General features: G+C 43.9%; 114 protein-coding genes, 1 pseudogene, 3 riboswitches and 1 other annotated feature (2 of these 119 only partly in view). Of the genes and pseudogenes, 79 read left to right on the top strand and 36 right to left on the bottom strand.

The genetic code is table 11. The annotated features are described in order from the left end of the window. The 5 genes from RH061_RS20370 to RH061_RS20350 form a co-directional block, all read left to right on the top strand. Window positions 1–198 carry the end of an IS110 family RNA-guided transposase gene (locus RH061_RS20370; RefSeq protein ID WP_311072619.1) on the top strand. Its footprint begins 1,005 nt before the window's first position, so 198 of the gene's 1,203 nt are visible here — the last part of the coding sequence; its start codon lies off the left edge, out of view; it ends in the stop codon at window positions 196–198. Between the two features lie 313 nt (window positions 199–511). Next, on the top strand, window positions 512–1,837 hold the full coding sequence (locus RH061_RS20365; RefSeq protein ID WP_311072618.1) for a TniQ family protein: 1,326 nt from the start codon (window positions 512–514) through the stop codon (window positions 1,835–1,837). 558 nt (window positions 1,838–2,395) lie between these two features. Beyond that, window positions 2,396–5,029, top strand: coding sequence for a Mu transposase C-terminal domain-containing protein (locus tag RH061_RS20360; RefSeq protein ID WP_311072617.1), 2,634 nt, complete (start codon window positions 2,396–2,398; stop codon window positions 5,027–5,029). Further along, a complete protein-coding gene (locus tag RH061_RS20355) occupies window positions 5,022–6,176 on the top strand; it encodes a TniB family NTP-binding protein (RefSeq protein ID WP_311072616.1) in 1,155 nt (384 codons plus the stop codon). The genes RH061_RS20360 and RH061_RS20355 overlap by 8 nt, the downstream gene beginning before the upstream one ends. A gap of 63 nt (window positions 6,177–6,239) precedes the next feature. Further along, window positions 6,240–7,757, top strand: a complete 1,518-nt coding sequence (locus tag RH061_RS20350) for a TniQ family protein (RefSeq protein ID WP_311072615.1) — start codon at window positions 6,240–6,242, stop codon at window positions 7,755–7,757. A gap of 304 nt (window positions 7,758–8,061) precedes the next feature. Here RH061_RS20350 and RH061_RS20345 read toward each other — a convergent pair whose 3' ends face one another. Continuing rightward, window positions 8,062–8,430 carry an LAGLIDADG family homing endonuclease gene (locus RH061_RS20345; RefSeq protein ID WP_311072614.1) on the bottom strand — a complete coding sequence of 123 codons (369 nt, stop codon included), beginning with the start codon at window positions 8,428–8,430 and terminating at the stop codon, window positions 8,062–8,064. Window positions 8,431–8,674: 244 nt separating this feature from the next. Here RH061_RS20345 and RH061_RS20340 point away from each other — a divergent pair, with 244 nt between their 5' ends. Both RH061_RS20340 and RH061_RS23110 read left to right on the top strand, forming a co-directional pair. Next, complete coding sequence (locus tag RH061_RS20340) at window positions 8,675–9,115, top strand: GNAT family N-acetyltransferase (RefSeq protein WP_311072613.1); 441 nt, start codon at window positions 8,675–8,677, stop codon at window positions 9,113–9,115. A 127-nt stretch (window positions 9,116–9,242) separates the two neighbouring features. Continuing rightward, window positions 9,243–9,734 (top strand): hypothetical protein, encoded by a 492-nt coding sequence (locus RH061_RS23110; protein WP_396654830.1) that lies wholly within the window; start codon window positions 9,243–9,245, stop codon window positions 9,732–9,734. A gap of 55 nt (window positions 9,735–9,789) precedes the next feature. On the opposite strand, the gene RH061_RS20330 is transcribed toward RH061_RS23110, so the two are convergent. Continuing rightward, entirely contained in the window at window positions 9,790–10,524 is a 735-nt protein-coding gene (locus RH061_RS20330) for a YwaF family protein (RefSeq protein WP_311072612.1), read from the bottom strand. A gap of 163 nt (window positions 10,525–10,687) precedes the next feature. On the opposite strand from RH061_RS20330, the gene RH061_RS20325 reads away from it, so the two are divergent. The 4 genes from RH061_RS20325 to RH061_RS20310 all read left to right on the top strand — a co-directional run bounded on the left by RH061_RS20325 (window position 10,688) and on the right by RH061_RS20310 (window position 14,189). Continuing rightward, window positions 10,688–11,554, top strand: a complete 867-nt coding sequence (locus RH061_RS20325; protein WP_311072611.1) for an ABC transporter permease subunit — start codon at window positions 10,688–10,690, stop codon at window positions 11,552–11,554. Continuing rightward, window positions 11,551–12,570 (top strand): hypothetical protein, encoded by a 1,020-nt coding sequence (locus RH061_RS20320; protein WP_311072610.1) that lies wholly within the window; start codon window positions 11,551–11,553, stop codon window positions 12,568–12,570. The genes RH061_RS20325 and RH061_RS20320 overlap by 4 nt, the downstream gene beginning before the upstream one ends. Window positions 12,571–12,588: 18 nt before the next feature. After that, the gene (locus RH061_RS20315) at window positions 12,589–13,503 is read left to right on the top strand and encodes an ABC transporter permease (protein WP_311072609.1); all 915 of its coding nucleotides are present in this window, start codon (window positions 12,589–12,591) and stop codon (window positions 13,501–13,503) included. 122 nt (window positions 13,504–13,625) lie between these two features. Next, window positions 13,626–14,189 carry an FAD-dependent oxidoreductase gene (locus tag RH061_RS20310; protein WP_311072608.1) on the top strand — a complete coding sequence of 188 codons (564 nt, stop codon included), beginning with the start codon at window positions 13,626–13,628 and terminating at the stop codon, window positions 14,187–14,189. A gap of 61 nt (window positions 14,190–14,250) precedes the next feature. Here RH061_RS20310 and RH061_RS20305 read toward each other — a convergent pair whose 3' ends face one another. Together RH061_RS20305 and RH061_RS20300 are read right to left on the bottom strand one after the other, a co-directional pair. Then, window positions 14,251–14,517 carry a DUF2188 domain-containing protein gene (locus RH061_RS20305; RefSeq protein WP_396654829.1) on the bottom strand — a complete coding sequence of 89 codons (267 nt, stop codon included), beginning with the start codon at window positions 14,515–14,517 and terminating at the stop codon, window positions 14,251–14,253. A gap of 91 nt (window positions 14,518–14,608) precedes the next feature. Further along, window positions 14,609–15,163 carry a DUF6944 family repetitive protein gene (locus RH061_RS20300; RefSeq protein ID WP_311072606.1) on the bottom strand — a complete coding sequence of 185 codons (555 nt, stop codon included), beginning with the start codon at window positions 15,161–15,163 and terminating at the stop codon, window positions 14,609–14,611. A 181-nt stretch (window positions 15,164–15,344) separates the two neighbouring features. Between RH061_RS20300 and RH061_RS20295 the strand changes: the two genes are divergently transcribed. From RH061_RS20295 to RH061_RS20280, 4 genes and pseudogenes are all read left to right on the top strand, one after another. Further along, window positions 15,345–15,773 carry a cell wall hydrolase gene (locus tag RH061_RS20295; protein ID WP_311072605.1) on the top strand — a complete coding sequence of 143 codons (429 nt, stop codon included), beginning with the start codon at window positions 15,345–15,347 and terminating at the stop codon, window positions 15,771–15,773. Window positions 15,774–15,910: 137 nt separating this feature from the next. After that, on the top strand, window positions 15,911–16,366 hold the full coding sequence (locus tag RH061_RS20290) for a MarR family winged helix-turn-helix transcriptional regulator (RefSeq protein WP_311072604.1): 456 nt from the start codon (window positions 15,911–15,913) through the stop codon (window positions 16,364–16,366). Window position 16,367: 1 nt separating this feature from the next. Beyond that, window positions 16,368–19,487 (top strand): MMPL family transporter, encoded by a 3,120-nt coding sequence (locus RH061_RS20285; protein ID WP_311072603.1) that lies wholly within the window; start codon window positions 16,368–16,370, stop codon window positions 19,485–19,487. Window positions 19,488–19,791: 304 nt separating this feature from the next. Continuing rightward, a pseudogene (locus RH061_RS20280) lies at window positions 19,792–19,902 on the top strand (GNAT family N-acetyltransferase); the annotation flags it as partial. A 45-nt stretch (window positions 19,903–19,947) separates the two neighbouring features. Here RH061_RS20280 and brnQ read toward each other — a convergent pair. After that, window positions 19,948–21,279, bottom strand: a complete 1,332-nt coding sequence (gene brnQ / locus RH061_RS20275; protein WP_311072602.1) for a branched-chain amino acid transport system II carrier protein — start codon at window positions 21,277–21,279, stop codon at window positions 19,948–19,950. A gap of 95 nt (window positions 21,280–21,374) precedes the next feature. Beyond that, window positions 21,375–21,617, bottom strand: a binding site (T-box leader). 164 nt (window positions 21,618–21,781) lie between these two features. Here brnQ and RH061_RS20270 point away from each other — a divergent pair. From RH061_RS20270 to RH061_RS20260, 3 genes are all read left to right on the top strand, one after another. Next, on the top strand, window positions 21,782–22,678 hold the full coding sequence (locus RH061_RS20270; RefSeq protein ID WP_311072601.1) for a selenium metabolism-associated LysR family transcriptional regulator: 897 nt from the start codon (window positions 21,782–21,784) through the stop codon (window positions 22,676–22,678). A gap of 78 nt (window positions 22,679–22,756) precedes the next feature. After that, window positions 22,757–23,029: a ubiquitin-like small modifier protein 1 gene (locus RH061_RS20265; protein WP_311072600.1), complete on the top strand. Its 273-nt coding sequence runs from the start codon at window positions 22,757–22,759 to the stop codon at window positions 23,027–23,029. Between the two features lies 1 nt (window position 23,030). Beyond that, a complete protein-coding gene (locus tag RH061_RS20260; RefSeq protein ID WP_311072599.1) occupies window positions 23,031–23,303 on the top strand; it encodes a MoaD-like domain-containing protein in 273 nt (90 codons plus the stop codon). Window positions 23,304–23,643: 340 nt separating this feature from the next. Here the strand turns inward: RH061_RS20260 and RH061_RS20255 are convergent, their stop codons facing one another. Beyond that, entirely contained in the window at window positions 23,644–25,485 is a 1,842-nt protein-coding gene (locus RH061_RS20255; RefSeq protein ID WP_311072598.1) for an aldehyde ferredoxin oxidoreductase family protein, read from the bottom strand. 145 nt (window positions 25,486–25,630) lie between these two features. Here RH061_RS20255 and RH061_RS20250 point away from each other — a divergent pair, with 145 nt between their 5' ends. Further along, complete coding sequence (locus tag RH061_RS20250; protein WP_396654826.1) at window positions 25,631–26,659, top strand: ThiF family adenylyltransferase; 1,029 nt, start codon at window positions 25,631–25,633, stop codon at window positions 26,657–26,659. A 139-nt stretch (window positions 26,660–26,798) separates the two neighbouring features. Next, complete coding sequence (locus RH061_RS20245; RefSeq protein ID WP_311072597.1) at window positions 26,799–28,166, top strand: FAD-binding oxidoreductase; 1,368 nt, start codon at window positions 26,799–26,801, stop codon at window positions 28,164–28,166. A gap of 257 nt (window positions 28,167–28,423) precedes the next feature. Here the strand turns inward: RH061_RS20245 and RH061_RS20240 are convergent, their stop codons facing one another. Continuing rightward, complete coding sequence (locus RH061_RS20240) at window positions 28,424–29,443, bottom strand: YeiH family protein (protein ID WP_311072596.1); 1,020 nt, start codon at window positions 29,441–29,443, stop codon at window positions 28,424–28,426. Between the two features lie 184 nt (window positions 29,444–29,627). Here RH061_RS20240 and RH061_RS20235 point away from each other — a divergent pair, with 184 nt between their 5' ends. From RH061_RS20235 to RH061_RS20220, 4 genes are all read left to right on the top strand, one after another. Next, window positions 29,628–30,833, top strand: a complete 1,206-nt coding sequence (locus RH061_RS20235) for an MASE3 domain-containing protein (RefSeq protein WP_311072595.1) — start codon at window positions 29,628–29,630, stop codon at window positions 30,831–30,833. 291 nt (window positions 30,834–31,124) lie between these two features. Continuing rightward, window positions 31,125–32,501, top strand: coding sequence for an N-acetylglucosamine-specific PTS transporter subunit IIBC (gene nagE / locus RH061_RS20230; RefSeq protein ID WP_311072594.1), 1,377 nt, complete (start codon window positions 31,125–31,127; stop codon window positions 32,499–32,501). Window positions 32,502–32,698: 197 nt separating this feature from the next. Further along, window positions 32,699–33,616: a DUF7916 family protein gene (locus RH061_RS20225; protein ID WP_311072593.1), complete on the top strand. Its 918-nt coding sequence runs from the start codon at window positions 32,699–32,701 to the stop codon at window positions 33,614–33,616. An 84-nt stretch (window positions 33,617–33,700) separates the two neighbouring features. Then, a complete protein-coding gene (locus tag RH061_RS20220) occupies window positions 33,701–33,892 on the top strand; it encodes a hypothetical protein (RefSeq protein ID WP_311072592.1) in 192 nt (63 codons plus the stop codon). Window positions 33,893–33,948: 56 nt separating this feature from the next. Here the strand turns inward: RH061_RS20220 and RH061_RS20215 are convergent, their stop codons facing one another. The 10 genes from RH061_RS20215 to RH061_RS20170 all read right to left on the bottom strand — a co-directional run bounded on the left by RH061_RS20215 (window position 33,949) and on the right by RH061_RS20170 (window position 42,296). Continuing rightward, a complete protein-coding gene (locus RH061_RS20215) occupies window positions 33,949–34,104 on the bottom strand; it encodes a hypothetical protein (RefSeq protein ID WP_226678849.1) in 156 nt (51 codons plus the stop codon). A 126-nt stretch (window positions 34,105–34,230) separates the two neighbouring features. Continuing rightward, the gene (locus RH061_RS20210; protein WP_311072591.1) at window positions 34,231–34,533 is read right to left on the bottom strand and encodes a hypothetical protein; all 303 of its coding nucleotides are present in this window, start codon (window positions 34,531–34,533) and stop codon (window positions 34,231–34,233) included. Between the two features lie 52 nt (window positions 34,534–34,585). Further along, window positions 34,586–35,935 (bottom strand): HAMP domain-containing sensor histidine kinase, encoded by a 1,350-nt coding sequence (locus RH061_RS20205; protein ID WP_311072590.1) that lies wholly within the window; start codon window positions 35,933–35,935, stop codon window positions 34,586–34,588. A 145-nt stretch (window positions 35,936–36,080) separates the two neighbouring features. Next, complete coding sequence (locus RH061_RS20200; RefSeq protein WP_311072589.1) at window positions 36,081–36,833, bottom strand: (S)-benzoin forming benzil reductase; 753 nt, start codon at window positions 36,831–36,833, stop codon at window positions 36,081–36,083. Window positions 36,834–36,875: 42 nt separating this feature from the next. Further along, window positions 36,876–37,340, bottom strand: coding sequence for a hypothetical protein (locus RH061_RS20195; protein WP_311076481.1), 465 nt, complete (start codon window positions 37,338–37,340; stop codon window positions 36,876–36,878). 172 nt (window positions 37,341–37,512) lie between these two features. Beyond that, on the bottom strand, window positions 37,513–38,244 hold the full coding sequence (locus RH061_RS20190) for an ABC transporter ATP-binding protein (protein ID WP_311072588.1): 732 nt from the start codon (window positions 38,242–38,244) through the stop codon (window positions 37,513–37,515). Next, window positions 38,241–38,939 carry an ABC transporter permease gene (locus tag RH061_RS20185; RefSeq protein ID WP_311076478.1) on the bottom strand — a complete coding sequence of 233 codons (699 nt, stop codon included), beginning with the start codon at window positions 38,937–38,939 and terminating at the stop codon, window positions 38,241–38,243. The genes RH061_RS20190 and RH061_RS20185 overlap by 4 nt, the downstream gene beginning before the upstream one ends. Before the next feature lie 60 nt (window positions 38,940–38,999). Then, window positions 39,000–39,854, bottom strand: coding sequence for an ABC transporter substrate-binding protein (locus RH061_RS20180; protein WP_311072587.1), 855 nt, complete (start codon window positions 39,852–39,854; stop codon window positions 39,000–39,002). Between the two features lie 2 nt (window positions 39,855–39,856). Then, window positions 39,857–40,777 carry a helix-turn-helix transcriptional regulator gene (locus RH061_RS20175; RefSeq protein ID WP_311072586.1) on the bottom strand — a complete coding sequence of 307 codons (921 nt, stop codon included), beginning with the start codon at window positions 40,775–40,777 and terminating at the stop codon, window positions 39,857–39,859. A gap of 736 nt (window positions 40,778–41,513) precedes the next feature. Further along, window positions 41,514–42,296: an undecaprenyl-diphosphate phosphatase gene (locus RH061_RS20170; RefSeq protein WP_311072585.1), complete on the bottom strand. Its 783-nt coding sequence runs from the start codon at window positions 42,294–42,296 to the stop codon at window positions 41,514–41,516. Between the two features lie 396 nt (window positions 42,297–42,692). Here RH061_RS20170 and RH061_RS20165 point away from each other — a divergent pair, with 396 nt between their 5' ends. Beyond that, entirely contained in the window at window positions 42,693–43,868 is a 1,176-nt protein-coding gene (locus RH061_RS20165) for an FtsW/RodA/SpoVE family cell cycle protein (RefSeq protein ID WP_311072584.1), read from the top strand. A 45-nt stretch (window positions 43,869–43,913) separates the two neighbouring features. Here RH061_RS20165 and RH061_RS20160 read toward each other — a convergent pair whose 3' ends face one another. From RH061_RS20160 to RH061_RS20140, 5 genes are all read right to left on the bottom strand, one after another. After that, window positions 43,914–44,984 (bottom strand): Ger(x)C family spore germination protein, encoded by a 1,071-nt coding sequence (locus RH061_RS20160; RefSeq protein WP_311072583.1) that lies wholly within the window; start codon window positions 44,982–44,984, stop codon window positions 43,914–43,916. After that, window positions 44,974–46,068 carry a GerAB/ArcD/ProY family transporter gene (locus RH061_RS20155; protein ID WP_311072582.1) on the bottom strand — a complete coding sequence of 365 codons (1,095 nt, stop codon included), beginning with the start codon at window positions 46,066–46,068 and terminating at the stop codon, window positions 44,974–44,976. Before RH061_RS20155 ends, RH061_RS20160 begins: the two co-directional genes overlap by 11 nt. A 22-nt stretch (window positions 46,069–46,090) precedes the next feature. Then, the gene (locus RH061_RS20150) at window positions 46,091–47,635 is read right to left on the bottom strand and encodes a spore germination protein (RefSeq protein WP_311072581.1); all 1,545 of its coding nucleotides are present in this window, start codon (window positions 47,633–47,635) and stop codon (window positions 46,091–46,093) included. A gap of 235 nt (window positions 47,636–47,870) precedes the next feature. Continuing rightward, complete coding sequence (locus RH061_RS20145; protein WP_311071405.1) at window positions 47,871–49,424, bottom strand: IS1182 family transposase; 1,554 nt, start codon at window positions 49,422–49,424, stop codon at window positions 47,871–47,873. A 356-nt stretch (window positions 49,425–49,780) separates the two neighbouring features. Continuing rightward, a complete protein-coding gene (locus RH061_RS20140; RefSeq protein ID WP_311072580.1) occupies window positions 49,781–50,743 on the bottom strand; it encodes an ABC transporter substrate-binding protein in 963 nt (320 codons plus the stop codon). Window positions 50,744–51,021: 278 nt separating this feature from the next. Here RH061_RS20140 and RH061_RS20135 point away from each other — a divergent pair, with 278 nt between their 5' ends. From RH061_RS20135 to RH061_RS20115, 5 genes are read left to right on the top strand one after another with little or no spacing between them, the layout of a single operon-like run. Next, on the top strand, window positions 51,022–52,026 hold the full coding sequence (locus RH061_RS20135; protein ID WP_311076477.1) for a FecCD family ABC transporter permease: 1,005 nt from the start codon (window positions 51,022–51,024) through the stop codon (window positions 52,024–52,026). Beyond that, window positions 52,023–53,078: a FecCD family ABC transporter permease gene (locus RH061_RS20130; protein WP_311072579.1), complete on the top strand. Its 1,056-nt coding sequence runs from the start codon at window positions 52,023–52,025 to the stop codon at window positions 53,076–53,078. Before RH061_RS20135 ends, RH061_RS20130 begins: the two co-directional genes overlap by 4 nt. 23 nt (window positions 53,079–53,101) lie before the next feature. Next, on the top strand, window positions 53,102–53,923 hold the full coding sequence (locus tag RH061_RS20125) for an ABC transporter ATP-binding protein (RefSeq protein ID WP_311072578.1): 822 nt from the start codon (window positions 53,102–53,104) through the stop codon (window positions 53,921–53,923). Continuing rightward, the gene (gene fhuF / locus RH061_RS20120) at window positions 53,920–54,681 is read left to right on the top strand and encodes a siderophore-iron reductase FhuF (RefSeq protein WP_311072577.1); all 762 of its coding nucleotides are present in this window, start codon (window positions 53,920–53,922) and stop codon (window positions 54,679–54,681) included. Before RH061_RS20125 ends, fhuF begins: the two co-directional genes overlap by 4 nt. 18 nt (window positions 54,682–54,699) lie before the next feature. Then, window positions 54,700–54,942 (top strand): YusU family protein, encoded by a 243-nt coding sequence (locus tag RH061_RS20115; protein ID WP_311072576.1) that lies wholly within the window; start codon window positions 54,700–54,702, stop codon window positions 54,940–54,942. A gap of 629 nt (window positions 54,943–55,571) precedes the next feature. On the opposite strand, the gene RH061_RS20110 is transcribed toward RH061_RS20115, so the two are convergent. Together RH061_RS20110 and RH061_RS20105 are read right to left on the bottom strand one after the other, a co-directional pair. Further along, window positions 55,572–55,913 carry a spore coat protein gene (locus RH061_RS20110; RefSeq protein WP_311072575.1) on the bottom strand — a complete coding sequence of 114 codons (342 nt, stop codon included), beginning with the start codon at window positions 55,911–55,913 and terminating at the stop codon, window positions 55,572–55,574. Window positions 55,914–55,939: 26 nt separating this feature from the next. Further along, entirely contained in the window at window positions 55,940–56,224 is a 285-nt protein-coding gene (locus tag RH061_RS20105) for a hypothetical protein (RefSeq protein WP_311072574.1), read from the bottom strand. A gap of 217 nt (window positions 56,225–56,441) precedes the next feature. On the opposite strand from RH061_RS20105, the gene RH061_RS20100 reads away from it, so the two are divergent. Continuing rightward, window positions 56,442–57,359, top strand: coding sequence for a proline dehydrogenase family protein (locus RH061_RS20100; protein ID WP_311072573.1), 918 nt, complete (start codon window positions 56,442–56,444; stop codon window positions 57,357–57,359). An 80-nt stretch (window positions 57,360–57,439) separates the two neighbouring features. Here the strand turns inward: RH061_RS20100 and RH061_RS20095 are convergent, their stop codons facing one another. Further along, the gene (locus RH061_RS20095; RefSeq protein WP_079507049.1) at window positions 57,440–57,571 is read right to left on the bottom strand and encodes a YuzL family protein; all 132 of its coding nucleotides are present in this window, start codon (window positions 57,569–57,571) and stop codon (window positions 57,440–57,442) included. Window positions 57,572–57,807: 236 nt separating this feature from the next. On the opposite strand from RH061_RS20095, the gene RH061_RS20090 reads away from it, so the two are divergent. From RH061_RS20090 to RH061_RS19945, 30 genes are all read left to right on the top strand, one after another. Next, window positions 57,808–60,192, top strand: coding sequence for a 3-hydroxyacyl-CoA dehydrogenase/enoyl-CoA hydratase family protein (locus tag RH061_RS20090; RefSeq protein ID WP_311072572.1), 2,385 nt, complete (start codon window positions 57,808–57,810; stop codon window positions 60,190–60,192). A 59-nt stretch (window positions 60,193–60,251) separates the two neighbouring features. Then, the gene (locus tag RH061_RS20085) at window positions 60,252–61,427 is read left to right on the top strand and encodes an acetyl-CoA C-acetyltransferase (protein WP_311072571.1); all 1,176 of its coding nucleotides are present in this window, start codon (window positions 60,252–60,254) and stop codon (window positions 61,425–61,427) included. A gap of 55 nt (window positions 61,428–61,482) precedes the next feature. Then, the gene (locus tag RH061_RS20080; RefSeq protein WP_167833575.1) at window positions 61,483–63,267 is read left to right on the top strand and encodes an acyl-CoA dehydrogenase FadE; all 1,785 of its coding nucleotides are present in this window, start codon (window positions 61,483–61,485) and stop codon (window positions 63,265–63,267) included. 252 nt (window positions 63,268–63,519) lie between these two features. Beyond that, window positions 63,520–63,876: an arsenate reductase family protein gene (locus RH061_RS20075; protein WP_311072570.1), complete on the top strand. Its 357-nt coding sequence runs from the start codon at window positions 63,520–63,522 to the stop codon at window positions 63,874–63,876. Between the two features lie 53 nt (window positions 63,877–63,929). Continuing rightward, complete coding sequence (gene gcvH, locus RH061_RS20070) at window positions 63,930–64,310, top strand: glycine cleavage system protein GcvH (RefSeq protein ID WP_311072569.1); 381 nt, start codon at window positions 63,930–63,932, stop codon at window positions 64,308–64,310. Window positions 64,311–64,448: 138 nt separating this feature from the next. Further along, complete coding sequence (locus tag RH061_RS20065; RefSeq protein WP_311072568.1) at window positions 64,449–64,688, top strand: YusG family protein; 240 nt, start codon at window positions 64,449–64,451, stop codon at window positions 64,686–64,688. A gap of 493 nt (window positions 64,689–65,181) precedes the next feature. After that, window positions 65,182–65,538 (top strand): toprim domain-containing protein, encoded by a 357-nt coding sequence (locus RH061_RS20060; RefSeq protein WP_192470121.1) that lies wholly within the window; start codon window positions 65,182–65,184, stop codon window positions 65,536–65,538. 6 nt (window positions 65,539–65,544) lie between these two features. Further along, window positions 65,545–65,856, top strand: a complete 312-nt coding sequence (locus RH061_RS20055) for a thioredoxin family protein (protein ID WP_311072567.1) — start codon at window positions 65,545–65,547, stop codon at window positions 65,854–65,856. A 133-nt stretch (window positions 65,857–65,989) separates the two neighbouring features. After that, window positions 65,990–67,255, top strand: coding sequence for an MFS transporter (locus tag RH061_RS20050; RefSeq protein ID WP_311072566.1), 1,266 nt, complete (start codon window positions 65,990–65,992; stop codon window positions 67,253–67,255). Between the two features lie 180 nt (window positions 67,256–67,435). Beyond that, complete coding sequence (locus RH061_RS20045; RefSeq protein WP_311072565.1) at window positions 67,436–67,774, top strand: hypothetical protein; 339 nt, start codon at window positions 67,436–67,438, stop codon at window positions 67,772–67,774. An 85-nt stretch (window positions 67,775–67,859) separates the two neighbouring features. Beyond that, a riboswitch (SAM riboswitch) is annotated at window positions 67,860–67,963 on the top strand. An 83-nt stretch (window positions 67,964–68,046) separates the two neighbouring features. Further along, the gene (locus RH061_RS20040) at window positions 68,047–69,363 is read left to right on the top strand and encodes an O-acetylhomoserine aminocarboxypropyltransferase/cysteine synthase family protein (protein WP_311072564.1); all 1,317 of its coding nucleotides are present in this window, start codon (window positions 68,047–68,049) and stop codon (window positions 69,361–69,363) included. 111 nt (window positions 69,364–69,474) lie between these two features. Continuing rightward, window positions 69,475–69,589, top strand: a riboswitch (SAM riboswitch). 279 nt (window positions 69,590–69,868) lie between these two features. Further along, on the top strand, window positions 69,869–70,894 hold the full coding sequence (locus RH061_RS20035; protein WP_311072563.1) for a methionine ABC transporter ATP-binding protein: 1,026 nt from the start codon (window positions 69,869–69,871) through the stop codon (window positions 70,892–70,894). Then, the gene (locus tag RH061_RS20030) at window positions 70,887–71,555 is read left to right on the top strand and encodes a methionine ABC transporter permease (protein ID WP_311072562.1); all 669 of its coding nucleotides are present in this window, start codon (window positions 70,887–70,889) and stop codon (window positions 71,553–71,555) included. The genes RH061_RS20035 and RH061_RS20030 overlap by 8 nt, the downstream gene beginning before the upstream one ends. A 14-nt stretch (window positions 71,556–71,569) precedes the next feature. Further along, window positions 71,570–72,409, top strand: a complete 840-nt coding sequence (locus RH061_RS20025) for a MetQ/NlpA family ABC transporter substrate-binding protein (protein ID WP_311072561.1) — start codon at window positions 71,570–71,572, stop codon at window positions 72,407–72,409. A 105-nt stretch (window positions 72,410–72,514) separates the two neighbouring features. Beyond that, on the top strand, window positions 72,515–72,886 hold the full coding sequence (locus tag RH061_RS20020) for a carboxymuconolactone decarboxylase family protein (protein ID WP_311072560.1): 372 nt from the start codon (window positions 72,515–72,517) through the stop codon (window positions 72,884–72,886). Between the two features lie 268 nt (window positions 72,887–73,154). Continuing rightward, window positions 73,155–73,307 carry a YuzK family famiily protein gene (locus tag RH061_RS20015; protein WP_214776232.1) on the top strand — a complete coding sequence of 51 codons (153 nt, stop codon included), beginning with the start codon at window positions 73,155–73,157 and terminating at the stop codon, window positions 73,305–73,307. A gap of 1,098 nt (window positions 73,308–74,405) precedes the next feature. Continuing rightward, window positions 74,406–74,537 carry a hypothetical protein gene (locus RH061_RS20010; RefSeq protein WP_311072559.1) on the top strand — a complete coding sequence of 44 codons (132 nt, stop codon included), beginning with the start codon at window positions 74,406–74,408 and terminating at the stop codon, window positions 74,535–74,537. Window positions 74,538–74,768: 231 nt separating this feature from the next. After that, window positions 74,769–75,554: a Fe-S cluster assembly ATPase SufC gene (sufC, locus tag RH061_RS20005; RefSeq protein WP_311072558.1), complete on the top strand. Its 786-nt coding sequence runs from the start codon at window positions 74,769–74,771 to the stop codon at window positions 75,552–75,554. Window positions 75,555–75,572: 18 nt separating this feature from the next. Beyond that, on the top strand, window positions 75,573–76,880 hold the full coding sequence (sufD, locus tag RH061_RS20000) for a Fe-S cluster assembly protein SufD (protein WP_311072557.1): 1,308 nt from the start codon (window positions 75,573–75,575) through the stop codon (window positions 76,878–76,880). After that, a complete protein-coding gene (locus tag RH061_RS19995; protein WP_311072556.1) occupies window positions 76,880–78,109 on the top strand; it encodes a cysteine desulfurase in 1,230 nt (409 codons plus the stop codon). Before sufD ends, RH061_RS19995 begins: the two co-directional genes overlap by 1 nt. Beyond that, window positions 78,099–78,545 carry a Fe-S cluster assembly sulfur transfer protein SufU gene (gene sufU / locus RH061_RS19990; RefSeq protein ID WP_192470132.1) on the top strand — a complete coding sequence of 149 codons (447 nt, stop codon included), beginning with the start codon at window positions 78,099–78,101 and terminating at the stop codon, window positions 78,543–78,545. Before RH061_RS19995 ends, sufU begins: the two co-directional genes overlap by 11 nt. A 115-nt stretch (window positions 78,546–78,660) precedes the next feature. Then, window positions 78,661–80,058 carry a Fe-S cluster assembly protein SufB gene (sufB, locus tag RH061_RS19985; RefSeq protein ID WP_311072555.1) on the top strand — a complete coding sequence of 466 codons (1,398 nt, stop codon included), beginning with the start codon at window positions 78,661–78,663 and terminating at the stop codon, window positions 80,056–80,058. 314 nt (window positions 80,059–80,372) lie between these two features. Then, complete coding sequence (locus RH061_RS19980; RefSeq protein ID WP_311072554.1) at window positions 80,373–81,221, top strand: DUF72 domain-containing protein; 849 nt, start codon at window positions 80,373–80,375, stop codon at window positions 81,219–81,221. Between the two features lie 66 nt (window positions 81,222–81,287). Further along, on the top strand, window positions 81,288–82,658 hold the full coding sequence (locus RH061_RS19975; protein ID WP_311072553.1) for a bifunctional metallophosphatase/5'-nucleotidase: 1,371 nt from the start codon (window positions 81,288–81,290) through the stop codon (window positions 82,656–82,658). 361 nt (window positions 82,659–83,019) lie between these two features. After that, window positions 83,020–83,322: a YunC family protein gene (locus RH061_RS19970; protein ID WP_311072552.1), complete on the top strand. Its 303-nt coding sequence runs from the start codon at window positions 83,020–83,022 to the stop codon at window positions 83,320–83,322. A gap of 256 nt (window positions 83,323–83,578) precedes the next feature. Continuing rightward, window positions 83,579–84,688 carry an HD-GYP domain-containing protein gene (locus RH061_RS19965; protein ID WP_311072551.1) on the top strand — a complete coding sequence of 370 codons (1,110 nt, stop codon included), beginning with the start codon at window positions 83,579–83,581 and terminating at the stop codon, window positions 84,686–84,688. Window positions 84,689–84,788: 100 nt separating this feature from the next. Then, window positions 84,789–85,547, top strand: a complete 759-nt coding sequence (yunB, locus tag RH061_RS19960; protein ID WP_311072550.1) for a sporulation protein YunB — start codon at window positions 84,789–84,791, stop codon at window positions 85,545–85,547. Window positions 85,548–85,613: 66 nt separating this feature from the next. After that, a riboswitch (Lysine riboswitch) is annotated at window positions 85,614–85,797 on the top strand. 143 nt (window positions 85,798–85,940) lie between these two features. Next, the gene (locus RH061_RS19955) at window positions 85,941–87,527 is read left to right on the top strand and encodes a Na+/H+ antiporter NhaC family protein (RefSeq protein ID WP_311072549.1); all 1,587 of its coding nucleotides are present in this window, start codon (window positions 85,941–85,943) and stop codon (window positions 87,525–87,527) included. 250 nt (window positions 87,528–87,777) lie between these two features. Next, window positions 87,778–89,289 (top strand): sodium-dependent transporter, encoded by a 1,512-nt coding sequence (locus RH061_RS19950; protein ID WP_311072548.1) that lies wholly within the window; start codon window positions 87,778–87,780, stop codon window positions 89,287–89,289. Next, entirely contained in the window at window positions 89,289–89,390 is a 102-nt protein-coding gene (locus tag RH061_RS19945) for a methionine/alanine import family NSS transporter small subunit (RefSeq protein WP_311072547.1), read from the top strand. Before RH061_RS19950 ends, RH061_RS19945 begins: the two co-directional genes overlap by 1 nt. Before the next feature lie 40 nt (window positions 89,391–89,430). Here RH061_RS19945 and RH061_RS19940 read toward each other — a convergent pair whose 3' ends face one another. Further along, entirely contained in the window at window positions 89,431–90,429 is a 999-nt protein-coding gene (locus RH061_RS19940; protein WP_311072546.1) for a M23 family metallopeptidase, read from the bottom strand. Window positions 90,430–90,683: 254 nt separating this feature from the next. Here RH061_RS19940 and lipA point away from each other — a divergent pair, with 254 nt between their 5' ends. Beyond that, window positions 90,684–91,598 carry a lipoyl synthase gene (gene lipA / locus RH061_RS19935; protein WP_311072545.1) on the top strand — a complete coding sequence of 305 codons (915 nt, stop codon included), beginning with the start codon at window positions 90,684–90,686 and terminating at the stop codon, window positions 91,596–91,598. Window positions 91,599–91,716: 118 nt separating this feature from the next. Here lipA and RH061_RS19930 read toward each other — a convergent pair whose 3' ends face one another. Beyond that, entirely contained in the window at window positions 91,717–92,415 is a 699-nt protein-coding gene (locus RH061_RS19930) for a YhcN/YlaJ family sporulation lipoprotein (RefSeq protein ID WP_311072544.1), read from the bottom strand. Window positions 92,416–92,562: 147 nt separating this feature from the next. Here RH061_RS19930 and RH061_RS19925 point away from each other — a divergent pair, with 147 nt between their 5' ends. Beyond that, window positions 92,563–92,853 carry a YutD family protein gene (locus RH061_RS19925; protein ID WP_226085768.1) on the top strand — a complete coding sequence of 97 codons (291 nt, stop codon included), beginning with the start codon at window positions 92,563–92,565 and terminating at the stop codon, window positions 92,851–92,853. Window positions 92,854–92,904: 51 nt separating this feature from the next. Here the strand turns inward: RH061_RS19925 and RH061_RS19920 are convergent, their stop codons facing one another. Next, complete coding sequence (locus tag RH061_RS19920; RefSeq protein ID WP_311072543.1) at window positions 92,905–93,192, bottom strand: cytosolic protein; 288 nt, start codon at window positions 93,190–93,192, stop codon at window positions 92,905–92,907. Between the two features lie 78 nt (window positions 93,193–93,270). Further along, window positions 93,271–93,537, bottom strand: coding sequence for a DUF3055 domain-containing protein (locus RH061_RS19915; protein ID WP_311072542.1), 267 nt, complete (start codon window positions 93,535–93,537; stop codon window positions 93,271–93,273). Between the two features lie 1,290 nt (window positions 93,538–94,827). Between RH061_RS19915 and RH061_RS19910 the strand changes: the two genes are divergently transcribed. The 3 genes from RH061_RS19910 to RH061_RS19900 all read left to right on the top strand — a co-directional run bounded on the left by RH061_RS19910 (window position 94,828) and on the right by RH061_RS19900 (window position 97,450). Continuing rightward, entirely contained in the window at window positions 94,828–96,063 is a 1,236-nt protein-coding gene (locus RH061_RS19910) for an EAL domain-containing protein (protein ID WP_311072541.1), read from the top strand. A 22-nt stretch (window positions 96,064–96,085) separates the two neighbouring features. Further along, a complete protein-coding gene (locus tag RH061_RS19905; protein WP_311072540.1) occupies window positions 96,086–96,523 on the top strand; it encodes a DUF86 domain-containing protein in 438 nt (145 codons plus the stop codon). A gap of 162 nt (window positions 96,524–96,685) precedes the next feature. Next, window positions 96,686–97,450: a TIGR01457 family HAD-type hydrolase gene (locus RH061_RS19900; protein WP_311072539.1), complete on the top strand. Its 765-nt coding sequence runs from the start codon at window positions 96,686–96,688 to the stop codon at window positions 97,448–97,450. A gap of 55 nt (window positions 97,451–97,505) precedes the next feature. On the opposite strand, the gene RH061_RS19895 is transcribed toward RH061_RS19900, so the two are convergent. After that, window positions 97,506–98,015, bottom strand: a complete 510-nt coding sequence (locus tag RH061_RS19895) for a phosphatidylglycerophosphatase A family protein (protein ID WP_311072538.1) — start codon at window positions 98,013–98,015, stop codon at window positions 97,506–97,508. A 326-nt stretch (window positions 98,016–98,341) separates the two neighbouring features. Between RH061_RS19895 and yutH the strand changes: the two genes are divergently transcribed. The 5 genes from yutH (at window position 98,342) to thrB (ending at window position 104,084) form a co-directional block, all read left to right on the top strand. Further along, window positions 98,342–99,352, top strand: coding sequence for a spore coat putative kinase YutH (yutH, locus tag RH061_RS19890; RefSeq protein WP_311072537.1), 1,011 nt, complete (start codon window positions 98,342–98,344; stop codon window positions 99,350–99,352). Window positions 99,353–99,438: 86 nt separating this feature from the next. Further along, window positions 99,439–100,413 (top strand): 2-hydroxyacid dehydrogenase, encoded by a 975-nt coding sequence (locus RH061_RS19885; RefSeq protein WP_311072536.1) that lies wholly within the window; start codon window positions 99,439–99,441, stop codon window positions 100,411–100,413. 211 nt (window positions 100,414–100,624) lie between these two features. Next, window positions 100,625–101,923 carry a homoserine dehydrogenase gene (locus tag RH061_RS19880; RefSeq protein WP_311072535.1) on the top strand — a complete coding sequence of 433 codons (1,299 nt, stop codon included), beginning with the start codon at window positions 100,625–100,627 and terminating at the stop codon, window positions 101,921–101,923. Then, the gene (thrC, locus tag RH061_RS19875) at window positions 101,920–102,981 is read left to right on the top strand and encodes a threonine synthase (RefSeq protein WP_311072534.1); all 1,062 of its coding nucleotides are present in this window, start codon (window positions 101,920–101,922) and stop codon (window positions 102,979–102,981) included. The genes RH061_RS19880 and thrC overlap by 4 nt, the downstream gene beginning before the upstream one ends. After that, window positions 102,978–104,084, top strand: a complete 1,107-nt coding sequence (gene thrB, locus RH061_RS19870; protein WP_311072533.1) for a homoserine kinase — start codon at window positions 102,978–102,980, stop codon at window positions 104,082–104,084. Before thrC ends, thrB begins: the two co-directional genes overlap by 4 nt. A 139-nt stretch (window positions 104,085–104,223) precedes the next feature. On the opposite strand, the gene RH061_RS19865 is transcribed toward thrB, so the two are convergent. Next, the gene (locus RH061_RS19865) at window positions 104,224–105,582 is read right to left on the bottom strand and encodes an IS1182 family transposase (protein ID WP_311072532.1); all 1,359 of its coding nucleotides are present in this window, start codon (window positions 105,580–105,582) and stop codon (window positions 104,224–104,226) included. 326 nt (window positions 105,583–105,908) lie between these two features. After that, window positions 105,909–106,145 (bottom strand): NifU family protein, encoded by a 237-nt coding sequence (locus RH061_RS19860; protein ID WP_023626615.1) that lies wholly within the window; start codon window positions 106,143–106,145, stop codon window positions 105,909–105,911. Window positions 106,146–106,296: 151 nt separating this feature from the next. Between RH061_RS19860 and RH061_RS19855 the strand changes: the two genes are divergently transcribed. Further along, on the top strand, window positions 106,297–106,623 hold the full coding sequence (locus tag RH061_RS19855) for a YuzD family protein (protein ID WP_311072531.1): 327 nt from the start codon (window positions 106,297–106,299) through the stop codon (window positions 106,621–106,623). Between the two features lie 273 nt (window positions 106,624–106,896). Here RH061_RS19855 and RH061_RS19850 read toward each other — a convergent pair whose 3' ends face one another. Beyond that, window positions 106,897–107,964, bottom strand: coding sequence for an NAD(P)/FAD-dependent oxidoreductase (locus RH061_RS19850; protein ID WP_311072530.1), 1,068 nt, complete (start codon window positions 107,962–107,964; stop codon window positions 106,897–106,899). A 246-nt stretch (window positions 107,965–108,210) separates the two neighbouring features. On the opposite strand from RH061_RS19850, the gene RH061_RS19845 reads away from it, so the two are divergent. Next, the gene (locus RH061_RS19845; RefSeq protein ID WP_311072529.1) at window positions 108,211–108,450 is read left to right on the top strand and encodes a YuzB family protein; all 240 of its coding nucleotides are present in this window, start codon (window positions 108,211–108,213) and stop codon (window positions 108,448–108,450) included. Window positions 108,451–108,537: 87 nt separating this feature from the next. Here RH061_RS19845 and RH061_RS19840 read toward each other — a convergent pair whose 3' ends face one another. Beyond that, window positions 108,538–109,236, bottom strand: a complete 699-nt coding sequence (locus tag RH061_RS19840) for a DUF2225 domain-containing protein (protein ID WP_311076475.1) — start codon at window positions 109,234–109,236, stop codon at window positions 108,538–108,540. Between the two features lie 169 nt (window positions 109,237–109,405). Here RH061_RS19840 and RH061_RS19835 point away from each other — a divergent pair, with 169 nt between their 5' ends. After that, window positions 109,406–109,768 carry a HesB/IscA family protein gene (locus tag RH061_RS19835; protein WP_311072528.1) on the top strand — a complete coding sequence of 121 codons (363 nt, stop codon included), beginning with the start codon at window positions 109,406–109,408 and terminating at the stop codon, window positions 109,766–109,768. Window positions 109,769–109,833: 65 nt separating this feature from the next. On the opposite strand, the gene RH061_RS19830 is transcribed toward RH061_RS19835, so the two are convergent. After that, entirely contained in the window at window positions 109,834–110,829 is a 996-nt protein-coding gene (locus RH061_RS19830) for an NAD(P)/FAD-dependent oxidoreductase (protein ID WP_311072527.1), read from the bottom strand. 373 nt (window positions 110,830–111,202) lie between these two features. Here RH061_RS19830 and RH061_RS19825 point away from each other — a divergent pair, with 373 nt between their 5' ends. From RH061_RS19825 to RH061_RS19805, 5 genes are all read left to right on the top strand, one after another. Continuing rightward, window positions 111,203–112,420 (top strand): NAD(P)/FAD-dependent oxidoreductase, encoded by a 1,218-nt coding sequence (locus tag RH061_RS19825; RefSeq protein WP_311072526.1) that lies wholly within the window; start codon window positions 111,203–111,205, stop codon window positions 112,418–112,420. A 104-nt stretch (window positions 112,421–112,524) separates the two neighbouring features. Then, window positions 112,525–113,007 carry an NUDIX domain-containing protein gene (locus tag RH061_RS19820; protein WP_311076474.1) on the top strand — a complete coding sequence of 161 codons (483 nt, stop codon included), beginning with the start codon at window positions 112,525–112,527 and terminating at the stop codon, window positions 113,005–113,007. A 157-nt stretch (window positions 113,008–113,164) separates the two neighbouring features. Next, entirely contained in the window at window positions 113,165–113,290 is a 126-nt protein-coding gene (locus RH061_RS19815) for a YuiA family protein (protein ID WP_311072525.1), read from the top strand. A gap of 132 nt (window positions 113,291–113,422) precedes the next feature. Further along, window positions 113,423–113,743 (top strand): YuiB family protein, encoded by a 321-nt coding sequence (locus RH061_RS19810; RefSeq protein ID WP_214776200.1) that lies wholly within the window; start codon window positions 113,423–113,425, stop codon window positions 113,741–113,743. A 196-nt stretch (window positions 113,744–113,939) separates the two neighbouring features. Then, window positions 113,940–114,647 carry a 3D domain-containing protein gene (locus tag RH061_RS19805; protein WP_311072524.1) on the top strand — a complete coding sequence of 236 codons (708 nt, stop codon included), beginning with the start codon at window positions 113,940–113,942 and terminating at the stop codon, window positions 114,645–114,647. A 41-nt stretch (window positions 114,648–114,688) separates the two neighbouring features. Here RH061_RS19805 and RH061_RS19800 read toward each other — a convergent pair whose 3' ends face one another. After that, window positions 114,689–115,343, bottom strand: partial view of a cobalamin-binding protein gene (locus tag RH061_RS19800; protein WP_311072523.1) — the 3' portion only. It continues 113 nt past the right edge of the window; the window shows 655 of its 768 coding nt (coding positions 114–768); its start codon lies beyond the right edge, outside the window; the stop codon is at window positions 114,689–114,691.

The following is a 115,343-nucleotide window of genomic DNA, read 5'->3' as shown; positions in this document are numbered from 1 at the left end:
CGTTTACGGCACGCTTTGTATATGGCCGTTTTATGCGGTATAAGAAGCTCCAGGAACAAGAAGCTAAAAGAGTATTATGATCGGAAACGAAATGAAGGAAAGCCTTCAAAAGTAGCACTGATAGCTTGTGTAAACAAGCTTTTACACTGGATTTATGCAATCCTAAAAAGGAATGAGCAGTTCCTAGATATGGCTTAATGAACAAGATAAAACAGTTAATGAAAAACCTTCCAAACAGTATTTGGAGGGTTATTTGGCGTGCCTCCAAAAGTATAACACGGAAGAACAAATATTTTAATAAGAAGTTCTTGACTCCTATTAGCTGGTTTATGTTGAAGAAGCGCTTATGTTTTTTATGGATCTCTTGCTGGGCAGTGCAAATATACTGTTCAATATAAAATTGGAAATTCAAAACCTATAATTGTAGGTAGGATAATGGGTGCTTTCTTAAAATCAATTGGAATAAATTTCATAATAGGCGGAATAATACCTCTAAAATGAGGTGGCTTCCATGCATGAAAATTTATCAGGAACTCCAAGAAGTATCCTTTACAACTTAAAGCCGATTGGAATCGGGACAGAATTTGTTGAAAGCTTAACAAGTTATCTAACCAGAATCGCCTTTGAGCATACCACTACGGTTGGCCATTTGGTGAATAAGCTTTTAGTACCGACTATGGATAAGGATTATTTACTCAGAAGCAGTGATTTTGGTGGTAATCGTTTCTATGAGGGAGCCAAAACTTTAAACGGATATATGGAAAATTCCTATGACATGGTTTATTGCTTAAAGAAACTGACAAGAAGAATTGACTTACAAGAGTTAACTTTATTGAAATATAAAAATGTCATACCTTTAAGAGGACTATTTAAAAAAGCGTTGTTTTGGTGTTCATGTTGTATTAAAGAATGGGTAGATAACAGAAAGACGATATACTACCCCCTAATTTGGTATCTAGAACCTATAAAAGTATGCCACATTCACTCTTGTTATTTAGTTAATACGTGTCCATCATGCCATGAAAGACAGGATATTCTACGTAGGCAATCGATAGTGGGACTTTGCCAACATTGTAATCAAAGTTTAGGGGGAGGGGATCAAATAAAGCTATGTGATCAGGAGAGTTTAGAGTGGCAAAACTTTGTTTTCTTGAATATTAGTACATTGTTAACTAATGAGGATAAAGTGCCTTTACCATTAGATTTAAAGCTGGTTGAAAACCTCAATCTTATAAATGATAAAGTATTTAATGGAGCTATTAATCAATTTAGCCAGAAACTAAAATTTGCTCGAAACACAATTAGTGGTTGGTTAAAAGGTGACGTTAAGCCAACAATAGATAATCAACTGTATATATGTTATCAGTTAACCATCGGAATTGAGCAATTGTTATTTAAAAATGTCGATGTTGGAAAAATTGAAACTTTGAATAACGAGAAAAGAGAAGTTGCCGCTTTAGTAAAGGTCAGAAAACAGTTAGACAATATATATATTCAAAAGCAACTAGAAGAAATAATACAAGGAGAAGAAACTATTTCAATGGAAGTTGCCGCAAAAAGGGTAGGTATAAATAAAAGAACACTCTATAGAAACTTTGGTAATCTTTGTATTCAAATATCGAATCAATATAAGCATTACCTTGAGGAGCGAAAACATCAAAGAATAGTCGAACTAAAAGACCTGTTGGAGAAAACTTTTATAAATTTGTATCAACAAGGAATCTATCCAAGCAGAAGAAAAATGGAATTTTTCATGAATAAGCAAGGTGTATTGAAAGAAAGGATATTGCAAAAACATTGGCAGGATTTATTTATCAAACATAAGGTGAAATTATAATTACTTTCTAGGAAATATGTTGTTTTAATAAAAGCTTTAGTATATAATTTTTGAAAGTCCATTTTGGATTTCTTTAGTGTACTGACATATAAATTAAATTTCGATTATATAATATGGATTAATCTATATAGAATATAAAAAATATACAGTGGTGATGAAAATGTATTGTTTAGCTAATTCATCAATTATATATCGCTTTTTAAACTCCTCCTTATAAATAAGGGGGAGTTTTCTTTTGTGAAAATTTCATGAAACAAATTTCATTTTTTTCATTCCGATGCAATTTGGCGATTTTAAAGGGGAAATCAATGCTTTAATTGATTAAAAATGAAATATGTTTGACTGATGCAAAATTGTTTATGTAATCCATTTTTTAGAGCAGATGTAGGAGGTAATAAGAATCTTTAGATATATAACCAACAGAAGAGCAAAATTAATTTGGAAAATGAAAGAAATAAAGAGAAGTGCTTATTATACATGGACTAATATGGCTAATGGAGAAGCAATCTAGCTTTAATGAAGGGAAAATACAGTTAAAGAAAGGTGATAGGTGTGGCTATGAAATCTGAGGAATTTAATCAGTGGGCTGAGAAATTGAATTTGTCAAGGGAAGCTACAGAAGAGATTCAAATAATAAGGAGTTCCGATCCTTCTAGACGTGTCGGGGGTGGAACAAAAAATTCTTCTGGTATTTTTCCAAGCAAAAAAATGGGAGTTTCCATTCAATATGAAAGCTCGCACGTCGAATTACCGACAGTTTATATGTTAGAGTTTGATGAAAATGTGCTGGAATTTTATGATCAACCACCGAGCTTAAAATTAAAAAAGGTGGGATGGAGGACTCCAGATTATTTTGTTATTGAAAAGGACAAGGCTTATTGGGTTGAATGCAAGACAGAGGAGGAGCTAATAAAGCTCTCACAGAAACAGAACCCCAAGTATTATATGGATAAAGAAAGGACATGGCATTATACGCCAGGTGAAGAATACAGCAAAGAATTAGGATTAAACTTTTTCGTGGTATCCTCCAAAGAGTTAAGTCCGAGACTACAAAGAAATTTGGTCTATTTGAAGGATTACTTAAAAGGTAAGGAGCCAGATCCAGTAAGTATGAAAGAAATCAGAAAAAAAATTATGTCATGTCCTGGAATTACATTGCAAGCTCTAAGTGATTTGGCTGGTAATGAGTTTACAATAGATCATATCAATTCGTTAATTGCATTAGGCATAATATATGTTGACCTATTTGATTCATTATTGATTGAACCTGAGACTGTTAGGGTTTATTTATCAAAAGAGCAAAAAATAAGTTTTATTAATATGAGAGAACAAGCAAAGCAAAAGAAAACTCAAAAAATTACGGTATCATTTGGGTCAATGTTAATGTGGGGAGATAAACCGTGGAAAATAATAAATCATGATCATAATACGATCTTCTTAGCCTCAGAACAAGGAGAGCATAACTCTATTCCTCGTGATGTATTTGAGACTTATATATCTGAAGGGTATATAGTTGGAATAGATATTAAAAATGCAATGGATAATCCGAAAGTTAAAGAGATAATTGAAGCTACGACTGAAGAAGATTACGAAATAGCCAACAGAAGGTATGAGATTTTGAAAAAGCTAGAACGAGGGGAAGACATAAGCGACATTAAAGTAACCGATAGAACTATTCGAAACTGGAAACGGGATTTCAACAAGGCCAAAGAACTCTATGGAAACGGATTTTTAGGGTTAGTACCCAATAACAAAGGTAGAGGGAATCATAAAAGGAAAATCCCAGTTAAATCAATTGAACTAATGAATAAAGTAATTGATGAAAGTTATAAAACAATAAAATTAAAAACAGCAAAAATTGTACATCAAGAATATAAAAAACTTTGCAAAGAGAGTGGTATTAGAAACCCTGCAACCTACCAAACTTTTTGCAAGGAAATTAACCGTAGAAGCCAGTATGAACTTAAAAATAATAGAGAGGGAAGTAGAGCAGCATATGAGTATGAAGAGTTTCATTGGGTTATTGATGAGACCACACCAAGTCATGGGGACAGAGCTTTTGAAATAGCTCATATTGACCACACGCAAGTTGATGTAAGGCTTGATATAGGAAATGGGAAAACAAAAAAGCCGTGGTGTACTTTTCTGATTGATGCATTTTCAAGAAGAATACTTGCTTTCTACTTGTCATTTGATGCACCTAGTAAAAAAACGGAAATGATGATTATCAGAGAATGTGTGAAGAAATATAATAGGTTGCCACAATTGGTAGTAGTCGATGGAGGGAAAGACTTCCAGAGCACTTATTTTGACGCTCTTTTAATGAGATATGAAGTCACTAAGAAGGTTAGGCCTCCTGCTAAAGCACGATATGGAAACATAATAGAGCGGTTGTTTGGGGTTGCAAATAAAGCCTTCTTTCATAACTTGCAGGGAAATACTCAAATAATGAAAAATGTTCGTCAAGTTACGAAATCTGTTAATCCAGAAAACCATGCGGTTTGGAAATTGGAATTATTAGTAGAGAGATTAGAAAAGTGGATTGATGAGATTTATGACAATAAGGAACATTCAGCGTTATTTGATACACCAAAGAATGTATTTAATCAGTCGCTTGCTAAGACTGGAAAACGGCCAGATACTTATATTCCTTATAATGACGATTTTATTCTTATGACACTTCCTAATCCTGTTATACCAGAAAGAAAAGTGTATCCTGGAAAAGGATTTAAGTTAAATTATTTCTATTACTTTTGCGAAGAATTAAAGGACCCAAGAGTTGAAAATAAAAAGGTCGAAGTTCGTTACGATCCTTTTAATATTGGTATTGCTTATGCTTTTGTGAATAAGCGTTGGGTGAAGTGTTACTCGAGCTATTACGCATTTATAAAGAATAAAACAGAGAAGGAGCTTAAGCAAATTACTGAGGAGTTACTTGAAAAGAGAAAACAATATGAAAAAGGCAACCAACTTACGGATAAAATGATTGCAGAATTCATCTCCGAAACCGAAGAAATCGAAAAGTCACTGTGGGAAGATAAAATAAGCAATAGGAACAAGGAACAAGGGTCTCATTTCGAGGAAATTAAGCCGTCTGTTGAAACCAATGGATATGAAATAGAACCAGAATCTGAAATTGATGAAAGTGAAGATACAGATTTGTTACTCTTTGGGAGGGTAGGGGATGAGTAAAGATGAAAGAATGTTCGATTTAGAATTGTTAAATGCTTCAAATGATGAAAAAACAAAATTCTTTGAAGAGTATACCTTAGCACATCCCCATTTCATGAAAGTAAAAAATGAGGTAATAAAAGAAATAAAAGAACAAAATTATAACATTATAATGGTGATCGGGCCATCAAGAATTGGGAAGTCAAGAATGATACTTGAGATAATAGATGAGATCAATAAAGAGATGAATAAAGAAATGTCCGAAAATCAATCTATTATTCCTGTTTCTGGTATGGAGTTGCCTAATCCTGATAGTCGTAAATTTAACTGGAAGGACTTTTATAAGAGAGTTTTATTAGCAATGAGTGAAGAAATGGTTGAATATAAAGTCAACCTTAATGACTTGATGAACAAAAAGAAATCAAAAAGCATTAGTCCTTTTGACAGTAACACTTCACCAGAGTTGAGACAATCTATTGAGAGAGTTTTTTACCACCGTGAAACAAAAGCTTTTTTAATTGATGAAGCCCAGCACTTCTTCAAAATTGGAGGGGGATCAGATGCGTTAATAACACAATTTAATTCAATTAAATCCCTCTCTAATATGGCAGGAACTGTATTTGTTATGTTTGGTACTTATGATTTGAATACTATGATTAATCTTGATGGTCAACTGACAAGTCGAGTAAAGGAGATTCACTTTCCCCGCTATGATAATCAGGACAAAACTGATATGAATTTTTTTAAAGGTTGCATAAATTCGTTTCAAAAATTAATCCCAGTTTCAATTGAACCTCAGTTAGTGCAACATACACAATATCTTTATGAGAATAGCATTGGATGTGTTGGAATTTTAAAGCAGTGGTTACAACGCAGTTTAAATCAAGCATTAAGAGAAAATGCTGATACAGTGACTTTGGCTCATCTGAAACAAAATGCATTAAGTCTAAAGAAAGTTTTTCGGCTAGCTTCAGAAGCGGTTCATGGAGAAATGCAATTTTTAGATAATGGAGAACTCAGGGAAATGATTAGAAGTTTATACAGAGGTGAACTTGAAGAAGATTCAAGTGATACTCAGTCTTCCAAAGATTCATCCAAAAAGCGTAAGACAAATAGTAAAAAACCAGGTATACCAAATCCGGTTCGAAATAAAGTAGGTAAGGCATAGATAGAAGGGTTAAGGCTTTTATGGTCTTAACCCTTAAAAAAGTTAATATGAGGGGAATAAATCATGATTGATCAGTTGATCAAGAGAAAAATAAATGAGGTTAAACCGAGAAGTGTTTTTTTTGGAATAGAGCCTATTGGTCTCGGCACATCATATGTAGAGAGTTTATCTAGTTATATATCCAGACTAGCAATATATCATAATGTACCTATTACAATTCTTTTAAATGAAACTATTGGACCACGTTTAGAATCTACTTATCTGACAGATAAGTTTGCTAAGAGGCTTGCACCTAATCGTTATTATCTAATTAATGGCATAAGTTCAATAAATCGAGAGTTTATAAATGTACTAGAAAAATTGACTGGGAGGAATGATATCGAACATTTAACCTTTAAAAATTGGGAAGGGATATTTTCAAAGAATATTGTTGTAAAACACAAGAGGTGGTGTCCGGTTTGTCTAGAAGAATGGAGAAAAGAATCAAAACCCGTTTATGAACCATTGATTTGGTTGGTATCAGATATAGAAAAATGCGAGATCCATTATTCAAGACTAAAGGAACATTGTCATAACTGTGGCAAAAAATTGGCTTTTATTCATAGACACTCATTAGTAGGGCACTGTCAGTATTGTTATCAATGGTTAGGAGAAAGTGAATCATCTAATAAAAAAGAATATTTATCTAAAGAAGAACTTTTTCTAATAGAGTACTATAAGAAATTATTAGAATCTGGTTCTAAACAAACTTCATTTCCAAGTAAAAGTTTCATCTGTTTGGTACTTCCGCAGATAAAAGAAAGTTTAAAAATCGGTAGGGTTTTAGATTTTGCTCAGTTTTTGGACGTACGTTATCATAAGTTAATTGATTGGATGAAGAATCGTCATATTCCAAGTCCGGAAGCACTTGTTTCCATTTGTCAAAAACTAGATTGCACGATTGACGAACTATTATCGTTATCAATGGAAAATGACATATTGAACCACAAGTGTATAACTGATCAAGGTGTACTTCGAAAAAAGGTTACAAAAGAAAAGGTTTATAGCTCTTTACTAAACGAGATAAAAAAAGATAAACCAAGGAGTCTGGGACAAATTTGCAATGAATTAGGGGTTACTTCTAAATACGTATACTGGAATTACCCAATTCTGGGTAAGAAAATAAGTGATAAGTACTTATCTTTCAAAAACCAACAAGATATACAGGTGCACAATAAAATTAAAGAAGTTTTAGAAAAAAGCTTAAAAAAAGATGAGCCAGAAAGTCTAATCAAATGTTTAGATGATAATGATATATCATATAAAATTGCAAAAAGGCATCATCCAACTTTATGTCAGGAAATATCAACTAGGTTCTCAAATTATATTAGCGAAAATAAAAGAAAACGTCTAGAACAAACTCAGTCCCAGATTTTAAAAGTCATTTATGAATTAAATGAAGAAGGAATTTACCCTAGTGTAGCAAAAATAACCCAAAGAAATCCAGGTATTGACCCAAACATATTCCGTCAAAAGGTTTTTAATGATTTTCGAAAAACCACTGCTATTGAATTAGGGTATGAATTGTCAAAAAGGCGGTAAATCATAAAATTTCCTAAGATATAAAAATAAACCATAACGTTTCCGAAAGTATAAAAAATAAGGCCTTTTTTAGTGGGAATTTTATTTTTATTTATAGGTTCAAGATGAATCTAAAAACTAAAAATGGCTTAGCTCTTTAGTATCAATGGATGGAAACCATATGCTTGATTAAGTAGAAATTATATGGCTTACGTCACATGTGAACTAAAGCATAAGTTTGCCAGATGGCAGGCTTATGCTTTTTTTATTGTAAAAAAGAGCTTTCTTAAAACTTAAAGAATGATTCTTCAAATTCTACTTTTGCTTATAACATTTCAGGTCTATATTTACCATTGCGTGGAGTAACTGACTCGTAGTGATTTATTATCCATAATGCCCGCAGACGCTTCCGTTCAATTCTTAAAAAGGGTTGAATATGGTGTAGAGTAGTTAGGACTTCATCTTTATTCTTTATGGTCAAAGTATAAGAATTCTTATGTATGTTAGGCTTATAATTCTTTTTGTTTGTAATGGCTCCTCCAGTTAAAGTCTGAACATAAAGCAATAGTTCTTTATCTGTTGAAGCAATAGAAATCATTGGTCTGCGGTGTTCCTTATTATGCATTCTCGTTAAGGTAATACTTCCTTCACCGTCAATAACTCCTGCAATGTAGCTTGCTTCCCAACTTTCCATAAACCTTCTCCTCCGTATAGGAACGTATGTTCTTGTTCTTATTATAACCTTCTGTTGGCAAAAGTTAAATATAAAACAGATTTATGGACCTGTTTATTGCAGTGACTTGCTCCTGATTAAGTGTTTCTGAAGGCGTTTTTCAGTAAACGATAAAGGAATATGATTTCCATACTTTAATACAAGCACTCATATCGGAGACTTTCTATATATTAGTACATATTAGTTTTGAATCGAGGTATGTAGTATGGCGATCAGGAGAGCAACCCAGGCAGAGGCAAACTATATTGTTCAGTTGTCTGGCAAAGTGATGAAGGAGAGCTCGATGGGATACGCTGAAAATGGTGTGCAGAATGCATATAACCTTTTTATGCCTATAATCCAAAATGGGGGCTATTTTCTCATCGATATAGAAAACGGACGGGTGAGGGGATGGATCTTGCTGGCTACAGATTGGAACGCTGTAAAGGGCCAGGTCATGGGGAATCTGCTTAGTGCATATGTATTCCCAAAATTCAGGAGGTCAGGTGTCGCTTTGGATCTTGCGACAGCGGCGATTAATGAGTTGAAGGCGCTGGGAATCAGGACAATCCAGATTAATGTGTTCGACGGCAATCCTTCAAGAATCCTTTGTGAAAAATTGGGCTTTAAACCTGTCTCAACGGTAATGGAATTAGATATCCAATAACAACCTTATCTGGTCACAGGATCTCCGCTTGTTCCGGTTTATTAAGCTGAGCTGTTTGCATGAAGTGGGGCCCAGACAAAATTGGCGGAACATGCATAAGTATGGGAGAAGAGGAGGTTCTTAAAATATGTATCGATACGTGAATGGTTATCAACGAAATGATTATAGATTTGGCGCTGGTCTTGGCTGGTTGCCGTTTTTGGGCGGTTTAGCGGGTGGTTTTCTTGGCGGTGCTCTGGCAAATCCCCGTCCATTGCCACCGCCGCCTTTCGGATATCCGGGAGCAGGTTTCCCAGGAGTACCTTATTTTCCTCCTGGCGGTTATCCTGGTGCAGGATTCGGTGGTTACCCTGGACCAGGATTCGGTGGTTACCCGGGTGGCAATATAGGCGGTTATCCGGGACCAGGCTTCGGAGGTTACCCGGATGGCAATATAGGCGGTTATCCGGGAGTGGGGACAGGAGGATATCCAGGTCCGGCGGGAAGCGGCTACCCAATAGGACCCGGAGGATATCAGGAAGATGGCTATCCATTTTACGGCAATCCAGGATTAGATTCGTTCGGCTCTGGATATCCGGTAGCTGCTGATAATATAAAACTCCAGCGTTTGACTTGGTAGTTAGCTAACATTTGAAGATGGAGAGAAGCCCAGAGACCTCTGGGCTTTTTGTAGGTTAATCATGCTGTTTTTCCCGATGTATCTTGGTGGCTACCCAGAAGGGAAGATACAAGAGCACGAAGGTGATCAGTGCGATAACCTCCAGTGACAGGATATACCACGGCCATGGTCCAAGATAGTCAATCAGCGATGGATTGACTGGTTTTTCAGAGATGTACATATAGTTTCCTTCAATCAGGGAGTTGGTGATAAAGACGATCAGTGTATAGACGTTGAGCCAGAGAAATGCTTTCAAAATAGATTTCCCGGTCGGTCTGTATCCGGCCACAAATACCATGAACAGGTTGGCGATTACGGTTCCTCCATGGGAAATGAAGAAATGGACATAGCGGTAGTGTGGGAAGGTATACAGGCTGATGTCCGGCGTGATCATCGCCTGCAGGGCGCTGCCGACACCGACAAAATAGGTGAACTCGAATAATGCATAGTTTCTTGCTAAAAGTAAAATGGCGGAGAGGATGAGTGAGATGCTGCTCAGATGAAGGGGCAGCGAGTATTGGTAGCTCCAATGGCCGCTCCACCAAAGCCAGACTTGCAGGCTGATTTCAGAAATAATCAGCACAAAAAATAATCCGAACCGCGCAATACGGTTGGCACGGGGATTTCTCAGCGGCTTACGGAACAAGAAGAGCAGGATAGCCATAAGCAGGAAAGCCGCAAGCGTAAACATATGGACACTGGAAAATAGCTGAAAGACATCCTCTGTACCCGGCTCAAAGAGTTCCCTCATAAGCTCTTCCCCCCAATCACAGATAAGTTTAATTCTTCCAAATCACATTCTTACTTTAACATATTACAGGCTGATTTTTAGTATTAAGCAAAATTCTTCAGTTAGTGAAACTTTCTCTCCACAAGCATCGTTTAACATAAAAATATTCCTGGAGGGCCATGGAATGAAGTTGTTTGTTCATTACCTGTTCAGAGGATTGTGTATTTTAGCGGGAACCGTATTATTCCTATCCATTCCTCGGCTTTTTTATGTTGAAGAAAAGAGGCTGATGTTTGGACCGGAGTTTTTTCTAGGTTCTCTGCAGGACGTAACTGGACAAATATTTCGGTTCAATCCTTCTCTGCTTATCCATCAATGGATGACAACAAATATTGCAGAACGTTATTTTTATACCCTGCAGCTTCTCGGTCTTTCCTTGCTGGCGATGGTCACGGGAGGCATCATCCTTACAGGGCTTTTTATCATCACTCCGAAAAAAATCCAATCAAAGATGAAGGACTTGATCAATTTTAGTGAAGCTGTTCCTGATTTATTGATCATTTTCATCCTTCAATTCGTGGTGATCTACATGTATAAGGAAACGGGGATCAAGCTGTTCAGGCTTTATGGATTGAGCGAAAAATCCTATTTGATGCCTGTTTTGGTTGTGTCGCTTTTGCCATCCTTCTTTATGGCACAGTTTCTGATCAAAGAAATCGAAAGCGAATGGGAAAAGGATTATGTCATTTTTGCGAAATCGAAGGGGCTGCATAACCTGACCATATATTTCAAGCATATCCTTCGCAATGTATTGCCAATGGCGGTCATCCAGTTAAGGACTTTAATCTGGATCCTTCTGTCCAATCTCGTTTTGATTGAATACTTATTTGCTCTCCAGGGGTTCACAAAAGATATGGATACTATTTTCACGAAAGATGCTCCGTCAGTGATTGTTTTTTGCGTCCTGATCGCAGTGCCAATTCTTTTCGTTGATTTGCTGGCAAGAATCACTGCCCATGTCTATCGCGGAAAAGATGAGGTCCATCTATGAGCAATTACAAGAAAACAATTACTGGCTTCCTATTGATACTCGGACTGTTCATTGTCAGCCTGATGTATCCTTTGTATGGCGACAAAGAATATAATGAAGAGTTTTTCCTGTACGATTCAAATGGAACCGTTATAGGCAAGGCGCCAACCCCGCCCACGCTTGACCACCCATTGGGAACGGACCGGAACGGGCAGGACATGGTCTATATCCATCTATACGGTGCTAAGTTCACGATTGCTGCTGTGTTCGTTATAACAGCAACGAGGATTGTATTTGGGGTCACAACTGGAATAATGGTTGCCCTCTGGCTGCCAAAAGTAAAAGTCTACTTTAAGGATTTCTTCCTGGGATTCCGCTATGTGCCGGGTTTGATCATTGTCCTGTTTTTAATGAGGCCAGTTACAGGCCAGTATACGGGAATCCCCGTATGGACCGCCGCAGCCTATCAGATCGGTGTGCTAACATTGATTGCCTATCCGGCTATCGTGCTGATCACGATTGACTTCATTGAAGTCATGCAAAAAAAATCATTTGTACTGTCTTCCTATTTAATGGGAGGCAGCCGGTCTCATGTGCTAACCAAACATATCTGGCCATTTTTAAAATCAACGGGACTGCTGATGTTTGTTCAGCAGATGTTAAGTACTTTGATCATGATCATGCATCTGGGCCTTTTTGAATATTTCATGGGAGGAAGGACGAAAGGCGGCATCTTTACACCGCCCGGGGAACGGCCTGTGGCAGAGACTCTATCAAATGAATGGGGCGGGCTGATTGGCCAAAACTTCAAGGTCATGATGCAGTATCCATGGATTGTATTGAGTACAATGATATTCTTCTTTTTCCTGATCGGAGTCACGAACATGATGAAAAAAGAACTTGAAAGAAGTTTGGCCTATGAGAATATCGACTTCATCAATAAAATGAAGAAAAAGAAGGAAATCAAACATGTTGACCAGGAAAAGGAAATATCTGCTGCTTCTTTTCGGTTGGTCAATGAACAAAAATCAGATTGATATTTGAGAGGGTAGAATATGAAACTATTAATGTTTTCTATTAAAAGAGTACTGATTGCCATTCCCAACTTGCTCCTGACCTCCATGGTCGTCTTCTTTTTATACATGATGATGCCAAGGGTGATGGGCACTGACTATGATTTGGCTATTATTTGGATGGAGTATAAAAAATGGATCATGAGTTACATTTCAGGTGATCTCGGGATATCCTCCTACTACCGTGTCCCCGTTACCTTGATTCTTAAGGAGAAAATGAAAAATACGCTTATTTTGGGAGTTGCATCTTTACTGATCACCTATGTTCTTTCTTTCTTCATGGGAAGGTATGCTGGCCGTCATCCTAACACATTAGGTGACCGGTTGATCAGCGGAATAAATTATACTGGCCTTTCATTTCCGATGATTGTCGTTGCTGTCTATTCCATCTATTTTTTCTCATTCGAACTGAACTGGTTTCCTTCGAATGGATCTGTTGATATTACTGTTCCTGAAGGGACTCTTGAATACTGGCTTGACAAGCTTCATCATCTTATTTTGCCGGCTACAGTCCTCGGAATCGTGGCCACGGCGACATATACACAATTTTTACGGGATGACATCATCGATAACAGCACCAAGGATTTTGTGAGGACGGCGAGAGCTATCGGTGTTTCCGAAAAAAGGATCTACAATGTGCATATTCTGAAAAATTCCTTAATCCCGATAGTGACTTTTCTTGGATTTGATATGGTCAATCTAGTGAACGGAGCGATCATTGTTGAAACGATTTTCACTTATCCTGGCATTGGCCAGCTATTTATCAAGGCTATTGATATGAGGGACCATGCGATGGTGATGAACCTGACGATGATTTTTTCGACGATTATGATCGTTGGCAATATGATTGCAGATATCCTATATGGAGTGGTGGATCCGCGCATAAAGTTAGAGTAATGGAGAACTCATCCTATTGGCTGGGTTCTTTTTTTGTGAAAAAACTCCTAGGTTTAAAATATTCGCTTATGGAAAGGAATTTGTTATGATTATATTGAAATAGAAAAAGGAGGATTTTTCCTATGTATGATGTAGCAATTATCGGAGCTGGACCTGCAGGCGGAAGCGCAGCGATTTTCGCAGCAAAGGCTGGCAAGAAAACAATCGTGCTGGACAACAATAAAAGTGTAACGAAGCGTGCTTGGATGGAGAACCACTATGGTGCTCCTGAAATCGCAGGCCCAGACCTGGTCGAGACTGGAATCAAGCAGGCGAAGAAATTCGGTGCCGAGTTCGTTGAAACGACAGTTACTTCTGTCAGCAAAACAGACAGCGGCGTTAAAGTCGTGACTGAAAATGGCGAGTATGAAGCAAAGCATGTCATCATCGCTTCAGGCATGATGACAGATGTAGCTGAAGCATCAGGTCTTGCGACAAAAGATGGCACAGAGCCAAGAATCAAGACAATCTTTGATGTAGATGCTGCCGGTAAGACAAATGTTGAAGGCGTTTGGGCTGCAGGTACTTGCGCAGGCGTCAGCATGCACACAATCATAACAGCTGGAGACGGTGCGAAGGTAGCCATCAATGTCATCAGTGAACTGAATGGCGAGCGTTATGTAGACCATGATGTTTTAAAAGCATAATTTGTTAAAGCCTTGCAGCAATCTGCAAGGCTTTAACATTAGTAATATCCTTTTGAAATTATCAGCTGCTGTAATTGACCTGATCCTCAATCTTCCCATCTTCATCGTGAATATAGGCCATCGTGCCAGCTTCTTCAGCCATCCGTTTAGCTTCGCTCACAGCCTCGGATCTAGAATCAGTAGTAAATTCCGGGTCATCCTGTCCTTCTCTTTTGACAGCCCATCCTTCTTCATCATGAGGCACGGCATGGAATCTGGCATCATCTGTTCCAGCCCGGTCCTTAAAGTAATCTTCACGTTCCATACGGTTGTCATTATTTTTTGCCATGTTCATTACCTCCTGGATTGCTGGATTACCTGTAAAAGGTATTATGAATTTACCCTCGTTGTTTTGAAGGAAACAAGAATATTTCTGCTATTCAACCAGTTTCATCCAAAAAATCTATTGTAGAACCAACCGCCTCAATAATGGAGCCTGTAGCCTGAATCCAACTCCCGGCTGTATTGATATTTTCCCCTTCCCCGCCCCGAAGCTCGATGATGCCTGAGATCGCTTGCATTGAATTCCCGATGATTTGAAGCAGGTTTCCATATAGATGGTAAAGTGATTCCATGGAATGCTCTTCTGTTAAAGTATCTTTGAGGGCTGCGCTGCCTCCAAGTGCCTGCATCAGATTGCCTTTGATATCCAGTTCCTGTTTCGTTTCATTATCCACAGGAAGAAGAATGCCCGCAATCACCGTAAGATTCCCTGCCGACTGAAGCATGTTTCCGAACTTCTCCATTGTAAAATGTGGCTCGCTATCTGCAATCAATGCATTGCCTAATGCCTGAAGCTCATTCCCCCACAGATTGAGGCTTTCCATATGGCTTTCGGTAAACCCCTTTAATGGTGTGCTTCCGATTGCGGCCAGAGTGGTACCGGCTGCCTGTACCCACGCACCAAAAACTTCCTTTTGCTCATTTTCCATCATCAAGTTCGCCGCCTTCATACTCCTACATCTTATACAATTTTAAAGGGATTTGTTATGCAAATAAGAAGAAATCCGTATAGCCCAAGCTTTTGAAAAATAGGAATTAAAGTGAAGGAGTGTAGCCCGGGAACAGGTGGGTTACTCACCCATGTACCGAGAATCCGATGGTGGAGGTTTTAACATGGCAGTTGTAAAGCATACAGAGTCGGATATAGATTTGTTGGCCAGACTCCTGAGGGCAGAGGCGGAAGGGGAAGGCCAGCAAGGAATGTTGATGGTCGGCAATGTTGGCATCAACCGGATCAGAGGCAATTGTTCTGACTTTAAAGGATTGAGGACAATTCCACAGATGATTTACCAGGAACACGCCTTTGAAGCTGTGCAGAAGGGCTATTTTTACCAGAGGGCCAGGGAAGTGGAAAAAAGGCTGGCAAGGCGGGCCGTAAAAGGTGAACGTGTATGGCCTTCGAAATTCGCTCTATGGTACTTCCGGCCGCCGGGTGATTGCCCGCCAACCTGGTACAATCAGCCGCTGGCAGGGCGTTTCAAACTGCACTGTTTCTATGAGCCGACAGGGCAAGAATGCGAGAATATCTATAATACATTCTGATGGACTGCCAAATCGTTTGGCAGTCTCTTTTTATCTTGACATCAAAATTGATAAGGATTAAAGTTAAATAGGTTAATAGTTAAACTGTTTAACAGTTAAAAGGTAGAATGAAATCCAGGCGAGGTGAATACATAATCATGTGCGATAAATCAATTAAGGAATTGGTTGATCACTATATCCATGTTTCCTTTTCAGTCAACAAGATCGCCGAGGGGATGATCAAGGAAGAAATCGGATCAGACCTTACGAATGATCAACATTATACATTGCGCTATATCAACAAAGTGGGTACATGCACATCCTCCGAGCTGGCAGAAGTCTTTGATGTGAAAAAGAGTGCAATCACCGCAATCATTACGCGCTTATGGGAAAAAGGCTTCATCCAGAGAACGAGGGATGAGGATGACAGGCGTTTGGTGTATCTGGCTTTGACGGATAAAGGAAACGAAATGTTCCAAAAAACGGAGGAGCGGATTCAGTCACTTGTTGAATCGTTTATTACACAGTTCGACCAGGATGAAATCGTCCAGTTCCTTAAGACGTACGACAAGCTGAATGATATTTTAGCAGAAAGAAAGAGCAGGGTGGAATAACGTGAAATTCATTATTAAACAGAAATGGTTTGTTATTATTGCGTGGATTCTTGTGGCTGCAGGTCTGTTCATGGCTGCACCGAATATGGCGGAGCTTGTCCGGGAAAAAGGGCAAATCACCGTACCTGACGAATATTCATCGACCTTGGCAGGCAAGATCATGGATGAAGTCAGGGAACAGGAAGGCGGAGGCGATGAAACCCAGGTTGCTCTCGTCTTCCATAGTGAGAAAAAATTGACTCAGGCAGAAATCAAGGAGGCGGAGAAAGCAATCCGCGAACTTGAGGCTAACAAGGAGGAAATCGAGATCACCGACATCCTGACTCATTTCAATGAGGAGAGCCTGAAGGAACAGCTTGTCTCAGAAGATGGAAAGTCAATTTTGACATCTGTGACGGTCAGCTGGAATGACCGCGAACCTTCTGAGGTAAGCAAGCTTCTTTATGAAACGATTGAAGATGTCGAAGTCGACCATTATTACACCAGTCAGTGGCTGATCAATGAAGATTTGATGACAAGCTCTGAAGAAGGCTTGAAAAAGACGGAAGGAATTACGGTCGTCTTTATCCTCGTGGTGCTTTTGCTTGTGTTCAGGTCGGTCATCGCTCCTGTCATTCCATTGTTGACAGTAGGGATGGCGTATCTTGTATCACAATCCATTGTAGGAATGCTCGTTGATCGATTGGATTTCCCGCTCTCGAACTATACACAGATATTCCTCGTGGCTGTATTGTTCGGAATCGGAACCGATTACTGTATTTTATTGCTCAGCCGATTTAAGGAAGAGCTTGCCCAACATGAAAATGTGGCAGATGCGATTGTCGCTACCTATAAAAATGCAGGGCGCACCGTGTTTTTCAGTGGCATAGCGGTTATGATCGGCTTCGCGGCTATTGGATTCTCGCAGTTCATTTTATACCAGTCCGCTGCAGCGGTTGCGATTGGCGTGGCCATGCTTTTGCTAGGATTATTCACTATTGTCCCATTTTTTATGGCGGTATTAGGGACAAAGATTTTCTGGCCTTCAAAGCAAAGTGCCGAACATGGTGAAAGCAAATTATGGGGCACGGTCGGAAGTTTCTCGCTGGCGCGCCCATTCCTGAGTCTGCTGATTGTTGCAGCTGTGTGTGTACCGTTCCTCGTGGCTTATGATGGGGAGTTAAGCTACAACTCACTGGATGAAATCAGCGGCGATGTAAATTCCATCAAAGCCTTCAATGCGATTGCAGACAGTTTCGGACCTGGTGAATCGATGCCAACCCAGGTCATCCTGAAAAATGACGAAAGAATGGATTCGGCTGAATACATCGAGCTGGCTGAGAGAATCAGCTCTGAGTTGGAAAAGGTCGACCTGGTTGACACAGTGCGCTCGGTGACAAGGCCGACCGGTGAACCTATCAAAGACTTCTTGGTGTCCAAACAGGCTGAAACGCTAGGTTCTGGACTTGGAGAAGGAAAAGACGGGCTGGATAAAATAAGTGAAGGTCTTCAAGAGGCTGAATCTGAACTGTCAAAGTCAGCACCGGAATTGGATGGTGCAGCTGATGGAATCAACCAGCTGATTGATGGCACGACCGAGATAAAGTCCGGTCTTGGTGAAATCCAGACCAATCTGGCTAAAATCGAAAACGGCATCCGCCAGGGATCTGCCGGTTCAGATCAGATACAGGACGGGTTAGCAGAAGCCAAGGCGGGAGCCGAGGCATTGTTGGCTGGTTATCAGGAGCTTCAGGGTAAGTATGTAGAGATGCAGAAGGGCTTGACAGAGCTTGAAGCGGGATACAAGCAGGCTGGCGATGGTATTGCTAAGCTATCAGGTGGTATCACTCAGGCAAATGGTCAGCTTTTTGGCTATTTAGAAAATAGAGATGAAACGTTAAAAGGAGACCAAAACTACCAGGAAATAAAAGGTCAGCTCACTTATATGCAGAATGAACTTGCAACAGCATCTGCAGGTCTGAATCAACTTAATGAGATAATGCCGCAGCTTACCGGTGGCATGGCAAAGGCAAACGAAGCCTTTGCAGGTGCACTTACCAAGCAGGCTGAATTCGGCCCGGGGCTTGAACAGCTCATCGACGGAATCGAGCAGCAGCAGGCAGGATTGAATCAGCTTGCTGACGGCCAGGGGAAAATCGTCGATAATTTCCCTAAGCTGACAAATGGATTGACTGGAATCAACGCCGGACAGGAGCAGCTGCTTGCTGGTTTTGGCGGTCTTGGAGGCCAGTTGGAACAGCTTACGGATGGACTCAACCAGAGTACGGATGGGTTGAACCAGGTGTCGGAAGGTCTTGGCTCTGCGCAGGAATACCTGGATGGATTGGCTGAATCGGATTCCAACGGATTTTATTTGCCTGCTGATGTTCTTGAGAGCGAGGATTTCGCACAGGTATTTGATGTCTATATGTCAAACGACCGCAAAGTCATGACAATGGATGTCATTTTCGAAGCTAACCCTTATTCAAATGAGGCAATGGCGAAGGTGGCTGAAATCGAAGAAGCGGTCGAGCGCGCGACGAAAGGAACAAAGCTTGAAAATGCCGATTTAGCCATTGGCGGCATCACGAGCACCAACGCGGACCTTGATACGATGTCCGGTCAGGACTATTCCCGTACGGTCATCTTGATGCTGCTTGGGATCGGCATCATCCTTGTGTTCTTGTTCCGCTCCATCATCATGCCGATTTATATCATCGGGTCATTGATTTTAACGTATTATACAGCAATGGCAGTCAACGAGGTCATTTATGTTGATATCCTTGGCTACTCAGGCATCAGCTGGGCGGTTCCGTTCTTCGCCTTTGTCATCCTCGTTGCCCTGGGGGTTGACTACAGCATCTTCCTGATGGACCGATTCAATGAATATAAGAACCTATCCATCTCTGAAGCGATGCTCCTTTCGATGAAAAAGATGGGAACAGTCATCATCTCGGCAGCCGTCATCCTAGGCGGAACATTCGCAGCGATGATGCCATCCGGAATGATGTCATTGCTGCAAATTGCATCGATCCTCCTTGTAGGATTGTTCCTGTACGCATTCATCATGCTGCCGCTGTTCATCCCGGTATTGGTGAAGAACTTCGGCGAAGCAAACTGGTGGCCGTTTAAAAGAGCATAGTTAGAGCACGCGTAAGCCTTCTATCCAGACCGAAGCGGATAGGCGCTTGCAGCTACTTTCTGTGATAACTGAATGGTGTCATCACATTTTTTAAAAAATAAACGGAAAAATTCCGGTAAAATTAGAAACGACCCTTATTTCCTTGAAAATAAGGGTCGTTTTTCCGTTTATTTCTTCCAAATCATTAAATTTTGCCTTGTTTTTTGCAGGTAAACGGAATATCTCCGCTTATTAGGACCTCATAAGCTCTCTTTATATACAATAGCAGGAAATACTCCGCTTATGAATTCTCATACTTGCACGCGGCTTTCAAATTGAAGGCAGGGTGAGGCAAGCGGTCCATCGTGATGGGAAAGTTTTTGACCGAATCAATATGGGAATTTTACGGTCGGAGTGGGAAGAACTCTTCTTATAAAAAAATGGACCGGGCATTCTTCATGCCCGGTCCGACTTGTTCCTATTACTCCGAAGCCGTCTTTAACCCCTTAGTAGGAACAAGCCTGTCAAAAGCCCAACCGATAATGGCACCAACAAGTGCAGGCAGAAGCCAGCCCAAACCCTCTGCATATAGCGGCAAGGATGTTAGTAGTGCTCCGAGTGCGTCTGACTCCACTCCGAAGGTCTTAAAACCGTCTACTACGCTAACAAGTGATGTTGCAAACACTGCTCCAACATAGACTCCGCGTGCTCCCTTGAAGAAACGGTCAAGGAAGGACAGAATGACAAGCACGATTGTGATCGGATAAAGAACGATCAACACCGGTACCGAAATCGAAATGATCTGGTTCAGGCCAAGATTCGCGATTAATAAGCTGACCAATGTTACAACGAGTGTGTAAGCCTTATATGAAGTCTTTGGCATCATTTTTGCGAAAAATTGGCTTGTCGCCGCTACAAGGCCAACTGCCGTTGTGAAGCAGGCGAGCGTAACAATCAAGCCGAGCAGCAGCATGCCAGGTTCACCGAACATCAGCTTAGCAGATTCAGTTAAAATTGCACCGCCATTTTCGTATTCTCCAACCGAGGCCATTTTTGCACCAAGAAGGCCGACAGTTACATATACAAAAGTTAATCCGATGCCAGCGATTACGCCAGCTTTCAATGTTTCCCTTACAACCTGCTTGCGTTCCAGTGCTTTTTTCTGCTGTACAGCTCCAACAACAATGATTCCAAAGGCCAATGCGGCAATGGTATCCATCGTCAGGTACCCTTCAAGGAATCCTTTAGCAAATGGTGCTGACGCATATTTTTCAGATACCTCTCCAAAGGATCCATCCAGTTTGAAAAAGCTGCCAATCACAAGCACGACGATGGCTGCAAGCAAAACAGGCGTCAGGATGCTCCCAATCCGTTCAACCATTTTTGAAGGGTTTAACGTAACCCAGTAAACTAGTGCGAAAAAGATTAATGTAAACAGTAAAAGTGCAAGGGAACTTGATCCGGATTCCCCAAGGAACGGCTTAACGGACATTTCAAAAGCAACGTTGGCGCTTCTAGGAATGCCGAAGAAAGGCCCAATCGATAGATAAACAGCAGCGCTGAAAATGACGGCAAATACTGGGTGAACCTTTGAACCGATTTCTTTTATGCCATCCTTAGCCATTGAAATGACAACTACAGTCAATAATGGCAGCCCTACTCCTGTTACAACAAAGCCAAGCATCGCTGGCCAGAAGTTAGCACCAGCTTCCTGTCCCAAAAACGGCGGGAAAATCAGATTCCCTGCTCCAAAAAATAATGCAAATAACATCAGACCGATTGTGAGTGTTTCTTTACTCCTTAAGCTTCCCATCCTTTTTCTCCTCCTAATATAATGTTCTGGCACTGAGAGTATAGGAAATTCGGAACGGAATGTTATACAATAAAAAACAAAAAACTCGTCCCTGAAAAAGGGACGAGTTGCGCTCGCGTTACCACCCTGATTCCGCACAAACATGCGGCTCTCATCAACGTACCATCATACGTGTTCCATTTAACGGCGGACTAGCCGGCAACACTTACTGCAACTAGGTTTCAGCATTGCATCTCAGAGATGATGTTCCTCTATAATCTGAACACCGGCTTGCAGCAAATCACCGGCTCTCTGGGGATCAGGTTCCATAAAGGACGTGTTCTCGTCATCGATTTTTATTATTGTAAAATATATTTACAAGAACTATATTAATATTCAGATAATAATATGTCAACACTATTTTAAAAGTAAAATACAGGATAGTAAATATCTTGCCCAATTCAGCCCATTCATATATTAAAATGGTTATATATAAAGTCGGAAAATAAATGGAGCCTATCGTATGAATCTAAAAAAGCTAGAAGCTTTCATAATGGTTGTCGAAAAGAATAGTTTCTCCGAGGCTGCTGCCGTACTTAAAAGCTCACAGCCTTCTGTCAGCCTGAAAATCAAAAGCCTGGAAGATGAGCTCGGGTTTGAACTGCTTGACAGGGGAGTGTCAGGAATCAGGCCGACGCCTGCAGGAATGGTTGTTTATACAGCCGCAAAGGACATCGCCAACCGGTGGAGGATGCTGGAGGGCCAATTGGGTGAATTCCAGGGAACCCTGACAGGAACACTGACGATTGGGGCCAGTACGATACCTGGAACCTATTTGCTTCCCGGCTGGGTTAAAAATTTCCGCAGCCTTTTTCCAAAGGTGGATGTCAAAATCGAAATCGGCGATTCGAAAAAAATACTTGAAAAACTGCAGAATCACCAAATTGATGCTGCGATCATCGGGATGAAGGTCGAATCCCGACTGTTAAAAAGCAAACCGGTTGCCCTGGATTCTCTGGTATTAGTTTCGCCTGTTGAGCACCCATTGGTTCAAACGGCATCAGCAAAGTTTTCGCAAATTCAACAATATGATTTTGTCCTCCGCGAAGAAGGATCAGGCACTCGCAAAATGATGGAGCATTTCTTGGCTGAAAAAGGCCTGTCATTAGAAGATTTGACAGTTGCCGTATCCATCGGAAGTACAGAATCTGTAATCGCCGCCGTTGAAGCGGGATTGGGCATCAGTTTTATTTCAAGGCTGGCAGCTATGCCCGCACAACGAGCTGGCCGCATTAAGATTATCGATACTTTTGAGCCATATGAACGGGAATTTTATCTCGTGACCCATACAGATGCTGAAAATACTCCGATGATCAGACAGTTCTCGGAAATTATTGAGGAAAACCATAAACAAGAATGAACCGACCGTATCGAAAGAGATAATGACAATTTTCATTTTTCAATTTATTATTAATGTAAGGAGAAAGGGGCGTTTTGGATGCAGGTTAAGGTATTTGCTAATCTCAGGGATATTTGCGGAGGCGTAACAGTCGAAGTGAAGCCTGATGGAGACCGGGTTATGGATGTGCTTGATAAAATGTGCGAAATGTTCCCGGATTTGCACGAAGAAATTTACACAGAAGAAAAGACGCTCAAGCCATTTGTGCACGTCTATATCAATGGCCGTAACATCGTCCATGATCAGGACCTTGAAACGCATGTAAAAGAAAGCGACCAGTTCGCGCTGTTCCCTCCGGTTGCCGGTGGCTGATATGGTTGATAGAATACTAGAATTCCGCGGAATCAATCGTGATCACCTCGGCATGTATTTTGAGGAGCTGGGCGGCACGCTCGTGACAGATTCCTTTCCGTTCGTCTATGAAGCAGCCAGCTGGGGAGCGGAAATTTTAAGCGAGGATGAGCTGGCTTTTACGAAAACATTCATCGTCAATGCCGTACATATCCGCTTTGCGGCTGAAAATGAGGAAGCGCTCGAGCAGCTGATTAAAAATTACCGTTATAAAACAACCCGGGTTGGCGGGTAGCGAAGGTTTCGGCAGATTAATGCCGGAGCCTTTTGATTTTTAGCTTGAAAACTTCTAATATTAGGCTGAAATTGTGAATTTTTTCGATTAGGGGTCGTTTCCCGCTAATAGGAAAGGGAAATTACACCACAAAAGAGGCCGCTTTAGAAAATATCGACCCCATTTTAAGTTTTATTGGCGAATTTTGAAATATATCGACCACATTTTCACTTTTATCAGCGGATTTTAAAATATATTGACCACATTTCCAATTATTTCGAACAAGTTGCTCCATCCTCTTTTATTCAAGTCGATCAAAAAACAAAAACCAGGCAAAATCGCCTGGTTCTCTTCAATAATATTAAACTTCTTCTGTAGCTGGAGCTGTTTCTTCGCCAATGATACCCAGTTCGCGAAGTTTTTCTTCTGTAACGACGCCATCTTTCCAGCCGCGGACATTATAGTAGTCATCAAGCATGATATCCATGCGAGAAACGAGGCCTTCACTGTTGCCTGATGCGCCTTCTTCAGTAAAGCGTTTTGGCAGGAAGTCATCCTCACGCTTGTTGAAGCCAGCTAGGTTGTTGTAGTAACGCTCTAGGTTGTAAATTCTTTCCCCTGCAAGCATGACATCGTCTGCTGTCATTGGAATGCCAGTCATTGTGCTGTATTGCTCAGCATAGTGCTCTGCATTTTCAGAGAAAGAAGAGAATTTACAGATATTCATAGAGTCAGAGAATGAAAGCAGGTTCTGGAATACATTCAGAAGCTCCGCTTTTCCTTCTGCTACTGTACGGTCAGTTGGCTCAGGAATGCCGGCAATTTCAGATGCGATTGTGTAGCCGCGAAGGTGGCAGGCACCACGGTTACTTGTCGCATAGCCAAGGCCGATACCCTGGATTCCGCGTGGATCGTAAGCTGGGATGGACTGGCCTTTTACTGACATAGACAGTTCAGGAACGCCCCATGCAGCTGTCGCGCGTGCAGGACCTTCAGCCAGGATGCCGCCAAATCCTTCACGGAATGCGATTTTGCGAGCGATTTCGATCATGCCGTCAGCGTCGCCCCAGTCAAGCTTCTCTTCAACGATGCCTTTTTCATAAGCTTCCATTGTGACAGAGATAGCGTGGCCAAGCTCAATGGTGTCCATGCCATATTCATTACAGATGTCGATTAAGTATGCGATTGCTTCAGAGTCGCTCAATCCGCTGTTCGCACCAAGTGCCCATGCAGATTCAAACTCAAAGCTCTCAACGCGAGTCTTATATTTGCCTTCCTTGACTTCAACCTCGATTTTACAGCCAACCGGGCAAGCGTGGCATGTGTTGTTGGCAACGAGAATATGCTCGTTTACCCACTCGCCTGAGTGCTTTTCAGCTTCATCCCAGTGTGTCAATTGAGAGTTGCGTGTTGGAAGCGCTCCCACTTCATTGATCAAGTTAGTAAGGACGTTTGTTCCATATACGGACAATCCGCCTTTGTTTGGAGCAGTCAAGCCGCCTTCAAGAATAGCCTTAACCGCTTTCTTGTTGGCCTGGTTGTAATCATCCTTCTGAGCAGGCTCAGGCATATTGCCCTTTTGTGCTGCCTTGATGACGATTGCCTTAAGCTTTTTGTAGCCAGCAACCGCACCAGTGCCGCCGCGTCCTGCAGCGCGGTCATGCTCGTTCATGAAACCAGCAAAACGTACGCCGTTTTCGCCAGCCTGGCCGATTGTCATAACACTTAGGTTTTCTTCGCCGTGAACACCTTTCAAAGCTTGGACTGTCGCGCGAGTGCTCAATCCCCACAATTGAGAAGCGTCGCGGATCTCTGCCTTGCCATCTTCGATATAAAGGTACACAGGCTTGTCGCTCTTGCCTTTGAAAATCACGTTGTCAATGCCAGCCCACTTCAGACGAGCTGCAGTCCATCCGCCCATATGTGAGTCAGTAACCGTGCCAGTCAATGGAGACTTCGTCACGACTGCCAGACGTCCGCTCATCGATGACCGTGAACCTGTTACAGGACCTGTCATGATACACAGGATATTTTCTTCTGATAGAGGCTCAACCTCAGGTCCGTTGTCAAGAACATACTTAACCCCAAGACCGCGGCCGCCGATATACTTTTTCACATCGTCTTCATTGATGCCTCTGTAATCGACAGTACCGTTTGACAAGTCAACTAATACTTCTTTGTTTTTAAATCCCCCAAAATTCATCTTAACTAATCCACCTCTTTCATTTAGTATGGATAAAAAATAATACAAGAGGCCTATTATCCTCTTAATCTTAAGTATAGTGAAAATTCAGCCTAAAAAAAAGCTTTATTTCAAGATATAATGAAATAGAAATGAGGGGATCTGAATGAAAGATATGGAGCGTTATTCAAGGCAGATTTTATTCCAGCCAATTGGAAGTGGAGGCCAGGAGAAACTGTTGAAAAGCTCTGCCGTCATCGTCGGCATGGGCGCACTGGGAACGGTAATTTCGAATCATCTGGTCCGGTCAGGTGTCGGGCATGTGCGAATCATCGACCGTGACCTTGTGGAGCTTTCCAACCTCCAGCGCCAGACTCTTTATGATGAGGATGATGCGCGCGAAAACCTGCCGAAGGTCATTGCCGCTGAAAAAAAACTGAAAAAGATCAATTCAGAAGTGAAAGTCGAGGCTGTCATCGCAGATTTAACGCTCGACAACGCAGAGGATCTGCTTGCAGGTTTTGATGTGATTGTTGATGGAACCGATAACTTCATGGCCCGCTATCTCATCAATGATGTTGCCGTCAAGCATGGCATTCCGTGGGTTTACGGAGGGGCAGTCAGTTCACGTGGGATGTTCGCCGCCATCAAACCGGGAGAAACCCCTTGCTATCGGTGCTTGTTCCCATCGGTTCCTGCTGGACTGGGTGAGACATGCGACAGCATCGGGGTGCTTTCGCCGATTACAGATATCATTGGATCCTTCGAAGCAGTCGAGGCACTCAAGCTGCTGGTGGGGGCAGAGTCGAACCCGAATCTTGAGCAGATGGATATCTGGTACAACTCCTTTTTGCAGATGGACGTCAGCCAGGGGCGCAATCCAGAATGCCCGGCATGCGTCCACCACAATTACGAATTCCTGGATCGCTCATCACAACAGCAAATTAACTATGCATCCTTATGCGGACGGGACACCATCCAGATCAACCCGCGGCAAAAAACGAAACAAGATTTGGAGAAACTCGCCGGCCGCCTGAAAAATAATGGTGAGGTCAAAGGCAATCCATTCTTGCTCCGCTTTATGCCGGACAAGGAAATCACAATGGTCATTTTCCAGGACGGAAGGGTACTCGTCCATGGTACGGATGATACTGTAAAAGCAAAAACGTATTATGCTAGATACCTGGGTTCTTAACGATGATAGTGTAAAGCAAAATCCTAATACGTAAAATACCTGGGTTCCTGACAAATGGTAGTGCAAAAGCCAAGATCGATTATGCTTTATAAAGATAGATTTCAAGGTTCACAACCATTTTTTAAAAGGGGAGATTGACATGGCAGGCTACATAGATGAATTGAAGAGAGTCATAGATGAGGAACTGGTATCGATAAATGAAACGGTTTTGGAGCTTCACGGCCGGGATGAGTCTTATCATGAGCCACGTCTGCCAGATGTCGTGGTTTTTCCTCGGAATAAAGGAGATGTCAGCAAGGTCCTGAAGTTCGCCAACGAGCGGAAAATCCCTGTTGTTCCATTTGGCTTGGGAACGAGCCTGGAAGGGCATGTCATTCCCGTGAATGGCGGGATATCGCTTGATCTTTCGCAGATGAATGCAATTGTTGAAGTAAAGGAAAGCGACTTCCTGGTGAAAGTCCAGCCGGGGGTCACAAGGTCGGCCCTGAATAAAGAACTGAAAAAGTATGGCTTGTTTTTTACCGTCGATCCTGGAGCGGATGCGACGCTTGGCGGGATGGCCGCAACGAATGCGAGCGGCACAACTTCAGTGCGCTACGGCATCATGCGCGATCAGGTCAGGGATCTTGAGGTGGTGCTTGCGAACGGTGACATCATCCATACCGGCAGTCTGGCTGCGAAGTCTTCTTCAGGAATCCACCTGAATGGGATGTTTGTCGGCTCGGAAGGAACGCTTGGAGTCATCACGGAGCTTACGCTGAAGGTATATGGCATTCCAGAGGCGATTACCGCCGCCCGGGCCGTTTTTCCATCTGTTAAAAATGCCGTCGATGCCGTGGTTGGCATTTTAGCTGGAGGCATACCGGTGGCCCGGATTGAATTCGTCGATGCTGAGTCGGTGAAAAAAGTGAATGAATTCATGGAAACACAGTACGAGGAAAGTACGACGCTGTTCATGGAATTCCACGGCAACGAGGCAGGACTGGCGCAGGATGTGGAGTTTGCTACTGAAATCTTGAAGGATCACGGATGCTCTACTTTCCAGTTCGAGGCAGACTCAAAAGCACGCAACCAGCTGTGGGAAGCAAGGCATAATCTGCTTTACGCCTATAAACATACAGCCGGCAAGAAAAGCATCATGCTGACAGATGTCAGTGTCCCGGTTTCAGAATTGACGGGAGCCATCCTCCATACCCGCGAGCTGATTGATGCATCTTCAATTGAAGGCTCAATCGTCGGCCATGTTGGGGACGGTAACTATCACGTTCTGCTGTTGATAGACAAGGAGAATCCTGGAGAAGTAAAAGAAGGCGAACGAATCAATGAAGAAATCGTCCACTATGCACTGAAGCGTGGCGGGACGTGCACCGGAGAACACGGTGTCGGCCTCGGGAAAGCAAAGTACCAGCGACTTGAGCATGGCGCTGCCTACAATGTCATGAAATCCATCAAGAAAACCCTCGACCCGAACGGTATCCTGAATCCTGGGAAGATTTTTGTAGATTAATAACAATAAAGCGGCCGATGCGCCGCTTTATTTTTTTGGAATCTCTCCGATTCTTACGATAATCACTCCGATTCACGCGAGAATCTCTCCGGTCCACACGATAATCTCTCCGATTCACACGATAATCTCTCACATCCATGCTTGTATCACTCACATTCACACGATAATCTCCACTTTTTCCAAAATAATGGAAGATCACCGCAAGCTGCAGCGAATATTTCAAAAAATAAACCATCATCGCTGATGGTCTAATTTTATTAAACAAAAACCCTAACTAAAATATACCCAAACACCGAAAGCAGGACAGATCCTGCAAGTCCTGCCGATAATGCTTTTCCGCCCATTTGCCTGAACGATTTAAAATCGACATTCAAACCGAGCCCAGCCATGGCCATGCCGATCAGCAAATAGGCGAGGCTGACGATGGCAGACGCGACGACATCGCTGACAACACCTAAAGTGTTGAATGCACTCACTGCCAGGAATCCAAGGATGAACCAGGGAATCGGAAGGTTTGCGAGCGTCATTTTTTGACTGGCGTCACCGGATTCCTTTCTCTGGATCAGGAAACCTATTAAAATTGCAACCGGGACCAGCAAGGCTACCCTTGTCAATTTTACGATAATGGCAAGGTCGAGTGCGGCCTGTCCAGCCGGATCGGCAGCGGCGACGACATGAGCGATTTCGTGCAGGGTGCCGCCCGCAAATACACCATAATTCAGCGCGTTCAAGTCAAGATACGAGAAGATCAGGGTATAAAGAATGGTGAATATCGTTCCGAGCACGGCAACATTGGCCGCACCGACAGCGGTCTCTTTTTCGTTTGCCTTGATGACTGGTGCGATGGCGACGACAGCGGCCGCTCCGCAAATCGCAGTGCCGCAGGCAGTCAGGATGCCAAGCCTTTTTTCGACCTTAAAGAGCCGGCTCAGCAAATAGACGACCAGCAAAGCAAAGGTCAGATTCGCGAATGCGATAAAAAATACCGTCGTTCCGGCATTGTATATATCATAGAGATTCAGCCTGAATCCAAGCAGGATGATTCCGAGGCGAAGCAGTTTTTTGCTGGAATAGGAAGCACCCTCCAACAGTCCGCTGTTCACTCCGACAGACGCCCGCCATATCATTCCCAGCATGATGGCAATGACAAGCTGTCCCATGATCACGAAGAAAGGGAGGCCTGCAATCAAGCGGGCAGCCAGTGCCAGAACCAGTGTTAAAGCAATGCCTTTGAAGACTGGCACGCTAAAACGGGGCAAAAGTTCTTTCAGTTTCATGTTTACACGTCCTTCAAATCTGTCTAACTACCACTTTACCGAATAAAAGAAAAATAGCAAAACCCATATATGTATTTGAACAGAATTGTCAATATTCACAAAACAGCTATATGTACGCGGACCAGGAGTAGTCGAACGTGCTTATAATAGAGATAACTATATCCTCCCTAAGCAGGTGAGTAAAATGGAGAAGAGCATGTCGGAGGGAAGGTTTCTCGTCTATATTGTAGCTGCAGTCTTGCTTTTGATGCTGATCCATCTCTATCATGCTGACCTTTCGTCCTATTTGAATCCTGAAAACTATCTGGCCATCCATATGATTTTGGAATTTTTCAGTATTGCTGTTTCTTTTTCGATTTTTTCATACGGATGGAAAGTATTCGGTTTCTCAAAATCGCGAAGAATCCTGATGCTGAGCTTTTTATTCTTCATTGTCGGGACGCTCGATTTACTGCATACACTTACATTCGATGGTATGCCCTTTTTTATTACTGAGAGCTCGATCGCGAAGGCAACATGGTTCTGGGTTTCTGCTCGTATCATTGAATCATTGCTGATGGTGCTTGTCCTCATCCTGCCGGAACGCAATCTTCTAACGGATCGCAGGCGGAGCTGTCTTGCCATTTGCATGGCGATAATAGCTGTCCTGATGTTCGTGATTTTCAAGTATGAACAAAGCCTGCCGCTGCTTGTCATTGAAGGCAAAGGGACCACCATCCTGAAAAATCTCATTGAATACGGTGTCAGTTTCCTTCATTTCATCTCAATTGTCATATCGCTTTACTTTTATAATGAGGGGAAGAACGGCCAGCACTTATACGTAGGATTGGCATTCACATTCCTTTTCCTGTCCGAGCTTGTGTTCACGATCTACCAGAGCGTTTATGATATCGATAATTTCACTGGGCATTTATACAAGGCGCTCGGCTACTTTTTCATCATGAGAGGCTTCTACTTCTCGACACTCGCGGACGACAGCTTCCAGAAGGATCCCTCCGAAAAGATATGGAGACAGACCGAGGAGATGATCCAAAGTCATTATGGTATCATCTTCAAGCTGTCAAAGCAGGGAAATGATTTCATCCACCACATTGTCGGAGGCGGGCTGCTGGATGACCTTGGCTTCAGCCCGAATGAAATCAATGGCAAGACGATTGCGGAATTCCTGCCCGAAAAGGCGGTGAGAATTGAAAGATACTATGACTGTGTATGGAAAAATAATGAGAAGATCGTCTTTGAAATCGAAATTGGCGGAAATACGTATGGTATTTCGCTCATGCCTCTGATGAACAATGGCGAGGTAGTGGAGATTGCCGGAGCCGTCATGGGTGTTGTCAGATATTCACGGCTGGACCGCTGCTCACGAAATACAAAGGCAAATGCCCTATAAATTATGTAAACCCGCATTCCTGCGGGTTTTTTCTTTCTTCAACGCGCTCCGATGTTGAAAGGAATTTTTATAAAAAAAGCCGAATAAGCTATAATTATCAGCCCTGTCCGATTGTGAGGGTGACAGCTTAAGAAGGGAGCGCCGGTTTTTAAAGTCGGAATAGTGAAAATAGTCTATTTTCAGGATGTTATTTAGAAAACCGAAGTGTTATGCTGGGTGTATGTTTACAAATTTCTACAAGGTTCTTGAAAAATGTAAGCATTTACAATCTTAACGGAAGAGGTGTTGAAGGTGCTAGGATTTTTACAAAGAATCGGGAAGGCGCTGATGCTTCCCATCGCTGTTTTACCTGCAGCTGCGTTATTGCTGCGTCTTGGGCAGCCGGACTTATTGGATATTGCTTTTATTTCTGCGGCAGGTGACGCGATTTTTGCCAATCTTGCATTATTATTCGCCATTGGTGTGGCAGTCGGAATCTCGAAGGATGGACACGGCGCTGCCGGGCTCGCTGGTGCGATTGGTTACTTTGTTTTGACAAAGGGTGCAGGTGCTGTCAATGAAGAAATCAATATGGCGGTGCTTGGCGGGATTTTATCAGGGGTAATTGCCGGTTTGCTCTACAACCGTTTCCATGATATCAAGCTGCCGGACTGGCTCGGTTTCTTCGGCGGCAAGCGTTTCGTTCCAATCATCACTTCATTGGTGATGATTGTCTTAGCAGGGATTTTCGGTTATGTTTGGCCGCCAATCCAGACAGGCATCAATAGTGTCGGTGAATGGATTGTTGGCGCTGGTGCAGTTGGAGTAGGAGTATTCGGTTTCCTGAATCGTTTATTGATTCCAATGGGTCTTCACCATGTTCTGAACACGCTTGTCTGGTTTGAATTTGGTGAATTCACGAATGCGGCCGGGGAAATTGTAAAAGGTGACCTGAACCGTTTCTTCGCAGGCGATCCTAAAGCAGGAATCTTCATGAACGGTTTCTTCCCAGTCATGATGTTCGGACTTCCAGCCGCAGCATTCGCGATGATTGCCGCAGCGAAAAAGGAACGCAAGAAGGCTACTGCAGGGGCGCTTATCGGATTAGCCTTCACATCATTCCTGACAGGGATTACCGAACCAATCGAATTCTTGTTCATGTTCCTTTCACCTGTGCTTTACGGAATTCATGCCGTATTGACTGGTCTAGCAATGTCGATTACCTATATGCTCGATATCCACCACGGATTTGGATTCTCAGCCGGTGCAATCGACTATGTCCTGAACTACGGAATCGCCCAAAAGCCATTGCTGCTGCTTGGTGTCGGACTTGTTTACGCCGTACTGTATTTCGTGATTTTCTACTTCCTGATCATCAAGCTTGACCTCAAGACGCCAGGCCGGGAAGAAGAGGTAGAGGGCGAATTTACGGAAAGCGGTTCTTCAAAAGGCAATTACGCCGAGCTTGCGGACCACTACCTAGCTGCATTAGGAGGCAAAAGCAATCTCAAGGATCTCGACAATTGCGTAACACGCCTTCGTTTAAAAGTCGATGATATGGCAAAAGTAAATGAAGCAGAACTGAAACGCCTCGGTGCAAAAGGCGTATTGAAACTGAATAAAACAGACCTTCAAGTCATTGTTGGAACAGATGTAGAGTTTTTGGCAAATGAAATGAAGCGGAAATAGAAAAGCGGAGGCGACACTAGACAAACGTCTCGAGGAGTTAGGAGCCGCAGCTAGACACTAATCTAAGTGTAAGAATTTATACTTTTAAATAAGCTAGGCAGACTTGGCGGCATTTTACCGCCAGGTCTTTTTTACACAGATATGTTTTAGAGCAATCAGCTAAAAAACGGATGCTTACATAATGGAGGGATATAGTCATGAAACGACTGCTTGACTGCACGGCATCAGACTTTGAACAAATGACAGGACAGGATTTGAAAAAGGCAATCATTGCTTCGGAGGGACGGACGATTTTATCAGAGGTGATCGGAGCGTTTTCACCATATTATCCTGCAGTGACGAATGCGGAACTGGCTGCGGCATTCGGGGCAGACCTGATATTGCTTAACTTCTTCGATGTGATGAACCCAGCGATTGAAAGTTTGCCGGATGCAGATCCGTCGGAAGTGATCACCCAGTTAAAAAAGCTGGTTGGCCGTCCTGTTGGCTTGAACCTTGAGCCTGTCGACCTCCAGGCGGACAAGCTTGAGGCACTCCAGCAGCTGCCCGAAGGAAGGATTGCTACTGATGCTTCCCTAACAAGAGCGAAGGAGCTTGGCTTTGATTTCGTCTGCTTGACAGGCAATCCCAAAACAGGCGTGACGAATGCAGAGATAACGAAGGCGATTGAGAAAGCCCGGACAGCATTCGGTCCTGATGGATTGATCATAGCGGGAAAAATGCATGGTGCAGGGGTGGCAGGTGAGACGGGAAGCTCGATGATGACGGAAGAAACCGTGCATAGCTTTGTCGAGGCCGGCGCTGACATTATCCTGATTCCGTCTCCAGGCACAGTATCAGGTTTTACGGTTGAAAAGACGGCAAAGCTGGTTGATCTCGTCCACCAAAAAGGAGCGCTCGCAATCCTGACGACAGGTACAAGCCAGGAGGGGGCGGATGAACAAACCATCAAACTAATCGCGCTGAACAGCAAAATGGCCGGTGCTGACCTCTACCATATCGGGGACGCCGGAGCAGCGGGAATCGCTTTGCCGGAGAACATCATGGCCTATTCGATCGTCGTCCGCGGCAAACGGCATACTTATGTCCGGATGGCAGCCTCTGTCCGCAGATAATTCCTGATTTTTCAAGTTCACTTCAGCCATTATTCGGGTAAAAGTAAAGTCAAAGGCTGATACTAACATCAGGAGGGATTCAACATGGATAAGGACAAGTATGTAAATATTGATCCACACGCAAAGCCTGCCAATCCAGGCTCTGAAAAAGAACAACTGGAAACAGCGGAAGCGAACATGAAGCTCCAGGATGCTTTTTACGATGAAAACAAAAGCAAAGGAATTGACCCTGCAAACCTGAATAACCAGACAGCCATCCTGACTGAAATGGACTAAGCCGGCATTCATATGCCGGCTTTTCCTTTTGGAGGCTTCTCATTGCGAAAGCCAATCTAATGATGTCGGTCTGTTTTATCGCTCTGGTCTTTGTTGCGCTTGTTCCCCTTGCTGTTGTCGCCGCTCGTCAATTCACCAGAAAACTCGGCCATCTGATTCCCAAGCTTGGGTGAATTTTGATTCTTGCTGCCTTTATTGAACTTTTTCGTCATTGCAAGCCCTCCTTAAAAGTGAGTACAAAGCTAGTTTTCCCGGCAAAAGGGTGGCAATATGTAAAAATTTTTAACATTAGAAAGCTCCATGTAAAAAAGGCAGTCCGCATGCGGCTGCCCTTTGAATCACTTTTCGATTAACACATCAATCTCTTCCTCGCCCACTAGTTCAACCTGTGCGAGACTTTTCAGTTCCTGTATCAGTTCGTTTGCTTCTTCATACAGCGTGTCGTCTGTGAATACTTCTGAGTAGTAGAGTGAATTGTCCAGCACGGCTTTTACGTGGAGCCTCGTTCCTGATTCTGTGTCTTCGTCACCCAATGTAACCGCGGAGCGCGAGGTTTCGTGCTGATTGAGCAAAATTTTATGATCAGTGCTGCCTTTCTTTACAGCTTCAACAATTTCCACAAGTGAATTAACTTGTTTCAATGACATCACCCCTCTAGTTATGTATTCCATGTTTCAGGATTTTAAAACCCAATCAAATAATAATTTCGAAAGTTGTGCCCTTGCCATTCTTGCTGCTGAGCGTGATTTTTCCGCCGTGCGCTTCCACGAGCTCTTTTACGATTGCAAGTCCGAGTCCTGAACCGCCTAAAGCCTTTGATCGGGATTTGTCCACCCGGTAAAAGCGGTCAAAAACCCAGGCCTGGTCCTCTTCAGGGATGCCCTTTCCTTCATCCTTCACGATGATATGAACTGTGCTGCTCTTTTTAAAAACCTGCATCGAAGTCGCAGTACCAGCTTCCGAATACTTCCTTGCATTGTCCAGCAGATTGATTATGATTTGTTCAAATCGTGTCGGGTCAGCCTCGATATAGACTTCCCCATGACAGACAAAATTAAGCGCGATATTTTTTTCATTAAAAGAGGGTGCCATCCTTGAGTGGATTCCACGCATGAATTCACAAAGCTCTACCGTTTCTTTTTGGATGGTAAAAGTGTTCTCGTCCATTTTTGCAAGGTCAAATAACCCTTTGACGAGACCGGAAAGCTTTGTTGCCTCTTCATGGATAATTTGCAGATAGTGACTTCTGTCCTCAGGTGTTGTTCCTGCTTTTGCCGCGATGTCTGCATATCCTTTTATATAAGTAAGGGGTGTCCTTAATTCATGGGAAATGCTCGCGAGGAACTCATTGCGCTGCCTTTTCATATGGTTAAGGTCATCAGCCAGTACCTGAATCGACTCTGCAAGCTCGCCCAATTCATCTTTGCCGCCTCGGGGAAGAGTAACAGAATAGTCGCCCTGACGGATCTTTGAAGTCGCTTCATTCATTTTGATGACAGGCTTGGTGATAAACCTGGACAGGAAAAGGATAATCACCGCCATTGAAGTCAACAAGAGGATTCCGGCAAGCCAGAAGTGCTTATTCAGTTTGGCAATCAGGCTCTGGACACGCTCGGTGTTCTTGAACATATAAACTGCCCCGCTGTTCTCCAAAGGGCTGACAGACGCTATATATTGCTTATCCTTCCAGTCATTTTCCAAGACCAAGCCAGCCCGCGGAACATCTTCTGGCGTACCTGTGATGATTTCTTGCATTGAATGATCGGTTGGAACCGAAGAAGATACGACTTCGCCTGTTTGGTCAGTGATAATCACATGGGTGTCTGTCTTGGACTCCATTGCCGTGATATGGTGGATGGTTTCCTGGCTATAGGAGGTTTCAAGAATATCACGATGATTATTGCCCCGCGTCTGCAGGGAAGCCAGTTCCTCGTCAATCCTTGAATGGATGATAGAAGAATGAAGGTAGTAAAATAGAACACCTTCGACCAGCAGGATTGTTATGAAAAAAACTGTCCCGATCTTAAAAGAAATCCGATCCATGTATGCCACTCTCCTGGTCAGTCTTATTCTCATGATACTAAAAAAGTATCGAGAAACAGAGCAGAATGAAAAAAAGGCGGAGGAGGAGACCTTCGCCTTTGTTCATCAGGCGGTTTTCCATTGATAGTTTACGAAAACAGCCTGATCATAATAAATTATTCACATTATAGATCTTCCCGTTATCGAGGTGATCAGCCAATACAAGTTTGACAAGCGCACTTGCAACAGTATCGGGACTGCGGAGACTGCCGCTTTCTTTGTAGTTCCTGAAGGTATTCACATCGGCGAATGCCTCCTCCGATGAAGAACGGATTGTCACCTGCATGTCAGTATCCATGATTCCTGGGCTGAAGGCAATGACCTTGCTGCTGCTTCCGCTATTCTGAAGCTCAAGGCCTGTTGTCATCGTGAACATATTCACAGCGGCCTTTGTGCTGCAATAAATGCTCCAGCCCTGGATCGGCCGCTCGCCTGCACCGGAGGTCACATTTGCGATGATGACTCTGGACCCGGTTTCCTTCGCTTTTTGTAAAAATAAATTACTGATCAGGATCGGTGACGACAAATTAACCTGGATATTTCTCTGAACTAAAACAGGATCTAATTCTCCGGTTACATCAATCGGTTCAATCACTCCAGCATTATTGATTACATACACATTTTCCGCATGTTGAAAAACATCATCACAGATTTGCGCGAAGACGCTTTGAACCTGTTGTGCAGAAGAAAGGTCGCAGCTATAGTGTGTATAGCTGACCCCAGCACTCTCTGCAGCCTGTTTCAAAGCACTATTTTCATTTCTGGAAACCGAAATGACAGGAATTCCTTCTGAGATGAACCGTTGTGCTGCAGATGCTCCAAGTCCCTTTGAGGCACCGGTTACGATAGCGTAGTTCATTGCATTTCTCCTTTATGTAAACTTACAATTCTTCATTTTGCTTCACACTGGTATGAACCCTGTGCTGACTGAATGGATATTCTTCAAAAGCCAGTCTCTATTTGCTTCCATCTGAACCTTTTCAGCAGTTTCAAGCGCGAGACTCATATATCGTTCCTGATCGGCAGCTTCTCCTGAAAGGGCATATGCACGCGCGATCGCCTCATAGGCAAAACCAAGATCAAATTCCTCAAGGTCATGCTCCAGACAGAGTTTCTCCGACTTCCTTGCATGATGGAGAGCAGCCTCACTTCTCCCAAGTATCGCATATACTCTTGAAATCTGCCATTCTCCGCGGGCAAAATTCAGCGGCGTGCCGACAACGGCCCAATGATAGCGGGAAGCCATCGCCGCATAAAGCATCGTATCATCATCACTTTCAGTCCGATCCTGTTTTTCAATCAGATCCCAGGTCAGGTTGAACAAATCAATCGCCATTTGCTTGTGAGTTGTAAAATCCATATTCATTTCCACTGTGACAGACTCCTTTTAGGGTTTTATAAGGAAGTAATTAGCCAAAAGAGTGGAAATTCCTTTTTATAAAAAAACAGCATGGCTTCTTCAGCCATGCAACAAGCCAATTGAAAAGGCTATTCCAGCCAGAAAAAACAGCATGGCGTTATTGCCATGCTGTTTGCAACTAATTGAGAAGGCTTTTCCATTCATTTATAAAAGTGGAAGCAGATGCGTTGGGGGATGACAACACTTCCTCTGTGGGACCGGTCTGTTTCAGCTCGCCATCCATTAGGATCGCCAGCGTTCCGGCAAGGTATTTCAGTTCCATAAGATCATGGCTGACAAAAACGGTCGTTGTTTTCGTCTGCTGGATGATCGATTTGATATCCTTCAACAACTGGATCTTTGTGGGGAAGTCCAGTGCTGAGAATGGTTCATCCAAAAACAGGACCTCCGGCTCGAGGACCATGGCCCGGGCGAGATTGACGCGCTGGGCTTCGCCGCCGGACAGATGGACGGCCTGCTTTTTTGCGAGATGGCTGATCTGGAATTTATCAAGCCAGTATGCAACCTTTTGTTTTACTTCGGTAAGTGGAAGATTTCTAAGCTTCAAGCCGATTGCCACGTTTTGAAAAACGGTTGTGTCAAGAAGCAGCGGCTGCTGCATTGCGACAGCGAACTTCCTCCGTGCCTCCAAAGTCAGGTCAACCGTGAGATTATGTCCTTTTAAAAAAATTGAACCCCGGGCAGGTTTCTCAAGCATCGACAATGCTTTAATGAACGTACTTTTTCCAGCACCATTCGGTCCCATGACCCCCAGGACTTCTCCCTCTTGAATCTCAAAATGGGGGATGGAGAGCAGTTTCTTTTTACCTGCTGTCACTTCTAAGTCTTTTACAGTAATCAGTAAGGTCATAGGCTCCGCTTCCTTTGCTGTAAATAAGTCAGGGTAAACGTAATGATGAATGCCAGAGTCATCAGGATGAACGAAAGGGCCAGGGCGATATCGAAGTTCCCTTTTGATACTTCCATGACAATCGAGGTCGTCAAAATCCTTGTTTCGCCGCTGATATTGCCACCAACCATCATTGCAGCGCCAACCTCGGCAATGACCCTGCCAAAACCAGCGATGATGGCTGCAAGAATCGCCAGCTTTACCTCCTTCATCAGGATCCAGTAAAGCTGCATTTTCGTCGCTCCAAGCGCTTTGACCTGTAAAATCAACTTCGGATTGATCTGCTGGAATGCCGTACTTGTCAGCGCAGTTACAATAGGCAGCGACACCAATATCTGAGCCATGATGATGGCTGTAGGTGTGTAAAGCCAGGCAAGATCTCCAAGCGGGCCGGATCGCCACAGGAAAAGAGTGATCCACAAGCCGGCGACGACAGGAGGGAGGCCCATGCCAATATTGATGATAGCAAGGATGAACCGCCTTCCTGGAAAACGGGCAAGACCCAGGAACATCCCTGTAGGTATGCCGACCAATGTACTGACCAGTACGGCTGTGATCGACACCCTCAATGTCAGCAGGGTGATTTCCAGAATCTCGGGGTCGCCCGACAGAATCATCTCTATTGCTTTTTTTAAACCTTCTAGTAAAAGTTCCATGGGCAATCAGGCTTTCCTTCTAAATTTTCTGCATAATAAGATTATACATTACCAGGGATGTTATTCGAACAGGAAGAAGAGAGGTTCGCCGTACTCATCCACACCGAACTCCTTGATGATGTTCTTCGTGTCTTCAGCAGTCATGAATTCCACGAATGCTTTCGCACCTTCTGCATTCACTTTTTCATGCCTTTCGTCGTTTACCTGCATAACATGATAAATATTCAGCAGGCTTTCATCACCTTCTACCAAAATTTCAGTGTCGGGCATGTTCTTTTTCTGGGCAAGGAAAGTAGCACGGTCTGTCAGAGTGTAGCCCATCTTTTCAGATGCTATCTTTAGTGTTGCACCCATGCCCTGTCCAGCCTCGATGTAGGTTTCGCCAAGGGATTTTGGATCAATGGAAGATTTTTTCCAAAGCTCTAGTTCTTTTTTATGTGTACCAGAATCATCACCGCGGGAGACGAATGAAGCTTTTGATTCGGTTATATTCGTCAATGCCTCATCAACAGATAAACCCTTTATTTTAGCTGGATCTTCAGCAGGGCCGACCAGGATGAAATCATTGTACATGACCTTTTGACGGTTGATCGCATCGCCGCTTTTCACGAGCTCCTCTTCAGCAGCAGGTGCGTGAACAAGCAAGACATCCGCTTCGCCGCGTGTTCCCATTTCAAGAGCCTGGCCAGTTCCGACAGCGATGATCTTAAGATTGTAATTGTTTTTTTCTTCAAAATCAGGTTTCAGGACATCAAGCAGCCCGCTGTCCTGAGTGCTTGTAGTAGTAGCAAGGATCAAATCGGTTTTTTCCGTTTCTGGATCTTTATCAGCTTCTTTTGTCGTTGAATCAGAACAGCCTGTTACAAAAGCAAACATTAGTACAAGTAAAAGTGAAATTAAATGTTTGAATTTCATGCTTAAGCCTCCGATAAGTGGTTTCCGTAAATGATTTTTCCAAACTCCTCAGCATCATAGCCGTCAAAATCCACGATGCTGTCCTTGAAATTGGTGAGCTGGATCAGGTCGGTCAAATGCTGGAGAGCTTCTTTGTTTCCAGGGGTCCAGCGGAACACTAGATCAAACTGTTCCTTCGTGAGCGGAATGAAGTCTAGTCCAAGCTGGCTTGCGGCGCATCTGATACCGAAGGCAGCATCTGCAGTTCCCCTGCTGATATGAGCCCCCGCGCCAAGATGCGTCCATTCTTCATTTTCATAACCCTTCACTGCTGCTGGCTCAAGTTGTTCACTGGCCAGGAAGGAATCGAGCAGGAAGCGGGTTCCAGCACCTTTTTGCCGGTTGATGATCGTGACATCACTTCTTGCCAGGTCCTTGACACTGGTGATGTTCTTTGGATTTCCTTTTGCGACAATTAAGCCCTGATCCCGGGAAGCAAGTCTCATTACCGATATAGGCTCATGGACAAACAGCTGACGGATGAAGGGAAGATTGTATTGCTGCGATGCCGGGTCGAGCAAGTGGACCGCAGCGATATCGGCACTTCCTCTGTAAAGCATCATCAATCCTTCCAGACTGCCGATGTAGGAGGGAGTGATTGAAAGTCCTGTCCCTTCAGATGCTATGTACTTTACCAGCTGTTCGACCAGGAAATCATGGCTGCCTGCCAGCTGCAATGAATGCTGGGGCGCCGCCTTTGATTCCTGCGTTTTAATCGGGTTTGCCGACATGCTAGCTTTATATCTTTCAAACTCGTTTTCTTCGATCCGCATTTTATTGCCGACCTTAAAGGCTGCAAGATCGCCGCGCTTGATCATTTCATAAACAGTATTTTTGGAGATTTTCAGCATGGAAGCGATTTCATCTGGAGTGTAGATTTGCAAATGGTTTCCCTCCTTTTCAACCTAAACTAAATATAATAGAATATTTAGTAGATGGGTATACTTTTTGTTTGGTTTTGTTATGTTTTGTTTAGTTTCGTGATGTTTTAATCACAAATCGTTCACAATTATAGTGGGAGAAACTCATTTTTTCCAAATATAACCTTCACAAAATACTCCGGGCAGTATTGTGTATTTATTATTGATACCATGGTAAACTAAGCACTAAACAGAATTGATGTAGAAAGGAAAAGGGAGAATGCAGATTTCAGATAAAGCGCGCGACATTTTAAAAGAAATCCTCGCTGAGCGCAACGCAGAAGGCATCCGCGTGTACTTCGGCGGCTTTGGCTGAGGAGGCCCGCAGATTGGTCTGGCTCTGGAGGAGCCGGAAGAAGATGATCATGTAATAGTAATCAATGAAATCCAAGTCGCAATCGAATCCAATATCGTCGACTATACTCAAGGTATGTCGCTCGAATATGACGAGTATCGTGAAGGTCTTGTCCTTATGGGCGGAGACGGCGGCTGCTAATAGAATGGAAAAGGCACACCATCTTGTGAACGGTGTGCCTTTTTTCGTAGTGCGTTAACTGGAAAAAATCAGCGGAAATTTCCAGTTCGCCAATAAATCTGGATTTTCGCCAATAAAGTTATGAAAATCGCCAATAAAACGAAATTATCGCCAATAAAATTGTGAACTCCGCCAATAAAAACAAGTTATCGCCAATAAACTATTTTAAAACTGCCCAGCATACTGAAAATACAGCACAACAAGCCCCATAATCCATACATAAATCGCAAAAGGCTTCAAAGAGTGATTTTTTAAATAGCCAATCATCCATTTTACAGCGATATATCCGAAAATCGCTGCTGAAATGATGCCAATCAACAATGCCTGAATCGAAATCGTCTCACTTCCGCCGCTGAAAAGGTCTTTTCCTTGCAAAACGATGGCGCCTAGAATGGCTGGGGTCGACAGGAGGAAAGAGAAGTATGCTGCAGTCTCGCGGTCGAGCTTTCGCCAGAGCGCTGTGACAATCGTCAAGCCCGAGCGGGAAATAGCGGGAAAAATCGCTGCTGCCTGGAAGCTGCCAATCACGAGAGCATCTGTATAGCTGATATCATCCATTTTTTTGCGGCCATTTTTGATAGAGTCCGCAAACCACATCAGCGTCCCGGTAATCAGGAATTCCCAGCCGATCGTCACGCCGGTTTTGGAAATATCATCAAAGTAATCCTCAAAAAGCAATCCAACTACAACAGCCGGCAGGGTGCCGACAACAAGGAGGAACGTCAGCTTCCCAAACGGATTTTTCAAAATCTTGATAAACTCATATCTGTAAAATACAAATACCGCCAGCAGTGTACCTACGTGAAGCATCGTATCGAGCAGCAGACCGGCTTCCTCAAGACCAAACAAATTTCTGCCCAGATAAAGATGACCGGTAGAGCTGATCGGCAAAAACTCAGTCAGTCCCTGGATAATCCCAAGGATGAAAGCTTCAATTTTTGATAGCATACAGAATCCCCACTTTTTCAAAGACTTTGTCCCTTACAAAGCTATGAAACATGTCCCACCTCTATGCACGGAAATTTACAGCTGACTTTATGACGGACAAAAATCCAGGAGACAACAGCAAAACAGTCCATCATCAAGGCCATGACGGACAAAAATCCAGGAGACAGCATTAAATCTGTCCGTCATTAAGGCGAAAAAGTTGAAAAGGAAACTCCATCCATTTCCCTGCGCCAAATTGCCTGAATAAAAATTTTCGGATATGTAATAATAACCATTTCATAGTCAGAAGTTGTGATTTATTGTCGAAAAAAATATAATGAAGTATTGAACAGTTCTTCAGTTATAACGTGATAATTCTCAGTTGGAAAACTGCCTTCATATAAAAGGGGAATAAAAATGACTTCGAATCCAAAAACGAATTCCCGGCTCGATTATGGGCTGGTTATGATATTGATCCTGCTTTTCCTGTCGAGCTGCATCGCTATTTACAGCGCCCAGACGACGGGGCAGTATGGATCTGAAAACTTTTTGATTAAGCAAATCATCTGGTACGTCATCGGTGCGGGAATCATTGCCGCAGTCATCACTCTCGATTCGGATCAGCTGCAAAAATTGAGCTGGTATGCCTATGGCTTTGGGCTGGTCTTGCTGATGGGGCTTATCATTGCACCTTCCACCATCGCTCCTGTCATCAATGGTGCGAAAAGCTGGTACAGGGTGCCGGCAATGGGTACTCTGCAGCCGTCCGAGCTGGTGAAGGTGTTCATCATCCTGGCTCTTGCAAGGGTGATTGTTGACCACCATCAGAAATACCGGCTTAAATCCATTCAAACCGACCTTTGGCTCCTGATTAAAATCGGTATTGTCACGATGGTGCCGCTCATGCTCGTCATGCAGCAGCCTGACCTGGGTACCTCGCTTGTGTATATTGCAATCATGCTTGGGATGATTTTCATCTCTGGCATCACCTGGAAGCTGCTTGTGCCAATTTTCGGGACAGGCCTTACGCTGATCTCGATCATATTTTATTTTGTAATCTGGAAGCCTGAAATCCTTGAAAAATATCTTGGGGTGAAGGAATACCAGTTCGGTCGGATCTATTCCTGGCTTGACCCTTATAATTACCAAAGCACTACCGGCTTCCAGCTTACGAGGTCGCTGCTGGCCATCGGTTCAGGTGAAACGGTGGGGAAGGGCTATGGCACAAGGGAAGTGTACCTGCCCGAAAGCCATACTGACTTCATCTTCAGCATCATCGGCGAGGAATTCGGCTTCGTTGGAGCAAGTATTGTTGTAAGCTTGTTTTTCTTGCTGATTTACCAAATCACCAAAATTGGCATGGAAACGAAGAATGACTTTTACACCTATATTTGTGTAGGCGTCATCAGTATGATCACCTTCCACGTATTCCAGAATATCGGCATGACCATCGGCCTTCTGCCTATCACGGGCATCCCGCTGCCATTTATCAGCTACGGAGGAAGCTCGTTGATGGGGAATATGCTTGCAGTAAGCTTGATTTTCTCGATCCGGTACCATTACAAGAAATACATGTTCTCGACCACCGCATAAAAAAGAGAGGGATTCCCGACATCAGCTGGGAGTCCCTCTTTTACTTTATTCAACAATTCCTACCTCTGTTATAGTCACATCCGTTTTTACATTGACGGTTAAATTTTTATATTCATCTTCCCATCTCTTAAAATCGAAGCCTCTTGTTTTTGTTTTAATAAACTGGCCAAAACCAACTGGATCGATGCCCATCTCCTGGAATTCCTGTATCATTTCCATGGTTTCCTTGTTGACTTGCTCCTCAAATTCCTTTTCTATCTTTTTGATGATTCCTGGTGTCAACATCTCCCCTGTATATTCACGGATCAGCCCTTCAACCTTGATCTCAATGTCAACAGTGTAGGGATTCCGCTTGCTTAGTTTGAACTTGTTTTTAGAATCCAAATCTTTTACCGCGACATCCTTGCCATCCACTTCCAATTTAAAAGCTCCTTCACTGAATTTATCTGTAAGAAGCTTAAAGAAGAACATTTTATCTGAAGGCAGCTCTTTCACCATTTTTTCATCCTTGAATAAAGCAATTCCTGTGATATCGATGATTTCAGGTTCCGTTTTTTTCAGGATTGGAAGATAGGGATCTATCCCTTCCTGGTATAAGTCGAATAAGTAGAGGTGCATGTTCGTTATCGGCAGATTGCGTGTTTCCGTATTGTGCTGGATTAATTGAGACAAATGAATAGCATTCCCTCTGGTTCCATAGGTTCCGGATAATATTTCTTTCGCCTTATCATCTGCTACTGCGAAATATACCCGGGCACCGATACTTGGGTCGCGCTCAAAAGCATCAATGAAATCCTTGATTCCTTTTTTGGCGATTTCTTCACCAAAAAGGGCAATCTCCAGGGAGCCTGTTACGACTGGCTGTGCTGACTTACGCTGAATCTCCTGAATTAAATCCCTATTGCTCGTAGCCGTTGCCGAGAAGGTGAAATTGCCGATCTTCTTATCCGGATTAAAGATAGGTACCATGACAGTACCTTCGATTTTATCATTCTTTTGATCATAACCTACGCCCATCTCGATGTTCACATCATCAATGATTTCCTTTTCGACACAACCTGTAAGCAATAGGGACATAAGCATAAGCGAGATAACTATGAAGAATCTAATTTTCATTTTTTTTCACCTTCTTGGCGATCATTGTTGCAATAAATAAAAATGGGATATAGAGGAAGGTCACGCTGAATCCGATCTTTGCGACCAAATCATTCAAAAAATTTATCTTTGCCCTTGTATCTATAAAAGGCATGGCGAGTAAGCAGATGAAAGCAAGGGCAATCACGCCTTTTTTTTGCCGAAGCTTAAAGGCTCTTTTTAAAATCATGCTGGCTCCCCAAAGAGCGATACAAATATTAGGGAGGATAATCAGATTCCAGTTGGCAATTCCGATATATTCGAATCGTTCAACAAAGGGCATACTGACAATTTTCCACATTTCAAGAGTTGCCCAGATGGATTTGGCCAGCTGTGCTTCTGAGAAATAAGTAAAAGTAATGATCGCGAGTACGGTATAGATAATGGTGGTCAAAAAAACACCGAGATGGGCCCATTTTTGTGATTTAGGCGCATCTTTGATGAATGGGTAGAAAAATAGCGGTATTTCAAAGCCGATGTACGTCAGGGACATATTGAAAGCACTGATGGCCATATCTTTTAAAGAATGATCCAGGATTGGCAGCAGATTCCTGAAGTCCGCATATTTGAGTGCAAAGCCAAATGTCAGCAGCAGATAGCTTGGCAGGACAATACAGAAAAAAGCGATACCGGTCACGGTTCTAAAACCGCCAAAAACGATATAGATTGAAAGAAGCAAAAAGACAAGACTGTACCAGAAAGTACTAATTTCCGGGAACATCCATACCTGAACGACTTCGAGGTAAGTCCTTAAAACTGCCATCGCAAAAATCAGCAGGTAGACGATGAAAACCGTGCTTATTATACTGCCGATTTTTTTGCCAAAAACAAAGGCATGTGCTGCAACAATGTCTCCTTCTACCGTCCCGCAAATTTTATAAATCATCCAAACGATGAGATGGATACTCAGTCCAGCAGCAAAAACGGATATCCAAGCATCATAACCTGCATTCTTGGCAATGATGCGCTGGTAGCCAAGGACCCCGATGCCAATCTGCATGGACATGATTAGGTAAAGGACGAGAAAAGGTGATATTTGCAATCTTTCAGGTATGGGCTGCTGCATGTTTTTTCAAAACCTCCAATGCTCACTCGTCGATGTCCTTTTTTTCCTTTGCCTTTTTTTCACTGAAACGGGCTGGATTTTCTGTTCTCAAATATTGTGGCCGGTTATATTGCATGGTAAAAGGCAGCCGAATGATCGCATCTTTGAAATCCGTCACCCTTGGAGGATACAAAGGCTCCAAGAAAGGCCTGCCCAATGATGTTAGTCTGAGCAGATGGGTCAGGAGGAATGAAAAGGATACAACGATTCCCAGCATTCCCCAAAGCTCAGCAAAGAACAGGAATGGGAATCGTAGCAGCCTGATAGTGTTGCCCATTCGATACACTGGTGTAGTGAAAGACGCCAGCGCTGCCAGTGCGACAATGATCAGGAGGACATTACTCGTCAGACCTGCTTCAACGGAAGCGGTCCCGATTACGATTCCGCCCACGATACCGATCGTCTGGCCGACCTTGGTAGGCAGGCGGGCCCCGGCCTCACGCAATAGCTCGATTGTCAGCTCAAGGAATAATGCTTCAAGTATAGGAGGGAGCGGTATTTCCCTTCTTGATGTAATCAATGTGCTTAGCAGGTCCTTTGGGATCAACTCATAATGATAGGACAAGGCTGCTACATAAATCGGTGTGATCAGGATCGAGAACGCAACGGCGAATAAACGGATCAGCCGGAAAAAAGAAGACAATAAATAATTCAGGAAGTAGTCTTCGAAAGAGCCGAAGAATTCCACCAAAGTCGTTGGCCCGATCAATGCGTGCGGCGAACCGTCGACAAGGATGGCGACTTTTCCCTCTGCAAGGATGGCCGCGATCCTATCCGGCCTTTCAGTATCCAGAAGCTGTGGAAAGGGAGAATTCTGGTTATCGGAAATCAGCTGGACAATATAAGAACTATCTGTGATTTCATCGAATTCAATGTCTTTCACGCGCTGGATAACCGTATTGACATTATCTTTGTTGGTGATGCCCTCCATATATAAAATGGCGACACCAGATTTTGATATCGAGCCCACCGTATAGTTTTCAATAATCAACTCTTTTACTGGAACCCTTTTTCGAATCATATTAAGGTTTTGATCCAGTGACTCAACAAATGATTCCTTTGGGCCGATTACACTGAATTCTACTTCAGGCTGGGCAACTGTCCTAACTACTTCTTTTTGCGCCGCGATGAAGGCGAAATATTTCTCTTCATTCTCAAGCGTTAGAAGTACATACCCATTAAAGAGTTTAATTTCTATATCCTCATTTTTCGCCGAAACCTGGACATCCGCTATCGGTATAAGCTTTTTGACGTCTTCAATGGTATTAAATTCGCCCTCAAGCAAGTAGGGGAGAGCATTATTTTGGAGAATGCTTTCATCTACAAGAGTCGACATGAATGAAAAGCAGAATTTTTTTTCCGTCTTCTGATTGACATAAAAAGTCTTTTTGTAATCGTGAGATTTGAAAAGAGTATTTTCCCACTCGTGGTCATTTAAATATTGATCAGGCTTTTGGCCTTCCGTATCCTGTTTAGCAGCTTCTTTTTCAATGTCTTCCATCAACTTTTTCTTGAATAGCTTCTTCATTGCAATCTCCGCCAATCTTGATTTACGTTTATCATTTCCGAAATTGGGAGGATTATGAAGACTCTTTTTGTAAAATTTGTTATCGTTTCCCCTTCAGTCAATAAAAATAACAAAAGAGGCTGACTCAAAAGGTTGAATAAATTCGACCTGAGAGTCGCCTCTTTTACTTTTTATCCAATTTATGGGTTTGGATTTGATGGATTTATAAGGGAAAGAGGGATATTCCTCCCCTTAGTTACCCTAATTTTTGTTCGCTTTCCTTGTTGGCTGCCCACTTCAAAAGATTGTGTGCAGCGCAAATAAGACCCCAATCCGTGGTATTTTTGGAGAGGCCTCTTAACCCAAATCTTTTAAACCCTCGATTGTGTTTAATCTGCCCAAATACTGGCTCGACATCTATTTTTCTCTGCCTGTATCTTTGGCTTCCTTCTTCCGCAGCCAATCGTTCCCGAACTTCTTTTCGTTGTTGTTGGTTTTTCACTGAGACCTGTACGGTCTTTGTATCTTTGTCTTTGGCACAGGTTGTTTGGAATGGACAGTTCATACAATCGGTACAGCGGTACGTGCGCTTCACGGAATCGTAACCGTTGTCGGACTTTCTTTGACTCTCATACTGGAAAACCAGGCGTTTTCCGTTTGCACAAATCCATTCATCTAGCTCTTCGTCATACTCCATATTTTCAACTCGGCCAATTTGTTCCTTCCATGCCTTTGTCTGTTCCTTGTCAAAAGTATTGTATTTAATGTACGCTTCTATTTCCTGTTCTTCACAATGTGCATAGTTCTCTTCGCTTCCATAACCAGAGTCGGCAATAACGGCCTTTGGCTTCGGGCGGTTATGTTTTTCCAAAAGTTCAAGATGGGGAATCATGCATCCAGGATCTCCAGCCCGTTGATGGAGGCTGAAGTTGGTGATGAACTGATTTTCTGTTCCAATCTGAACATTATATCCAGGCTTTAACTGCCCGTTCATCATGTGGTCCTCTTTCATTCGCATAAAAGTGGCATCGGTATCCGTCTTAGAAAAGCTGTTTCTCTCTCCAAAAGTCTGTTTCTGAAGTTCATACTTCTGCTTTCGAGGTAGAAGGTCTTTTTCCAGTTGGCGCTTTGCCTTCTTTAAAGGTTTGTTTTTTGGATCCTGTTCCAGTCTCTCTTCCAGCTTTTTAATGGTTTCTTCAATTTTTGCAGAAGAGATGGGTGTCTCTTCGAGCTTTTCCTGAAAATCTTGTTCCCTTTCTGCTTCTTCATCTTCTTTGGTGATTTGTTCAATCCCAAAGACAATCTGGCGGAATTTCTCGTCCAACTTTTTATCGTATTTTTCAGTGGACTTCTTCCAAACAAAAGTATACTTGTTGGCGTTTGCCTCCAATTTGGTCCCATCCAGGAAATAGTCTTCTAGCTTCACAAGTCCTTCCTCCCGAAGGAGGTCGACTATGGAAAAGAACGTCTCATAGATGACATCTTTCATGCGTTCGGAACGGAAACGGTTGATGGTACGAAAATCAGGCTTCTGTTCGCCGGAGAGCCACATGAACATAATATTCTCTGTTAGCTGTTTCGCGATTTGTCGAGAGGAATAAATACGGTTGGCATATGCATAAAGAATGACTTTTAACATCATTTGAGGATGGTAAGGCGGCCGTCCTCCACCAGGATAAAGAGAGAGAAAGATATTGGGGTTCATCTGGTCGACGGCAAAATCAATCAATCGAACAAGGTGCTGTTGAGGAATCAAAACTTGAATGTCCATTGGAAGGGTCAATTGGTTTGTGTTATAATTTTTATACAAGAAAATCTCTCCTTTTGTATAGTTGGTTGTGGTGACTTAATTATAACAAAAGAGGTTTTTCTTGTATTTTTTTGCACAAAAAATGAATTTAGAAACCTGAGTTGATTGGAGTGGAAGGCGCGTAGACTCCTGCGGGCGCAGCTGGTCAGGTGAGACCCCGCAAGAGCGAAGCGATGAGGAGGCTCAGCGCCAGCCCCGCGGAAAGCGAAGCGCCTGGAACGGAAATCAACGGACCATTTTTACAAGTAGTCTCAAAAATAAAGAGGGTGCCCAAAAGTTTATACTTTTGGGACACCCTCTTCCTGGTTTCTATATATAGGGGTGGGGGATTAGTCAAATAAAATCTTGGGGGGATTTTATTTCAACATATGTTTTTCGAGATCATCGAGCATCAAGTTGGCTGCCAAAACGCCGCCTGCTGTATTCCAGATGGCGTCATCCACTTTGTGGACTTCACCTTTTTTCGCTACCTCAAGGTTTTGGAATAACGGATCCTCGATCCATTCCTTTTCAACCTCTGTTGCTTTGCCGTCGCCTTCATCATATGTGAAGTAGAATAGGATATCTCCGTCCATTGCCGGGATTCTTTCTTTTGTTACACCTTTTTCAGCAAAGTCTTCTTGATCCTGGCTTTCTGGACGAGCAAGGCCAATCTGTTCAAGGATAACGCCTGAGAATGAATCCTTATGGTAAATACGGACGTCACCGGCCATGAAGCGGACCATGGATACTTCCGTATTGATTTTGTCTCCAAGTTTTTCTTTCAAGTCTTCAATTCGCTGGTCATAAGCAGCGAGTACTTCTTTGCCTTTTTCCTCTTTGTTTACAGCTTTTGCATAAAGCTCGAAGTTGTTCTTCCAGTTACCGCGAAGGTCCTCAGCGAAAACAGTTGGTGCGATTGCTTTAAGCTGTTCATAAATATCTTCCTGGCGCATTTTATTTCCGATGATCAAGTCTGGCTGAAGCGCGGCAATAGCTTCTACATTAACCTGGCTCTCGACACCGACGACTTCTACATCCTTCATATCATCAGCGATATGGTCATACCAAGGGTCTCCTGTCCATGACTGTACGGCACCGACTGGAGTGACACCAAGCGCAAGAAGTGCTTCTGTACCTTCATTTGTCAGGATGACGACCTTTTCTGGAGTCTTTTCCAAAGTGGTTTCACCCATTGCGTGTCCCACTGTGTAGCCTTCTTCTTTTTCCTTTGGTGCTTCTGCTGTATTCTTTGCATCCTCTTCGTTGCTGCCGCATGCTGCCAAAAGCAGGATGGTGAAGATGCTGATAAGAGCCAGCAAGTGTTTTGAAACTTTCATATGTATTTCCTCCTAGATTGTTATTGATAATCGTTTTCAATTACTGCATCCTTATGATAAAATGCAAGTGAGGACATTGTCAACACTAATTGATAATGATTTTCATCATCATTGACGATTTTGTGAACATGTAAGTCGAACTGGTGAAAAGAACCCTTTTTTCACGTAAAGTTTAATTAACAACATAAACAACTTTTTAAAAATACTTTTATCAACTGTGATCAATGCTAATGAAAGAATGGTTAACAGTATTCCTGGCAGAAAGAAAGGTAATCGAAATGCTCCTGAAAACCAACGGCCAAAGATGGATTGGATTAATGGCGGCCATCTTCTTCAATTTGTTTTTAATATGTGCAAGTATCGTTTACGGTTATACGGATACATCTTGGGGGACAGCATTTAATGCATTCACCAATTATGATGGATCAAGCGAACATATCATCATTCAATCAGTCCGGCTTCCGCGTGCGTTGATTGCGGCTGCTGTCGGTGCGAGCCTGGCGATTGCTGGTGTCCTGATGCAAACGTTAACGAAAAACCCTCTCGCTTCTCCAGGGATTTTTGGCGTGAATGCCGGAGCTGGATTTGCTGTAGTGGTTGCTGTGACCGTTTTTTCGGTTGGCAGCCTCCAGGCGTTTGCGTGGATCTCCTTCCTTGGTGCAGCTCTGGCAGCAGTCAGCGTTTATGTAATAGGGTCTGCAGGCCGTGAAGGATTGACTCCGATGAAATTGACCCTCGCTGGTGCAGCAATGACAGCGATGTTTTCATCTTTCACCCAGGGATTGCTTGTCCTGGATGAGGCGGCACTCGAGCAGGTACTCTACTGGCTCGCAGGATCGGTACAGGGGCGCAAGCTGGAAACGCTCGGCAGTGTTCTCCCATATTTAGCGTTTGGATGGCTGGCAGCACTCTTGATTTCTTCGAAAATGAACGTGCTGTCCATGGGGGAGGATGTAGCGAAAGGCCTCGGTTTGAACACAGGTTTTGTAAAGCTCGGCGCTGGCATCATCATCGTCCTTTTATCTGGTGGTGCCGTGGCTGTAGCCGGACCAATTGGATTTATTGGCATTGTCATTCCTCATCTGACCAGGGCGGTTGTCGGCATTGACCACCGCTGGGTGATCCCTTTCTCGGCAATTTTTGGAGGTATGCTGCTGCTGGCGGCAGATATCGCTGCCCGATACGTACTGATGCCGCAGGAAATTCCTGTTGGTGTCATGACCGCTATGATCGGGACTCCATTTTTCATTTATATAGCGAGAAAGGGGTTCAACGGAAAATGAGCCAGTATAGGACTCTCAGGATTTTTAAAGATAAAGTATCTTTCTTGATAGATAAAAAGGCAGCCGGAATCCTTTTCGGTCTGCTGATTTTGGCAGTGGCCGTGCTTGTCATCAGTACCGGCATGGGCGATATGGCGATAAGCCCATTGAGCGTCATTTCGGTGTTTTTTGGCGGAGGAAGCGATATGGAGAGATTGGTTGTGCAATCCTTCCGCTTACCGAGAATCATCGTGGCTCTGATGGTGGGCATCAGCTTGGCTGTAGCCGGAGGAATCCTACAGGGAATGATCAGGAATCCGCTTGCTTCACCTGACATTCTTGGAATTACCGGTGGTGCTGCAGTGGCAGTTGTCGGATTTCTCGCCGTTTTCAGCGGGGATAATAATGCACTGACAGTAAGCATAGAATGGATGCCAGTAGCAGCTTTTGCGGGTGCTTCCATTGTAGCGTTCCTGGTTTATTTTCTTTCCTGGAAAAATGGTGTTTCACCAGTAAGACTTGTATTGATTGGTATCGGGATTTCCGCGATGATGCAGGCCTTGACGACACTGATGATGATCATGGGTCCGATCTACCGTGCAAGCCAGGCGAATATCTGGATTACAGGAACTGTGTATGGATCCACCTGGAGCAATGTCGCCGTGCTTGTGCCATGGACCGTCATCATGCTGTTGATCGCTTTTATTTTTGCAAGGAATGTCAATGTACAGGAACTTGGGGAAGATATAGCCACAGGCGTGGGAGGGCATGTCCAGAGGCAGCGTTTTGTGCTGCTGCTTGTCAGCACGGCACTGATCGCCAGTTCGGTCGCTTTTGCCGGAGGAATCGGTTTCGTTGGCCTGATGGCACCACATATGGCAAGAAGGCTTGTCGGCTCTGCATTCGGTGCACTATTGCCTGTATCAGCTCTTATTGGCGGTATCTTGGTCATGCTCGCCGATTTGATCGGACGTACGATGTTTTCGCCATTAGAGGTCCCTGCAGGAGTATTCACTGCCGGGATCGGCGCACCGTATTTTATCTATCTGCTATATAAAACAAGAAATTCTTAAACCTGACAGAAAGGGGAATCGACATGATCCAGGCTATTGAAACGGAAAAACTGACGCTATCCTATGGAGATTCCATTATCATAAATGAATTAGATATCGAAATTCCGAAAGGGGAAATCACCGTTTTCATCGGAGGAAACGGCTGTGGAAAATCAACCTTGCTGCGCTCGATCGCCAGGCTGCTAAAGCCACAGGCAGGAGCGATCCTTTTGGAAGGGGAGGCAATCTCCAAACTGTCGACCAAGGAAGTTGCCCGAAAAATGGCGATCCTTCCCCAGTCTCCCACAGCACCGGAAGGACTGACAGTCATGCAGCTTGTAAAACAAGGCAGATATCCTTACCAGACGTGGCTGAAGCAATGGTCGGAAGAGGATGAAAAAAGTGTGGAAAATGCTTTGAAGGCAACGGGCATTGACCACCTGAAGGACCGCACAGTCGATTCATTGTCAGGGGGACAGCGCCAGCGTGCGTGGATTGCAATGACATTGGCGCAGGACACAGATATCATCCTGCTTGATGAACCGACAACCTATCTGGATATGACTCATCAAATCGAAATCCTCGATCTTCTTTTTGAGTTGAATGAAAACGAAGGCAGAACGATTGTCATGGTGCTGCATGACCTGAACCTGGCCTGCCGATACGCCCATAATATCGTCGCAATCAAGGACCAAAAAATCTTTGACCAGGGGAAACCGGAAGTTGTCATTAACTGCGGACTTGTGAAGCATGTTTTTGGGATGAATTGTGAAGTGACCATTGACCCGTTATTCGGCACGCCGCTATGCATTCCGCATGGCAAAGGCCGCCGCATCGTCAGGGATAAAGTAGGAGCGCCAGTATGAAAAGAGAACTGACAGCAACTGAAATGGCGATACTCGCCAACTACCGTTTTGTCGTTTCCGAGCCTGATAAGGAAGTCCAAATCGATTTCAGGCCTTTTACGGATGCAGCGGCAATGGGCGAATATCTGGAAAAGTTCAATGAAGGATTGAAGGCTCCGGATGCGAAAACAGCAGCATCCGTTTTCATGAAACGGCATGCCTTTCTTGCCGTTCTCTATCTATATTCCATGACCGCTTTTAACAAAAGGCTGGATGTTTCACCTGAGAATATTATTCTGGCAGATGCCATTAAAGATGGACTTTGGCTGCCGGGGTTTTATTTGAAACACAAAAGCACCGAACTCTGTCCTTCTGGCCAGCGTGAAGAGTGGAGGAGGGAGGCAATCAGGCATTTGTTTTTGGATAATCTTTCTCCGGTTATGGATGCCATCTCAAAATCTGCGAAAATCTCGAAAATGATTTTATGGGAGAATGTCGCAGTCTATATTTTCTGGCTCTATGAAAAAATCTTAAGCCAAGCCGAGGATCATGAAGTGAAGGAGAGGGCGCAAGAGGACTTCTCCTTTCTGATTGAGACGGCCACAGGAAAGCTGTTTGGACGCTATCACAGCAACCCGATTGCGGGATTTCACACTGAACCAGTCTATCAGGAAGAGTCAGATACATATATAAGGATCCGCAAAACCTGCTGTTTCAGCTATTTGCTTAAGGATAAAGGAAGCTATTGTAAAACCTGCCCCCGGATATGCGGAGCTTAAAAAATGAGGAGTGTCGAAATGGATAAAACTCTTACAGAACAAGTGGATGGATTGCTGGAAAAATACACAGAGCTTTTGGTCGGTGAAGGTTCAGTTGAAAATATCGAAAAGGTAAAAACATGGATACTATACACCCATATCGCCAAGTCGATGCCTCCGCTCGCAAAGCACTGGAATGCGGAATATCCGGATGCCAGAGAGCAAATCAAGAATGTGATCACCCAAGTCAAAGAAATGAATGAGCAGCAACGCAAGAAATAACGAATGACCATCTCCAAGCGAGGTGGTTTTTTTTGTCGGCATTTTTGGCGGTGAATGTGAAAAGATGTGCAAACGAAGTTTCAACACCATAACAATAGTGAAAAGGGCAAGAAAGGGAAGAGAAGAGCTATCACTAATGTACAATCATGCAGCAAGGTTGGGAAAAAAGTGCGCACGTAACTCTATTGGATAAAAATATGGGGATTCTCTGAAAAGCGTCCGTTAGAAGGGCTCTATTGGACAAAACCCTGAGGAATTCCCAGAAAAGTGTCCGTTAGAAGGGCTCTATTGGACAAAACCATGAGGAATTCCCAGAAAAGTGTCCGTTAGAAGGGCTCTATCGGACAAAGCCCTGAGGAATTCCCAGAAAAGTGTCCGTTAGAAGAGCTCTATTGGACAAAACCATGAGGAATTCCCAGAAAAGTGTCCGTTAGAAGAGCTCTATTGGACAAAACCATGAGGAATTCCCAGAAAAGTGTCCGTTAGAAGAGCTCTATTGGACAAAACCATGAGGAATTCCCAAAAAATTGTCCGTTAGAAGGGCTCTATCGGACAAAGCCCTGAGGAATTCCCAGAAAAGTGTCCGTCAAAAATAAGAACCGGGCGAACAAGCCCGGTTCGAATATGAATTATTGAAGCTGCTGTCCGCCATATGGGAATTGGTTTGTATAACCCTGGAACTGCTGGTGGGACTGCTGAAGCTTTTGCGCATCTGCCGCTTCCACGCCATACCAGCCTTTCTTGAACATCAGGTTATAAAGGCTGCGCTGGGCGTTGGCTGTTTCTGTGTAGATAGCGAGTACATCCTGATAAAGTTGGTCGTGACTTAATTCATTGAGAGCAGTATCATAACCCTGAGTCATGTATTTTTCAGTCGTTAATATATCATTGATAAAATCGCGGTCATTCATCTGCGGTGTCTTCTGGACCTGTGTTTCTGGATTCTGGATTTTTTGCTGATTCTGGTTCATCCGCTTTTTCCTCCTATCTAGTTGTATTATTGCATTCCTGGCATCTGGGAATATGTCTGGTTTTGCGGGCTATTTAGATGAGTTAGGATTTTCTCGTAGTGTTTCTGATGCATTTGTCCGCATTTTTCGATTTCCATCTTCAGCTCCTGGTCCTGGCACTGTTGGGCAAAGAAATGTGCTTTTTTCATGGCAAGTAAATTCCATGAAAGCATATCTGTTAAGTATAAAGAATCTTTAGTGGATACAACTGATGGCGGCGTCTGCATGATCCCTTGCTGCTGGCCCTGAAAATTCATGTTTTGCTGCTGCATATTAAGACCTCCTGTTTTATGATCATTCCTACGGATATTATCGTTCCCGAGCCGAAATAAAGTATGCAGGACAGGATTCGTCAAAAAAGAACATTTTCCTACGAAAGTAATATTCAAAGCTAAAAAAAAGTGATAAAATGATTTTGCAAAATAGATATAGATGAAGCAATTTTTTTAAAGGGTGTTGTAATCGTTTTCATTAAGGGGAGGAAAAGCTATGGAACAATTAATGAGGAACTTCTTTCTTTTTCTATCGAAAAATAAATTTTTTACGAAGATGGCCAAGAAATACGGCCTTCGTCTAGGGGCAAAACGCTTCGTTTCCGGCGAAACGGTCGAGCAGTCAGTGGCTGTCATCAAGGAACTCAATAGCAAGAATCTTGCGGCAACCGTCGATTTCCTTGGCGAATTCGTCGACAATGAAAAAGAAGCTAACGAGAGAGCGGAAAGTTCAATTGCGATGATCAAGGCGATTGGCCGGGAAAAATTGAATGCCCAGATGAGCGTGAAAATGACTTCACTCGGCTTTGATATTTCCGAAAAAGTTGTCATGAACAATATGCGCCGGATCATGGATACAGCCAAAGAGAATAATGTATTCGTTACCATCGACATGGAGGACTACGAGCGCTGCCAGAAGACTTTGGATATTTTCAAGCAGCTGAAGTCCGAATATGACAACATAGGCACTGTCATCCAGGCTTACTTGTACAGGACAGAAAAGGATATAGAGGACCTGAATCAATATTCTCCGAATCTCCGTCTTGTGAAGGGAGCTTACAAAGAGTCACCGGAAGTGGCTTTCCCTGAAAAGAAAGATGTCGATGAGAACTTCAAGAAAATCATCAAGATGCATATGCTGAACGGCAACTATACAGCTGTTGCATCACACGATGACAATATCATTAATTTCACGAAGGAGTTTGCGAAGGCAAACAATATTCCGAAAAGCCAGTTCGAGTTCCAGATGCTGTTTGGAATCATGCCGGAAAGGCAGCTGCAGCTGGCCGAAGAAGGATATACAATGCGCGTTTATGTCCCATTCGGAACAGACTGGTACGGATATTTCATGCGCCGCCTTGCAGAACGCCCGGCAAACGTTGCATTTGTTTTAAAAGGAATGCTGAAAAAATAAACTTCAGGCTGACATTTGTCAGCCTGTTTTTTTGTCATCCAGCTTAAGCGTCAACTACTTCGAGACGCTTCTGCTATTGTTTATTTTTTGTACTGGCTGTTCTGGCTGTTTTGTTTTCTTTCTCCGCCTTGTCCCATTGACGGACCGGCATTTCCTTTGACACTGGCAGCGCTGACGCCAGCCTTAGATGGATCTTTTTTCAATCTCGCCATGATCATACCTCCGTGTTTTAAGGATAAAAAGTACCGCTTTATTAGATTGCCCAAGTCTTGAGAAATAAGCATGGCGATTAAAGATTCAAAAAATTTTCTTTTTTCCGCACCTTATTATTGCGGAAATTTTTTAAATATTTTATAGTAGTAATTAACAGAGCTCATTTATATGCATATTTTTTTTGGTGCAAAAATGAATGAGTATTCATTCAAAAGAGTCAAAGGGGGAGACAAATTTGATGCGACAAATTCAAAAGGCAGCGGTGCTTGGTTCAGGTGTCATGGGATCAGGGATTGCCGCACATTTGGCAAACATCGGGATTCCGACATTGCTGCTGGACATTGTACCTCGGGAATTAACGGAACAGGAAAAAGCGAAAGGCCTGACACTAGAAGATAAGCAGGTGCGCAACCGGATCAGTGCAGGAGCTTTGCAGAAGTTATTGAAGCAGAAGCCCGCACCCCTGGCCTCCAAAAAGAATCTTGCTTTAATTGAAGCAGGCAATTTCGAAGATGATATGGAAAAACTCAAGGATGTAGACTGGGTAATCGAAGTTGTAGTTGAAAACCTTGATATAAAAAAGAAAGTTTTCACTGATGTAGATAAATACCGTAAGCAAGGCAGCATCATCAGCTCGAATACATCAGGAATCTCAGTCGAGGCAATGGCTGAAGGACGTTCCGAAGATTTCAGGAAGCATTTCCTTGGCACACACTTCTTCAACCCGCCGCGCTACCTGAAGCTTCTTGAAGTCATTCCTACTAAAGATACGGATCCTGAAGTTCTTTCATTCGTAAAGACTTTCGGTGAAGACAAATTAGGCAAGGGAGTAGTGGAAGCGAAGGATACACCGAACTTCATCGCCAACCGAATCGGAACTTACGGATTGCTCGTGACAGTACGGGAAATGGTCAAAGGCGGATATAGTGTTGGTGAGGTTGACTCCGTGACTGGTCCAATGATCGGCCGCCCTAAGAGCGCAACATTCCGTACACTGGATGTAGTTGGTCTCGACACCTTCGCTCATGTTGCAAAAAACGTATATGACCAGGTTGACGGGGAAGAAAAGGAAGTTTTTGAAGTACCTGAGTTCATGAAGAAGATGCTTGAGAACGGCTGGCTTGGAAGCAAGTCAGGCCAGGGATTTTTCCTGAAACAAGGCAAGGAAATCCTTGAACTTGATCCGCAGACTTTGGAATACGGACCTCGTAAAAAACTTAAAACAGCGTCTACTGAAATGGCGAAGCAGGAAAAAGGGCTTGCCAATAAAATGAAAGCGCTTGTTTATGCAAAGGACCGCGCTGGAGAGCTTTTATGGAACATCTTCAGTCCTGTACTTGTATACTCGGCTGATCTGCTTGGCACCATTGCTGACGATATCGTCGCCGTGGACCGTGCGATGAAGTGGGGCTTCGGCTGGGAAATGGGACCTTTCGAAGCATGGGATGCACTGGGGGTAGAAAAGGCAATCAGCAAAATGGAGTCTGAAGGCAAGACCGTTCCTGTATGGGTAAAAGAAATGGTCGAAAAAGGCTACACTTCATTCTACAAAGAAGAAGATGGCAAGCTGCAATACTACCACAATGGTGAATATGTAGCTGTGGAAGAAAATCCAAAGGCCATCAACCTGAAGCTCCTGAAGAAGCAAAAGGGTGTCATTAAAAAGAATGGCGGTGCAAGCCTGATCGACTTAGGCGATGGCATCGCATTGCTGGAGTTCCATTCACACAGCAACTCGATCGGACCTGACATCCTTCAAATGATCAATTTTGCGATTGACGAAGTGGAAAAGAACTACAAGGGTCTTGTCATCGGAAACCAGGGCAAAAACTTCTCGGTAGGTGCGAACCTGGCGATGATCCTGATGGAAGCGCAGGACGATAATATTTGGGACCTTGATATGGTCGTTCGCCAATTCCAGCAGACGACGATGAAAATCAAGTACTGCTCAAAGCCTGTTGTCGCAGCTCCATTTGGAATGACGCTGGGCGGCGGAGCTGAAATGTGCTTGCCGGCAGCGCATATCCAGGCGTCCATGGAAACATACATGGGTCTTGTTGAAGCAGGCGTTGGCTTGATCCCTGGCGGCGGCGGAAACAAAGAGCTTTACATCAAGCACCTTGAAGGCCTGCCAAAAGGCGTCGACTTTGACCTTCAAAAGGTTGCGAACAAAGTATTCGAAACAATCGCGATGGCTAAAGTCTCCACTTCGGGTGAAGAAGCACGTGAGAATAACTTCTTGAATGAAGCAGATGGAATCAGCGTGAACAGCGATCACTTGTTATATGATGCGAAACAGGCTGCATTGAATTTATATGAAAGCGGTTATAAGGCGCCAGTGAGAAAGAAGGTACCTGTAACGGGCGAGCCGGGATATGCAACCCTGCTATTGGGTGCTCAGACAATGCATCTATCAGGTTACATTTCTGAACATGACTTGAAAATCGCGAAGAAGCTTGCATATGTCATCTCTGGCGGTAAAGTGCCATACGGAACCGAAGTAGATGAGCAATACTTGCTCGACCTTGAAAGAGAAGCGTTCCTGAGCCTTGTGGCTGAACCGAAATCACAGCAGCGCATGCAGCATATGCTCGTAAAAGGCAAGCCATTGCGCAACTAATAGATTGATAGTTATGAAGGAAATATACATTTAACATCCGAGGAAAGAGAGGGAATGAGATGAGAGAAGCGGTAATCGTAGCCGGAGCCCGGACACCGGTCGGAAAAGCAAAAAAAGGAACTCTTGCAAATGTCCGGCCCGATGATCTTGGAGCTCTTGTAGTAAGAGAAACTCTTAAACGTGCAGGCAATTATGAAGGGAACATTGATGACTTAATCATCGGCTGTGCAATGCCAGAAGCAGAGCAGGGTTTGAATATGGCGCGAAATATCGGTGCACTTGCTGGGTTGTCACATGAAGTGCCGGCGATCACAATCAATCGTTATTGTTCTTCAGGTCTTCAGGCGATTGCGAATGCATCCGAAAGAATCATGCTTGGCCATGCAGACACAATCATCGCTGGCGGAGCGGAATCAATGAGTTTGGTGCCGATGATGGGCCACGTCGTCCGCCCGAATGCGAAGCTGGCTGAAACGGCTCCGCAGTATTATATGGGAATGGGCCATACAGCTGAGGAAGTAGCCAAGAAGTACGGCATTTCCCGTGAAGAGCAGGACGCTTTTGCAGTAAGAAGCCATCAGCGTGCAGCAAAGGCAATCCAGGAAGGCAAGTTCGAGGATGAAATCGTTCCTGTCGATGTAACCCTTCGTTCAGTAGGAAAAGACAATAAGCTTGTCGAAAAGACGATCCAATTCAAACAGGATGAAGGCGTACGTCCTGATACGAACCTTGAAACTCTGGCGAAGCTTCGTCCGGCTTTCAATATCCAAGGTACAGTCACTGCAGGTAACTCTTCACAAACGAGTGACGGAGCAGCGGCAGTCATGGTGATGGACCGTGAAAAAGCGGAATCTCTTGGATTGAAGCCCCTCGCTAAATTCCGTTCATTCGCACTTGGCGGAGTGCCGCCGGAAATCATGGGGATCGGCCCTGTCGTGGCAATCCCTAAAGCTTTGAAGCTTGCAGGACTGCAAGTGTCAGATATCGGCGTATTCGAACTGAATGAAGCATTCGCTTCACAATCAATCCAGGTCATCCGTGAGCTGGGCCTTGATGAAGATAAAGTCAATGTGAACGGCGGCGCGATTGCACTAGGCCACCCGCTTGGAACTACTGGAGCGAAACTGACTTTAACCGTCATCCACGAAATGAAACGCAGAAATGAACAATTCGGTGTCGTAACAATGTGTATCGGCGGCGGAATGGGCGCAGCTGGAGTATTTGAACTACTTTAAACAAAAATATGGAGGGGTCTTAGCCCCTCCCCATAATGGATGGGAGGAACAATAAATGGGTAACCAAACAGAAAAGCTTGTAAAAGGCGGAAGTTTCTTAATCGAGGATGTAACTTATGACCATGTTTTCACTCCTGAGGATTACACAGATGAGCACAAAATGATCGCAAAAACGACTGAGGATTTCGTAACGAACGAAGTATTGCCTCAGGTTGAATATATCGAGCAGCACGAGTTTGACCGCACTGTGAAACTATTGAAGGAAGCTGGAGAGCTTGGCCTTCTTGGAGCAGATGTTCCAGAAGAATACGGCGGATTGAGTCTTGATAAAATCAGCTCAGCTTTGATCGCTGAGAAAATGGCAGTAGCTGGAGGATTCTCGATCTCCCACGGTGCACACGTAGGGATCGGTTCATTGCCAATCGTTCTTTTCGGAAATGAGGAACAAAAGCAAAAATACCTTCCTGAACTGGCAACTGGCGAAAAGCTAGCAGCGTACGCTCTTACTGAGCCAGGTTCAGGTTCAGACGCATTGGGTGCAAAGACTACTGCCAAACTGAATGCTGAAGGCACTCATTACGTTCTTAACGGCGAAAAGCAATGGATCACAAACGCTGGCTTTGCAGATGTATTCGTTGTTTATGCTAAGATCGACGGCGAACAATTCACAGCTTTCATCGTTGAAAGAGAATACCCAGGAGTATCAGTAGGCGCTGAAGAGAAGAAAATGGGAATCAAGAGCTCTTCAACACGTACATTGATTCTAGAGGATGCTCAAGTTCCTGTGGAGAACCTTCTTGGTGAAGCAGGAAAAGGCCACCTTATCGCCTTCAATATCCTGAACATCGGACGTTATAAGCTGGGTGTAGGCGCAACTGGCGGAGCTAAGCAGGCATTCGGTCTGACTGTAAAGTATGCTAATCAGCGCCAGCAGTTCAAAACACCTATTTCCCAGTTCAACCTTACAAAAGAGAAGCTTGCGACAATGGCTTCCAAAATCTACGCAACTGAAAGCTCTGTATATCGTACAGTAGGCTTGTTCGAGGAAAGAATGAACCAGTTGTCCGAAGAAGAAATCAACAATGGTAAAGCAGTCGCTGATTCAATCGCTGAGTACGCAATCGAGTGTTCAATGAACAAAGTATTCGCAACAGAAACACTTGACTATGTTGTTGATGAAGGAGTTCAAATCCACGGTGGATACGGCTTCATGCAAGAGTATGAAATCGAAAGAGCATACCGTGATTCAAGAATCAACCGTATTTTTGAAGGAACGAACGAAATCAACCGCCTGTTGGTACCAGGAACATTCCTGCGCAAGGCAATGAAGGGCGAGCTGCCGTTATTGCAAAAAGCTCAACAGCTTCAGGAAGAGCTTATGATGCTAATGCCTGAAGAGCCAGGCGATGAGCCGCTGGCACAGGAAAAATACCTTGTTAAGAACGCGAAGAAAATTGGATTGCTTGCAGCTGGATTGGCTGCACAGAAATTCGGCAAAGCATTGGAAAAAGAGCAGGAGATCCTCGTCAACATCGCCGATATCATCTCAAATGCTTATTCCATGGAATCTGCTGTCCTTCGTACTGAAAAAGCAATTGCAAAAGATGGAGTGGAAAAGAGCAAGCAAAAGCTTCTTTACACACAAATCTTCTGCCAGGAAGCATTCAATGAAATCGAGCGTGACGCAAAAGAAACTCTTGTTGCAACTGAAGAGGGAGATGCACTTCGTATGTTGACTTCCGCATTGCGCAAGTTCACAAGACACACTCCAATCAATGTGATCGCGAAGAAGCGTGAAGCATCTGAAAAGCTCATCGAAGCAGAGCGTTTCATCGTTTAATCTGGGATTTTGAACACTTCTCCTGTTAGAGGAGAAGTGTTTTTTTATAAAGTAAAATCATTTCGAAACAGCAATTTTTTATAAACAAGATTCAGTTCCATGGAGGAATTTATCGAAATATGTAGAATAGAGTAATGGATGCCGAAAATGTCATGGAATTAAACACGGAATGTTAGTATTTTTCAGCCTTATTATGTTACTATCCGATTAGAGGGTTTCATTAATGGGATAATAGCAAAGGGTGGTGAAAACATGACAAAGACATTTTATTGGTACCCTAAATGCGGTACATGCAGGAACGCCAAGAAATGGCTGGACCAGCATGAAGTGAGCTATAATGAAGTACATATTGTCGAAAATCCGCCTTCCCAATCCCAGCTTGAAGAAATGCTGGAAAAAAGCGGCCTTGATATCAAGAAATTTTTCAATACGAGCGGCCAAAAGTATCGGGAACTAGGGATGAAAGACAAAATCAAGACAGCATCAAAAAATGAGCTGCTGGAACTGCTTGCATCAGATGGCATGCTCATCAAACGCCCGCTGATGACAGACGGGGAAAAAGTAACTGTAGGCTTTAAAGAGGAAGAGTTCCAAAAAGCCTGGCTGTAATTTTGGTCCCATCGATAATAATCGATAGAGATATACAAATGGAGGGATAGTTAATGAGTATACCAAATGAATTACGTTACTCTAAAGAACACGAATGGGTAAAAGTTGAAGGAGAAAAGGTTCGCATCGGTATTACTGATTTTGCTCAATCTGAACTGGGCGATATCGTTTTCGTCGAACTTCCTGAAGTAGGAGACGAAATTAGCCTTGATCAGCCATTCGGAAGTGTAGAATCCGTAAAAACTGTTTCTGAGCTATATGCGCCAGTAAGCGGCAAGGTAGTGGAAATTAACGAAGAGCTTAACGACAGCCCTGAATTCGTTAACGAATCTCCATACGAAAAAGCATGGATGATCACTGTCGAGCTGTCTGATAACAGTGAAGTAGAAAATCTTATGACTGCTGAACAATACGAAGAAATGATCAAAGAATAATTTTACATGACGCCTTGATGTTCAAGGCGTTTTCTTATGCAGATTTTTCCCCTCCATAACTCCTTCATTTTTCCATCGATTCATCCCAAAAAATCGGACAAACTAAAAGCAATCGACAATCCAAGAAGGGTGAAACTCATGACACTGAATAAACAAAAGCTTGATATTACGGACAGAGTGACAGGTAAACTGGAAAACGGCCAGATCCAGCTGTATCTGGAAAATGAACACATTGGATCAATAGAGCTTCCAGAAGGTATGCAGATGAAATTAGAACATCACTATGAAGCAGAACAGAATAAAATCTACCAGCATGTATCAGTACCTGACCAATCAGAACCTCGGTACACTGATTGTGATGAAGGCGGCTGGTGTTAAGCAAATCCAAACAGCGGCCAGCCATGCCGCTGTTTTTTCATATGCCCAAAAGGCGTCATGGCAGACAGAAAGGTCACATAGAAAGGTTCTATAAGCCCAAAACAAGACCCAAACAAGAAAAAGGTCACATAGAAAGATTCTATAAGCCCGAAACGAGGCTCAAACAAGAAAAAGGTCACATAGAAAGATTCTATAAGCCCGAAACGAGGCTCGAACAAGAAAAAGGTCACATAGAAAAATTCTATGAGCCCAAAACGAGGCTCAAAGAAGAAAAAAGGTCACATAGAAAGTTTCTATAAGCCCGAAAACAAAGCTCAACGCTCAATATGGTCACACAGGAAAAGTTTTAAGCAGTTTTCTATCCAGTGGGCTAGTCTAATTTTTTGCAATCTCCTTTAAAAACAGTGACAATAGAAATATGAACATAACAGCACAAATTCAATATTCCTGTTTATAATATTGTAAGGTAATTATCTCTGGTGCATAGGTGGTTATGACGATGGACGAAAATCACAAGGTGATCATAGTGGAGGGCTCGTCAGACAAAAAGAAAGTTCAAGCTGTGCTGAATGAACCGGTTGAAATTATTTGTACAAATGGGACGATTGGTGTCTCGAAGCTTGATGAACTGATTGACTCCCTTTTTGATAAAGATGTTTATATTTTGGTGGATGCGGATGCTTCAGGGGAAAAGCTCCGGAAGCAATTCAAGAGAGAGTTTCCAGAGGCGAACCATTTGTACATTGACAGGATGTACAGGGAAGTGGCGACGGCACCGGAAAATCACCTTGCTACAGTTTTAATCGGAGCAAATATCGATGTTCATGCAGAGTATTTAGAAAAAGGATGACTGTAGATGGAAGAATGGACTAAGGAAGAAATCGAAACCTTCCTTGAGGAAAAACGCACAGGTTACCTATACTTTTACACGCCAATGTGCGGAACATGCCAGGTGGCAAGCAAGATGCTGACGGTAATAGAGCAGCTGTTACCTCATGTGTCTTCAGGTAAAGCCGACTTAAATTACCTGCCTGAAATGGCGGAGCGTTTTGAAATTGAAAGTGTTCCATGTCTGATTGTATTAAGAGAAGGAGAGGAGCTGGAGAAAATTTATGCTTTTCAGTCCGTTCCCTACCTTTATGAAAAACTTAAAGAGCTACAAGTTTAATTAAGCGGCTTAGCCGTTTTTTTTTTTGCTGATTTCGGAGGATTTTACATAGATGTATTAGTTTAAACATATTTACATATCGTTCCAAAAGGATTATATTTAGTGTATCGAAATAATTGAGGGGCGAAATATAATGGCTCTATATCATGAATGGGCTTCGCATATAAAAAGCTATAATCGAAACGTGAAACTTACCTTTTTAGCCAATATCCTAACCCAGGTCGGTCTTGGGATTTTCATGGTTATTTACAACTTTTACATACGCGAGCTCGGCTTCAATGAACTGGTTAATGGAAAAGTGATCTCCATGACTTCTCTAGCCACGGCACTGATTCTTATTCCTGCAGGAATTTTAAGCGACAAAGCTGGCAGGAAAAAGCTGATGTTTTATGGAGCTATATCGACAGGTTTCATCTTATTTGCCCGCAGTATGGTCGAAACACAGTCATTGTTGATTTTATTTGCATTTGGAACAGGTCTGGCGTCCGCTTTCATTCAGGTGTCGATTATTCCGTGGCTTGCGGAAAATTCCAAGCCTGAACAAAGAGTGCACCTTTTCAGTATTCACTTTGCAGCAATGACGGCCGCGAACGTGGTTGGCAGCCTTTTAGGCGGCATTCTTACGGACTTATTTTCATTAATTGTCCCAGGTTTGGAAAGCATCCGATATACTTTGATTATTGGATCTGCTCTGTTTATGGCGGCATTGATACCGATTATGAGGTTAAATGAAAATCTCCCTCAACGCATATCGGGTAGCGATATAAATGGAAAAACTAAAGGCATTCCCCACAAAGCCAGCTTCAAAATCATTCTGCTATTTGCTGTTGCGCAATTGATGATAGGCTTTGGTGCAGGATTGGTCATACCGTATTTGAATCTTTATTTCGCAGATCGCTTCATGGCTTCCAATTCACTGATTGGTTTAGTCATTTCACTGGGACAGGGAGCGACTGCTGTAGCCATGATCATCGGGCCTATGGTCGTTCGCAGACTTGGAGAAGTGAAAGCAGTGGTAGTTTTGCAGATGTTATCTCTGCCTTTTTTATTGCTGACAGCTTATACGCAGCATTTTTGGCTTGCTGCTTTAGGGTTTTTGTTTCGTCAGGCACTTATGAACGCCGGCAACCCGATTCAGATGTCATTAATGATGTCGAAGGTTGATGATTCAATGAAGGGTTTGGCCAACTCTGTAAATCAAATGGTGTTTAATCTCGGTTGGGCCGTCATGGGACCTGTATCGACTGGGATTGTCCTCAAATACGGATCTTATTGGGGTTACGCAACTGTATTTACGATCACTGCCATGCTGTATTTAGTTGGTTCAACGTATTTCTTTGTCGTTTTTAAAAGCATGGATAAGCCAAAATCCGGCATAGTGAGCACAAAAACAGCCTGATGACCGTTTTTCTTGGATTTATTTCTCGGGAAATGAAAGACAATGCCGAAATATCAAAGGGCATTGTCTTTTTTACCTTATACACGTTGTAAATTCTATTTTCGCCGAATTATTTGTCGAAGGTTTCTAACAGGTTTTTCCCTGATAACAAGGAATAGTTATGTAAGGGAGTTGATCGGAATGCGAGAACAGATTGACAGGTTTGTGAGTGTAATAACCAGCAAGGGGCATGTTCATCAGCTAGTTAAGAAACTGGACATGGTTCTGAAGATAGAAGCTGACCGTGACACACACTATTTATTCTTCAAGGATGGAAAGGTCAGTTACTGTGAATCCTTCATTCCTAATGGAACTGTGGCAACGATTTCCGGAAGGGAAGTACATTTGGGGCAGTTATTCAATGGAGACTTGAAACTGATGCATGGAGTAAAAATGAAATATATTACAACGGATTGTCCATTTCGAGCCCAATTAGTTCTGGAATCATTATTTTATCTTGCAAGACCGCTGCCAGTTTAATTTTTTATCTGAAAAGTCTAAATATATTGACTCATATCTTTTTGCATGATATCATCACTTTAACGCAATGAAATCGAATTGAATATTCTTATCCAGAGAGGTGGAGGGACTGGCCCTATGAAGCCCGGCAACCGGTTGTGAAAACACGGTGCTAATTCCAGCAGAGTTTTTGCTCTGTAGAGATAAGGAGAGATGATAAATGACCCTCTTCTTAGGAAGAGGGTTTTTTGTATCAGTTTTTCCAAATATACATGATGATTGGAGAGATGGAGATGGCTAATGAACAAAAAAATTATCGGATTGAAACGCTTGGGGTACACGGTGGCCAGTCACCAGACCCGGTGACTGGGGCGAGAGCAGTCCCAATATATTCGAGCAATGCGTTCCAATTTGAAAACACAGACCATGCCGCAGATTTATTTGCCCTTAAAGAGTCGGGCTATATTTATTCACGGATACATAATCCGACCGTTACAGCCCTAGAAGAAAAAGTGGCTTTGCTTGAAGGTGGTGTAGGTGCGCTTGCATTATCAAGCGGGATGTCGGCCATCATGATGGCCATCCTGAATATTGCACATGCGGGTGATGAGATTGTCGCTGCTGGTAATTTATATGGTGGCACTTATAATCTATTTGCTGTCACCCTGCCAAAGTACGGAATAAAGGTTCACCTGGTTGATACCGCTGATCCTGAAAATTTCCGAAAAGCCATCACTCCGAAAACTAAAGCGGTCTATGCAGAAACAATCGGAAATCCAAGCCTGAGGATCCTCGATATTGAAGCTGTTGCTGACATTGCTCATGAAGCAGGTGTACCGCTGATTATCGATAACACGTTTGCGACACCGTATCTTTGTAGGCCAATTGACCATGGCGCCGATATCGTCGTTCACTCGGCAACTAAATGGCTATTGGGAAATGGAACGGTCATGGGCGGAATCATTGTCGATGGTGGAAAGTTTGATTGGAAGTCTCCTAAATTCCCGGGCTTCAATGAGCCAGACTCCAGCTACCATAATATTGTCTATAGCGAGGCAATCGGTGCAGCGGCCTATATCGTAAAGGCAAGAGTTCAGCTTTTGCGTGACCTTGGACCTGCAATCAGTCCGCAGAGTGCGTTCCAATTCAATCTAGGCATAGAAACTTTGCATGTACGGATGAAAGAGCATATCGCCAATACACAAAAAATAGTAGAGTACCTTGAGTCTCATCCTGCTGTTACCTGGGTCAGCTATCCTGGCCATGAGTCCCATCCTGATAAAAACCTTGCAGACCGCTACCTTCCAAAGGGAGCAGGGGCAGTAGTCATTTTTGGAATTGAAGGTGGCAGAGAAGCAGGAGCCAAACTGATTAACTCACTAGAATTATGGTCCCATGTCGCGAACGTCGGTGATGCAAAAAGCCTGATCATCCATCCTGCAAGCACTACTCATCAGCAGCTTGATGCAGAGGGTCTAAAAGCAGCAGGGGTACCTGAAGATTTAATCCGCCTTTCAGTCGGGATTGAAAACGTAGAGGACATCATTGAAGACCTGGAGCAGGCGATCGAAAAAGCGACCGGAGTACCTGGAGTCCCGGCAGGAATCTGAAATCCATAACCTTCCAGATGATATTTAAAAATAATTTTATTGACACTCTTTTTCACTCCGTGCTACAATCACACTCGTAACTTAAAACCGATTAGATAATTTAATAGCGTGCTCTTATCAAGAGAGGTGGAGGGAAGTGCCCTATGAAGCCCGGCAACCGTCAATAAGCTTTGCTTACTGAAATGGTGCCAATTCACACAAAGCGAATCGCTTTGGCAGATGAGAGAAAGGAATCCACTATTACTATGCCTTTCTGCTCACTTGCAGAAAGGCTTTTATTTTGCTTTTTTTGGTCCTCACTACTGGAAAAGGTAAAAAGCTTTTTTCGAAAAGAGTTTTTCCGAGAGCATGATCATCTCCGTCTAAGAGGCTATTTCCCATTTTAGCTAAAGTTTGAATTTTTTCGGTTAGGGAATGGGAAACTAGATTGATAACCTTCTTATTTATAGGAGATTTAACGGTTTTAAAAAGTGTAGAATACTCGGTTGAAAAGAGGGGGAGTCAATTGATCACGATAAAGAATGCCAGAAAAATTTACCCTTCCACTAAAGGGGAGGTTAAAGCGGTAGATGATGTCAACCTTGAAGTCAAGGAAGGCGAAATATACGGAGTCATCGGATACAGTGGCGCCGGTAAAAGTACTTTGATTCGGATGCTGAACGGGCTTGAGATCCCAACGTCTGGTTCAGTGGTTGTTGCCGGAAGGGAAGTTTCTAAAATAAAAGGAGCGGAACTTCGCAAGGCCCGCCAGGAAATCAGCATGATCTTTCAGCACTTCAATCTGCTCTGGTCAAGAACGGTAGCGGAGAATATCGCGTTTCCGCTTGAAATTGCAGGAGTTCCAAGCGTCGAGAGAGAGAAACGGGTAAAGGAATTGATCACACTAGTAGGCCTTGATGGCCGGGGTGATGCCTATCCATCACAGTTGAGCGGCGGGCAAAAGCAAAGAGTTGGAATCGCAAGAGCACTTGCCAATAATCCTAAGGTACTGCTTGGGGATGAAGCAACGTCAGCGCTTGATCCACAGACGACTGACCAGATCCTTGACCTACTGGTGGACATCAATAAGAGGCTTGGTCTTACGATCGTCCTGATCACACACGAAATGCATGTTATCAGGAAAATCTGCCACCGGGTTGCTGTAATGGAAGGCGGGAAGATTGTTGAAACAGGACCTGTTTTGGAAGTGTTCAAGAATCCGCAGCAGCCAATTACGAAAAGGTTCGTCCAGCAGGTGACGGAACCGGAGGAAACAAAAGAAACAGTTGACCATTTACTGGAGCGTTATCCACATGGCCGCGTCGTTCAGCTGACTTTTGTAGGTGAAGGGACCGAGCAGCCGCTGATCACCAACTTAATTCGTGAATTTTCGATAACGGTCAATATTGTTCAGGGTAAAATTTCGCAGACACAGAATGGTTCGTATGGAACTTTGTTCATCCATCTTGATGGTGAAGAGGGCGAAGTATCCCGGGCAATTGAGTATATTGGCCAGCATGAAGTCGGCGTGGAGGTGATTTCAAATGGCTGAAACGTTGTTTCCGAATGTCAACTGGGACCGAATGTGGGAAGCGACAGTTGAGACACTATATATGAGTGCCATCTCTGTTCTCGCTACCTTCATCCTTGGAGCCATCCTTGGCCTGCTGCTCTTTTTGACATCAAAAGGGAATATTTGGGAAAATAAACCGGTCAATTTAGTACTGAGTGCAGTTGTCAATATTTTCAGGTCCATCCCATTCATCATCTTGATCGTACTTCTGATTCCTTTTACAAAGCTGATTGTTGGCTCGATGATTGGGGAAAATGCAGCCTTGCCTGCATTGATTATTGGTTCAGCTCCTTTTTACGCAAGGATGGTAGAAATCGGCTTGCGTGAGATTGATAAAGGAGTCATAGAGGCGGCCAAATCCATGGGAGCTAAGACAACGACGATCATCTGGAAGGTGCTATTGCCGGAATCGATGCCTGCATTGGTTTCTGGTATCACGGTTACAGCAATCGCGCTAGTCAGTTACACAGCGATGGCCGGAGTCATCGGCGCGGGCGGTCTTGGAAACCTGGCTTACATGGAAGGGTTCCAGAGAAGCCGTAACGATGTCACTTTGATGGCAACGATCATTATTTTGATCATCGTATTTTTAATCCAGTTTATTGGTGATTTCTTCACTAGAAAATTAGATAAGAGATAAAGGAGAGAATTGAATTGAAAAAATGGTTATTAGCTCTTTTAGTATTAGTTTTAACAGCAGGCCTTGCAGCTTGCGGAACTTCCGAGGATAACACATCTGGAGAAGGCGGCAAAGAAGAAAGCAAGAAGATCGTCGTAGGTGCGTCAAACGTACCTCACGCAGAAATTTTGGAAGAAGCAAAAGCGTTACTTGAAGAAAAAGGCTATGAAATGGAAATCAAGACGTTCAACGACTATGTTGTTCCTAACCAGGCACTTGATTCAGGCGAGTTAGATGCAAACTACTTCCAGCATATCCCTTACCTAGAGTCACAAATGGCTGAGCATGGCTATAAGTTTGAAAATGCAGGAGGCATCCACATCGAGCCGATCGGTGTATATTCTCAAGATTACACTACTCTGGAAGATCTGCCGAAAGGTGCTCACATCATTATGAGCAGCTCGGTAGCAGACCATGGCCGTATCTTGACAATGCTTGAAAAAGAAGGCCTGATCACTCTTAAAGAAGGCGTGGAAAAGGTAAAAGCGACGGTTGAAGATATCGCTGAAAACCCTAAAGAGCTGAAATTTGATACAGAATATGAAGCAGCATTGCTTCCGCAGATTTTCAATAACGGTGAAGGCGACGCAGTATTGATCAACTCTAACTATGCAATTGATGCTGGATTGAATCCATTAAAGGACTCAATCGCGATTGAGGAAAGCGATTCTCCATATGTTAACGTAATTGCTGTCCGTGAAGGAGATGGCGAAAAACCGGCAATCAAGGCACTAGTCGAAGTACTTCGCTCAAAAGAGATCCAGGATTTCATCCTTGAAAAGTATGAAGGTGCTGTCGTACCAGTAAAAGAATAGTTCTTTAAAGAAAGCAGGCGTGCAGCCTGCTTTTTCTTTTTGCCGCATAACCGGAAAGGAAAATTAACATACTAACCGAGAAAAAAGCAGATTGGAGTGGAAACAATGGAGCATCATTATGAACCCCGGAATTCAACAGAAGCAGCACTTCATGAATATAAACAGGGATTGGGCGTTTTTACGAAAAAAATGCCGGAGCTTGCAAGCCACTATAATGCCTTTACGGAAGTATGTTTCCAGGAAGGGACATTGACGCAAAAAGAAAAGCAATTGATTGCCCTCGGAATTTCCTTGTATTCACAGGACGAATACTGCATCATCTATCATTTAAAAGGCTGCCTTGATCAGGGAGCAACTGAAGAACAAATTCTGGAAGCTGTTGGAGTTACAGCTGCATTTGGCGGCGGAGCGGCAATGAGCCAGGCAGTGACACTCGTCCAGGAAGCAATGGCCGAACTGAATACGTTGAAGCAGTAAAAAGCTGTTTTATACAGCTAAACTGGCTGTTAAATAACAGGAAAGGCTTCATTTGGGAGGATAATGCCAGTATTCTAAGAATCGCAGAGGTGACTTCGCGTTAGGCCTCCTTATTCCATCACATCCAAAAATTAACGGTTTTAACCGCTTTGATAGTGGTAAATAAAAGGTGTTAAGATTGCAATATCAAAAAAAACGCTTTTTACAAAGCGAAAAACCGAAGGGATGATTCACTATTAGTCAGCTAAAACTGAACTACACAAGTGAAATGGAAAAAGCGATGCATGGAGCCCATGGAATTAGTTACGAGGTATACAGCATGAACCATGACGCAAGAATGGAAGTCGAACGAAAACGCGAAAGAGATTATATCAAAAGCCAACGGATGGTCGCTGACCTGGACCGAAAAGTCCACTCGTAAGCGAGAATATATAATAATAGAAGAAAGTAATTGGAACCAGTGTGATTTATGCACTGGTTTCTTTATTATGTTGGTAAGACATGTAACCCCTTTTTAAGCCGTTATGTGACAGGTTCGAGGTGTCAGAGCAAAAAGCTGTCAAAAGAAGAGGCAGCTTTAGACAGGTTTGGAGATAAAGGAGGAAAAGCTGTCAAAAGAAGAGGTAACTTCAGACAGGTTTGATGCCAAAGGAGGAAAAGCTGTCAAAAGAAGAGGTAACTTCAGACAGGTTTAATGCTAAAGGAGGAAAAGCTGTCAAAAGAAGAGGTAACTTCAGACAGGTTTAATGCTAAAGGAGGAAAAGCTGTCAAAAGAAGAGGCAACTTCAGACAGGTTTGATGCCAAAAGGAGAAAAGCTGTCAAAAGAAGAGGCAACTTCAGACAGGTTTGATGCCAAAGGAGGAAAAGCTGTCAAAAGAAGAGGCAACTTCAGACAGGTTTGGTGCCAAAGGAGGAAAAGCTGTCAAAAGAAGAGGTAACTTCAGACAGGTTTGATGCCAAAAGGAGAAAAGCTGTCAAAAGAAGAGGCAACTTCAGACAGGTTTGATGCCAAAGGAGGAAAAGCTGTCAAAAGAAGAGGCAACTTCAGACAGGTTTGATGCCAAAAGGAGAAAAGCTGTCAAAAGAAGAGGCAACTTCAGACAGGTTTGATGTCAAAAGGAGAAAAGCTGTCAAAAGAAGAGGCAACTTCAGACAGGTTTGATGCCAAAAGGAGAAAAGCTGTCAAAAGAAGAGGCAACTTCAGACAGGTTTGATGTCAAAAGGAGAAAAGCTGTCAAAAGAAGAGGCAACTTCAGACAGGTTTGGAGCCAAAAGAGGAAACGCTGTCAGAAGTCGAGGCAACTTCAGACAGGTTTGATCTCAAAAGGAGAAAAGCTGTCCGAACCGGGAGTGGCTTCGTCTTCGGAATACATTTTTTTATAATAGAAGGTAAAAAATAAAATGATGTCCAAGCTGTGAGCGGTAAATCCGACTTTAATTTGCTTGTTCTGTTAGAATGGAGTTGTGTTATGTCGTCGCATGTCGCCATTCAGCTAGCTGAATGGCGAGGTGGGGGAAGTGGAAAGAAGACAAGGAGATCAATCTGCAGATGGAATGATAACAGAACTTCTGCTGATTTTTGGCTCACTTCGTGAAGCTTACGCTTCACTGGCTTTTCAGCCTCGGCTGAAAGCTGCCGAGTGGAAATGAAACGCTGCGAGCAAATGAATTTGCTCGGTCGTTTCCTTCCCACTCGGCATGAGCCAAAAATCAATTAGGGTTTGACAATATTCTACAGGGTTCGTTGTTTTTCTTTCCACTTTTAAGGTGTTGCTAACACTTTTCATTTGTTATAAGATTGTAATGAGAATAAAATGAGAATAGAGCTTTTGACGGCTAGAGTCGGCTTAAAATCTTTTCTATATTGACGGAGGTAATATTATGGCAGGATCTGTATTATCAATTAAGGACCTTCAAGTTGAGATTGAAGGCAAGCAGATATTAAAAGGTGTGAACCTTGAAGTTAAGGGTGGGGAAATCCACGCGATCATGGGACCGAATGGTACTGGTAAGTCCACTTTGTCTTCTTCTATCATGGGACACCCTAAGTATGAAGTAACAAATGGAACAGTTACGCTTGATGGCGAAAATGTTCTTGAAATGGAAGTTGATGAAAGAGCACGCGCTGGTCTTTTCCTTGCAATGCAATACCCAAGTGAAATCAGCGGTGTAACGAATGCTGACTTCTTGCGTTCTGCTTTGAACAGCCGTCTTGGCGAAGGAAATGAAATTTCTCTTATGAAGTTCATCCGCAAGATGGATAAGCAAATGGAATTCCTTGAAATGGATCTTGATATGGCACAGCGTTATCTTAACGAAGGTTTCTCCGGCGGTGAGAAGAAGCGTAACGAGATCCTTCAATTGATGATGCTTGAACCAAAGATCGCAATCCTTGACGAAATCGACTCAGGTCTTGATATCGACGCATTGAAGGTTGTTTCTAAAGGGATCAACGAAATGCGCGGCGAAGATTTCGGCTGCTTGATCATCACTCACTACCAGCGCCTTCTTGATTACATCACTCCTGACTATGTTCACGTTATGATGCAGGGCCGCATTGTGAAGTCTGGCGGACCAGAACTTGCACAGCGCTTAGAAGCAGAAGGATACGACTGGATTAAGAAAGAACTGGGCATCGAAGACGAAACAGTTGGGCAAGAAGCTTAAGCGTTGGGGGGATTTATAATGACTACGGAAACGAAATGGGCTTTTGACCAGGAGTACATTACTTCCTTCTCAAAAGAAATGAACGAACCGGAATGGCTGACAGAGCTTCGCACGCAATCTCTTGCAAAAGCAGAAGATCTTTCTATGCCAAGACCGGATAAGACGAAGATTGATAAATGGAATTTCACACAGTTCGATAAGCTGCTCGTTAAAAGCGATGTTTTTTCATCTATCGATGAGCTTCCTGAAGAAGTAAAAGCACTTGTTGGCGAGGAAGCTAAGGATAGCAGCCTATATGTTCAGCGCAACAACAAACCTGCTTACCTTCAGCTTTCCAAGGAAATGCAGGAGCAGGGTGTTGTTTTCACAGATATCTTTACAGCTGCTCGCGAATACAGCGACCTTTTGAAGAAATATTTCATGACTGCTGTAAAAACAGATGAGCACCGTTTGACTGCACTTCATGCTGCATTCATGAATGGCGGAGCATTCCTTTATGTTCCGAAAAATGTTCAGATCGAAAATCCTATCCAGGCAATCTTCCTGCATGATGATGCAGAAGCAAGCCTTTTCAATCACGTGCTTGTCGTTGCAGAAGACAATAGCTCTGTAACATACGTTGAGAACTACATCTCAACAACTGGCAAAGTGAATGGTCTAGTGAATATCGTTACTGAAGCAATTGCTGGCCAAAACGCGAAAATTCAGTACGGCGCTGTGGATACACTTGCAGAAGGACTGACTACGTATGTAAACCGTCGCGGCCATGCAGGCAGAGATGCTCGTATCGAGTGGGCTCTTGGCATGATGAACGACGGAAACACAGTTTCAGAAAACACTACGAACCTTGTTGGTGACGGTTCTTACGGTGATACTAAGACTGTTGTTGTCGGACGCGGAGAACAGACTCAGAACTTCACAACAAGCATCATCCACTTCGGCAAAAATTCAGAAGGCTATATCCTGAAGCACGGTGTTGTCAAGGATAGCGCGACTTCTATTTTTAACGGTATCGGTAAAATCGAGCATGGTGCATCTAAGTCTAATGCCGAACAGGAGTCCCGTGTTCTTATGCTTAGCGAAAAAGCACGTGGGGACGCTAACCCAATTCTTCTGATCGACGAAGATGATGTAACAGCAGGACACGCTGCTTCTGTTGGACGCGTTGATCCGCTTCAGCTTTACTACTTGATGAGCCGTGGTATTCCGAAGCATGAGGCAGAGCGCCTTGTCATCCACGGATTCCTTGCGCCAGTTGTAAACGAACTTCCGATCGAAGGAGTTAAGAAGCAATTGGTTGAGGTAATCGAAAGGAAAGTTAAATAATGAACGCCCGCGAAATTCGTGAATTATTTCCGATTTTAAATCAGGAAGTCAATGGCAGCCCGCTAGTCTACCTTGACAGTGCGGCAACATCACAGAAGCCGGTGCAGGTTATCGAAGCACTGGATAAATATTATCGCGAATACAATTCCAACGTACACCGCGGTGTCCACACTCTTGGAACAAGAGCGACTGATGGGTACGAAGGATCAAGGGAAAAGGTCCGAAAGTTCATTAACGCAAAATCAATCGAAGAAATCATTTTCACCCGTGGTACCACTACTGCGATCAACACGGTAGCTGCAAGCTATGGCCGTGATAATCTTAAAGAAGGCGATGAAATCGTCATCTCTTATATGGAGCATCACAGCAATATCATCCCGTGGCAGCAGGTGGCAAAACAGACGGGTGCAACATTGAAATATATCGACTTGCAGGAAGATGGCACGATTTCACTTGATACTGTCAGAGAAACGGTGACAGATAATACGAAAATCGTCTCCATCATGCAAGTTTCAAACGTCCTTGGTGTCATGAACCCAATCAAGGAGATTGCCGAAATTGCCCACCAGAATGGGGCGATCATGGTTGTCGATGGTGCCCAAAGCGCTCCGCATATGAAAATCGATGTCCAGGATCTTAACTGCGATTTCCTCGCTTTTTCCGGACATAAGATGTGCGGGCCGACGGGTATCGGCGTATTATATGGAAAGAAGGCACTTCTTGAAAAAATGGAGCCGGTTGAGTTCGGGGGCGAAATGATTGATTTCGTAGGTCTTTACGAGTCAACATGGAAAGAGCTGCCGTGGAAATTCGAAGGCGGAACACCAATCATCGCTGGTGCGATCGGTCTGGGTGCTGCAATTGATTTCCTGAACGAGATCGGACTCGATAATATCGAGAAGCATGAACACGCTCTTGCGGCCTATGCGATGGATAAAATGTCTGAAATCGAAGGCATGACCATCTATGGACCGAAGGAAGCCGGCAAGCGTGCTGGACTCGTAACATTCAATATTGATGACGTACATCCACATGATGTGGCAACTGTATTAGATGCTGAAGGAATCGCCGTACGCGCGGGCCACCATTGTGCACAGCCTTTGATGAAATGGCTGAAGGCGTCCGCGACAGCACGTGCAAGCTTCTACCTGTACAACACAGAAGAAGATATTGACAAACTCGTAGCCGGACTTGTCAAAACAAAGGAGTATTTCAGCGATGTCTTTTAATAATTTAGATAACCTTTATCGTCAAGTTATTATGGATCACTATAAGAACCCTCGCAATAAAGGTGTTTTGGAAGAAGGCAGCCTGACAGTCAATATGAACAACCCGACATGCGGCGACCGCATCCAGCTGACGATGAAAGTCGAAGACGGCAAGGTAGCGGACGCAAAATTCGAAGGGGAAGGCTGCTCGATTTCGATGTCGTCTGCCTCCATGATGACGCAGGCGGTAAAAGGAAGACCTATCGAGGAAGCTTTAAAGCTTTCAACGGTTTTTTCTGACATCATGCAGGGAAAAGACTATGAAGAGGATGATCTGGACCTCGGGGATATCGAAGCACTGCAAGGTGTGGCGAAATTCCCTGCCAGGATCAAATGTGCTACTCTTGCATGGAAGGCAATGGAGAAAGGCCTGAAGGAAGAGGAAGACAGCCAATAAGAAAATCATCACCTGATGATTTTTTCCGAAAGGGCTGCGGGGGATTGGCCTGCAGCGAACAACTACAAAGCGGGAAACCCCGGTTTCCCTGCTTTAAGAATGGAGGAATTCGACGATGGCTAAAAAAATGCCAGAGATCGGTGATTATAAATACGGATTTTCCGATAAAGACGTTTCCATCTTCCGGTCTAAGCGCGGCCTGACGCGTGAAATCGTTGAAGAAATTTCAAAAATGAAGGAAGAACCCCAGTGGATGCTGGACTTCCGCTTAAAATCATTGGAGCACTTCTACAATATGCCTATGCCACAATGGGGCGGGGATATGGCTTCATTGAACTTTGATGAAATCACTTACTATGTAAAGCCTTCTGAGCGCTCTGAAAAGTCATGGGATGAAGTTCCTGAAGAAATCAAGGCGACTTTCGATAAGCTTGGTATCCCTGAAGCTGAGCAAAAATACCTTGCAGGTGTTTCTGCGCAGTATGAATCAGAGGTTGTTTACCACAACATGAAGGAAGAGCTTGAAGAGCTGGGAATCGTCTTCAAAGACACAGATTCTGCTCTGAAAGAAAACGAAGACATTTTCCGTGAGCATTTCGGAAAAGTCATCCCTCCAACAGACAACAAGTTCTCAGCATTGAACTCTGCGGTCTGGTCTGGTGGATCTTTCATCTACGTTCCAAAGGGCATCAAAGTGGATACTCCGCTTCAGGCGTATTTCCGCATCAACTCTGAGAACATGGGCCAGTTCGAGCGTACATTAATCATTGTTGATGAAGGCGCGCACGTTCACTATGTTGAAGGCTGTACAGCTCCTGTTTACACAACAAACTCACTTCACAGTGCAGTTGTTGAAATCATCATCAAGAAGGACGCATATTGCCGTTACACTACGATTCAGAACTGGGCAAACAACGTCTTCAACCTTGTTACAAAGCGTGCGGTCTGTGAAGCGAACGCCACTATGGAATGGATCGATGGCAACATCGGTTCCAAGCTGACAATGAAATACCCGGCTGTCATCCTTAAAGGTGAAGGTGCACGCGGTATGACATTATCAATCGCAATTGCTGGTAAAGGCCAGCACCAGGATGCAGGTGCGAAAATGATCCACCTTGCACCAAACACATCATCAACAATCGTCTCAAAATCAATCTCAAAGCAAGGCGGAAAAGTAACATACCGCGGTATCGTCCACTTCGGACGCAAAGCTGACGGCGCCCGCTCAAACATTGAGTGCGATACGTTGATCATGGATAACAAGTCTACATCTGACACAATTCCATACAATGAAATCCTTAACGACAACATTTCTCTTGAGCATGAAGCGAAGGTTTCCAAGGTATCAGAAGAGCAATTGTTCTACCTGATGAGCCGCGGAATCTCCGAAGAAGAAGCAACAGAAATGATCGTTATGGGCTTCATCGAGCCATTCACAAAAGAATTGCCAATGGAATACGCAGTCGAAATGAACCGCCTGATCAAGTTCGAAATGGAAGGTTCAATCGGTTAATAAAGATAGATACGGAATCCACCTGCCTCGGCAGGTGGATTTTTTGCATGAAAGCACGTATGTATATGATATTATTGTCCAGTTAATAGAAGACGGTGCAATTAAGTGGTTGTTTCGTGCAATTGTCGTGATTGAACGTGCAATTAATTAAGTTAAACGTACAAATAATGCAATACAGTGTGCAATTATGATAGAATACCGTGCAATTAATCAAAAACAGTTTGCAATATCCACTTAATAGCGGATCCCAGGTTGTTTCTCCATTTCAATTATGGGGAAATATGCTATCATGAAGTTAAAATGGAGGTGCACAGATGATTATTGTTGGCTTAACGGGCTGGGGAGACCATGACAGTTTATATGAAGGCAAGGTTTCTCCGCGTGATAAACTGAAGGAGTACTCCAGCCACTTTCCGGCAGTCGAGGTCGATGCCTCTTTTTACGCTGTGCAGCCTGTGAAGAATGCCGCGAAGTGGGTAGAGGATACACCTGATAATTTTCAATTCATTGTGAAGGCATACCAGGGAATGACCGGGCATCAGCGCGGTGAGATTCCTTTTACCGATAAAAATGAGATGTTCCATGCATACAAAGAATCGCTGAAGCCATATCTTGAGGCGAATAAGCACGCTATGACGCTGTTCCAGTTTCCGCCTTGGTTCGATCTTCGCCGGGAAAATGTCGACTATTTGCGCTGGTGCCGAGACCAGATGGGGGATATTGATTGCGCCCTTGAGTTCCGGAACCAATCCTGGTTTGAAGGAGAAATGCGCGAAAAGACAGTGGATTTCATGAGAGAGGAAAAATGGATTCACAGCATCTGCGATGAGCCGCAGGCAGGAGAAGGCTCGATACCGACCATACTACAATCAACATCGAAGGATAAAGTCCTTGTCCGTTTTCACGGCCGCAATGTCCATGGCTGGAACAAAAAAGGAAGAGGCCAGGATTGGCGCGAAGTCCGCTATTTATATCGTTATAACCAGACAGAATTAAAAGAGTGGGCAGAAAACCTGCAAAAGCTGAACGAAAGCACGTCCCAGGTTTTTGCCTTGTTCAACAACAATTCCGGCGGGGATGCTGCGGACAATGCGAAACAAATACTGGAGTTATTGGAAATCGAATATGAAGGGTTAAACCCGAGGCAGCTTGATTTGTTTTAGACATTATTTACCCTCCTGGCACCATTCAGGGGGGCACTTGATTTTAACAAGAGGATGGATGTTTTCATGGAAGAGGTTATTCACATTTACCATACGAATGATTTGCACAGCCATCTGGAGCACTGGCCAAGCATCCATAAGCTAGTGGCCGAGCGCAGGCGCTGGCATGAAGGAGCAGGAGATGAAGTCTTTGTTTTCGATATTGGCGATCATATGGACCGCTGGCACCCGCTATCCGATGCGACAAGGGGAAAAGCAAACTGCCGTCTTTTGAATGAAGCTGGCTACGATGCAGCGACGATCGGGAATAACGAAGGCATCACTCTTCCATTTGAAGATCTGGATTCGATGTATCTTGAAAAAGATTTCGAACTGCTTGTAGCGAATCTTTATTACCAGGATGGAAGCAGACCGAAGTGGGCGAAGCCTTATCATGTATACATAAGCAATAGCGGGACGAGAATTGGTGTCATTGGCATTACGGTTAATTTTGCGCGGTTTTACGACCAGCTGGGCTGGAAGCTGAATGACCCGATTGATGAACTGAAACATTGCGTCGAAAAATTAAAAGATGAAACGGACGTAATTATCCTTTTATCGCATCTTGGCATCCATGATGATGAAATGATAGCCGGGATGTTCCCGGAGATTGACGTCATTCTTGGCGGACATACCCATCATATTTTACACGAAGGCAAGGAGGTTGGCTCCAGCTTGCTGGCAGGAGCCGGGAAGTTTGGCTACTATACCGGCCATGTGACCTTGAAGATTGACAGGGATACGAAGGAAATTTTACATAAGAAAGCCGTTCTTTACGATATGAATGAAGCGGATCAGGCTCAAGACGAACGGGAAATGGCAGAAGCGTATTTCGTCGAAGGCAAAGAGCTGATGGCAGAAACAGTTGCTATTTTACCAGAAAATCTAACGGCAGATCCCCTTCAGCATTCCGAGCTTTCAAAGATGCTCACTCAGGCATTGCGGGAATGGTGCGATGCCGATTGTGCGTTCATGAATGCTGGGATGATCCTTAAGGGGCTGAAGCAGGGAAATGTAACGAAATTCGATTTGCTGGAAATCTGCCCGCATCCAATCAATCCTTGTACAATCAGGATGTCAGGAGCAGAGCTAAAAGAAGTGCTCCTGCAGACAAGGGATGAAAAATGGCCACATCTCCAGATTAAAGGGCTGGGTTTCCGCGGCACCGTCATGGGGGTCATGGAGTACGACGGCATCGAGTTCCAGCCTAAAGGGAATTATACGCAGATTTTCATCAATGGAAAGCTGATTGAAGCAAAAGAGCATTATACGCTGGCCATCCCTGATATGTTAACCTTTGGCCGCTTTTTCCCGGAGATCCAGCGGGCTGAGGAAAAACGATACTGGCTGCCGGAGTTCCTTCGCAATTTGATTGAGTGGAAGCTTGCGACTTTATAGGATCGTTCAAAATGCAGGTTTATTTCACAGTGTTCAAAAAATAAACGGACAATTCCGCTTAAATTTGAAACAGCCCTTATTTTTATTAAAATAAGGGTTGTTTTTCCGTTTATTTCATCCAAATCGTTGGATATTGTCTTGTTTTTTGCAGTTAACCGGAATATCTCCGCTTATTTATGCTCCATGAGCATCCCTTACATACAATAGCCGGAAATTCTCCGCTTATGAATTCTCATACCTCTCTCAACAACAGCTTCAAAAAAAATAAACCGCAAGCTCACATCAATATTTTAGCAGAATATCACGCTTTCTCCTTCTCCATCATAGAGTGTTATTGGGATTGAAGGAGGGAGTTGTAATCATGATCGATATGTCACCTATTGAAATAGAAGGCAGGACATTCTTATGCATTTCAGTAAAACTGCCGAAAACAAACCTGCTGGTCGTTACAGGAGACAAGGGGTATATTATGTGCGGCGCTCTCGATGTCGCGCTTCTCAATGAAAAACTAAAGAGCAGAAAGGTGATTGCCGGCAGGGCGGTTGGCGTAAAAACAATCGAAGAATTGCTTGAAGCCCCGCTGGAATCCGTAACATATGAAGCGGAAAATCTTGGTGCCATAAAAGGGATGGTCGGCAAAGAAGCATTGCTGCTCATGAATTAAATAAAGACAGCCTGAATGGCTGTCTTTTCATTTAAATGTGAATAAATTATGGCAATGGTTAAGAAGAAATGTTGGCATCCGATATAATAACTGAACTGCTTTTTCCCAACTCAAAAAAATAAAAGGTATCACCACAGCTATAATTATTGTGATAGAATATAAAGAAAATATTGTCGTTTTATGTAAATTTTTCTTTTTTTGTGGCTTCGTCCTTAGACAATAGCCACTTCAACTAACAGATAAAGTAGGAATTAACATGAGACTCGTAGCCACCACTTCGGTAGAGGAAGGGGCTTTACTCGGAAAAGCCATCTATAATGACAAGGGCCAGGTTCTTTTAAACGTAGGGGCAAGGCTTGAGAGAAAGATCCTTAGGCGTCTTGAAGAGTTTGGTATTGACTATATTTATATCAAAGACCCTGACACAGATGATATTCTCGTGAAAAACTCCATATCAGATGAATCACGAATAAATGCAATCATGACAATCGGAGATACTTTCAAGCAAATTCAACTGGATACAAAGGTGTCGCAGACCTTTGTACTGGAAAAATCAGCGAGAACATTCAAGAAGCTGATCAGTGATTTGCTCGATGAACTGCAAAGAAGCAAAGAGCTGCTGAACTTGCTGTCCGATGTATTCCTGCATGATCATTATATTTTTTCCCATTCCTTGAATGTTACATTGTATGCATTGGCAATCGGAATTGAAATGAAGCTCACCCCAAAAGAACTTGAGCAGCTGGGGCTTGGTGCGATTTTACATGATGTTGGTAAAATGAAGGTGCCCGAGGAAATTTTATCGAAGCCAGGCAAGCTGACTGCGGAAGAATTCCAGATCATCAAGGCCCATGCCGAGGACGGATTCCAGATGCTCAGGAAAATCCCAACTGTCCCGCTTATTGTCGCCCATTGTGCTTATCAGCATCATGAGCGGTTGAATGGTGGAGGATACCCTCGTGGATTGAAGGAGGACGAAATACACCTATTCGGAAAAATCCTCGGTGTAGCGGATGTGTTTGATGCCGTCACCTCTAACAGGGTGTACAGGCCGGCCATGCTGCCGCATGAGGGCCTGGAAATCCTTTATTCAGGGGCAGACAGCCTGTTTGATCCGAAGGTGGTCGACGCCTTTCGCAGGGCTGTCGCGATCTACCCGGTTGGTTTGACTGTCATCCTGAGTGATGGCAGGAAGGGAGTAGTGGCCGAGCAGAATCCTGGCTTGAGCGAGCGGCCTGTTATCCGTATTCTTGAGGAAAATGGACAAAGAGTGGATCCATATCACCTCGACTTGAAGTCCAGCCTGTCATTGATGATTGTCAGCTGCGATACCATCATTAAATATGAGTACGCCAATAGTTATTAATTTTATATAGTCCATGTGGTAGAAGTACAAAGTTAATTATAGTTTTTAGGCTAGTTCCCCCCTTTGAAGCATACATATAGCTTTAGAGGGGGGATTTGTTTTGGCAAAATTCGGCCGGCGGCTGCCTCGGAAAGGGCCCTTGCCTTTCAGGTATGTATTCCTGCTGACATTCGTCTTTTTTTCCTTTTCAACAGCAGCAGGACTCTGGATCATAGATAAAGGGCTCGAGCCCACATTGATGAAATACGCAGAATCCCAGACAAGGAAGATTGCCACCCTGGTGATCAACAAGGCCATCAATAAAAAAATCGCCAGCGGGATGGATATTGATAAGGTCATAGAATTCGTCCCAGTCGATGGCGGAACGACCACTGTGGTAAAGTTCAACACTGAAATCATTAACAGGGTAAAAGCAGAAACGACCAATATTGTACAAATGAACCTGAAGGAAGCTGAAAGAGGGAATCTCACCTCGCTTGAGATGCTGTCAGATGTCGAACTCGTCACCGATGAAGAAGACCGGGAAGCTGGGATCATCTATTATGTTCCACTGGGCCAGGCAACCAATAATGCATTACTAGGTAATATGGGTCCGAGAGTTCCAGTGAAATTCAATGCGATCGGCGATGTCACAGCCGATGTTGTATGGGAGACAGAAGAACATGGAATCAACAATACACTGATCAATGTTTCAGTCAGGGTCAAAGTAAATGTGCAGATCATCATTCCTTTTGCGACCGAAATCGCTACTGTGCGGGAAAACATTCCGATTGGCAGCTTCTACTACCCAGGAAAAGTTCCACAGTTTTACAATGGCGGCGGAGATGCTTCACCAGCCATCCAGCTTCCTGGAGAATAAAAACAGTTGTCAAGTTAGCGATATTGTTATATTATAAAACCAATTGAATAATAAACCACATCATTCCGATGGGGTAGAGGCGCAGGATTCAAGAGTAAGCTGTGTGAGGATGACAACGTTGACCATAGCTGAAAGGGAATTTTGCCGAAGCAATATTAAGTGAGTCACATTTTCTATTGCTGGGGATACTTTGAACAAGAGTATCACTGTCATTATGGAGGTATATCCATAATGGGGAGCTACAGATCGTGATGGAGACACTAGTTGCTTATTAAGGGCAGCGATAGAATGTTCTCTATCGTTGCCCTTTTTTGTATTTTTTTAAAAGAAAGCAACTTAACTCTGTTCATGTAAAAGTTTCCCCCTGTCAAAAACAAGGAGGAGAAAGAGAGTATGGAAAACACTATTTTTTCATTGCTGCCGCCATTAGTGGCAATCCTGATGGTAGTCATCACAAGACGAGTGCTGCTATCACTGGGAACAGGCATCATCGCAGCGGCTTTTTTGCTAGCTGAATTCAATATCGCAGAAACATTTGCTATTATGTGGGACGCGGCCAAAGGAATCGTCGTCGCTGATGGGGAATTGAACACATATAGCTTGTACATCATCCTATTCTTATTATTATTGGGAACCATCACTGCGTTCATTTCCATTTCAGGCGGAAGCCGTGCATTTGGCGAATGGGCAATGAAGCGTGTGAAAACAAGGGTAGGAGCACAGCTTGTAGGTGCATTTTTGGGAATTATTATCTTCATTGATGATTATTTTAATGCTTTGGCTGTTGGCCAGATTACACGTCCGATCACAGACCGACAGAAGGTTTCGCGTGCAAAGCTTGCTTATATTATTGATTCAACTTCAGCCCCTATGTGTGTCATCTCACCAATTTCCAGCTGGGGAGCATACATCATTGCTTTGATCGGTACAATCCTTGCTGCTCACGGTGTAAATGAATATAGTGCGTTCTCTGGATTCATGCAAATCGTGCCTATGAACTTTTATGCTCTTGCAGCGTTAGCGATGGTCTTTATCGTAGCTCTTCGCAATGTTGAAATCGGGCCGATGAAACAGCATGAAGAACGTGCAATCATGGAAGGAATTGTCGTTCCTCAGGACAAGCCTATACCTGGCGAATTGAAGGATGACCTTCCAACAAGCTCGAAAGGAACAGTCGGAGACCTTGTATGGCCGATTATTGCCCTTGTCATTGGAACAGTTGGCATGATGCTTTGGACAGGCGCAAGCGCTGTTGAAGGTGAAGTGACCATTTTCGGGATATTTGAAAATACAGATGTAACGAAGTCGCTTGTCACCGGTGGTTTGCTCGGCCTTGCTGTTGCACTGATTCTATTCGTAAGACAAGCTTTCGTATTAAAAGGCATCAATGCAAATGTTTTTGGAAAAGGAATGGTGGAAGGCATTAAATCCATGCTTCCAGCAATCTATATCCTTGTCTTCGCATGGGTCATTGTTGATTTGATTGGCAGACTCGAAACGGGTAAATATCTTGCTGGTATTGTCGAAAGCTCTAATATCAATATTTCATTCCTGCCGTTCCTGCTATTCCTAGTAGCTGGAATCATGGCTTTCTCAACAGGAACTTCATGGGGATCATTCGGCATCCTGCTTCCAATTGCAGGGGATATCGCTGCTGCAGCTGATATTACGATCATGCTGCCAGCATTGGCAGCGGTGTTGGCGGGTGCAGTATTTGGTGACCATTGTTCACCAATATCCGATACGACGATCCTTTCATCAACGGGTGCTGGATCGCACCACTTAGACCATGTCATGACGCAGCTGCCATACGCTTTGATTTCTGCAGCGATAGCATCTGTCGGATTCCTGATCATTGGTTTCACAGGTAGCACTGTTGGTGCACTGGCGGCTGTGGCCATCCTGCTTATTGCTTTTGCTTTCATCTTCGGAAGCAAGACAACCCAGGAAGAAGTGTTAAAAGAAAATCTTGCAGAATAATGTTAAAGGCTGTCTGACTTTCAGACAGCCTTTTCATATTTTCAAGAAAGTGGGAATAGAATCCTGATTAATAGGGGCATTGGTATAGTTGGGAAAAATTTTATAGGAATATTTTTATTATGACGAAAATAATATTTTGACAAGCAATTAAAAACTAGCTATACTATTCCTAGACTAAATAATCTGAAAATATAAAACTTTCTAATTCATCAATATTTTCCAGGTGGTTAGAAGGCGAGGGGGATTAAAAATGGAAAATCGTCCACAGTGGGGAACAAGGGCGGGATTTATTCTTGCCGCGGTAGGATCGGCAGTCGGGTTGGGAAATATTTGGCGTTTCCCTGGTGTAGCTTATGAGAATGGTGGGGGAGCATTTTTCTTCCCGTACTTATTTGCACTCCTGACAGCAGGTATTCCGATTTTGATTTTGGAATTCACAATTGGTCATAAGTATCGTGGTTCTGCACCATTAAGTTACTTCAAAATGCGTAAAGGTGCTGAGTGGATCGGCTGGTGGCAGCTCGCTGTATCCTTTGTCATTTCTACCTATTATGCAGTCATCATCGCATGGGCAATGTCTTACGCTTATTTCTCATTAAGCAAGCAATGGGGCGACGATCCGCTGACATTCCTTGTCGGTGACTATTTAAAGGTAGTTGACGCTGGCCAGGTTGGAAGTATCGTACCTGGAGTATTCCTTCCATTAGTCATTGTTTGGGTCATCACTCTTGGTATCCTGTTCAAGGGAGTCAAGAAAGGTATCGAAGTTGCGAACAAGATTTTTATTCCTGCACTTGTTATTTTATTCTTTGTAATTGTCGTTCGCGCATTGACTCTGGATGGAGCCATTGATGGTGTCAACGCATTCTTCAAGCCAGACTGGAGCCAGATCTTTAATGGTAAGGTGTGGGTTGCAGCATATGGACAGATTTTCTTCTCTTTATCCATTGCATTTGCAATCATGATCACTTACTCAAGCTATCTGCCAAAGAAATCTGATATTACGAATAACGCCTTCATTACAGCTTTTGCTAACTCATCTTTTGAGTTGCTGGCTGGTATCGGGGTTTTCGCAGCATTGGGCTTCATGGCTATGTCCCAGGGAGCTCCAATCGATGAAGTGGTAAGCAAAGGTGTAATCTTAGCATTCGCGGTATTCCCGCAAATCATTAATGAGTTGCCGGCATTCAGTGCAGCGTTCGGAGTCTTATTCTTCGTCAGCTTGACACTGGCAGGTCTTTCTTCATTGATTTCAATCGTTGAGACATATGTTGCCGGAGTACAGGACAAATTCAATGTTTCCCGTACTAAGGCTGTTGCAATCGGAGGCGGTTTGTCTGCCTTGATCTCCATCCTGTTCGCTACACAGGGCGGCTTGAATTTCCTTGATACAACAGATGCATTCATCAATAACTATGGTGTTGCTCTTGCTGGTCTTGTAGAAGTAGTCTTCATTGTATGGGTAGCCAAGGAACTGACCAACTTGCAAAACCATGCTGATGCAATTTCTGATATCCGTCTAGGAAGCTGGTGGGTGATTTCCTTGAAATACATCACTCCAGTGGTACTGGGAATCATGATGGTCATGAACATCATGACTGATATTAAAACTAGCTATGGCGGATATCCGGTCATGTTCAATGTATATTACGGATGGTTAGTCGCAATCGCTGCGATTTTAGTCGGATTTATTTTCGCTAAGGCAAAGAAGTGGGATGCAGCTCTATATGAAGTTCCACAAGACAAGGGGGTTGCTAAATAATGGATGCTAGCGCATTAGTCATGATGGTCGTAGGCATGGTCGTTATTTGGGGAGGTCTTGCAGCAAGTGTGTTATATGCTGTAAAAAAAGCACGGTCATAAATTGGAAAGGCCAACCGGAATGGTTGGCCTTTTTGAATGCTTATTTTTTCTTCAGATTGGCTCTTTCCTGCCTTGCCCACATTTTTAAGTGAGGGTAGGGGTCAAAGGACCATTCGGTATAGCCATTATCTTTGTACATGCCATAATGAAGATGGGGAGGGAATTTTCCGCTTGTCCCCGGAGGTCCGTACCCTGAGCTGCCAACGCCGCCAATGACCGTGCCTGGTTCGACGATTTGTCCAACCTTGAGATCCTTTGCGAAGCCGCTCAGGTGGGCATAATAATGGTAGGTATTATTAATATCGCGGATGCCTACACGCCAACCGCCATACTTATTCCAGCCCTTCATTTCAACGATCCCGTACCCTGTCGCCCTTACCGGAACTCCATAGCCGGCAAAAATATCTGTTCCTTCATGTATCCGTCTGCCGCCCCAGCCACGGGCATCACCCCAAGTATTGTTATAGCTGTGGTTGCTTCTTAGTGGCATAGGAAAGACATGAGTGTCGAGGTCTAAACGCCCAAAGTGCTTGTAAATCATTGCTTTGCCAATGATGATACCAACAGTTTTATCACGCTTATAGTAGTTCCACAGCCCAATTTTTAAGTTTTCATGGTCTGTGCCATATGATAGCAGGTATTGGGCAAAAGCCTGGAGTACGTCCTCGTCATCCTTCAAACTTGCTTTGCCATCGCCATTTCCGTCAAAACCAATTCCATTAAAGAACTGAATGGAAACGGCATTGTCATCTTCAAGATTAGGGTTCAGGAGACCAGCCCATTCTTCCGGCTTAAAATAAACACCTGCAATACCTTCCGCCTTGGGTAAATCTCTTCTTGCCTGGCGGACATTCCGCTCATATTGGTCCACCGCAGCAATATAGTACCAGGGAATCTGGCTGACCGCTTCTACTTTGGTATAGAGTTCCATTCTCTTTTTATAAACATCCTCCTGGCTCAGTTCGGCTGCATATGCATGGTCACTCAACAGGACAGGGGAAAGTAAAAAAAGAACGATAACTGCTTTAAGGATTTTCACCGTAATCCTCCCTTCAGGATGTAGCCTATAAATTCCAGCATCAGCATAAAACACTGCCTCCGCTTTTCTTCTGTTAGTTTGCGATGATGGGGATTTTTCATAAATATCAAATAATGGTAATCGCAAGGAACCCAAGGTTATCGTACTTGTCGAGAGTTTTCCATTGTGTTAAAGTGACATCAGAGAAGCTGTATACCGGCCTTGATTTTTACATGGTGTTCTTGATGTAATGCAGCAGGAATGGAGTGAAAATAATGAGCAAAAAAGAGGTACAGAGAAAGCCTGAATGGCTGAAGATAAAGCTGAACACGAACGAAAACTATACTGGCTTAAAAAAGATGATGCGTGAGAAAAATCTACATACTGTTTGTGAAGAAGCCAGATGTCCCAACATCCACGAGTGCTGGGCAGTAAGACGGACTGCTACCTTCATGATCCTTGGGGATGTATGTACGCGTGCATGCCGTTTTTGTGCTGTAAAGACGGGACTTCCAACTGAGCTTGACTGGCAGGAGCCAGAAAGAGTGGCGGATTCCGTTGAGCTTATGAACCTGAAGCATGCCGTCGTGACTGCCGTTGCACGTGATGACTTGAAAGATGGGGGAGCAGCAGTTTTTGCCGAGACTGTCAGAGCGATCCGCAAGAAAAATCCGTTTACCTCAATTGAAGTATTGCCTTCCGACATGGGCGGAGTTGAGGAGAACCTGAAAACACTTATGGATGCACGCCCGGATATCCTGAATCACAACATCGAAACGGTAAAGCGCCTGACGCCAAGAATCCGTGCACGTGCAACGTACGAGCGTTCATTGGAGTTCTTGCGCCGTGCAAAAGAAATGCAGCCAGATATCCCGACGAAATCGAGCATCATGGTTGGCCTGGGCGAGACGAAGGAAGAATTGATCGAAGCAATGGATGACTTGCGTGCTAACAATGTGGACATCCTTACGCTTGGTCAATACCTGCAGCCTTCCAAGAAGCATCTTGAGGTACAGAAATACTATCATCCTGATGAATTTGCCGAGCTAAGGGAAATCGCGCTCAAGAAAGGCTTCAGCCATTGTGAAGCTGGCCCTCTCGTTCGTTCATCCTACCATGCTGACGAGCAGGTCAACTCTGCTGCAAAACATAGACAAGAGCTTGCAGAGCAGGAAGCCCAGCAAGCGTAATGAAAAGCGCAAGCGCCTTGTTCAGCCCCGAAAAGCGCTGGAGCTAGACTGTACAAAAGGGCAGTTTGTTGATAATCCTAAAAAAGAGTTCAGCATCCATCATGCTGAACTCTTTTCATTACTTCCCTTGATCCATTTGGTTTGAAAGATCGTCTTTATCTGTTTCTTCGTTCAGTTCGCCTTTGGCTTCACCATTTGCATTTTCGCCAGTTGTCATTGGACGGCCTTGTGGAGACTTAAGCATTTGTTTTACTACGCCATCAATCAATTCATCGACATCACGGCTATCGGTGTCGAGTGAAGCAAAGTTCTCGACTTCGTTGCGCAGGCTAGTGTCATCTGATACATACACGTGGAACCAGCGCGGAACAACAGACATCGCCATCCGCTTCACCTGATCGGCAGTCTCGTCACGATTTTGAGAATCTGTTGCGTATACAATCAGGACTTCCTCATCAGTAACAAGTGTGGATACATCATCCACATTTTGTGCCATCAAGCTGAATTTGCCGATCATGTCGGCGATTTGCTCTCGGTCGATTGCCTGGTATGCATTTTGACCATTATCTGCACCCATTACCCCAGTTCTTTGATGGCGCACATACCCGAAGTCCTCGCTTTTGTCCTTCATACCTTTGCGTCCATCTTCATTGTATAAATCTGGGCGCTCATCATTTACATTCAGTGTGTTGCCGCTCTGCTGGTAAATGCCAGCTCCGCCATCACGGCCGTTTGGTGAGGCTTGATTGTCTCCGGCCCCACATCCTGTCATTGCTACTGTTCCGCAAATACCAAGAGCCATTAATGCTTTTTTCAATTAAAACACCCCCTAATCATTAGAATGGCTTTGAAATTAATTTTTTTGCTTAGTAATTGATGGGGAATAAGTTATAATTAAGAAAAGCGCGAGCGATCCGGCTTGCTTTAAGGAAGCTGAAACTGTTACCGAAAAAGAGGTGGACCAATGATTTGCATCAATAACCTTTGCTACGAAATCGTGGATGAAGGACGAGATGGCTTTAACGAAGAAGCCTTTCGTGCGAGATATAGCGAAATTCTAACCAAGTATGACTATATTGTTGGCGACTGGGGCTACGGACAGCTAAGGCTAAGAGGTTTTTTCGATGACCAAAACCAGAAGTCAACTTTCGATACGAAAATCAGTACTGTCAGCGAGTACTTATATGAGTATTGCAACTTTGGCTGTGCCTATTTTGTTGCCAAGAAGGTAGCGAAGCAAGCTCAGGATAAATAAGGCAGGAATGCAAAATGCTCCAATCTTCAGGATTGGAGCATTTCTTGTCTCTTATAGATCGCTATACGGCGGCTGTTCACTTTCACTCGGATCATCATGGGTTGGGTGGGCACCCGCTTCTTTTCTTGGTGTTCCCTGATGAAGGGACTTGAACTCATAGTTGAAGTTGCTGTAGGTCCGCTGCCCCTCATGCCATGGCGTGCTTTTGCCCTCTACCGGTTCATCTTTCCGGAAGGGAGAACCATAGGCACCCTCGGGAAAGTCTTCGGCCGTTATATAGTTACGCTGCTTTTCGACATTGGAAAAATCAGAGTGCTTTTCACTGTCTTCCTTGCTCATGAAACTCACCTTCTTTTGCTTGTTGTCTTTTTAGTATTTCTTTGAAAAGACAATTCAAACAAACAGTTCGTTCCAGATTTAAAGGATCGGCCGCAGGAATGAGCGAAGTTCCTCTGCATCTTCTTCAGAAAGATTGTAGGCGTATTCTAGATAGCCTTCTTCATCGAGGTCATCCTGGCCAAGGATCGCAAATCGGCTTCCCTGGATATCCATCACGATGCTTTTGCCATAATACCGTCCAGTCTGCATGATGGCGAGGTCAAAGCGCTGATTCTCACCTACAAAGCTTACATAGCGCGTTTTTGTTTCTTCAGTATCATCATATAAAAAAAATTCTTCAGTCATCTTGATCCTCCTATATGTTGTGAAAAGTATGTATTTCCTCTAAACCATCACTAAGTGCGGTTTGTGTTCTAGGTGATGATGGGCTGTGACGCAATGAACCAAAAGTTTCTCCTCCATTTTCGACAGCATTCTCACTCAATATCAATCTTACCAGAAAAACAATCATTTCTGAATTTTTCAGTGGATTTTCTGTCATTTTGCAGTCAAGTTCAAGTTGTGACAGCTAGGGCAGGTTAAGAAGAAAAGCTGTCAAAAGAAAGCCTAACTTAAGACAGGTTTGGCGTGAGAAGCCGAAAAGCTGTCAAAAGATGTCCCAACTTAAGACAGGTTTGGAGCGAGAAGAAGAAAAGCTGTCAAAAGATGCCCCAACTTAAGACAGGTTTGGCGTGAGAAAAAGAAAAGCTGTCAGAAGAAAGCCCAACTTAAGACAGGTTTGGCGTGAGAAAAAGAAAAGCTGTCAAAAGAAAGCCCAACTTAAGACAGGTTTGGCCTGAGAAGAAGAAAAGCTGTCAAAAGAAGCCCAAACTTAAGACAGGTTTGGCGCGAAAAGAAGAAAAGCTGTCAAAAGAAAGCCTAACTTAAGACAAGTTTGGCGTGAGAAAAAGAAAAGCTGTCAAAAGAAGCCCAAACTTAAGACAGGTTTGGCGCGAAAAGAAGAAAAGCTGTCAAAAGAAAGCCCAACTTAAGACAGGTTTGGCGTGAGAAGAGGAAAAGCTGTCAGAAGAAAGCCCAACTTAAGACAAGTTTGGTGTGAGAAGAAGAAAAGCTGTCAAAAGAAAGCCCAACTTAAGACAGGTTTGGCGTGAGAAGCCGAAAAGCTGTCGAAAGATGTCCCAACTTAAGACAGGTTTGGAGCGAGAAGAAGAAAAGCTGTCAAAAGATGCCCCAACTTAAGACAGGTTTGGCGTGAGAAGAGGAAAAGCTGTCAGAAGAAAGCCCAACTTAAGACAAGTTTGGTGTGAGAAGAAGAAAAGCTGTCAAAAGAAAGCCCAACTTAAGACAGGTTTGGTGTGAAAAGAAGAAAAGCTGTCAAAAACAAACTCGTATTACGTGAGCCACTAACACAAAAGTCCCAATCCACGCCACTTTCATTCAAAGCCCCGGCTTAACCCCATTCTCACCATAAAAAAGAAGTAAAAATATTTCGAAATCCTATCTAGGAAAAAAGGTCTATTTTAGCTAAATATGGTACAATTAAGAAAAAGTTCTAGTCATCTTCTGAGAGGATTGAAACCTATGGCCCGCCGTCTTACTAGCATATTAGACAACCTGCTTGGTTGGGGGAAAATCATGTTGCCTCATTCATCCATTTGTTATTACCCTCCACAGTTCATTCTGAGAGATCCTGTAGTATCTGGCGTGAAAAAGGCTTTTAATAATGGATTTGAAGTTGCTGTTATTGCATATACGATAAAAAATCACCAGGAATTGGCTTCGCAGCTTGGTGATGAGAACTGGAAGTTTCATAAGGCTTTGAAGCGGCATTTCAAAGCGGTGATCGAGAGTGAGATTGATCGGGAGGACATGATTGTCCTGCATGATTACTATAGCGACAGCCTGAGCCTGTTCATGCGGATTGACCATAACCGCTATTGTGTTTCTGAAATCGATGTGAAAATGAAGAAAATCCTCAGGGAGGCGGAGAGCAGGATTTTCCTTGAGTATCCTACTATACAGCCTATCTTTGATACAGGGTTTATTTTTATCGATAAATCGGTCGGTTCCGTGCATGGTGCCGTCTTAAAGGCACATCAGCAAGCATTTGCGATGGCTGAGAAACGGATCCAGACACAATTCAATGAAATGGTCTATGAAATGAAGCGGATTATCGCGCAGCAAAATATCAAGCTTTTAGCGCAGCCGATCATAGACGTCAATACAAAGGAAATCCGCGCCTGGGAAATGCTGACCAGAGGGCCGGAGGGAACAGGGCTAGAGAGTCCACTCCAGCTTTTTTCAGTAGCCCGGCAGACGAATATGCTCTATGATTTGGAAATCATTGTGTTAAGAAAAACCTTTGAGCAAATTACATCGACTGGCTGCCTTGATGATATTTTCATCAACTTTACGCCGATTACCCTTGGCAATAACCGATTCGTCCGGGACCTGAAGAATCTGATGCAAGCTTACGGCAGCATCCAGCCAAACCAGATCACTTTGGAGATCACCGAGAGGGACTCGATTGAGGGAATTGATAATTTTATCTATAATATAAAGGTGTTAAGAGGAATGGGAATCAAAATAGCGGTCGATGATACTGGAGCAGGATATGCCAGCTTGAATACCATCAGTGAAATCATGCCGGATGTCATCAAGATTGACCGATCCGTCATTGAGAATATTGATAAGAACTCTGTGAAGGAATCCATGCTGAAGGGGCTGCTGCTTGTCGCCAAAGAAGCGGGATCCACGGTCATTGCGGAAGGAATCGAAAATGAGCATGAAGCATCGGTCCTCTCACGGAATAAGGTAGAATTGGCGCAAGGGTATTTTTATGCCCGCCCGGGATTGTTGAAAACCGTCTAGCATCTTTATGAGGTGATAATGAATGTACTTTGTCGACAGGGATCAAATCGAAGAAACATTGCAGTTTTTAGACAGGCAAATTGACTTTTTTGAAAGCAACGGTCCATGGGAATCGCCAATGGAAAAATCGGCCCTTGAGCGTGCGGCACATACGATGGTGGAAGCCGTACTCGATGTAGGCAACGCGATGATCGATGGTTTCATCATGCGTGACCCGGGAAGCTATGAAGACATCATTGACATTTTGGATGATGAAAAAGTGGTTACTAAAGAAATGAGCGCAGGATTGAAAAAAATCGTCCTGTTCAGAAAGATGCTTGTCCAGCAGTACACTGCGGTAGACCATGCCGGCCTGATTGACACCTTCAAGGCTGAGCTTCCTCATCTCAAACTTTTTTCAGTAAAAGTGAGAGAGTACTTAACGAATGAGTTAGGACCGGTCTCCGCTTTTAAAAAGTAAATAGGACAGAGAGACCGTTATAATGGCGGTCTCTTTTCTATTTATATGTCCTTTGACTGGTGAACAGTGAGCTTTGTCCTTTGCACTTGCAGCCAGGCTTATATAAAATGGGAGTATTCGTTTTTGAACGACATGGGAACGATATAGTTAGGAGTGATGATCATGAAAAGATACAAAGGGTACTTAATTGATTTGGATGGAACGATGTATCGAGGATCAGAACGGATTGAAGCCGCTTCTGATTTTATAAAAAGGCTGATTGAGGCTGAAATTCCGTATTTATTTGTAACGAATAATTCCTCGCGGACACCGGCACAGGTGGCTGAAAAACTCCGCAGTTTTGATATCCCAACGACGGAGGAGCAGGTTTTCACGACAAGCCAGGCAACTGCCAACTATATTTATGAGCAAAAACAGGATGCGACTGTATATGTGATCGGCGAAGAGGGGATCCAGACAGCGATCCAGGAAAAGGGACTGAAATTTGCAGGGGAAGACGCTGATTTCGTTGTTTCAGGAATCGACCGCGGCATTACATATGAAAAACTGGCTGTCGGCTGTCTTGCGGTCCGGAACGGGGCAACCTTCATTTCGACCAACGGGGATATTGCCATCCCGACAGAGCGAGGCTTGCTTCCGGGCAACGGGTCACTGACTTCCGTCATCGCTGTATCCACACAGACTGATCCCATTTTTATCGGGAAGCCGGAATCGGTGATCATGGAACAGGCATTGAAGGTACTTGGAACTGAGAAAGAGGAGACGCTTATGGTCGGTGATTACTATGATACCGATATCCTCGCAGGCATGAGGGCAGGAATGGACACACTCCTTGTCCACACAGGAGTAACGACGAAGGAACTTCTGAAAGGCTATCAAGAAATGCCAACCTACACAGTGGATTCGCTGGACGATTGGGAAGTATAAAAGTAAGGGACTTGTGCCGTGGCAGGCATCGAGTCCCTTTTGTTTGCTCTAGCTATTAGTCCTCTACATTTGCTGCTCTGTGCGCCAGTCGGCTAGAAGCTGCGGCTGCAACTGCCCCGACGATATCATCAAGGAAGGTATGGCATTTGCCGGATTTTTCTTTATCATTAAGATCCGCCAGAATACCTGGTTTTGCTTTATCGATATAACCGTAATTGGTAAAGCCGATCGATCCATATATATTCACGATGGAAAATGCGAGGATTTCATCCACGCCGTATAAGCTTTCATCCGTTTCAATAATTGATTGCAGCGGTTCTCCAAGCTTCTTTTGCTCGGCGAGGATATCCAGCTGGATTCCTGTTAAAATCGCATTCTGTACTTCACGCTTGGATAGGACTCGTTCAACATTTTCAATACAGTCCTCCATCTGCAGGTTGGGATGGTATTTTTCCTGGAGGAAAAAGACGAGATTGGCGATATCTTCTATTTCTACTCCCCGTTCATGAAGCCATTTCCGGGCTGTTTCCTCTGTCATATGGATGGCGCGTTTCTTTTCTAACATCTGCATCACCTTTCTATTTTTAACTGGAATTGTCCAGCTCAGCGCCTAGCCCGTCGAGTCGCTTCGGTCCTGCCAATGAAGTCAAAGAGCGACTTCACTGTCAGGCCCTCCAGCGCTTGTCGCGGCTGAACAAGGCGCTTCCGCTTTTCTTTCAGCATACTCTTTATCCTATTTAACCTAAAATATTCCGCTTAATCCGTTTTAGTGAAAGAATTCATTCCTTTAAATCATTTCCAGAATGGTGCCTCTTATTCATTGCATTGTTCACACAAGTTTTTTAAAGCAAGACATATATTTGTAAAAGAGCGGCTTGGAAATGAGGTGCGATGATGTTTCAAAAGATGTTAAGAGAAGTATATGGGATTTCGGCAGATTCAGAAGTATCTCTTGGAAGATATCACGGATATAAGCATAATGAAGGGCTTTATTTGATTATGGACGCTAATAGTGCAAAAGAGCAAGAAATAAGTGAGCTGGCAAGGATCGCTGACCATATGCAAAAAGCGGGGGACCGGAATGTATCGGTGCTGCTCGCTGACAAACAAGGAAAGCAAATTTGTGATTGGGAGGGCAGAAAATATTGCGTGCTTGTAAACAGAGCAGTCCCGATGCCTGGAAAAATGAAAACAGGCAGGAAGCTGGCTAAATTTCATGCAAGAGGCCGGCAAATCCCGTTCAAGGTTGAAAGCATGAACAGGGTGGGACAATGGAAGCAGCTATGGGAAAAGCGGCTCGACCAGATGGAGAAGGTATGGAGCGGAAAGCTTTACACTGAACCGGAGAACGATTTTGAGAAAATGTTCATGGAGTCCTTTCCGTACTACATGGGATTATCTGAAAATGCCATTCAATATCTCACTGATACAGAGATCGATGATAAGCCGACAAGGGTTGACCATGGCACTGTTTGCTATGAGCGTTTCACGAATAATGTGTGGAGAGGAACCTATTTTGTCAAAAATCCATTTGAATGGGTATTTGACCACGCAAGCAGGGATCTAGCTGAATGGGTCAGGGATCGTTATTTTGCCAACATCCAGACGAGCCAGCCGGAAATCAAGAACTTCCTGGCAGAATACCAATCACTGACGATGCTGTCGCCTTTTTCATGGAGGCTGCTTTACGCCAGATTGCTATTCCCGCTCCATTATTATGAGACAGTTGAAAATTATTATATTACCCAATCAGAACAAACGAAGCGGCAGCTCGAGGACCGCCTGCGGAAGTACCTGAATCAAAGCGGTGACCATGAGCGGTTCCTAAGCCATTTTTATCAACTTAGCGAGGCACCGGTAAAAGCGGCGAAACTTCCTCCGGTCGATTGGTTATTACGATAGTCGAAGCTTTTCTCGGTAAAGAAAGTGTGGATTGTGGTAGAATAAAATTATTCTATTATATTAAACGCTTTCAAAGGAGACAGACAATGAAACACTATGTGTATATCACCAGGAAATTGCCTGAAGAAACAATTGCCGATCTCACTGAGCTTTTTGATGTGAAAATGTGGGATCATGAAGATGTCCCTGCCCCAAGGGAAGTTATTTTAAAGGAAGCCGAAAAAGCCAGTGCTTTGATCACGATGCTATCGGACAAAGTTGATGAAGAAGTATTGTCTGCAGGTGAAAACCTGAAAGTGATCGCCAATCTGGCAGTTGGCTTTGATAATATTGACCTGGAAGCAGCGACAAGGCGCGGAATCATCGTGACGAACACGCCGGATGTGCTGACAGAAACAACAGCAGACCTAACATTTGCTTTGTTGATGGCTTCAGCCCGACGAATTGTCGAAGCGGCGGAATATATAAAGGCTGGCAAGTGGGGAGGCTGGAGTCCGTACCTGCTTGCCGGGCATGATGTTTATGGAAAGAAAATCGGGATTGTCGGCATGGGTAAAATAGGAGAAGCTGTCGCGCGCAGGGCCAAAGGCTTTGGCATGGAAATCCTTTACCATAACCGCTCCCGCAAACCTGAAGCTGAAAAAGAACTGGGCGCTGTCTATAGTTCATTCGAGGATCTTGTGACAAAATCTGATTTTGTAGTATCACTTGCTCCGTTGACGCCGGAAACGAAAAATCTTTTTACAGCCGATGTCTTCACGAAGATGAAAAAGAGCGCTATTTTCATTAATGCTGGCCGCGGCCCGGTTGTGGACGAGCAGGCATTATATGATGCGCTTAAAGATGGGGAAATTGCAGGTGCTGGACTTGATGTCTTTGAAAAAGAACCTATTTCCGCCGAACATCCATTGCTTCAATTGCCAAACGTGACGGCGATTCCTCATATCGGCAGCGCAAGCACCGAAACGAGGACAACCATGATCAAGCTGTGCAGCACAAATGTTAAAGCCGTCCTGACAGGAGACAATCCAAAAACAATTGTAAATAAAGAAGTGCTCTAATAAACTTCAAATCCTTCCTAATCTTTGGGAAGGATTTTTTATGCTATGAATTTTTGTAATTTTCTATCCTTACAGCCACATATGATTAAGCGTTTACAGAGGGAAGTGCCCCCAAAATATTCCTTGTAAAAGCTGTTTTTGGTCTATATAATGTCTACTATATAAAAACAATTGTTCATTCAGTATAGACACAAAGAGAGGGGAAGATGAAATGCAGGCAATCTCGGTTGGACTTCTAGGTTTGGGAACAGTAGGGTCAGGTGTGGTCAGGATTATCGAAAACCATCAGGATAAATTGATGCACCAGGTTGGGTGCCCGATTAAAGTGAAGAAAATCCTCGTTCAGGATGTGGATAAAGAAAGGTCGGTAAAAGTGGACCCTTCTCTCCTGACGGTGAATCCAGCTGATATTATGGAAGACCCGGAGATTGAGGTAGTCATTGAAGTTATGGGAGGCATTGAGGATACTCGTGAACATTTGCTTCAGGCATTAAGGAGCAAAAAGAATATTGTGACGGCAAACAAGGATTTGATGGCCGTCCATGGTTCCGAGCTTTTAACCGTTGCCAATGAAAATGGCTGCGACCTCTTTTTTGAAGCGAGCGTGGCAGGAGGAATCCCGATCCTGCGCAGTCTGGTAGATGGTCTTGCGTCTGACCGGATCACAAAGATGATGGGGATTGTGAATGGCACAACAAACTATATTTTAACGAAAATGAGCCAAGAGGGACTGGCATATGATAGCGTGTTGAAGGAAGCGCAGCAGCTTGGGTACGCAGAGGCCAACCCTGCATCTGACGTAGAAGGACTGGATGCGGCACGTAAAATGGCGATCATGGCCTCATTAGGCTTTTCGATGAAGATTGACCTGGATGATGTCAAATTCAAAGGAATAACTGCTGTAACCGAGGAAGACCTTCAATATGGGAAACAACTCGGATATACAATGAAGCTGCTCGGCATCGCCGTCCGTGAGGGCAATAAAGTCGAGGTGTGCGTAGAACCGGCATTGCTGCCGTCCTCACACCCGCTTGCTTCCGTCAATAATGAGTATAATGCGGTGTATGTGTATGGAGAGGCAGTCGGGGAGACGATGTTTTACGGTCCAGGAGCGGGAAGCCTGCCAACCGCGACAGCAGTGGTCTCCGACCTTGTAGGCGTCGTCAAAAATATGCGTCTTGGCGTTAATGGCAGTTCTTTTATCACTCCACAATTTGAGAAGCAGCTGAAGGATGATGGCGAAGTGAGTTCAAAATACTTCCTGCGACTTCATGTCCATGACGAAGTAGGTGTATTCTCTGAGATCACCTCCCTTTTCGCAAACCATAATGTCAGCTTTGAAAAAATTGTCCAGACTCCTTTGAAGGAAGAAGAGCTTGCGGAGATTGTGGTCGTTACTCATCAAGCTTCCCTGAAAGATTACCAGAATATTTTAATGGAGCTGCGCGACCTTAGGGTTGTGAAGGAAGTCAAAAGCTCTTACAGGGTTGAAGGAAGTGTCAGCGCATGAGGTGGCGGGGGCTGTTAAGTGAATATAAGGAATACTTGCCAGTCAATGCCGATACACCAATGCTCACCCTTCATGAAGGGAATACCCCGCTGATCAGGCTCGACCAGCTGTCAGAAGAGTGGGGAATTGATTTATATGTAAAAGTAGAAGGAGTGAATCCGACGGGTTCCTTTAAGGACAGAGGGATGGTCATGGCGGTCGCCAAAGCGAAGGAAGCAGGCAGTGACACTGTCATCTGCGCCTCGACAGGCAACACTTCTGCCTCTGCGGCAGCTTATGCGGCAAGGGCAGGAATGAGGTCGATCATCGTCATCCCTGATGGAAAAATCGCAATGGGCAAACTCGCACAAGCCGTGATGTATGGCGCAAGCATCGTTTCAATCGAGGGAAACTTTGATGAAGCATTGAAAATGGTCAGGGCGATCAGCGAAAACGAGCCAGTCACATTGGTGAATTCCGTCAATCCATACCGCATTGAAGGGCAAAAAACGGCAGCCTTTGAAATTTGTGACCAGCTGGGCGGAGCACCTGATATCCTTGCGATCCCTGTAGGTAATGCGGGAAATATCAGCGCTTATTGGAAAGGCTTCAAAGAATACAATGCCAGCAAGCGTACTGGTTTGCCGCGAATGTTCGGTTTTGAGGCAGAAGGTGCGGCCGCGATTGTCAAAGGGCAGCCGATAGAACAGCCGGAGACGATCGCAACGGCCATCCGCATTGGCAACCCGGCAAGCTGGGACCTCGCCGTCGCTGCCCGGGATGAATCGGAAGGAAAGATCGATTTCGTGTCGGATGAAGAAATCTTACAAGCATACAGCCAACTGGCTGTTTCGGAAGGGGTTTTTGCAGAGCCAGGGTCGTGTGCATCGCTCGCAGGCATCCATAAACTTTTACAGCGAGGAGACATACCTCGTGGCTCTAGAATAGTTGCCGTGCTGACTGGAAACGGATTGAAAGATCCTTCAACAGCAATTGACATCAGCTCCATCTCACCAGTGCTGCTTCCAAATGACGAAAGGATCGTCGGCGATTATATCAGGGGAGTGGTCAGTCAATGAGGGGCATCGAGGAACCATTGGCAGCTGCTGGGGGCAGGAACCCTTTAGCTGAGGGCACCATGAAAGAAGCTGCAACTGAAAAAGGGGAACCACTAGCTGGCGAGAGCAGGAGCGCATTAGCTGCTGAAGGTGGAAAACCACTGGCCGCTGGTAGCAGGAGCCCTTTAGCTGCTGAAAGAGGGAAAACATTAGCTGCTGCAATACGAAGGGGGCAAGTCTTGTCCGTAAAAGTTCCGGCCAGCTCTGCGAACCTGGGCCCCGGTTTTGACTCACTCGGTGTCGCTTTGAACCTTTACATGGAAGTTCATGCTGAAATAAGTGACAAATGGGAAGTTGTTCCTCTTTCCGATTCCTTGGCAGGGTTTCCTGTAGATGAGAAAAACTTCATTTGCCAGATCGCAATCCAAACAGCGGAGTTGTACAAGCAAGCAATGCCTTCGTTACATGTATCTGTAAAAAGCGATATCCCGCTTGCGAGAGGACTTGGTTCCAGTGCAGCAGCGATTGTCGCGGGGGTAGAACTGGCCAATGAATTCTGCGGGCTGCAATTGACGCGATATGAAAAGCTGGCCGTGGCCACCCGGTTCGAAGGGCATCCGGATAATGCCGGAGCGAGCTTGTTTGGCGGCGTCGTAGTCGGCAGTCAAACAGGGGACGAGGTTGATTTAACGGTGCTTGACCAGGTTCAATTTGATCCGATTCTTGCCGTGCCGAAACAGGAGCTGCTGACGGAAACGTCCCGCGATGTCCTCCCAACAGTGATGGATTACCAGCGCAGCGTCCAGGCAAGCGCTGTTGCCAACCAGCTGCTTGCTGCTTTGATGATAAAGAATTGGCCGCTGGCAGGTAAAATGATGGCAGCAGACTTGTTCCATCAGCCATACAGGAAAGCACTTGTGCCCTTTTTTGAAGAATTACAGGAAAAGGCGATCCAATCAGGAGCATTCGGTGTTGCCTTGAGCGGAGCGGGACCATCGATCCTCTGCCTGGCACAACCCGGCAGAGGGGAAGAAGTCGCAGAAAAATTGAGGCAGCGTCTCGTGGGGATGGAGATTTTCAGCCTGAAGATTGATCAGGACGGGTGTAGGTCATCCATCATTTAGACGAAAAAAAGCGGTTTTGCCATTGTTGGCAAAACCGCTTCAGTTTGTCGACAAAAGGGGTTCGGAATGGTCTCATTCCGAACCCCCTTTTGGATTTCGTCGGATGTTTTAAAGAAAATAGACTCTCTTCGCTATACTTTTAGGCCATTACTGGACTTCTCCAAGTCCAGTTGGCCATCTTCTTCAAGTTCAAGGCAGCGAAAGTAAGCATCGCCTGCATCGACAATTTTTTAAGCCCCCTTAGGGTTGTCCAACGCATGCCATGCTTTTCTTTTGCATCTGCGAATACGCGCTCTATGGTTTCCTTACGCTTCGCATAGATTTCTTTTACTTCCTGCTTGTGCCTCAAGTGGTCCGTTTCTTCCACATACTCCTGCCAGATATGGCGAGTTACCACCTTTTGATGATCCTTGCTTTCTGTACATTGCGCTAAAAACGGGCAGGTTGCACAGATGTGTTTTGGGGATTTATATTCACGATACCCCTCTTTTGTGGTGGTCGAATACTTCAGGATCTCACCGGCAGGACACAAATAACAGTCGTAGAATTCGTCATATACATAGTCATATTTACGGAAGAATCCGTCCTTCGTTCGCGGTCGTGTATAAGGCAAAGCCGGAGTCATTTCGTTTTCCATCAGGAACTTCGTAATAGCTGGAGTTTTATAGGCTGCGTCGGCCGCAACGGCTTTGGGCTTTCCGACTTTCTCTATCACTTGTTCTACCAGTGGCTCAAGAATCAGGCTGTCATGCGTGTTACCAGGTGTAACAATTGTCCCCAGGACAAATCCGTTACGGTCTGATGCCGCATGAAAGGAGTAGGCAAACTGTTTTGTGCGCTCGTCTTTGACGTAGTATCCACTCTCCGGATCGGTCGTGCTTTCCTTGATTTCCTTTGACTCTTCCTTATCAAATTTATCAGGAGGAAATGGCTTCTTCCCATGGTCTTCCCGATCCAAATTGATTTCTTCCTGGAGTTTCTCCTGATACGCTCGTGTTTCCTTACGCACCACTTTCTTCTCGAATTTATGCTTATTCGCACTTGCTTTTACATGGGTTGAATCAATAAAGACATGTTCAGCACTAATAAGTTTCTTATCAGCTGCGGTCTTAAGAATTCGATAGAAGATCTGTTCAAACAAATCGGTATCTTTAAAACGGCGTTCGTAATTCTTCCCGAAGGTGGAGAAGTGGGGCACTTTATCATGGAATCCATAACCTAAAAACCAGCGGTAGGCCATATTCGTTTCTACTTCGGCAATGGTCTGGCGCATGGAACGGATGCCAAAGGTATATTGAATGAAGGTAAGTTTAATTAAAATCACAGGGTCAATGCTTGGGCGCCCTACTTCCGAATACACATCCTTCACCAATTCATAGATGAAAGTAAAATCAAGGGCTGCTTCCATCTTGCGGACTAAATGTTCCTGAGGAACCAGTTGGTCTAAAGCAACCATTTCTAATTGATCTCGTTGGATTGGATTATTTTTCGAAAGCATATTTATCACCTCAAGCGTTATATATATCTATTTTAAAAGAGACTTATGGTTAGTTCCACACTAAGTTGATGAATTCTGTTGATTGGAGTGGAAGGCGCGTAGACTCCTGCGGAATCAGACGGACAGGTGAGACCCCGCAGGCGCCAACGGCGACGAGGAGGCTCACCGCCGGCCCCGCGGAAAGCGAAGCGCCTGGAACGGAAATCAACAGCCCCATTCGAGCACCATCCAAAAAAAGACTGTAAACAAACAGGATTTTCATCGAGTTTGTCTACAGTCTGAAGCGGTTTTGCCATTGTTGGCAAAACCGCTTTATTATTGGTTAATTAGAATACCTGTTCAACCTCAACAACACCAGGTACTTCCTCTAAAAGTGCGCGTTCGATTCCAGCCTTAAGCGTAATTGTGGAGCTCGGGCAGCTTCCGCATGCACCTAGCAGGCGAAGTTTAACAATGCCATCCTCAACATCAACTAGTTCACAGTCTCCACCATCGCGAAGAAGGAATGGGCGCAATTTATCTAATACTTCCTGTACTTGCTCAAACATTTGCTGTTCAGTCATGCAAATCGACTCCTTTCATAATACTTATTATAATCTTATCGGCCGGAAAAATCTATCCAATTAACCGAAAAACCAGCGAACACAGTTTTTTCCTTATGCATCTTTTTCATCGTATAGTAAAATAAAAGAAAATAACAGGGGGTAATTGATAATGGAACGCAAAGAGGTAGAAATCGTCGTTTACGGTGCAGAAGTATTATGCCCAAGCTGTGTGAACCTGCCATCCTCAAAAGAAACATATGAATGGCTTGAAGCCGCGATCAGCCGCAAATATGCAGACCAGCCATTCAAAATTGTTTATGTTGATATCCATAACCCTCCAGAAGAGGAAGCGAAAAAGGAATTCGCCGAAAAAGTGATCGAAGAAGACATGTTTTATCCTGTCGTTCTGCTCGAAGGCAAGATCGTCGGCGAAGGAAACCCGAAATTGAAAACCATTTACGCAGAATTGGAGAAGTACGGGTATGTTTCAGCGTAATTCTGTAGAGAGCATTCCGAAATGGGGTGCTTTTTTCTTCATTTGGCGGAGCATTTTAATGATTCAATATGTGGTAAAATATTTATTTGGCGAAGTTCACAACTTTATTGGCGTTTTTTTTAATTTATTGGCGAAACCGACCAGTTTATTGGCGAAAATCTGATTATATTGGCGAAGTTCACAATTATATTGGCGAACTGGAAATTTCCACTGATTTTTACCAGTTAGGAAAAAATAAAGAACCGGGCACCCTCGCCCGGTTCACAAAAATGATCAACCATTATGATATTTATACATCCACAAGATCCCTGACTTCAACAAACGTGCGACGCGGCCTGTTATCGGGCGTTCGGCGACAAGGCCGAAGCCGTGTTTTTTGCCGAGTGAACCGATGACGCCTTTCAGTTTGATCGGCGGGAAGGATTCTGGCGGTTCTTCACCTTTCCAGCGTTTTTGCAGAACCTGGACGATTTGTTCTGCCTGTCCTTCCGCAAGCTGTGCACTTGGTGCGTGTGGCAGGCTTGCGCAATCCCCGACGATATAAACATTTTCATAGCCTGGCAGATTATGCTGCGGAGTGACTACTGCGCGGCCCATGCCATCTTTTTCAACGTCCATCTCGCGGACAAGTCGATTAGCCTGGATACCGGCTGTCCATACAATCGCGTCGCATACAATCGGCTCATCGTGATTGTAGAGGACGTTTTTTTGCACTTCCGTGATATTCGCATTGTTGATGATTTCTACATTGTGATTATCAAACCAATTTTCCACATAGGTGCTAAGGCGCTCAGAGAAAGCGGAAAGGATATGGTTTCCACGGTCAAAAAGCTTTATTTTCAAGTCTTTGCGGCTTTCCGCCAATTCGCTTGCAAGCTCAACACCACTTAATCCTGCGCCGACGATTGAAACGGTTGAACCAGCCGGCAAATTGTTCAGTGCCTGATAGGTTGCACGGGACTTTTCAATGGATTGGATGCTGTATGTGAATTGGTCGGCTCCTGGGACATTGTGATATTTATCTTCACAGCCAAGTCCGATAATAAGGTCATCAAACTGAACGGATTCATCGCCCTGCAGCTCCACCTTGCGATCCTCGAGATTGATGGCAGTGACTTCAGCATATTTTAACTGAAGGCGGGGGTGCTCAGGAAAGGATACCCGGATATGCTGGTCTGAAATCGTACCTGCAGCCAGGGCATAATATTCTGTTTTTAAACAATGGTATGGAACACGGTCAATCAACGTGATTGATACATCTTCCGGCAGATCATTCGGCAGCAATTTATGAAGGACGCGCATGCCGCCGTAGCCGCCGCCAAGAATAACGAGATTTTTCATGTGAATTTCCCCTTTTTAACTCATCGAAAGACAGTTAATGAAGTTTCTCCAGCTCGTTCTACAAATCCGTAAACGGATACATTTTTCGATATTATTCTGAGATATTTTTATGTTCAATAAATCACCATAAAAAGTATAACGAAATTGTGACAAAATAACAACAATTTTGTGGATGCCACAAGCCTCGGAAATTGACGATTTGCCTTAAAAAGGGTACGATTAAAAATTAGTAGAGAGGTGAAACAAATGATTAAGCCAATCATTGAATTCTGTATCAGCAATCTTGCCAGCGGTTCCCAGGCTGCAAGGGCAGAGCTTGAACGAGATCCTGACCTTGATGTCATCGAATACGGATGCCTTGGTTATTGTGGGAAATGCGCAATGTCAATGTTTGCGCTTGTAAACGGCGATCCGGTGGTCGGCGACACCCCTGATGAGCTGGTTGAAAATGTTTATAAATACCTGGATGAAAATCCGATGTTTTAATAGATAAAAAGGCTGGCATGGATTACACCATTGCCAGCCTTTTTCATAGATTTCTTCAAATGGGTGCTTCCCCTGAGGGAGGTGAACTCAGTTGCCTCCAACCATTTGCTTTTCCCGCATCTCCTGCCAGCGTTCCTTTGCGAGCGCGATTATTTGCGGTTCGGCAGACTGTCTTTGTTTTTCGATTACTCTTGAGAAAAATCGCACGGCATCCTGTGTTTGCCCGACTCTTCTGGAGAGTTCCCCGATCAGGTACATGAGGCGCAGTTCGGATACCTGGGTTCCTTTATAGTCGCCAGTGCTGTACGACTCTGTATATTCCTTGAGGGCAAGTTTTAAAAAGCGCATTTCCTGGTCGTGGTTTTCTGATGAGCGATACAGCCAGGCAATTCGGATGTAAAGGCCGGCTGACACTATATGCTTCTCTTTTTTCAGCATCGAACAATAGGCTGCTAGCTTGAAGGTATTGACTGCCTCCTGGATTGTCCGCTCCTCACCATAGTTATGAGGGACCCACTGGCTGCAGATTCTTTCCTGGATGATTTGTTTAGCTCCAGGCGGGAAATAATGGCTGAAGTCGTCTGAGAAGGAATAGCCACAGTCAGGGCAGACATTGATATAGTAAAAATTTGGATTTTCAAAACCATCGGCATACAGAGGGGCAAAGTCAGTATCAAAGCGGAGGACTTTTACAAAACGGGAGCGAACCTTCTTGGTCGTGAAGGAATTCTCGCACATTGAGCATGTGTACTTTTTATCGTAGAGAGGTACTAATTGAGTCATCATCGACACCTGCCAATTCTCCTGGGATTTCAAAACGAGGTTTGGGTATATTATACCAATTTTATCGGCTGTGGAGTGGGAAACTTGAAGAGAATTCTTTTTCGGCTCGATTGGTTGAGGAATGGAAAAAGTGTGAGTATACTAAGAAGAAAGGGATCAAGGAGGTTTTAAAATGGAAAACATTGTGATTCTAACTGAAGAAGCTGCTTTGCAGGTTAAAGATATGATGAAACAAAATGAGACGGAAGACGCTTACCTTCGCGTTTCAGTAAAAGGCGGCGGCTGCAGCGGCCTTTCTTATGGCATGGGTTTCGCCCATGAAGTGGAAGAAGGCGACACTCAGCTTGAGCAGCATGGCATCAAAATCCTTGTGGATAAGGAAAGCGCACCAGTCCTGAATGGTACGAAAATTAGCTATAAGCAATCGTTGATGGGCGGCGGCTTCACAATCGACAACCCGAACGCGATCGCATCATGCGGCTGCGGTTCAAGTTTCAAAACGGCAACCCGTGAAGGAACGCCTGAAGAATGTTAAAGAAAAAGCAAGGTCCGCGGACCTTGCTTTTTTTGCATTAAGAGAAGCGCTTGTGCTTTTCTCTATTATTTAAACATTGAAGAACTGTGAAGCGGCTGTGTCTTCGCTTTCGGATCCATGTAGGATTTAGCGTTGTTGACAGCTGTCGGAGCTTCACCGAATCCTGTTGCGATCAGCTTGACCTTCCCTTCGTATGTGCAGATGTCTCCTGCAGCATAAACGCCCGGGATATTCGTTTCCATTTTCGAGTTGACGACAATGGAGTTCTTTTCGATTTCTAGGCCCCACTCCTTGATTGGTCCAAGAGAGGAAACGAAACCGAAGTTGCAGATAACTGCGTCAACGTCAACGGCTACAGTATCTTCGCCATTTGCGTCCTTAAGGACGATTTGGCTGATTGCATTGCCATCACCAATCAGTTCTGTTGGCACATAAGGTGTCTTGATATCAACTTTAGAGTTTTGAAGGTTTTCGACACTGTGCTCATGAGCGCGGAACTTGTCGCGTCGGTGGACGATGGTTACTTGTTCAGCGATTGGCTCAAGCATCAATGCCCAGTCAACGGCTGAATCGCCTCCGCCCAGGACAGCAACCTTTTGGCCAGCGAATTGATTTAAGTCGTCGATAAAATAGTGCAGGTTCTTGCCTTCATATTGGGCAGCGCTTTCAAGTTCAAGTCTGCGAGGCTGGAACGCACCGTTTCCTGCTGTGATGATGACTGTTTTTGTATAGTGAACTTCTTTATCAGTAGTTAGTTTAATTGTTCCGTCTTCCAGTTTTTCCAGCTTTTCAACTGATTGCTCAAGAGCAGTAGCCGGCTCGAATTTCGCCATTTGCTCTTTCAGGTTGTTGATCAGCTCCTGGGCACGAACCTTTGGAAAACCGGCAACATCATATATGTACTTTTCAGGATAAAGTGCTGATAATTGCCCGCCTAATTGCGGCAAACTTTCAATAATCTTAACAGATGCTTGTCTCATTCCGCCGTAGAAAGCAGTGAACAGACCAGCAGGCCCCCCGCCGATAATCGTGATGTCATAAACTTTTTGATCTTCTTTCACTCCATATCCCCCTCACATGTAGTAAAATTGCTCCAATTTTTATAATACCATAAAACGTAAAAATAAACTCCTAATCATAATAGAAGAATCCTTGTGGAACAATATATTTCATAGGAAAATCCCTTTATATGACGGAAAAATAGTGAAATCAGCCTATTTTCTGAATATTTCTAAGTTAACTCAATCGCTTGAAAATGCGACGCAAAAAGAATAAGATGGATGATAGGCAATAATGTTAAGATTTTGTGACATTTTTAGGACATTTTTTTGAACATTATAGTGAATAATATCACAAACTATCCGGAAAAAGATGGCGGCAGATAGAGATGAGCCATTCGACCAAAAATATTTTAAAAAGGTGGAAGTGATCACTTTGAGAAAGCCAAAGATCGTAATTTTAGGAGCAGGATACGGGGGATTAATGACAGCTACCCGTTTGCAAAAAGCTGTAGGAGTAAACGAAGCTGATATTGTCCTTATCAACAAGAATGATTACCACTATGAAACTACATGGCTGCATGAAGCATCCGCAGGAACTTTGCACCATGACAAAGTCCGTTATGATGTGCGTGATGTAATCGATCGCCATAAGGTCGAGTTCGTCCAGGGTTCTGTTGAAGAAATCAAGCTGGAGGAAAAGCGAGTAATCCTTGATAGTGGCGACGTCGTATATGATTACCTGGTCATTGCCCTTGGTGCTGAACCTGAAACTTTTGGTATTAAAGGCTTGAAGGAGTATGCTTTCTCTATCGTCAATGTCAACTCAGCCAGACAAATCCGTGAGCATATCGAGTATCAATTCGCTACTTACAATACGGAAGCGGAAAAGAAAGATGAGCGCCTGACAATCGTTGTTGGCGGTGCCGGCTTCACAGGAATCGAATTCCTTGGTGAGCTGACAAACCGAGTTCCTGAGCTTTGCCGTGAGTATGATGTAGATTACCATAAGGTAAAAATCGTATGTGTCGAAGCTGCACCAATGGTACTTCCTGGCTTCGATCCAGAACTAGTGAACTATGCGGTTGCTACGCTTGAGAAGAAAGGTGTGGAATTCCGCATCGGTACGGCAATCAAGGAAGCGACTCCAGATGGTATCATCGTTGCTAAAGGCGAAGAAGAAGTTGAAGAGATTAAAGCTGGAACAGTGGTTTGGGCTGCTGGTGTCCGCGGAAACTCTGTCATCGAAAAATCAGGCATCGAAGCAATGCGCGGCCGTGTAAAAGTCCAGCCAGACCTTCGCTTGCCAGGATCAGAAGATGTATTCATCGTCGGGGACTGCTCATTGATCATCAATGAAGAAATCAACCGTCCATACCCTCCGACTGCACAAATCGCAATGCAGCAGGGTGAGGTTTGTGCAAGAAACATTGCAGCTCTAGTTCGTGGTAAATCCGAGCTTGAAACCTTCACTCCAGATATCAAGGGAACAGTATGTTCACTTGGTGAAGACGACGCGATTGGGGTAGCATTCGGCAAGAAAATGGTTGGCACGAAGGCTTCCTTCATGAAAAAGATGATCGACAACCGTGCGCTATACATGATTGGCGGACCTTCATTGGTTCTTAAAAAGGGTAAATTCAACGTTTTATAAAATATGAACTAAGAACAGGCTCCTATTGGGGTCTGTTTTTTTCTTATTACGGATGGCGATAAGGTACAATAATAGTACAAACTTAGCAATTGGATGGGGTAATGATGGGGAAACGTGAGAATGTCTGGCTTGGAGTGGCTGGTGTTGTGATTTCGGAGGATGGACGCTGGCTTGTTGTCAAAAAGAGATATGGAGGCTTGAAAGACAGCTGGTCGCTGCCTGCTGGATTTGTAGATGAAGGAGAAACGGCTGACCAGGCAGTACTGAGGGAAGTGTATGAAGAAACTGGTGTGGAATGTACGGTTGCCGGGCTCCTTGGATTGCGGACTGGAGTGATCCGGGAATCCATCAGTGATAATATGATTGTATTTCTGCTGTCTCCATTGCCGGGCCAAAAGGTCAAGGTTGAAGAAAGTGAGCTGTATGATGCAAGATTCATGCTGCCTGAAGAACTGAAAACAGATCCTGCTACTTCGATGCTTCTTCACTATCTTTTAAGTAAACCGATTGACCAAGTTGTGGCCGGAAAGGCGGGACTGGATCCGGGAGAGCAATTTCATTATAGTGCTTATCAATTATTTTTATAATTTTCTGAAATTTAAAGAGAGTGACAGATATTTAAAGAAAAAAGAGGATGTATCCGTTTTCAATGTGGTTTTTTGGTCAAATTTGAACCTTTTCAAAATTAGAGATTCTCTGATATATTATCAGAAAATTCAATAATATAAAGGAGAGGTTGAAAAAATGAAAATGCAAACACATGATTCAAAGGAATGTCCATATTGTTCTGGTAAAGGCTATTTCCAGCTGTTGCTTGGCGGTTCAGAAACTTGCACATGCTGCAGCGGGTCAGGCGAATCAAAAAAATAAGGCAATCATCTTTGACCTTCGCACAATGCGGGGTTTTTCTTTTTGTCCAAAATGATTAGCTTACACCATTTCATTGACTCGAAAACGGACAAACAGTAAACTAGAAATGATGTTTAATGGGGGGATATAGACATGATGACGGTTGTCACACTGATCATTTCAATGTTATTGTTTTTTGTCCTGTTCTTCGGGATTGGATTTTTGTTGAATATGCTGCTTAGGATGTCATGGATCATGGCGGTAGTTTATCCATTGATTGCGATTTTCATTATTGATAAATATCCGTTTATCGACTATTTCAGAAATAGCGGTGAAGCCTTCAGTGATCTCGGTAAGCGCCTTACACAATTGGCAATGGCAGATGTACTGATTTTAAGCAGCGGCCTGGCAGGTGCGATTCTGGCTGGAATAGTAATCAGGCTTTTGCGAAAAAAAGGATATCAAATGTTTTAATACAAGAAACCTTCAATTATTTGGAGGTTTTTTTTGTGCATAAAATCGGGCCCATTTTCGGAGACTATAACTAAACATCAGTAATATTTTACTTTTAATGGAAGTGTAAATGGGACTTTTAGCACTTTTTTGCTCCTTTTGGAATATTTCTTGTTTCGTAGGGAAATTAATAGTTTTGGGAGGAGTGAAAAATTATATGAATATTTTAAAAACATGGGCTAGACGCTCAGCAATGGCAGTTTTATTTTTTGCTGCTATAACTTCTACGCTTCATTCGATTTCGGGAGTTGAAGCTTCCACTGTTTCTACATACGTATTTGATGGCGGAACACAACAAGAAGAAAACTCGAGCATAGATCATAAGAAGAAATCCATAGGGCTTGCTTTTAAATTTTTGAAAAAGATATCTGATTTTACCACTAAAATTTCCTCGAGTGAAAAGGTTGCAGGAGCGCAGCCTACGCTAGAGGAGTCATTGAACTGGTCTCAGTACCCGACCAAGACAATCGTGGCAACAGGGTATACAGCCGGTGTTGAATCCACGGGCAAAAATCCTGACCATCCAGGGTATGGAATCACTTATTCTGGTGTAAAAGTGAAACGTGACCTTTATTCAACTGTCGCAGCAGATCTGAACGTATTTCCAATCGGGACCATCCTGTTCATTCCGGGATACGGATTTGGTGTGGTTGCCGATAAAGGCGGCGCGATCAAGGGAAATAAAGTTGACCTTTATTATGATACCGTAAAAGATGTCTACGAGCAGTGGGGCAAAAAGACATTGGATGTCTATGTCATTGAAATGGGCAATGGCAAGCTGACAGAAGAGGATTTAAAGGCCCTTAACGAAAACGAATCCATGCAGGTCTTCCGCCAGCAGTATATAAGTGGCAAAAAATCATAAAATTTAGGCACTTTCCTTGAATTGGAAAGTGCCTTTATAGTTCAGTCATGAATGAGATGATGGAGTTTTTCCAGGCCATCGAGAAGCCGTGGGGAGGGGCGGCAATATAGTTCTTCTTCGAGAATCAGGATCCGGTCATTTCTGACAGCTTTAAGTTCCTCCCAGCCGGGCCTGTTGATGATCAGCTCTTTCTTCACCTTTTGCTTCCTGACGCCGACCCAGGCGATGCATATGTAATCCGGATTTCGCGATTTCACATCATCCCAGTCCGTCTGGACGCTTGCAAGCTCAACGTCCTTGAAAATATTTTCGGCACCGGCAGCTTCGGACACTTCTGTCAGCCAGTTAATGCGGCCAGGAGTGAAAACGGGTTTGGGCCACCATTCCCAGTAAAGCTTTGTTCTCCGGGAGGCGCTGGCTCCTTTTTGCTTGATGTTCTCCAGCCTGTTCCTGAACTGAGCAGCTGCTTCCCGGCCGTGTTCAGGCATGTTCAGGGCATTCGCAGTAATGATCAAATCATTTTCGATATCCGCCAGAGATTGGGGATTCAAAACGATATATGGAATATTGCGTTCTGCCAGGCCTTCTATATTCTTCTCCATGCCTGGAACACTTAATGACGCAAGGACAAGGTCCGGCTTTAATTCCTCGACAAGGTCAAGATTAATCGAAAGGTCAGGTCCGAGCTGAGGCAGT

The sequence above is a fragment of the Mesobacillus jeotgali genome, from assembly GCF_031759225.1.
GTDB lineage: Bacteria > Bacillota > Bacilli > Bacillales > Cytobacillaceae > Mesobacillus > Mesobacillus jeotgali_B.
Note: the sequence above shows the minus strand (reverse complement) of the source record. Positions and strands in the feature narration are given on the sequence as shown.

Excerpts from the sequence above, each read along its gene's own strand:
- RH061_RS20160 (WP_311072583.1), bottom strand. The coding sequence starts at position 44,984 with ATGAAAATTAGATTCTTCATAGTTATCTCGCTTATGCTTATGTCCCTA.
- lipA (WP_311072545.1), top strand. The coding sequence starts at position 90,684 with ATGAGCAAAAAAGAGGTACAGAGAAAGCCTGAATGGCTGAAGATAAAG.
- RH061_RS20355 (WP_311072616.1), top strand. The coding sequence starts at position 5,022 with ATGAGTAAAGATGAAAGAATGTTCGATTTAGAATTGTTAAATGCTTCA.
- RH061_RS20050 (WP_311072566.1), top strand. The coding sequence starts at position 65,990 with ATGGCTCTATATCATGAATGGGCTTCGCATATAAAAAGCTATAATCGA.
- RH061_RS20345 (WP_311072614.1), bottom strand. The coding sequence starts at position 8,430 with ATGGAAAGTTGGGAAGCAAGCTACATTGCAGGAGTTATTGACGGTGAA.
- RH061_RS19865 (WP_311072532.1), bottom strand. The coding sequence starts at position 105,582 with ATGCTTTCGAAAAATAATCCAATCCAACGAGATCAATTAGAAATGGTT.
- RH061_RS20255 (WP_311072598.1), bottom strand. The coding sequence starts at position 25,485 with ATGAATTTTGGGGGATTTAAAAACAAAGAAGTATTAGTTGACTTGTCA.
- RH061_RS20225 (WP_311072593.1), top strand. The coding sequence starts at position 32,699 with ATGAAACGACTGCTTGACTGCACGGCATCAGACTTTGAACAAATGACA.
- RH061_RS20330 (WP_311072612.1), bottom strand. The coding sequence starts at position 10,524 with ATGAGGGAACTCTTTGAGCCGGGTACAGAGGATGTCTTTCAGCTATTT.
- RH061_RS20195 (WP_311076481.1), bottom strand. The coding sequence starts at position 37,340 with ATGAATATGGATTTTACAACTCACAAGCAAATGGCGATTGATTTGTTC.
- RH061_RS20095 (WP_079507049.1), bottom strand. The coding sequence starts at position 57,571 with ATGGCGAGATTGAAAAAAGATCCATCTAAGGCTGGCGTCAGCGCTGCC.
- gcvH (WP_311072569.1), top strand. The coding sequence starts at position 63,930 with ATGAGTATACCAAATGAATTACGTTACTCTAAAGAACACGAATGGGTA.
- RH061_RS20030 (WP_311072562.1), top strand. The coding sequence starts at position 70,887 with ATGGCTGAAACGTTGTTTCCGAATGTCAACTGGGACCGAATGTGGGAA.
- RH061_RS20135 (WP_311076477.1), top strand. The coding sequence starts at position 51,022 with ATGCTCCTGAAAACCAACGGCCAAAGATGGATTGGATTAATGGCGGCC.
- RH061_RS20185 (WP_311076478.1), bottom strand. The coding sequence starts at position 38,939 with ATGGAACTTTTACTAGAAGGTTTAAAAAAAGCAATAGAGATGATTCTG.
- RH061_RS23110 (WP_396654830.1), top strand. The coding sequence starts at position 9,243 with ATGTATCGATACGTGAATGGTTATCAACGAAATGATTATAGATTTGGC.
- RH061_RS20130 (WP_311072579.1), top strand. The coding sequence starts at position 52,023 with ATGAGCCAGTATAGGACTCTCAGGATTTTTAAAGATAAAGTATCTTTC.
- RH061_RS19980 (WP_311072554.1), top strand. The coding sequence starts at position 80,373 with ATGATTATTGTTGGCTTAACGGGCTGGGGAGACCATGACAGTTTATAT.
- RH061_RS19920 (WP_311072543.1), bottom strand. The coding sequence starts at position 93,192 with ATGAGCAAGGAAGACAGTGAAAAGCACTCTGATTTTTCCAATGTCGAA.
- RH061_RS20295 (WP_311072605.1), top strand. The coding sequence starts at position 15,345 with ATGGCAGTTGTAAAGCATACAGAGTCGGATATAGATTTGTTGGCCAGA.
- RH061_RS19860 (WP_023626615.1), bottom strand. The coding sequence starts at position 106,145 with ATGACTGAACAGCAAATGTTTGAGCAAGTACAGGAAGTATTAGATAAA.
- RH061_RS20215 (WP_226678849.1), bottom strand. The coding sequence starts at position 34,104 with ATGACGAAAAAGTTCAATAAAGGCAGCAAGAATCAAAATTCACCCAAG.
- yutH (WP_311072537.1), top strand. The coding sequence starts at position 98,342 with ATGATGTTTCAAAAGATGTTAAGAGAAGTATATGGGATTTCGGCAGAT.
- RH061_RS20085 (WP_311072571.1), top strand. The coding sequence starts at position 60,252 with ATGAGAGAAGCGGTAATCGTAGCCGGAGCCCGGACACCGGTCGGAAAA.
- RH061_RS19815 (WP_311072525.1), top strand. The coding sequence starts at position 113,165 with ATGAAAATGCAAACACATGATTCAAAGGAATGTCCATATTGTTCTGGT.
- RH061_RS19820 (WP_311076474.1), top strand. The coding sequence starts at position 112,525 with ATGGGGAAACGTGAGAATGTCTGGCTTGGAGTGGCTGGTGTTGTGATT.
- RH061_RS19855 (WP_311072531.1), top strand. The coding sequence starts at position 106,297 with ATGGAACGCAAAGAGGTAGAAATCGTCGTTTACGGTGCAGAAGTATTA.
- RH061_RS20350 (WP_311072615.1), top strand. The coding sequence starts at position 6,240 with ATGATTGATCAGTTGATCAAGAGAAAAATAAATGAGGTTAAACCGAGA.
- RH061_RS19965 (WP_311072551.1), top strand. The coding sequence starts at position 83,579 with ATGAGACTCGTAGCCACCACTTCGGTAGAGGAAGGGGCTTTACTCGGA.
- RH061_RS19850 (WP_311072530.1), bottom strand. The coding sequence starts at position 107,964 with ATGAAAAATCTCGTTATTCTTGGCGGCGGCTACGGCGGCATGCGCGTC.
- sufC (WP_311072558.1), top strand. The coding sequence starts at position 74,769 with ATGGCAGGATCTGTATTATCAATTAAGGACCTTCAAGTTGAGATTGAA.
- RH061_RS20125 (WP_311072578.1), top strand. The coding sequence starts at position 53,102 with ATGATCCAGGCTATTGAAACGGAAAAACTGACGCTATCCTATGGAGAT.
- RH061_RS20310 (WP_311072608.1), top strand. The coding sequence starts at position 13,626 with ATGTATGATGTAGCAATTATCGGAGCTGGACCTGCAGGCGGAAGCGCA.
- RH061_RS19895 (WP_311072538.1), bottom strand. The coding sequence starts at position 98,015 with ATGTTAGAAAAGAAACGCGCCATCCATATGACAGAGGAAACAGCCCGG.
- RH061_RS20020 (WP_311072560.1), top strand. The coding sequence starts at position 72,515 with ATGGAGCATCATTATGAACCCCGGAATTCAACAGAAGCAGCACTTCAT.
- RH061_RS20080 (WP_167833575.1), top strand. The coding sequence starts at position 61,483 with ATGGGTAACCAAACAGAAAAGCTTGTAAAAGGCGGAAGTTTCTTAATC.
- RH061_RS20065 (WP_311072568.1), top strand. The coding sequence starts at position 64,449 with ATGACACTGAATAAACAAAAGCTTGATATTACGGACAGAGTGACAGGT.
- RH061_RS19915 (WP_311072542.1), bottom strand. The coding sequence starts at position 93,537 with ATGACTGAAGAATTTTTTTTATATGATGATACTGAAGAAACAAAAACG.
- RH061_RS19925 (WP_226085768.1), top strand. The coding sequence starts at position 92,563 with ATGATTTGCATCAATAACCTTTGCTACGAAATCGTGGATGAAGGACGA.
- RH061_RS20040 (WP_311072564.1), top strand. The coding sequence starts at position 68,047 with ATGGCTAATGAACAAAAAAATTATCGGATTGAAACGCTTGGGGTACAC.
- RH061_RS20260 (WP_311072599.1), top strand. The coding sequence starts at position 23,031 with ATGGTTGATAGAATACTAGAATTCCGCGGAATCAATCGTGATCACCTC.
- RH061_RS20060 (WP_192470121.1), top strand. The coding sequence starts at position 65,182 with ATGACGATGGACGAAAATCACAAGGTGATCATAGTGGAGGGCTCGTCA.
- RH061_RS20240 (WP_311072596.1), bottom strand. The coding sequence starts at position 29,443 with ATGAAACTGAAAGAACTTTTGCCCCGTTTTAGCGTGCCAGTCTTCAAA.
- RH061_RS20315 (WP_311072609.1), top strand. The coding sequence starts at position 12,589 with ATGAAACTATTAATGTTTTCTATTAAAAGAGTACTGATTGCCATTCCC.
- RH061_RS20270 (WP_311072601.1), top strand. The coding sequence starts at position 21,782 with ATGAATCTAAAAAAGCTAGAAGCTTTCATAATGGTTGTCGAAAAGAAT.
- RH061_RS19950 (WP_311072548.1), top strand. The coding sequence starts at position 87,778 with ATGGAAAATCGTCCACAGTGGGGAACAAGGGCGGGATTTATTCTTGCC.
- RH061_RS20045 (WP_311072565.1), top strand. The coding sequence starts at position 67,436 with ATGCGAGAACAGATTGACAGGTTTGTGAGTGTAATAACCAGCAAGGGG.
- RH061_RS20325 (WP_311072611.1), top strand. The coding sequence starts at position 10,688 with ATGAAGTTGTTTGTTCATTACCTGTTCAGAGGATTGTGTATTTTAGCG.
- RH061_RS20360 (WP_311072617.1), top strand. The coding sequence starts at position 2,396 with ATGAAATCTGAGGAATTTAATCAGTGGGCTGAGAAATTGAATTTGTCA.
- RH061_RS19805 (WP_311072524.1), top strand. The coding sequence starts at position 113,940 with ATGAATATTTTAAAAACATGGGCTAGACGCTCAGCAATGGCAGTTTTA.
- sufB (WP_311072555.1), top strand. The coding sequence starts at position 78,661 with ATGGCTAAAAAAATGCCAGAGATCGGTGATTATAAATACGGATTTTCC.
- RH061_RS20305 (WP_396654829.1), bottom strand. The coding sequence starts at position 14,517 with ATGGCAAAAAATAATGACAACCGTATGGAACGTGAAGATTACTTTAAG.
- RH061_RS20150 (WP_311072581.1), bottom strand. The coding sequence starts at position 47,635 with ATGAAGAAGCTATTCAAGAAAAAGTTGATGGAAGACATTGAAAAAGAA.
- RH061_RS19955 (WP_311072549.1), top strand. The coding sequence starts at position 85,941 with ATGGAAAACACTATTTTTTCATTGCTGCCGCCATTAGTGGCAATCCTG.
- RH061_RS20170 (WP_311072585.1), bottom strand. The coding sequence starts at position 42,296 with ATGCTATCAAAAATTGAAGCTTTCATCCTTGGGATTATCCAGGGACTG.
- RH061_RS19970 (WP_311072552.1), top strand. The coding sequence starts at position 83,020 with ATGATCGATATGTCACCTATTGAAATAGAAGGCAGGACATTCTTATGC.
- RH061_RS20300 (WP_311072606.1), bottom strand. The coding sequence starts at position 15,163 with ATGATGGAAAATGAGCAAAAGGAAGTTTTTGGTGCGTGGGTACAGGCA.
- brnQ (WP_311072602.1), bottom strand. The coding sequence starts at position 21,279 with ATGGGAAGCTTAAGGAGTAAAGAAACACTCACAATCGGTCTGATGTTA.
- RH061_RS19845 (WP_311072529.1), top strand. The coding sequence starts at position 108,211 with ATGATTAAGCCAATCATTGAATTCTGTATCAGCAATCTTGCCAGCGGT.
- RH061_RS20110 (WP_311072575.1), bottom strand. The coding sequence starts at position 55,913 with ATGAACCAGAATCAGCAAAAAATCCAGAATCCAGAAACACAGGTCCAG.
- RH061_RS20235 (WP_311072595.1), top strand. The coding sequence starts at position 29,628 with ATGGAGAAGAGCATGTCGGAGGGAAGGTTTCTCGTCTATATTGTAGCT.
- thrC (WP_311072534.1), top strand. The coding sequence starts at position 101,920 with ATGAGGTGGCGGGGGCTGTTAAGTGAATATAAGGAATACTTGCCAGTC.
- RH061_RS20105 (WP_311072574.1), bottom strand. The coding sequence starts at position 56,224 with ATGCAGCAGCAAAACATGAATTTTCAGGGCCAGCAGCAAGGGATCATG.
- RH061_RS19975 (WP_311072553.1), top strand. The coding sequence starts at position 81,288 with ATGGAAGAGGTTATTCACATTTACCATACGAATGATTTGCACAGCCAT.
- RH061_RS20200 (WP_311072589.1), bottom strand. The coding sequence starts at position 36,833 with ATGAACTACGCTATCGTAACCGGTGCCTCAAAGGGACTTGGAGCATCT.
- RH061_RS20155 (WP_311072582.1), bottom strand. The coding sequence starts at position 46,068 with ATGCAGCAGCCCATACCTGAAAGATTGCAAATATCACCTTTTCTCGTC.
- RH061_RS20245 (WP_311072597.1), top strand. The coding sequence starts at position 26,799 with ATGGCAGGCTACATAGATGAATTGAAGAGAGTCATAGATGAGGAACTG.
- RH061_RS20365 (WP_311072618.1), top strand. The coding sequence starts at position 512 with ATGCATGAAAATTTATCAGGAACTCCAAGAAGTATCCTTTACAACTTA.
- sufU (WP_192470132.1), top strand. The coding sequence starts at position 78,099 with ATGTCTTTTAATAATTTAGATAACCTTTATCGTCAAGTTATTATGGAT.
- RH061_RS19905 (WP_311072540.1), top strand. The coding sequence starts at position 96,086 with ATGTACTTTGTCGACAGGGATCAAATCGAAGAAACATTGCAGTTTTTA.
- RH061_RS20165 (WP_311072584.1), top strand. The coding sequence starts at position 42,693 with ATGACTTCGAATCCAAAAACGAATTCCCGGCTCGATTATGGGCTGGTT.
- RH061_RS19900 (WP_311072539.1), top strand. The coding sequence starts at position 96,686 with ATGAAAAGATACAAAGGGTACTTAATTGATTTGGATGGAACGATGTAT.
- RH061_RS20180 (WP_311072587.1), bottom strand. The coding sequence starts at position 39,854 with ATGAAATTCAAACATTTAATTTCACTTTTACTTGTACTAATGTTTGCT.
- RH061_RS20205 (WP_311072590.1), bottom strand. The coding sequence starts at position 35,935 with ATGGATCGGATTTCTTTTAAGATCGGGACAGTTTTTTTCATAACAATC.
- RH061_RS20265 (WP_311072600.1), top strand. The coding sequence starts at position 22,757 with ATGCAGGTTAAGGTATTTGCTAATCTCAGGGATATTTGCGGAGGCGTA.
- RH061_RS19945 (WP_311072547.1), top strand. The coding sequence starts at position 89,289 with ATGGATGCTAGCGCATTAGTCATGATGGTCGTAGGCATGGTCGTTATT.
- sufD (WP_311072557.1), top strand. The coding sequence starts at position 75,573 with ATGACTACGGAAACGAAATGGGCTTTTGACCAGGAGTACATTACTTCC.
- RH061_RS19995 (WP_311072556.1), top strand. The coding sequence starts at position 76,880 with ATGAACGCCCGCGAAATTCGTGAATTATTTCCGATTTTAAATCAGGAA.
- RH061_RS20220 (WP_311072592.1), top strand. The coding sequence starts at position 33,701 with ATGGATAAGGACAAGTATGTAAATATTGATCCACACGCAAAGCCTGCC.
- RH061_RS20115 (WP_311072576.1), top strand. The coding sequence starts at position 54,700 with ATGGATAAAACTCTTACAGAACAAGTGGATGGATTGCTGGAAAAATAC.
- RH061_RS20340 (WP_311072613.1), top strand. The coding sequence starts at position 8,675 with ATGGCGATCAGGAGAGCAACCCAGGCAGAGGCAAACTATATTGTTCAG.
- thrB (WP_311072533.1), top strand. The coding sequence starts at position 102,978 with ATGAGGGGCATCGAGGAACCATTGGCAGCTGCTGGGGGCAGGAACCCT.
- RH061_RS20075 (WP_311072570.1), top strand. The coding sequence starts at position 63,520 with ATGACAAAGACATTTTATTGGTACCCTAAATGCGGTACATGCAGGAAC.
- RH061_RS20250 (WP_396654826.1), top strand. The coding sequence starts at position 25,631 with ATGAAAGATATGGAGCGTTATTCAAGGCAGATTTTATTCCAGCCAATT.
- RH061_RS19880 (WP_311072535.1), top strand. The coding sequence starts at position 100,625 with ATGCAGGCAATCTCGGTTGGACTTCTAGGTTTGGGAACAGTAGGGTCA.
- RH061_RS19810 (WP_214776200.1), top strand. The coding sequence starts at position 113,423 with ATGATGACGGTTGTCACACTGATCATTTCAATGTTATTGTTTTTTGTC.
- RH061_RS19840 (WP_311076475.1), bottom strand. The coding sequence starts at position 109,236 with ATGATGACTCAATTAGTACCTCTCTACGATAAAAAGTACACATGCTCA.
- RH061_RS20290 (WP_311072604.1), top strand. The coding sequence starts at position 15,911 with ATGTGCGATAAATCAATTAAGGAATTGGTTGATCACTATATCCATGTT.
- RH061_RS20140 (WP_311072580.1), bottom strand. The coding sequence starts at position 50,743 with ATGAAAGTTTCAAAACACTTGCTGGCTCTTATCAGCATCTTCACCATC.
- RH061_RS20015 (WP_214776232.1), top strand. The coding sequence starts at position 73,155 with ATGGAAAAAGCGATGCATGGAGCCCATGGAATTAGTTACGAGGTATAC.
- RH061_RS20100 (WP_311072573.1), top strand. The coding sequence starts at position 56,442 with ATGGAACAATTAATGAGGAACTTCTTTCTTTTTCTATCGAAAAATAAA.
- RH061_RS19835 (WP_311072528.1), top strand. The coding sequence starts at position 109,406 with ATGGAAAACATTGTGATTCTAACTGAAGAAGCTGCTTTGCAGGTTAAA.
- RH061_RS19910 (WP_311072541.1), top strand. The coding sequence starts at position 94,828 with ATGTTGCCTCATTCATCCATTTGTTATTACCCTCCACAGTTCATTCTG.
- RH061_RS20320 (WP_311072610.1), top strand. The coding sequence starts at position 11,551 with ATGAGCAATTACAAGAAAACAATTACTGGCTTCCTATTGATACTCGGA.
- RH061_RS20190 (WP_311072588.1), bottom strand. The coding sequence starts at position 38,244 with ATGACCTTACTGATTACTGTAAAAGACTTAGAAGTGACAGCAGGTAAA.
- fhuF (WP_311072577.1), top strand. The coding sequence starts at position 53,920 with ATGAAAAGAGAACTGACAGCAACTGAAATGGCGATACTCGCCAACTAC.
- RH061_RS20055 (WP_311072567.1), top strand. The coding sequence starts at position 65,545 with ATGGAAGAATGGACTAAGGAAGAAATCGAAACCTTCCTTGAGGAAAAA.
- RH061_RS19885 (WP_311072536.1), top strand. The coding sequence starts at position 99,439 with ATGAAACACTATGTGTATATCACCAGGAAATTGCCTGAAGAAACAATT.